The sequence below is a fragment of the Baia soyae genome (genome assembly GCF_004341445.1).
Taxonomy (GTDB): domain Bacteria; phylum Bacillota; class Bacilli; order Thermoactinomycetales; family Thermoactinomycetaceae; genus Baia; species Baia soyae.
Genome location: NZ_SLXV01000008.1, coordinates 1 through 90,391, shown reverse-complemented (window position 1 = coordinate 90,391; position 90,391 = coordinate 1). Strand labels below are relative to the sequence as shown.

Sequence of the window (90,391 nt, the reverse complement as noted above, 5' to 3'; positions counted from 1 at the left end):
ATCGTCGCCTTGGTAGGCCATTACCCCACCAACAAGCTAATGCACCGCGGGCCCATCCGTAAGTGATAAATCTTTTACTTGTCCTTCATGCGAAGGTCAAGATTATCCAGTATTAGCTCCGGTTTCCCGAAGTTATCCCAGTCTTACGGGCAGGTTGCCCACGTGTTACTCACCCGTTCGCCGCTAGGAGCTAAAAGCTCCTCGCTCGACTTGCATGTATTAGGCACGCCGCCAGCGTTCGTCCTGAGCCAGGATCAAACTCTCCATTGAAAGTTTGAGCTAAGCTCAATTTAAAGTAATTAAACAGGTCTTGGTTCATTCACTCTTTAGTTTTCAAGGAACACTTGCTTTTTGTTTTCGTCACCGTATCGCGGCGACATGTAATAATATATCATGTCCCAAAAAAGGAGTCAACAACTATTTTACACTTTTATTTTATCCACAAACATCACCTCATTATCCACAACTTATCCACAGGATTTATCATAAGCATTGAGCCACTGAAAGGAGGTCCTTGGGGAAACTACTACTAACTAGTAATAGAAGGTAGAGCGCCAATGTATCTGCTTTATTGAAGTGACCAAGCAGATACATTGTGCAACTAAACTCCCAATTAACACCTATGCTAATTAGATTACGAAAAAGAAAACCCTCATCTTATCAATCAACAAATGTCCGAACCAACAGATAAATATTTAGAATAGCTATCACCACAGCAACAAAGTATGCAATCACTTTTGTAACTATGGAGTTCACAAACGTGCCCATTTTCTTCTTGTCACTCGTAAAAAATACAAGTGGGAATACTGCGAATGATAACTGGAAGGACAAGATTATCTGACTAACGATAAGAAGCTCCATTGTCCCCTTTTCCCCGTACAGCGCAATGACGATAACGGCAGGGATAATGGCAATAACGCGGGTGATTAACCTCCTGAGCCACGGCTTTAGGCGAATATTCAAGAAGCCTTCCATAATGATCTGTCCTGCTAGCGTTCCTGTGAGGGTTGAGTTTTGTCCTGAAGCCAATAGGGCAACTCCGAATAAAATACTTGCCACTGATGACCCAAGTAGTGGACTTAATAACTCATAAGCTTGATCAATATCATCTACTACCTTGCCAGAACTAAAGAACGTGGCCGCAGATAAAATCAAGATGGATGCATTGATAAATAGCGCAAAAAATAGAGCGACTGTAGAATCAATAGTTGAAAATTGAATGGCTTCCTTCTTCTCTTTAACTGTGTTTCCATATTTTCGAGTCTGAACGATGGAAGAGTGTAAATATAGGTTATGCGGCATGACGGTTGCTCCTAAGATACCAATCGCGATGTATAACATCTCAGGATTCGTCACGATCTCCTTCTTAGGAACAAAGCCTTTTAATACATCGGAAATGACTGGTTTAGATAAGAACAATTCAACAGCGAAGCATCCCCCAATGATGAGGATCAATGAAATGACGAGTGCCTCTATATAACGGAACCCTTTATTTTGCAACATGAGGATGATAATGACATCCAAAGCTGTTAAGAGCACACCATAGATAAGAGGAATCCCGAACAAAAGATTTAACGCAATGGCCGTCCCAACTAACTCTGCTAAATCACATGCGGCAATCGCAATCTCAGCAAAGACCCACAGAACAAACGAAACAGGTTTACTAAAATGATCTCGACAAGCTTGGGCTAAATCACGCCGGGTTACAATTCCTAACTTCCCAGCCAATGCTTGAAGCAACATAGCCATTACATTTGAAATCAGGATGACAAATAAGAGATCATAGTGGAATAAAGAACCACCTGCCAAGTCTGTCGCCCAGTTGCCAGGATCCATATACCCAACTGCTACTAGATAGCCAGGCCCTACAAAGGCTAACATCTTTCGGAACCACGATCCGTTTTGGGGAACCGGCATCGAACGATACACTTCTGATAAGGATGGCTGAATACGCTCTCTTTTCCATCCACTTGCTATAGATTGACTTTCTTTTGTCGAATCCATTTATTTTTACCTCACTAAAGAAAATTGGTTTAGAGAAAGAAATTAGGTAAAAAAAACCAAAAGATACATCGTTCCCAAATAATATCATTCAGTATAACCTAACTAAATTCAAAAATCTACTAGAGATTACAGCTCAAAAACAGCCCTTACTCTTTACATTTTACAAAGAGTAAGGGCTGTTTTGTTTGCCAATCTATTATCGTTATTTCGCAACCCGAAGTCGATTCATGGAACGTAACAAAGCGGCTTCTGCGCGGATGAGATCTCCTTCAGCAGAGTGAATCCGTTTTTCAGCACGTTCTTTGGCTTGTAGTGCACGGTTCTTATCGATCTCGCTCGCTGTCTCAGCTGATTCAGCTAAGATGGTCACTTGATCTGGACGTACTTCTAAGAATCCGCCACTCACTGCAATCTCTTCTTCTTGGCCATCATTCTTCACACGAACGATGGTAGCTTGAAGAGGAGAAACGAGCGGAGCGTGTTTTGGCATAATCCCAATATCTCCGTTCGCAGCACGCGTGATGATCATGTCTACGTCTTCCGAGTACACTTTTTTCTCCGGAGTTACGATGTCGAGATGAATTTTACTCATAAACATCTCTGCAATCCACATCTAACTAAGAAATGGAAAGCAGGTCTTCACCTCCCTAATCGGTTTCAATCAGGATCTATTAAGCTCCAGGTTTCCAGCCAAGCTTCTTCGCTTTTTCGATTGCATCGTCGATATTTCCGACCATGTAGAAAGCTTCCTCTGGCATGCTATCATGCTTACCATCGAGAACTTCACCGAAGCTACGTACTGTTTCTTTAACAGGAACGTAGACACCTGGTTGACCTGTAAATTGTTCCGCTACGTGCAAGTTTTGAGCAAGGAATTTCTCGATCTTACGGGCACGTAGAACAAGCAATTTATCTTCATCAGACAACTCGTCAAAGCCGAGGATGGCGATGATATCTTGTAGCTCATTATAACGTTGCAATAGTTGCTGTACGCCACGAGCAACGCGATAATGTTCGTCCCCTACAATAGCAGGAGTCAAAATACGAGAAGTAGATGCCAATGGATCTACCGCTGGGTAAATCCCTTTTTGAGTCAAACGACGCTCCAAGTTGGTGGTTGCATCCAAGTGAGAGAATGCAGTTGCTGGAGCTGGGTCGGTATAGTCATCCGCAGGAACGTAGATCGCTTGGATCGAGGTTACAGAACCTGTTTTGGTGGATGTAATACGCTCTTGCAATTGACCCATTTCGGTTGCGAGGGTTGGTTGGTAACCTACCGCAGATGGCATACGGCCAAGAAGTGCGGATACCTCAGAACCTGCTTGGGTAAAGCGGAAGATGTTATCTACGAAGAACAATACGTCTTGTCCTTCAGAGTCACGGAAATACTCAGCCATCGTCAAACCAGTCAAGGCAACACGCATACGCGCGCCTGGTGGTTCGTTCATCTGACCAAATACCATCGCAGTTTTACTGATTACACCAGAGTCTTTCATCTCATGATAGAGGTCATTTCCCTCACGGGTACGCTCTCCAACTCCAGCAAATACAGACAAACCACCATGCTCTTGAGCGATGTTGTTGATAAGCTCTTGAATCAATACGGTTTTACCTACACCCGCACCACCGAAAAGGCCGATTTTACCACCTTTTGCGTATGGAGCTAGCAAGTCTACAACTTTGATACCTGTTTCAAGCATCTCTTGTTGAGTAGATTGTTGGTCGTAGCTAGGTGCTGGACGGTGAATTTCGTATTTTTCTTTTGCTTCTACACTACCTGCTTCATCGATTGGTTCGCCCAATACGTTGAAGATTCGGCCTAAAACTTCACGGCCAACTGGTACGGAGATACCAGCTCCTGTGTCTACTACTTCCATATCACGAACAAGACCATCGGTGGATTCCATCGCAATGGTACGAGCCGAGTTGTCACCTAGATGAAGGGCTACTTCTAACGTAAGCTCACTTCCATCGGCGCGAGTCACTTTCAATGCGTTATTGATTTCAGGAAGGTTGCCGGCTGTAAATTTTACGTCGACGACAGGACCCATAACCTGAAGGATACGCCCAGTGTTCATATGATTCCCTCCTTAGCGTTTTGTACCGATCTATCTTCAATCCCTTTTACAGGATGGAAATAATCAATATAGGTATAAGTGCCATCAATCCTATGATAGCGCTGCTACGCCACCCACGATTTCTGCGATCTCTTGGGTAATTGCAGCTTGACGAGCACGGTTAAATTCCAAGGTAAGACGTTCAATGATTGCTGTTGCATTATCGGTTGCGCTTGTCATCGCAGTCATACGCGCTGCAAACTCAGATGCTTTTGCATCAAGAAGTGCACTGTAGATCAATGTCTCAGCGTAACGTGGTAACAAATCCGCTAAAACCTCTTCTTCTGATGGTTCGAATTCATAAGGAGTTGTGTTTGAAACCCCTTCGAGTTCATCACTTGCTAGAGGAAGTAGGCGTTTGACAACAGGACGTTGCACAACTGGGTTTACAAACTCATTAAACACGATGTACAACTCATCGAATTTCTCCTCCGCGTAAAAGTTCACTGCTTCATTCGCAATGGCTTTTACATCGGAGAATTGAGGACTATCTGATAAGCCAACAATACTGCTAATCAGTGGAGTATTACGCTTTTTGAAAAAGTCCAATGCCTTACGACCGATGCTGAATACAACATAATCATCGTTTGAAGCGTGACGCTCTTTAACCGTATTGGTCATCAAACGAAGAAGGTTACTGTTGTATCCACCAGCTAAACCACGATCAGACGAAATAACGAGATAACCAGTTTTCTTCACCGGACGTGATACCATCATCGGATGATTGATGTTACTTGACCCGGATGCGATACTCACGATTACCTCTTTCATTTTCTCCGCATAAGGACGAGCTGCCGTAGCTTGCTCTTGTGAGCGACGCAATTTAGAAGCCGATACCATTTTCATCGCTTTCGTAATTTGCATAGTCTTATTCTTGGAGCGGATACTCTCTTTAATATCCCGCATACTAGCCGCCATGTATGTTCACCATCCTTTCTCACATGATCCCCGTAGGACTACTTAGGTAGCCCCACAGTTCTCAGGAAGGTAGGGTTCTCAATTTATTAAACCGTTACCGCAAAGGTCTTTTTGAAAGATTCGATTGTTGCTTTTAAGTTTGTTTCGATATCTTCTTCTAATTTCTTGCGATCACGAATGCTTGCAAATAGATCTGCATGGTTCGCATCGATGAATGCATGAAGCTCCGATTCAAAACGACGAACATCTGCAACTGGAACATCATCCACATAACCACGAGTTACCACGTAAAGAGATACAACTTGTTTCTCTACTGCCATTGGTTGATGTTCAGGCTGTTTCAAGATTTCAATGGTCCGCTCACCACGAGACAATTTCGCACGGGTTGCATCGTCAAGGTCAGAACCGAATTGAGCAAATGCTGCCAACTCGTTGTACTGAGAAAGGTCAAGACGCAAGGTACCTGCTACTTTAGACATCGCCTTAATTTGCGCAGAACCACCTACACGAGATACAGAGAAACCGGTATCAACCGCTGGACGAACCCCAGAGTGGAATAGACGTGACTCAAGGAAGATCTGACCATCTGTAATCGAGATTACGTTGGTTGGAATGTAAGCAGAGATATCGCCCGCTTGGGTTTCGATGAATGGAAGAGCAGTCAAGGAACCGCCACCACGCTCATCAGAAAGTTTCGCTGCACGCTCTAGCAAACGGGAGTGCAAGTAGAATACATCCCCTGGATATGCCTCACGACCTGGAGGACGACGAAGCAAGAGAGAAAGCTCACGATAAGCCGCTGCTTGCTTAGACAAGTCATCATATACACAGAGAACATGTCCACCGTTATACATGAAGTACTCACCCATCGCAGTACCTGCATATGGAGCTAAGAACAAGAGTGGAGCTGGGTCAGATGCACTTGCTACTACTACGATGGTGTAGTCAAGCGCGCCGTGACGACGTAGTTTTTCTACTACGTGTGCAACGGTTGATTGTTTTTGTCCAATCGCTACGTATACACAAACCATGTCTTGATCTTTTTGGTTGATGATCGCATCGATTGCGATAGTGGTTTTACCAGTTTGACGGTCTCCAATGATTAACTCACGTTGACCACGGCCGATTGGCACCATTGCGTCGATTGCTTTAATTCCAGTCTGCATAGGTTCGTTAACCGACTTACGGTCGATTACACCTGGAGCGTTTGATTCAATTGGACGGAATTCTTTTGTCTCAATTGGACCTTTACCATCAAGTGGTTGACCGAGTGGGTTTACTACACGTCCGAGTAGTGCTTTCCCTACTGGTACTTCCATCAAGCGACCTGTACGTTTTACTTGGTCTCCTTCACGGATCTCTTGGAATGGTCCTAGGATTACTACACCCACTTGACTCTCTTCCAAGTTCAATACCATACCCATTACGCCATTACTAAATTCAACGAGCTCACCAGCCATTACGTTGGTTAAGCCATGTACGCGAGCAATACCGTCCCCTACTTGGATTACGGTACCAACATCGATCACTTCTACATCAGCGCTGTATTGTGCGATGCGATCCTTAATCAGGGAGCTAATTTCTTCTGGTCTAATGCTCATTGAGTGTCACCCCAATCCTTCGCTTGTATTGATCTATCCGACTCTGGTTTCTTTCAATGTATCTTGAAAGCGTTCCAGCTTGTTTTTAACGCTACCATCATATAGACGGTCTCCTACTTGTACGACCAAACCACCTAAGAGGCTTTTGTCTACTTTTTCTTGAATCCGGACTTGTCGGCCCAAAATTTTTGAAAAAGCATCTGTTACTCCATCGCGCTCTGCATCATCAAGAGAGGAAGCAGAGGTAACAACTACTTCTAGTACGCCTTTTGCATCGTCTGCTAGCTTCGTATACTCCTTAGAGATTTCCGCTAGAGCCTCTTCACGGCGACCTTCTACGATTACGCTCAGAAAGTTCTTCGTGATGGATTGAACTTGGGTAAAGGCACTTGAGATCAATTCTTTCTTTTCCTCAAGAGCTACTTTAGGAGATTGCAACAACGTTACAAACTCAGGTGTCTTCGCAAGTGTCTCACTAACTAATTGGAGGTCTGCTCCAACTTGATCAACGAGACGGTTTTCGTTGGCTACTTGATACAGTGCACTGGCGTAGCGTTTCGCCACGATTACGTAACTCATTGTAATCGTCCTACTTGATCGAGATAAGCATTCACAAGGTTCGCTTGTTTCTTCTGATCCAAGGTTTCGCCAACCAATTTTTCAGCCAACTGAACACTTAATGCGCCTACTTCTTCACGCAAGCTCGCTAAAGCTTTCATTTTTTCTAACTCAATTTCTTTCTTCGCATCTGCAAGCATTTGGTCTGCTTGAGATTTCGCTTTATCCATGATCTTATCTGCCTCAACCTCTTTTTGAGCTTTGGCACGATCGATGATTTCTTTTGCTTCCGTACGAGTCGCGATCAACAATTCTTTTTGTTCAGCGACTAGTTTTTCTGCTTCCGCACGGTTCGTTTCTGCAATAGAAATTTGACCTTCGATATGATTGGTACGCTCATTCATCGTAGCCAATAATGGGCGCAGAGCATATTTGGAAACCAAAAACACTAGGATGAAGAAGATTGCTAATTGCACTAAGCTAGTTCCTAGACCACTAAAGCTCACGACTAGTCACTCCTTCCGGATTGAAAATAAAGCGGGGCGATCATACTCCCCCCGCAGAATGCAGTCTTTTTACAGTTACAATTAAACACCAATTACTTTGAACAGTAATAGGATACCGAAAGCTACACCAATGATAGGAAGTGCCTCAATCAAACCGAAAAGGATCATAGTTTGACCAAACAAAGTACCACGTGCTTCTGGTTGGCGAGCGATTCCTTCGATATATTTAGCAAAAAGATTGGAGTTACCAATCGCAGCACCAAGTGCAGCAAGACCGATCATGATAGAAGCAGCTAGAATAGACATTTAATATTTCCTCCTTAAAAGGTCGAAAGTTTTATTTTTGTTCATAACAGCAAAACAGCAAAGATTAGTGTCCACCTGCATATTTTTGTCCGATATAGACGTTAGCCAATACGGTGAAAATATACGCTTGGATCATTCCTACGAATAGCGAGAAGGCAATCCAAACCGCAACAGGCACAAAGGTTACATAAAGCGGGAACTTCGTCATCAGGATGGTAATGAGTACTTCACCCGCGAAGATGTTCGCCCATAGACGCATTGCATGGGTAGCTGGTTTAGAAACTTCCTCGATCCAATGAAGCGGATTCACGAATGGTTTTAGCCAAGAACCTAGGCCATTCTTAATTCCTATGAAGTTCGCGAAAAGTGCTACAGAAATCGCCATAGTGAAGGCAAAACCAAGGTCAGCTGTTGGTGACTTCAGTAACGCCACATGTGCAGCTCCATTATGCTCCTTCAGTGTCTCTTCTGTAATTCCTAACCATGGAATCGGGTCATGAACTTCTCCCGTAATCATCAAGATAACACCAAGTTGGTTTGCAACTAAAACAAACAAGAACAACGTAAAGGAAAATGCCAGATATTTCTCTGCTCGCTTATGGTCATAGGTCATCCCTGTGATACCGCGAATCATATCAATCAACATCTCAAGCCCTACTTGGAGTCCACGGGGAACCATGCTCACTTTTCTAGTTGCAAAGTAAATCAGCCCAAATACAATCGCAGCCGCAATAATCGTCCCTAAGATAATCGTTAGGTCGAACTTTAGGCCTGCTACTGTGACTTGTGGGGTTAGCTCCATTTTGTTGTTTCACCCCCTTCTTCGGATCAACTTTTTCGGTTGGCTGGTAGTGAGATATATACAAAAAGAGAGAGGATATAGCAAACTGGTGCTCCTAAAGCGATTCCTCTGCCATCGATTTGCTCTGGAAACCGCACAGCGATCAACACAGCAAAAGTGACCATAAGTATCCTTTGGATAAATCCAAGACCCGTACGGGCTGTACCTGTTTCAATAACAGACTCGCCTGCAAGTCTCACTCTTCTTGCAAGGTGGAGAAAATTGTACAAACTAACAGAAAGGCCTAAGGCAACGCCAGCTAGTAAACTTTTGTGAGGAGTAAGGAGCCAAAAAGCTAAGAGTGTGATGAACAGCACAAGTGTGATCATCACGACACGGTAGTAAATGGGTTTTGTTGTGGATTCCATGTGGAGGTCAATCCTTTATAAATGCTCGTAACGTGTACCCCGCCGCTACAAAACCAGCGGTTAACCCGATAAACACCCCAATGATGAGTAGGGTAGGTTTGGTGTGAAAGTATGTATCGAGATACTTCCCAAGATAAGCCCCACCTACTGTCGTCAGAATCACTTCCATACCCAATGAACCGACCAATGCAAGTGCATGCACGGGGCTCCTTTTCTTTGTCATCACAATTCATCCCCCATATTTTTATAGGTAATATGGAATCTGTGGGTAGTGTGATTTCAGGCGTTTCCCATGCTTATACTAATAGAACCATCCGATGATTGTCAACGCTTTCTTCAGCCAATCATATAAAAGTTTCTGGGAATGGCTCCTTTATTAAATCGCAGATTCCTTGACATCCATGCCCTCACTATCGTATTCAAAAAACACGAAAAAATTATTAAGTTTACGTGAAAGGTTTCAAGAATTATTTCGTACCAAATAGACGATCTCCTGCGTCACCTAATCCAGGGATGATATAACTCTTTTCATCTAGCCTTTCATCCACTGCCGCCGCATAGATATCGACATCTGGGTGTTCCTCTTGTAGATGAGCAATGCCCTCAGGACAAGAGATAAGACACATAAACTTGATATGCTTGGCACCCATATTTTTGATTTGTTGGATAGCAGCTGCGGCAGAAGCGCCTGTTGCTAGCATTGGATCAATTACAATCAGCTCTCTCTCGCCGATATCAGATGGCATCTTGGCATAGTAATTGATCGCTTTAAGTGTCTCTGGATCACGATAAAGTCCAATGTGGCCTACTTTTGCCGCTGGAATCAATCGAAGTACGCCATCTACCATGCCCAGACCCGCACGGAGAATAGGAACGAGTCCAATCTTTTTCCCTTCTAGGACTTGGCATGTGGCCATAGTGACAGGAGTCTCGATCTCTACTTCCCGAAGTGGTAGATCGCGTGTGATTTCATAAGCCATCAACATCGCTACTTCTTCCACTAGCTCACGGAATTCTTTTGTTCCGGTACTCTTATCACGAATAATACTCAGTTTGTGCTGAATTAAAGGGTGATCAAATACGTAGACGTTGCTCATATGTAAAACTCCTTTATGTCATCATAGCTACATTATTTACCAAAATCTTTCAATCTATATGCGTACGAAAAACCACTACCCAATATAGTGGTTTTTCGCTGATCACACATCCTACGTCTTACTTACCATTGTGGATAAAGAGGGAACTTCGCTGTTAACTCAGCCACGCGGCGACGAGCTTCGTTTTGAATCGCCTCATCATCTGGGTTCTTAAGTGTAAGCCCCATGATCTTCGCAATCTCATCCATCGCTTGCTCATCCATTCCCCGAGAGGTGACAGCTGCTGTACCGATCCGAACACCACTGGTTACAAACGGGCTTTCTGGGTCGTTTGGAATCGTGTTTTTATTGGTGGTAATTCCGATTTCATCTAACAAGTGCTCGGCCTTCTTACCCGTCAAACCAACCGTACGAACATCGATCAATACGAGATGATTATCGGTTCCATCGGAAACGAGTTTAAGCCCCTCTGCTTTTAACCCTTCAGCTAGACGGTTGGCATTACGGACCACGTTCCCTGAGTAAGTACGGAACTCTTCGGACAGTGCCTCTCCAAAAGCGACTGCTTTCGCAGCGATGACATGCATAAGCGGGCCCCCTTGGATACCAGGGAAAATCGCTTTATCAATCTTTTGCGCGTACTCCGCCTTACAAAGAATCATGCCTCCACGTGGTCCACGTAGCGTTTTATGTGTTGTGGTCGTAACGAAGTCGGCATAAGGAACTGGGTTCGGATGGTGCCCCGTAGCGACGAGTCCGGCAATATGAGCCATATCTACCATAAAGATCGCTCCAACCTCATCCGCAATCTCACGCATCTTAGCAAAATCAATGATACGTGGATACGCACTCGCTCCGGCAACGATGCACTTTGGCTTATGCTCTAACGCTACTTGACGCACTTCCTCGTAGTTAATGCGGTGGGTATTCTCATCCACTCCGTAGGCAACGAAGTTATATAGTTTCCCCGAAAAGTTCACAGGACTTCCGTGGGTGAGATGTCCTCCATGAGCCAGATTCATCCCTAGAACGGTATCACCGTACTCTAACATGGCATAATAAACGGCCATATTGGCTTGGGCGCCCGAATGTGGTTGAACATTTGCATGCTCAGCACCAAACAATTTCTTCGCACGATCGCGAGCTAAGTTCTCAACGACGTCCACATGCTCACAACCGCCATAATATCGTTTACCCGGATACCCTTCCGCGTACTTATTCGTTAGGATACTTCCCATCGCTTCCATGACTGCAGGGCTGACGAAGTTTTCAGAAGCAATCAGCTCTATGTTTTGTTGCTGACGATGCAGCTCTGCTTGCATTGCCTCTACTAACTCTGGGTCTTGATTTTGTAAGTGTTCCACCGCGCGTTTCCCCCTTCTGATCAAAAGCCATTCACCCTATTTTAACAAAGGAACATTTATCTGACAGCATTGATTTTTATCTTTCTAACACATAAACAGCTCGTGCCCCGCCAATCAATTTAGGACGAGTTATGGCCATCGTTACGCGCGCCTCCCCGATGGTACGTTGTGTGGGTCTTATGGGGACGGCGACTGGTTTTAAGTGCATGCCAATTAACGTATCACCAATATCGATCGCCGCATCAGCTTGTACCGCTTCTACGAGTACAGGGTCTTGCAGATGATGAAAGGCATAGGAAGCCATAGCGCCACCTGCTTGTGGGACTGGGATTACAGATACCTCGGGGTAATGAGTTCGTTCTTGGGTAGATCGCTCCATCACTAAGGCCCGATTTAAATGTTCACAGCACTGAAAGGCAAGCTGAAAGGCGTACTCCTCTTGCAATTCCCGCACAGCCGAGAATATCTCTGCCGCTACTTGATCGCTTCCACCTGTTCCAATCTGCTTCCCGATCACTTCGCTGGTACTTACCCCGATGACCAGAAGGTGCTTCTCATGAAGCCCAGATACCTGAATGAGCGACTGGACTACTTGCTTGGTTTGTTCATAAATCGTCGTGGTCATCACAACTCGGCTCTTTCGAGTTCAGCAATTTTATTTACGCGACGAAGATGACGATCCCCGGCAAACTCGGTTGTCAACCAAGCGTGTGCGATGGACTTTGCCAAGTCTCCGCCTACGACACGTTCACCCAGCGCTAACACGTTTGCATTGTTATGCTCACGGCTCATACGAGCAGAGTATTCGTCACTTACTACGGCACAACGAATCCCTTTTACTTTATTAGCCGCAATCGACATCCCAATACCGGTACCACAAATCAAGATGCCACGATCGAATTCACCCTTGGCAACGCGTTTCGCCACAGGTTCCGCATAGTCTGGATAGTCAACTGACTGATCAGACGTACATCCGATATCTTCAAACTCCATATGTAAATCCGCTAGCAGGCCTTTTAATTCTTCTTTCAAACGAACGCCTCCATGATCGGATGCAAGAATAATACGCAAAAAAACCGCCTCCTCTTCATTATGTCACCCTTAGTATACCCGTAATAAAGAGGCGGAGGGAGTATTCTATTCATTTTCGGAATTGGAATTCCATTTCCCCATCAGCTGTCGTATCGCTTGTTCGATTTCATCTCTCGTCTCTCGGTACATTTCTGCCGAACCACCGTAAGGATCCGCGATATCCTGCTCCCAATCTTGGACACCGTAGGCGATCCTTTTTAGGGTAAATATTTTCTCTTTCGCTTCGGGAAACATCTGTTCCAACACAGCTTGATGACCCTCTGTCATCGTCAGAATCAGATCTGACCACTCGATCAACTCAGATGTAATCGCTTGTGATCGATGATCATGGTTGATTCCTTTTTCTTGCAGTGCCATGCTGGAGTATTCTGAAGCTGGTAGACCATGATAGGCATGTGTACCTGCTGATTTTATCTCTAAATCTATATGAAACTCGTGACTCACCTTTCGGAGCAATGCTTCTGCCATCGGACTCCTACAGGTGTTTCCTGTGCAGACAAACAAAATTCGTTTCAGATTCAACCGTGATCCCCCGTTTCCATTCTAGTTGTTAATGCATCCCAGGCAATCCGTGAAAGTGAAAGAGATGGATCACATACATCAAGATCATCCCGCAACCGATTCCGATACAAGCGTTTCCTTTCGACAACTTCCATGATCGAAGTAACACTTCCCAAGCAACCCAAACCATGGTTGTAGCCGCAAACACAAGTGCAATCGCAATCCATCGAGGCGAGGAAACAAATCCACCTAGCCATGTCCCAAGCGGGAGAACAGCGCCACTTAGTAATCCAACAAGCCCCACTATCCTCTTCGAACAATTTGCCGCGAGTAACGGAGCTCCTAGGCTCATCCCCTCGGGAATGTTATGAATAACCATCGCCAAGCTAATCGACATCCCCATCTCTCTCATCGTGCCAAATCCGATACCAATCAGCGCACCCTCGGGAATATTATGCAGCGCAATAGCGGCAAATAAATAAATTCCCAGTTTTGCATATTCTTGATTACCTTCTTGTCCTTTTACTTTACCGAATGGCATTTGATGAATCAACACCAAGATAAGACCAGCCAGTCCCATTCCTAAAAATGCTTCTGTCCAATTTCCATATTGAAACGAGACAGGTAGTAGAGTTCCGTAGGTAATCCAAAGCATCACGCCCACAGATAAACCGAGTGAAAAAGCGAGGACTCGTTTGTTAATCGGGAGAAAACAAACGAGAATGGCGCCAATAAACGTAGATACTCCAGTTACCGCGCTATATATAATAGCTTCGTTGATCAATCCCATAGAAACGTTACACCTAACACAAATAAAATGACGCCACCCAAGATTTCTCCATACCTACCCATCCAGCTTCCCATAGACTTCCCGATCAGAAGCCCAAGGATCGTCAAAACGCCTCCCGATAATCCAAACAAGATAACAGCTAGAAACCGATCCGCCGAAAAAAGGCCCATGCTAAGACCCGCTGAAAGACTGTCCAGACTTACACTCATCGACATCATCGTCAATCCCATGATCGTCCCACTTCGGACAAAGACCTCTTCCGAGTTTCGAAAACTATGAATCACCATGTTTCCACCTAGAAAGCAAAGCATACCTCCTCCTACCAAGGAGGCAATTTCTTTTATGTATACACTCAGGTATTCTCCTATGTAAATCCCACACAACGGCATCACAATATGAAAAAAGGCAACAAGCATACAAAACAACACCATTTTTTCAAAGGAAGGACGTTTCATCCCCAAACCGATTCCGATCGAAAGAGCGTCCATCCCAAGGGCAATCGCTATAATCGTGAGTGTAAGAATCTGACCGACATCTGGTATGGACTCTAACATGAGTAGTCCCTCCTTGTCCTATCTATGTTGTAACCTATGCTTGGACCACACAAAAAAGAACCAGCCTACTTGGCTAGTTCTTTTACTTGAATCCCTTGGAAATGCGGAATAATATGTTCCGCGCCTACACTTATTAATTGCTTTCTTTGCTCCCCTTGAGCGACACCCACAAATTGCAAATGGAGATTACGGGCTGTTCGGTAATCCCAGACACCATCCCCAATGGAGACGATCCGCTCAAAATGAGAGACATGATAGGTATGCTTCGCCTTCTCAATCGCACTTCCTACAATCTCCTCACGCGTAACGCCTTCACTCGCAGTAGCAAGTACAGGAACACAATCAACATCTGAGAAAATAGCCAATTTATCTTCAGCCGCGCTTCTCAGAGAGCCGGTTGCAAAACAAAACGGGACCCCCTCCGCGGATAAATGACGTAAAAAATCACCCGCACCAGGAATCTCGTGTATTTCACTATGTTTTCTATATTCCAAATAAATTTGATAAAATTGATGTTCAAATCGTGCTAGATCACTAGATGTTACTTGCATCTGATTATATCGACCATTCTCATAAAAGATATGAGAATCAGTATAATGCTGATAACCGCCCCAATCAGGATTAATCTCGGCATAACCAAATGCTGTTAAAGACTCTAAATATACACGCTGATGTAAATCATTTGATTCTGTTAACGTACCATCAATATCGAATACAAAAAGCAAAGACAATCAGAATTCTCCTCTCCACCCTAGCCCACGCTAAACTCGGATCATTCGTCCTTCGGCAGCTTTTCTCATTCGGTTCATCACAGAGGTGTAAATTCCGCATTCGGGAAATGTCTCTGCATAGATGACATCGATCTTCTCTTGATCAAATGTACGGAGGGCATCGTACAAACCTCTGGCTACGGACTCTGGATCGGAGCGAGAGCCGCAAGCAATCACATGATTCGCTTGCTTAAAGTAATGTTTTCGTTCCTCCGTTGTTAATACGCCTACCTTTTTTCCTTGTCGAACATCCTCTTTTATCATGCGATTCACTCGCCCTACCACTTTCAAAGGCTCACCATGCACGAGAAACATCTCCCCCGATGGAGCATAATGCCGATACTTCATTCCCGGGGAACGTGGTTTGGATTTCTCACTGTGAAGATTGGGATCTACCTCTACATCTCCTAAAACATCACGCAATTGTTCTAAGGTGATGCCTCCGGGACGTAGCAACATAGGCACATCGCCTGTTATATCAAGCACGGTCGACTCGATCCCCACCCCTGCATTTCCTCCGTCCAACAACACATGAAATCGGCCAGACAGGTCATGCCAGACATGCTGGGCCTGTGTAGGGCTTGGCTTACCCGATCGATTGGCACTAGGCGCCGCCACCGGGATATCAGCCACTTGTAATAACGCCATCGCTACCGGGTGCGAGGGAAATCGTACAGCTACGGTATCTAAACCAGCTGTTACATTATCCGCGATCTGCCCATTATGAGGTAACACCAAGGTAAGAGGCCCTGGACAAAAATGTTTCATACAGATTTTCGCCACAGAAGGCACTCCCTCTACCCATTTGGCTAGTTGTTCAGGTGAACCTAAATGAACGATTAAAGGGTTGTCCGAGGGACGTCCCTTCGCTTCAAAGATTTGTGCAACAGCGGCCTGTGAAGTCGCATCCGCACCTAATCCATAGACGGTTTCTGTCGGAAAGGCAACCAAACCACCTTCTCGGAGAAGTTTTGCTGCACGAATGATTTCTGGTTGTCGTTTTAACCCCTCTATGGTATCCGTGGAATCAACTTCCCACCAATGGGTGATCACTTGTTGCACACGTCATTCTCCTTTAAACCTAATGGTACAGGCATGATTCACTCCGAAAAACTAACGGGGAGCCTTTTACCTTTAATTCATCTACATGAGGTAATTCTTGAATTTCATCTGGCAATTGGTCAAACGAAACGCTTTCAAAACCAATTTCTTGTAACCACGGAGAAGCACCATTGGCAAATAAGTATACTTCTTCTAGCTCTAGATGCTCTGCATAGGATAACAAGATTTGCATCAGTTTCCAGCTAACTTCTCCATTCCAACTTGCTCGTGCTACGACTAATGAACGCAATAAGGCACACGTTTCATAGATCTCCATCCCTGCCGCACCCACCATTTGAGCGGTTTCATCATCTGCCGGGGGAATCTCCACCACAAAAAAGTGTTCTAAATGCTTGTCCACCCCATCATCGTCCAAGCTAGCTTCCCGAAGCAATCGTTCAATTTCTCCTTGATCCTCCGGTTTGGCACGACGAACGATAACCATAATTCATCCTCCTCCATCTCTTCGCTATTGTTTCAACTTCTATGTAAGGATGAATCGTTTTAGAACAAAAAAACCCGGAACAAACCGGATTTTTGCTTTATTAATCATTCCATAGACTACTTAAACGTTCAAGTAGATAAAATTTAACTTCAGGATTTTTTTTCTTATGTGAAGTGTTTTTCTCAGTCTTTTGCTCATAAACTTGATGATCTGATGCAATCGAAGCAGATAGTGCAGCTGTTGGATCTGTCGCTTCTTTTGGGATCGCCTCACCACTGCTCATATCAATAAAGCATAGCGGCGGGAATAATACGCACCACCAGTTCTCACCTTTACCTTCACCAATCGTAACACGAAGTGCCTCATACTCTCCAGCAGGATATACTTGGTCACCATACAACTTAGTAGGAAATGGAACCTTAGCAAATGTGACATCCACTGCGTCCTGAATTCCATATGTACGTAATGTATTTTGGGCGATTTGCTGAAAGGAAGAAAGTTTCGACTGAATCAACTGACGAGCTTCGTCGATATGCTTCGGTTTCATAGCCCAACTCTGCATCTCCGCTACGATTTCATCTCGAACTTTTCGCTTAATCCATTGATCTTCCGAAGAATCGCTATTTGCGATGACACGAAGGCGAATCGCTTCTGCGGGAATGCGGTTTTGAGCGTTATTTTTATCATTCTCATTTGATAAGTGCGGAAGAACTTTCTCTCCCCGTGACTGCTCAACAAACATAAATCCGGTAAACCCAATCGATAAGAGCAACAATCCTATAAATAAAAAAGTATAAGTCCGTTTCATATCAAGATTTCCCCCTCATCATCCTACTTTCAGTATGGACAAGTCATGGGGGATTTAATCTGTTTTTTATGAAAAATTTTACCAGTTACCTATGGCGCCATCCGAAGACCATACGATCCAAACCAGCGTAATCCTGACGAATTTCTGTCTTTGAGATACTCGGAATCGATTGCACCAATCTTTCAACCTCTGCTCCCTGACTAGCTCCTATTTCAAAGGCGACCAGCCTGAGATTGGGCCACGAACATAGATCACGGCAAAGCAAACGATAGGGATTTAGCCCATCATCACCGCCATGTAACGCAAGGTGTGGTTCAAAGTCCCGGACCTGTTTTTCTAAGCCTAGCATCTCATCGCTCGAGATATAAGGTGGATTGGAAACAAAGATCTGAAATTGGTCTCTTTGCGAGATGAGTGGTTCCACTAAATTTCCTTGCATGAACGTTACTCGTTCTAAAACGTCGTAGGAGGTCGCATTTCGTCTAGCAACCTCTAGGGCTTCCGAAGAGAGATCAACGGTCGTCACAGCCCACTTAGGCGCCTCTAAAGCCAAACTAATCGAAATGCAACCGCTTCCAGTTCCTACTTCTGCTACTCGAACTTCCTCATCTCCAAAGAGGCTCTTTCCTTCTTGAAGAACACCTTCGACTAATAGCTCCGTTTCGGGCCGCGGGATGAGAACAGAGGGACTTACCGCATATACACGCCCATAAAACTCTTGATCTCCGACGATGTATTGGATCGGTTCCCCGCCAGCTCTACGCTCGAGCCACTTATTCCACTGTAGTGCTACATCTGCCGGAAAAGGCTCTACCATCTTCATAAATAACCCAGTTCGATTCAATCCTAATAAACGTCGTAATAACAACTCTGCTTCAAATTCGGGCGAATCGCTTCCTCTTTCTCGTAAAAAAGAGGAAGCCCCTGCAAATGCTTCCCGAATCGTTTGACCGGTATGCATTGGGATTCCTCCTGATCCAGATTAACCTTCTGTGCCAGATTGTAACATCTCTTGCTGATACGTCACAATCAAGGTATCGATTACTTCTTGCAAATCTCCATCTAAAATCGCATCTAGACGGTGAAGTGTTAAGCCGATTCGATGATCGGTTACACGGCTTTGTGGGAAATTGTAGGTACGAATTCGTTCACTACGATCTCCGGACCCTACCGCACTTTTACGTGCACTTGCTTGTTTCGCTAGTTCCTCTTGTTGCTTCATATCATACAAACGAGCACGAAGAACACGCATCGCTTTATCTTTATTACTAATTTGCGATTTCTCATCCTGACAGGAAACAGCGATCCCGGTTGGAATATGAGTAATCCGAACCGCAGATTTCGTCGTGTTTACACTTTGTCCACCAGGTCCACTTGAACAAAACGTATCAATCCGCAAATCTTTTTCGTGGACCTCAATCTCTACTTCCTCCGCTTCTGGCAGTACCGCCACTGTAGCGGTCGAAGTATGAATTCGTCCACCTGACTCAGTAGAAGGAACACGCTGAACACGGTGCGCACCGCTCTCAAATTTCAAACGGGAGTAAGCACCATTTCCTTGGATGGAGAAGACTACCTCTTTCGTGCCACCTAGGCCTGTTGCACTCATCTCCAATATTTCTACTTTCCAGCCTTGACGTTCCGCAAACCGGGTATACATACGATAGAGATCAGAGGCAAATAACGCAGCTTCATCTCCTCCTGCCGCACCACGAACCTCGACGATTACGTTCTTATCATCATTTGGATCTTTCGGCAATAGAAGTACTTTGATTTTTTCCTCTAACTCTTTTTTGCGAGGGGTTAGCTCATCCAGTTCCATCTTGACTAGCTCACGCATCTCGTCATCTAATTTATCTTCTAGCATCGCTTTTGCGTCGTGGTATTGTTCAAGTACTTGTTTATATTCTAAATAAGCTTGATTTTGCTCTTCAATCGAGGATTGCTCTTTTGAATAGGTACGCAATTTATTCGAGTCGCTAATTACTTCTGGTGTACAGAGTAATTGACTTAGCTCTTCATAGCGGCGATGAATCGCTTCCAGACGATCCAGCAATGGGGCTCACTCCTTATTCGGTAGACAAACTTAACAATATATCGGAATTGATAGCATAAGATTTATTCTAACACAACTAATGAGAAATGAGAAAGATCCCTCATCTGATATGGTACCATCTAGATATATTATTTATAAAAAGGAGCATTATCATGAATGACTATACGGAAATTATTTTCTTAATCGCATCATTTTCACTCCTGATCTTACTTGCATACCTCGTAAACAAAGTAGATTACACAGTACAAGTGAAGGGAACCAACAGCTGGAATAGCGTCTCTCATGTCATACAAGCCCTTTATGCATGCATGTTTCTTCTCGTGATACTCATTGCATTACTTACTCCTACTAAAAATATGTATACCATTGCTTTAATCTTTGTTTCTATCCTAGGACTTTCCTTCTTAATCCCGATTGTCAGAAAAGGATTAGCGAAAGTGATTCCCATCAATCCACATTCACATGTACATACGTTTGCTTTACTAACCAGCATCTTGATCCCTACTACACTCTTTCAATCATTAATCGTGCCCACGAGTCTCTCAGAGGTACAACAAGAAAATATCACACTCGTCTCTACTCTTTCTAGCATTTGGGCCCAAAACATCTTATGTGCTGTATTTGCTGTTATAGGTGTGGGTTATCTGACCAGAAGAAATTGGCAACAAACCAGAGAACGGCTTGGACTCTCTCGCCTCACCTTCAAGCAACTTTTAGGTGCGCTTGCTGTAGCAGTTGTCTTTGTCATCTTGCAATGGGGACTTACGATTGTTTTTACGCAGCTCGGGTTATCGGAAGATCAAGAAGTATTGAAGGTAAACGAAGCACTGATGGCCCCACTCTTTAATAGTGCAATCGGCATTATCTCCATCGGCCTCGCAGCAGCTTTAGGAGAAGAGCTGGTGTTCCGCGGGGCTCTGCAGCCTTATTTTGGGATCATTCTAACCAGTATCCTCTTTGCTCTCACTCATTCTAACTACGGTCTTAGCATCGGCACTGCGGTTGTTCTGGTTCTGGGATTGGGCATGGGGTACTTCCGAAAACGTTATTCTACAACCTATACGATGGTCATTCATGCTTCTTATAACATCCTAGTGGGAACTTTAGATTATTTTTTCTCGTAAACAAATCCGATTTGCATCTTCAAAAAATATTCACAAGTCACGCTCGTCCTTTTTGTCATAGAGCATGTTCCATCAGCATATGATGAAGTGAAATAAGAATTCACCTCCAAGCACTACTTATCACCCGATAAGAAAGCTTGGAGGGTTTCTGTGGAAAGTCGAACCCCTTTCGCTTCCACAATTTCATCTATATGGTAGAAGAATATACTTGTCTTCCCTGGCAAGTCCTTCGTTTCTTCTCTCCGTTCGACCTTCTGTAGTTTGAAGACTTCCCTTATCTAAAACAAAAAAGAAAAAAGCCCAACGGGGGCTCTATGTATGTAAAATGAATCAGTTATTATTTTTCTCTTTCTTCAGGCACTTCGTGGCAATGCCTGCAACGGGCTTCGTACTGCTCATCGGCGCCAACTAAAATAATCGGCTCATCTTTTCCAGCAGGCTTCCCATCAATCAGACGTTGGGTTCTAGCAGCGGGCTGACCGCATTGTACACAGATGGCTTGTAGCTTCGTCGCGTATTCAGCGATAGCAAGCAAATGAGGAGTAGGTCCGAAAGCTTGCCCACGGAAGTCGGTATCTAGCCCTGCACAGATCACCCGCATGCCGCGATCTGCTAGCGTTTGACACACTTCTACGATCTCTTCACTGAAGAATTGCACTTCATCAATTGCCACCACATTTGTCGTATTCTCGACGGCGGATAAAATTTCGTATGGATCTTGAATCGCTTTTGCTTCAGCCATAAGGCCATTATGTGAGGCAATCGATTCAGCATGATACCGATCATCGATTGCTGGCTTAAAAGCTTGAACTTCCTGCTTGGCAATTCTCGCTCTTCGAATGCGGCGAATTAACTCTTCGCTCTTCCCTGAAAACATCCCGCCACAGATAACCTCAATCCAACCTTCTTTATGCATTAATTGCAAAGACGGTACCTCCCATACTATGAATGTATTGCTCCAAGAAAATGAAAAGGCAAGCGGGTGATAGCTCGCTTGCCCATGGGAAACCCCATTCAAATTTATCCATATTAACCGAGGTTATATTTCTTTTTGAAACGATCGACACGACCACCTGCGTTAACCATTTTTTGTTTACCTGTATAGAATGGATGGCAAGCGGAACAAATATCCACTTTCAATTCTGCTTTGGTCGACCCAGTTTCAAAAGTGTTACCGCAAGCACAACTTACAGTAGCGGCTTTGTATTCTGGATGAATAGCTGCTTTCATCGAGTTCACCTCTTCCTTAATCCGATCCTAAACGTTTTCGAGTTGAAAACTACTGAAGTATTATAGCATGAACGCTTTAGGACTGCAAGATGAGGGACCGATCTAGCTATGTCCATTTCTCCGTTCCAAAGTGAAAGATGGCTTATGGCTTATGGCTTATGGCTTACTTAGGTAATACTTGCAATGGATTTAACACAGAACCGTTTCTGTGCACTTCAAAATGAAGATGATAGCCGGTCGCATTACCTGATATTCCCATAAAACCTATTTGTTCCCCTTGGGAAACCGAACTTCCTTTTCCAACCAATATTCGACTCAAATGGGCATAGTATGTGACCCAACCATTGCCGTGGTCGATCACAACTAAATTCCCATAAGCACCCGAATACCCTGCTTTTACAACTGTTCCACTCGCCGCAGCAAAAATGGGTTCCTTGGACTTCTGCTCACTCCAGATGTCCACTCCTTTATGCTGACGTCCATTTCGCCAACCAAAGTTACTCGTCACTCTACCGTTAACAGGCCAGATAAACCGTTCATTATCTGATCGAGGGGGAACTATCTTGACAGCTTTTTTGTTTGCTGGGGTAGTTTTACTTACTTTCATTTTTTGTGGAGTGGATTGTTTAGGAGCCTCTTCTTTTGGCTGCGGCGAAGCAATCAACTCATCTTTGGGGACGAAAAGTAAGCTGTCGACAGATAAAGCGGATGACTCTTCAAGCGACGGGTTTAGGTGAAGAAGTAGATCTTTAGTCGTTCGATACGTACTGGCGATGGAATCGATTGTATCTCCAGAACGAACAGCGACCAACTTCACCCTGAGCGGAATGGTGAGATTACGCCCAACTGACAATAAGCGTGGATTCTGCACTTCATTTTGATTAGCGATCTCTGGATGTGGCACTTGGAAAAGTGAGCCGATCTGGCTTAGTGTGTCACCTCTTTGCACTCTGTACAAGATCGACTTACTTTTGAGTTCTGCAAAGTTACCTGCGTAATACGTGAGCTTCGGAAGGACATTGGCTGTATTCCGCATGGTAATCTGCAACGGCTCACCATCGCCATCCGTCTTTCCCAGGTTGTCACCGATTGTCGAATGAGAATCGGTACCTATCGCCCAAGCAGTAGATGCAGAACAAATGGCCAATGAAGAAGCCAAAAGCGCTTTTTTGCGGGACATTTCATCAACACCTCAGATCAAGGATTGGTTAGGGTACGTACCCGAAACATTCTTATGTGCGTTGAGAGTGTTGTATGTCAAAAAAAAGAAATACATGCTTTAGGAAACAGTAGTAGGTCTGCCGGAAGTTCTCGGTTTCTCTGGATCTAAAGAGGCTAAAAACTCTTCGTTCGATTTTGTTTTTCTTAATTTGCGAATGAAAGCTTCTGTATAATCATTGTGCTCTGAAAGAGTATTACGCATAGACCAGATTTTCTCTAGTTCTTGCTTACTCATCAATAACTCTTCACGACGAGTTCCAGAGCGACGAATATCGATCGCAGGGAAGATTCGGCGTTCTGCCAATTTCCGATCCAGATGTAATTCTAAGTTGCCCGTACCTTTAAATTCTTCATAAATCACATCATCCATGCGAGATCCTGTATCCACAAGGGCCGTCGCCAAGATAGTTAAGCTTCCACCTTCTTCAATATTCCGAGCCGCTCCAAAGAAGCGTTTTGGACGGTGAAAAGCCGCAGGATCAATCCCACCAGACAAGGTTCTACCACTTGGCGGAATTACTAGATTATAAGCACGCGCGAGCCTTGTAATACTGTCTAATAAAATCACAACATCTTTCTTCGATTCTACTAAACGTTGCGCCCTTTCTAGGACAAGCTCAGCCACTTTTATATGATTTTCTGGTAACTCATCAAAGGTAGAACTTACTACTTCACCTTTGACAGAACGCTGCATGTCAGTTACTTCCTCAGGACGTTCGTCAATTAATAGAACGAATAGCTCAATCTCTGGATAGTTTTCCGAAATGCTATTCGCTATTTCTTTCAATAACATCGTTTTCCCAGCTTTTGGTTGAGCGACAATTAAGCCACGTTGCCCAAGACCTACTGGAGCAATTAAATCCATCGTACGAGTCGAGATTCTTTCTGGCGTTGTTTCCAATAGAAGTCGATTTTGAGGATATAAAGGAGTAAGTGCAGGGAAATGAAGGCGTTCAGCTGCTACTTCGGGGTCTTGTCCATTTACAGCTTCCACATGTAGTAAGCCAAAAAAACGTTCATTTTCTTTAGGAGCACGTACTTTTCCGGAGACTAAATCCCCAGGGCGAAGATCAAAGCGACGAATCTGAGAAGCAGATATATAGATATCTTCAGAGGAAGGTAAGAAGTTGATTGGGCGTAAGAAGCCATATCCTTCTGGAAGAACATCCAACACGCCACCCATAAACATCAATCCATCTTTTTCTGCTTTTGCTTTTAGAATCGAAAAAATCAATTCTCTCTTTTTAAGTTGGCTATAGTATGGAATCTGATATTCTTTCGCCAATTTATACAAATCTGTGAGTTTCTGATTCTCTAAATCACTTAATGTATAATCCATAAATAGGTATCACCACTTTTTTCAGACTCGAACGTATGGCCTGTTCCAGTGTGGGAACAGGTCCACCTATTCTAACACGGTATTTGGTCTTTTTTCTAATCTGTGCGTTCCTTCCATAAAACGAATTGTACCTGTTTTGGCCCGCATGACAAGAGAATGTGTTTGAACTTTATCCCCTTTGTAGCGAACACCGCGTAACAACTCACCATCCGTCACGCCAGTTGCGGCAAAAATCGCATCATCCGTACGAACGAGATCCGCCATTCGCAACACTTTTTTCGGATCTTCAATCCCCATTCGTAAACAACGTTGGAACTGCTCCTCATCTTCTGGTAAAAGTCTACCTATCATTTCTCCACCAAGGCACTTTAACCCTACCGCAGCTAGCACACCTTCTGGCGCACCTCCCGAACCGAACAGGATATCAACACCTGTATCGTAAAAGCCTGTGTTTAGGGCGGCAGCTACATCTCCATCAGGAATTAATTTGATTCTCGCACCCGCTTTGCGAATCTCTTCGATGATCTTCGCATGACGAGGACGGTCTAATAAAACGGCTACTAGATCTTCTATATCTTTGCCGTTTGCTTTCGCGACAGCTTTTAGATTATCGATGACAGGTGCATCTAGATCAACTTGTCCCACTGCTTTAGGGCCGACTGCTATTTTGTCCATGTACATATCAGGAGCATGTAACAGGCCACCTTTTGGAGCGATTGCAACGACTGCGAGCGCATTCCATAAGCCATTAGCCACGATATTGGTTCCCTCTAGTGGATCAACTGCCACGTCTACTTCAGGGAGGTAGCCGAGCCCAAGGCGCTCTCCGATATAAAGCATCGGCGCTTCATCCATTTCCCCTTCACCGATTACAACGGTTCCACGCATGGGAATGGTATCAAATACCTCTCTCATAGCTGATGTAGCAGCTGCATCGGCTTCGTCCTTCCGACCTGATCCGATCCAACGACCTGAAGCAATGGCAGCGGCTTCTGTGACGCGTACTAGTTCCATTGTTAAACTTCGTTCCATTCTATCCATCTCCTTTATTCGATCGTACCTATTATGTAAATTAGCATAGCATATCTTTTAATTAGTGTATTATATTTGGCATAAATGTAACACATGGTGTAAAAAGATGGAAGAGTCGTTGTATGAATTAGCTGGGTAATAGGGCTGGTTCGAGTCGTATCTCTGTTCTGCTTGCATCAAATGGCAAACTATTAATTGGGTCGGAGAGTTTGGGAGATTAGGGCGAGGTTAGCGATCCTACTTAGCGTAGCAATTCGGAGTGTAGGGCGCTTTTGGTGCAACATGTTTGAGCGTTCTTTGCGAGTTTTGCACCTGCCCTAACGAGGGATTGAGAAGCGGACAGTTTCCACTTCTCTGCTGGATCGGTATTTGAGCCATGATCGGACAGACTCTCCGGACCTCGATAACCCCATATTCCTTTCATCAACATGCCTGCTAAACAAAGAAGGACCCCTACTACACATCAGCAGGGTTCCCTCTCGTAACAATTCATTTTACTTAGTTTGACTTCGCATTTTTCCAGTCAGCTTCAAACTTAGCAATCCCTTGAGTGGTGAGCGGATGATTCACCATTTGAGTAAGGATTTTGTATGGAAGAGTCGCGATATCTGCTCCAGCTAGTGCCGCTTGGGTCACGTGAATCGGATGACGGACGCTAGCAGCGATAATTTGGGTATCAAGGCCATGGGTGTCAAAGATATCACGGATTTGTTGGATGAGCTCCACACCATCATAGCTAATATCATCCAAACGCCCTAGAAACGGACTAACAAAAGTCGCGCCTGCTCGTGCTGCCATCAAGGCTTGGTTAGCAGAGAAAATCAAGGTAACATTTGTCTGAATTCCTTTTTTAGCAAAGTGACTAACTGCCTTTAACCCTTCTAAGGTCATCGGAAGTTTTACATTTAAGTTAGGGGCAATTTTAGCAAGGCGCTCGCCCTCTTCGATCATGCCTTCATGGTTAGGAGACATAACTTCCCCACTCACTGGACCCTCTACAAAGCTAGTGATCTCAGCAAGTACTTCTTCAAATACACGACCAGAACTAGCGATTAAGCTCGGATTGGTCGTCACACCTGATAGTAATCCTAATGAATGAACTTCACGAATTTCTTCTACAACTGCTGTATCTAAAAAAAACTTCATCTATTTCCACTCCTTTATGTAAGAAACAAAAGGTAGATAAATAAGGCTATATCCCGCCCTATCTATCTACTCTTTACTTGTTCAACTACTGCCATTGTACCCGATTGCCCTCAAACTATGCATCCAACCTCTGACAGAAAGCGAGCTTATGCTTTTCCTTCACTACCAAAGAGACGAATTTTTTCTTTTACCGTCTCCTTAATTGCGTCACGTGCTGGACCTAAGTATTTACGTGGGTCAATCATTTCATGATTACTTGTAAGAAGTTCACGTACAAGCTTCGTACTGGTTACTTGGTTTTCTGTGTTTACGTTGATCTTCCCTACACCACGGGTGATAGATTTACGGATCGCATCATCCGGTACACCCGAACCACCGTGGAGGACGATAGGCGCATCGATTGCATTGGCTACTTCTTCAATGATATCAAAACGAATTTTTGGTTCGCCTTTATAAATTCCGTGTGCAGTCCCAACGGCAATTGCCATCGCATCAACTCTTGTCTCTTGCCAGAAACGAATCGCATCCTTCGCATTGGCTAGGGTTGCATCCTCGTCAGCTACGTCCAAGTCATCTTCTACCCCACCGATAGTTCCAAGCTCACCCTCTACTGATATACCTACAGCATGAGCCGCTTCGACAACCTTTTGGGTCAGACGAATATTTTCTTCTAGTGGATAATGAGAACCGTCAAACATAACAGAAGAAAATCCTTCACGGATACATTGCATAACCACGTCAAAACTACTTCCATGGTCCAAATGAAGTGCGATCGGTAAACCGGATTCTTCTGCCGCGATCTTCGATAATGCTACGACATTTTTTAAGCCCATATAGCGAATCGCACCTTCACTGGCACCAAAGATCAAGGGAGAATTTAATTCTTTCCCTGCCGCTACAATTGCTTGAACATATTCTAGGTTGTTGATATTAAACTGACCTACCGCAAACCCTTCTTTTTTGGCTTGTGGTAAAAATGCATTCATAGACACTAATGCCATATGTACAACCCCCTCAATTAACTTCAACAAATTCATCTTAGCAGAAGAGTCCTTCTTCTGCGAGAGGGATCATGAAATTTGCAGGATCTTCCTCGCCTCGTCAGGAGTCGCAATTTCCCGACCTATTTCCCGGGAAATCCGCACCACTCTCTCCACCAATTGTCGATTTGTCGCTAATTCACCTTTTTTATAATATATATTATCTTCTAAGCCAACGCGAACGTGACCACCTAATAAAATCGCCATAGTAGACATTGGTAATTGGGCACGACCAATTCCGGCAACAGTCCACGTCGCTCCCTCTGGAATCTGTTTACTCACAAATAATAACTGTTCAGGTGTTGCAGGCATCGCTCCTGGAACTCCCATCACAAAATCATAATGTAGGTGCCCACGAACATAGCCATCGCGAACTAATTTGTAAGCGTTTTCAATCATCCCCGTATCAAAAATTTCAAACTCTGGACGAACTCCATTCTCCCTCATCTCTAACGCAAAACGACGAATCTGAGTAGCTGAGTTCATAAACACCTCTTCCCCAAAGTTAACCGTTCCGGTCGTTAAGGTAGCCATCTCTGGTTTTAGGCTTACTGGCTGGATCCGTTCATCCTCTGTCATGCCTACCGCTCCACCTGTCGATACTTGGATGATAATGGGGCATCGTTCTCTAATTTTCGCGATGATCTCCCTGTATATTTCCCTATCTTGTGTTGAATTACCCTCCCGGTCCCTTGCATGGATATGAACGATGGAGGCACCTACTTCATACACTTCTTGTGCTTGCTCTGCTATTTCATCTGGCGTGATCGGTAGATGAGGCGTATCTTCCTTGCGAACCTCTGCACCTACTAAAGCGACTGTAATAATCAACTTTTGCATAAATATACTCTCCTGTGATATATGGATTGTTTTATTCTTTTTCCAATGCAAAAAAGGCCCTTGTTTTACCTAGGAGGTACCACACAGGTGCCAGATGCTTTGGTAACCAATTTTGGCTCTTCTAATACAAATGCTTTATAGGGACACTCTGGATCACGGCTTGCTTCAATGACCTTATACGCTTCAAAGCTCATTTTCCTAGATGTATTCCCGATTTTCGTAATCTTTCCTACTGCCTCTATGTAGTCTCCGGCATATACTGGACCCGTAAATACCACTTCATCATAAGCCACAAACAAGCCTTCATCTCCATCATTTCGGATCAGTAGCTCCGTAGCTACATCTCCAAATAAGGCTAACATCCTCGCACCATCCACTAAATCTCCACCATAATGAGCATCCGCTTGGCTCATACGCAATCGAATTTTCACTTCCACACCCATTCCTCCTGACTTCCATTCATGATGCTAATTGACGAATCACTTCGTTACACAGGTCCTCAATATCAAACGGCTTTGTAAAATGAGCCAACGCTCCTAGATGAGTGGCCTTTTCTACCATATCCAATTCTCCATAGGCCGTCATCATAATCACTTTTAGTGTTTCATCCATCTTTTTTAGTCGACGTAAAATCTCTAATCCATCCATGCCCGGCATCTTCATATCTAGCAAGATCAAATCCGGACGATCACTCTGCACAATTTCAAGTGCCTGCATTCCATTGGCTGCTTGAAGTACCTGTAATGGATATTTGGAAAAGACTTCTTTGACTAAGATTCGGATTCCGTATTGGTCATCCACAACGAGTACTTTTTTGCATTCCATTAACTGCCCTCCGTTTTTCCTTGCGGTCCATTACCTACGTGTACTTAAATTCGTTTTAACAAGATCTTTTCCTTCTTTTTAGCCACTTTCTTTTTTCTCATCATTTTATGGAAAGTGTTAATATAGAGAAAAATGCTTAAGGGGGAAGGAAGTATGCGAGTACTCGTAGTTGGCGCAGGCGCAGTTGGTGGTTACTTCGGAGGCAGATTATTTGAAAAAGGGGCGGATGTTACGTTTCTCGTCCGTCCAAAGCGACAAGAGCAGTTAAACAGGGAAGGCTTGATTTTGAAAAGCGTTCACGGTGATGCCACATTAGCTGTACCTACCATTACATATGGACAATCGACAAAGCCTTTTGATCTCATTATTTTATCTGTAAAGGCATATCACTTAACGGATGTATTAACTTCTTTAGATCCTTACGTATCATCTAACACTGCCATCCTCCCTTTATTAAATGGCTTTGCTCACTTCCCTATCTTACAAGAGCGTTATGGAAAAGAGAAGATCCTCGGAGGGCTTTGCGTTATCGAGTCTACCGTAAATGCAAAGGGACATATTGAGCAATACAGCCCTTTTCATGATCTAGTATATGGGGAATGGTCTGGACAGGCCAGTAAGCGTATGGACCAGATGGCGGACTTATTTTCAGGTGTAGCATGTAACGTAACCCAAAGCCCGCAGATCGGGCTTGATGTATGGAAAAAATATGTGTTTATCTCCACCATGAGTGGCATGACATCCCTTACTCGCAGTAGTATCGGTACCATCTGGAATACACCTACGGGTGAGCAAACGTATCGCAAGCTGGCACAAGAGATTATCCAGATTGCCCAATCTCAAGAACCACAGCTTGATTTTGATGAGGTTTATCAACAAGTTATGAAGAGATCTCTACATTTGCATGAGAGTATGAAATCATCGATGTCTCGTGATATTGAAAAAGGACAGCCGATTGAAACGGATCATTTTCATGGATATTTGTTAGGAGTGAAACCAGAGCAAATGGAGGCACCTACGCTTGAAACGGTCTATACTGCGTTGTCGGCGTATCAAGCAACTCGTGGGGAATAAAAAAGCCAAATACTAGGCTTGTCGGAGATAATGTGTCCCGGGGAATGTATCTGACCACAGCTCAAATAGTGAGCCGCGAAGATGCGGAAAAGCAAGTCCGCTCCGTCCTTCTTCGCTTCGGGCAAGTGGCAAAACTCGCAAAGAACGCTCAAACATTGCCACAAAACACCCTAGCTACGAAGAACTGCGCTCGGTAGGCTCACTAACATCGCTATGGTCAGACACATTGCCCCTACTCCACTTTTACTGGCTTCTGCTTCAGATGATAAGTCTAAACTGCTCCCTATCCAACATTCTTAGAAGTCTGTTGATGAATCAGAAATTGGGACGAAGGGAAAGGAGAGTCTATTCGATTGGTGTTAGCGATCCTACTTAGCATAGCAATCCGTAGTGTAGGGCGCTTTTGGTGCAACCTGTTCGAGCGTACTTTGCGAGTTTTGCACCTGCCCTAGCGAAGGATTGCGGAGCGGACATCCTTACTTCTTCGCAGGATCGGTATCTGAGCAGGTATCGAATAGACTCTCCGGCCCTCGATCACCCAAATGATTTCAACAGTCTTGCTAAGAAGCAAACCTTCTCTCCACACAAAAAGCCCAGTCTCGCTATGAGAAACAGGGCTCTTTATCATTCAATCATAAATCATAACTTACTCAGTCCATATCACTGGCTTACTTCTTTCAAATTCGATGCTTTCTGTTTACTAAACAAGATGAAAGTAGCAACCATCGCAATCGCAACACTAAATGCTCCGAGCCAAGTAACAGAAGACAAGGATACCTTCTCTACGAAAAGACCGCCCACCCCTGCACCTACAGACATTGCTAATTGCATCATAGACTGATTAATACCAAGCAATACACTGGATGCCTCTGGCTCTAAAGTAGATAGATTATATTGTTGTGTTGGTCCTGTAGTCCATGCAGCGAACGACCATAGTATCAGAATGATCATCACTCCGATATAGCCGGTTACAACAGATAGCAAAATTAACATGATGACATGCAAAGCCATGCTACCGATCAACGTAGGAGATACTCCCCAGCGATCGGTGCTAAATCCACCGAATTTGGATCCTACCAAACTTGCGATACCAAACATAAGTAAAATTCCACTCATCATGCTTTCACTGATCCCAGAAACCGTAAGAAGGTATGGTGACAGGTACGTAAAAGCAATTGCATATCCACCTATTGAGAAAAAGGTGATCGATAATCCCGTTACAATTTTAGGATTCTTAAAAAGAGCAAGTTGTTGCAGTAAAGGTACAGGCTTATCCCCTTTGATTTGAGGAAGAATCAAGTATAAAACCACCATGATGAGTAATCCCAATACGGCAATTCCACCAAATACAGACTTCCAGCCAAATGCTGCTGACACCGTTCTTCCGATAGGAACTCCAATAATAAGAGAAGCGGTGAATCCCATTACAACAGTAGAAATGGCACTAGCTCTCTTTCCTTCTGGTGCGATTTTAGCTGCGATGCTTAATGCATTTACCACCACAATACCTGCTCCAAGTGCCATAATAACCCGAGCCACAATAAACGATCCATATCCAGGTAGTGTATACGCTACGATATTTCCTACCACAAACAAGCCAAGAGCATACATCATTAATTTTCGTCTATCCATACTAGCTGTCAAAGCCATCGAAATAGGGGTGAAAATCGCATATACAAGGGAGAAGATCGTAATTAATTGGCCCGCAGCACCGATGGAAATCCCAAGTGTATGAGCAATCTTATCTAGAGTACCCGAAATCACATACTCTGAGGTTCCTACTAAAAAACTGGCTAAGGCTAAAATATAAACTTTCCAAGTATTAGACATCATAATCTACTTCCTTATCATTTACTATATTTTTATTTAACAAATCGCGATATGTAGATTTGTTGTTTTGTAAAAATAGACACCTACATCCAAAGATGTCTATTTTACAACGATATGAAACTGGACTTTCGTATGATCAGATTTCTGATTTCATCATGTCAGCAATCTTTTCAAAGGTGTCCTCATTTCTTTTGTAGTAAGTATACTTTCCGATTCGTGCCGCCTTGATCAGGTCAGCTCTTAAAAGTATGGTGAGATATTGGGAAGCAGTCGATTGTGTCATTTTCAATTTATCTGTTATCTGACTAACACATACCCCTGTTACATTCATATCGATCCCTTCAGGGGGCATAAAATGACGATCGGGCTCCTTCAACCAATGTAAAATTTGCAATCTTGATTCATTCGCTAGAGCTTTAAAGATCTCAATTGGTTCCATAACTTAATCATATCACGATTTCTCGATATGTCAATGTGTGTATCCAGATTTTTTATTATGATTTTAAATATAAGTAAGTTGACCTATCTTCTGTAACATTTTATAGTTATATGGTATGGAAAAATGAATATATTTCATGGATCCTTCGGGGCAGGGTGCAATTCCCGACCGACGGTGATGGTAGTCTACACTACCTCAGCCCGTGACCCGCTTATAGCGGTTGACTCGGTGAAACTCCGGGGCCGACAGTATAGTCTGGATGGGAGAAGGATGATAACTCGTACGACTGTTGAAAAACAGAGTATCTACGGGCTTTTTTGAGTATAACTTTACCCTTAAGTTTACGAAAACTCCGTAGTTCGTATTTGGCGTACACACAACCCCGAAGCAAGGAGAACCGCACTCCTTTTTGCTTCGGTTTTTTATTGCCATGATTCGTACGGTTGTCATCAGAATTCACAAATCACTAGAGGAGTGTTGTTCTGATGCAACAAAAAAGCAAGGTAACGAAGATGGTTTTACTCGCACTATTAGGTGTAATCTCTTTTTTAATTGAGAACATTAGCTTCCCAATTCCTACTATACCAATCTTTCTCAAAGTAGACTTCAGTGAGCTTCCCGCTCTCGTGGGAGCCATTCTCTTCGGTCCCTTAGCAGGCATCGTAATCGAGTTTATCAAAAATGCTTTTCACCTGATGTTTGCAGGAGGCGAGATTATCGGAGTCATAGCTAACTTCCTAGCTGGAAGTATTTTTGTCTCTGTCATCTCCATCATCTATCGTAAATTTCAGGGCTGGAAGGGCTTTGTATATGGCTTCATCGCTGCTACCCTCATGATGACGCTCTTTATGGCGATGGCTAATTTCTTTGTCTTCCTGCCGCTTTATGCAGCGATTACCGATCCAACAGCGAAGACTACCTTTATCCTCAATATTATTACGCCTTTTAACTTGATAAAAGGGATTTTGGTATCGATTGTATTTGTGCCATTTTACTTGAAGATCGTCCCTTATTTGAGAAGTCGTAGCTCGATTTTGTAAGTGTAGCTATGGACGTTATATAAGGATTCTCATTGATATATTAATAAACATAGTTGGAGGATGAGTCTATTAAGATTCATCCTCTTTTATGAACTATAAGATTATGAGTCCTATTACATTAATCCATAAATGGAACAGGTTGCGATGTTAATGGCTTTCTCTTGCTATAGTGAATCGTAATAAGATTTCCTACAGCCTAAGATATATTTACACTATTTTAACTTAACAGATAGTAATTAATATTTACACATTAGTACATAAACTATATGATAACGTAGTAATCCAATTCCATCATAGAAGGGAACTATCTATGAAAAAGTTATCTATTCTGTTTGCGTCAGTTGCTATGTTGGCTAGTGTCGTGTTTCCTAGTTCATCGGTTGTCCAAGCCTCTCCTGTGGATCATGTACTGATCACGGAAGTGTATGTGGACACCAATCTTCCTAATGAACCTGAGGAGTTCATAGCGATAACGAATCCGACTCGTGCTTCGGTGAATATCGCAGGCTGGCGGCTCACGAGTGGGAAAAATAGTATGTCTTTTCCAAGTGGCACCTCTGTTTCCCCGAATCAAACACTGTATATCACGAAGAATGCGAGTAAGTTTCTGCAAGAATTTGTAACGATTACCCCGGACTTTGAATACGGAGCAGATAGTAGTCCGAGCACTCCGCAAATGAGTTCAAGTATCGGAGCCCTCTCCAATAGCGGTGGAGAAGTCCTCCTGCAAAATGGAAATACCGTGGTGGATGCAGTTGTTTATGGTAACTCATCTTATAACGGAACTGGCTGGTCAGGAGAAACGGTCCCCACTAAACCATCTGGAGTCGTGACAGTCCGGGATCGCACAGAGTCTAACGGTACTTGGGAGGATACCAATACCCGTGCTGATTTCAATCAACTCCGTGTCTATCAAGCAGGGCAATCACGGTTTGACTTACCCAGCTTTTCATTCAATGGAACGGTCACCCCTTATACCTCTCCCGATAGTAGTTTTAGCACGCTCGAAAAATACCTAAATAGCGCTCAAAAAACGATTGATTTAAATGTCTACGAGTTTCAAAACACCTATTTGCTAGAACCGATGAAAAAAGCTCTAGCGCGTGGGGTAAAAGTGCGTGTCTTCTTAGAAGGACAACCTGTAGGGGGACTCCTCGATCAATCAAAATACGTAGCAGAGCAAATCACAAATGCGGGTGGGCAGGTCCGCTTTATCATCAGCGATACGGCAAATGAACGGTATAAACGATACCGATTTAATCATGCCAAGTATGCCATTGTAGATGGTACCCGCGTATTGATGCAAAGTGAAAACTGGAAAAGCACGGGTGTCCCTACTACCAACACGTATGGGAATCGGGGCTGGGGAATCATCATCCAAAACCCTGACTTTGCTTCTTACGTAGAAAAGGTTTTTGAAGCAGATTGGAATCCATCATTCCGAGATAGTTTTCCTTATACGCCTGGCACCAAGTACGGGGAACCTTCAGTAGGCTTCGTTCCTGATACGAGTAATCCGACTGGCAATTACCCGGCCCTTTTCCCTGCCAAAGATATAAACGGTTCATTTACTGTAACCCCTGTATTTGCTCCAGACTCTACGATGCTACAGGAAAAAGCGATCCTTGGAATGATGCGCAATGCGAAGTCAGAGCTATTTGTGGAACAACTCTATATTCATAAGCACTGGGGCGATACCAAAACGGGCTCCCCTAAATCGACACCTAATATTTATCTGGAAGAAATGATCAACGCGGCGAGACGCGGGGTGAAGGTTCGCGTGGTACTCGATGCTTCCTTCCTAGATGCATCAGATCCACGCGATAATCAATATACGATCCAATATATCAACGAAATCGCATCACGTGAAAAGCTCGACATGGAAGCAAAGCTCTTTAATCAGTCCGCCATTCATGTAGATAAGATTCATAACAAAGGAATCATCGCCGATCACAAGGTGCTTGTATCCAGTATTAACTGGTCGCGAAATAGTCCAGAAAACAATCGAGAGGCGGGTGTCATTGTCGAAAACGCAGAGGTAGCGAGCTTCTACAAGGATGTCTTTTGGTGGGATTTTACGGACGGAGCCAAGAAACCTGATCCAGGAGAAGGGAAAAGCAAGCTTCGTATCTCTGAAGTCCATTATGATACCGCAGGCAACGATGCGATGGAAGAATATGTAGAGTTATATAACCATAGCAGTCAATCACTCAACCTTAGTGACTACTCCCTTACAGACGATGTAGCCACTTACAAGATTCCCACTGGCACAACTATAGCATCCGGAAAACGAATCGTAATCGCTCGAAACCAAGCTGGTTTCCAAGTACGATTCGGAATTCAGCCTGATGTGACAGGAATGAAGCTATCGCTTAATAATAACGGTGACCAGCTTACACTGAAAGATAAGTCCGGGAGCACACTCGACTTTGTCGCTTATGAAAAAGCCCCCGATTGGAATATTACAGCAGGAAAAGGAAAGTCGATTTCTCGGATTGATCCGATGATTGATACGGATTCCGTGAAAGATTGGGCTGTAGGAAGTCCAACTCCGAAACAATAAATAAGGCTTTTAAGATCATCAAAAAGGACATCTCCCCACGAATATATGACGGGAGATGTCCTTTTTATCTAAAGAAGCTATCCCCTCTGGAGACAGCTTCTTTATCATATTATACCTCTACTCCACTCGACTTTTTTACATGCAACGATGCAGCTACAAAGTCGCGGAATAGGGGTTGTGGGCGGTTTGGACGGGAGGTGAACTCTGGGTGGAATTGGGCTGACAGGAACCACGGGTGGTCTTTGTACTCTACTATCTCTACAAGACGACCGTCTGGGGAGGTTCCAGAGAATACGTATCCTGCTTGCTCCATCTGTTCACGGAATTCGTTGTTAAACTCGTAACGATGGCGATGACGCTCATAGACGAGGTCTTCTCCGTATGCTTTATGAGCCAGCGTGCCTGTTCGGACTTTACAAGGGTATAGGCCAAGGCGCAGTGTCCCACCTAGATCCTCAACTTCTTTCTGTTCAGGTAGCAGGTCAATGATTGGATATGGAGTGTTTGGATCAAATTCAGAGCTATCAGCAGATGGAAGGCCTACCACGTTACGCGCGCCTTCTACACACATCATCTGCATGCCCAAGCAAATCCCGAGGAATGGAATTTTTTGCTCACGGGCAAAACGAGTCGCGATGATTTTGCCTTCGATTCCACGATCTCCAAAACCACCTGGAACAAGGATGCCATCTACACTTTCGAGCAACTCTGTCACATTTTCTTCTGTCACATCTTCTGAGTTTACCCATTTAATTTCAATCTCTGCATCATTTTCAAAGCCTGCATGGCGCAATGATTCAGCGACACTCATATACGCATCCTGCAAGGAAACATATTTCCCGACGATCGCGATTTTAGTCCGGCGCTTCAAGTTTTTCACCTTTTGTACCAAGGCAATCCAGTCTTTCATGTCCGCTTCTGGCGCATCGAGACCAAAATGTTTTACAACGATCTCATCCAATCCCTCTTTTTGCATCATGAGTGGGATTTCGTACAATGTTTCTGCATCGCGAGCTTCAATGACTGCATCACGATCGATATCACAGAAGAGAGCAATTTTACGCTTCATGGATTCGGTCAATGGGTATTCTGTACGCGTTACGATGATATTTGGCTGAATACCAATACTGCGCAGTTCTTTTACACTATGCTGTGTTGGCTTCGTTTTCAGCTCTCCACTCGCGCGTAGCATCGGAACTAGTGTACAGTGAATGTACATCACATGCTCACGACCTACATCACTTTTAATCTGACGAATGGCTTCAAGGAAAGGAAGGCTCTCGATATCACCGACGGTTCCCCCAATCTCGGTAATCACTACATCTGGTTGGGTTTCACGAGCCGCACGAAATACACGATCTTTGATTTCATTGGTGATATGAGGGATTACCTGTACCGTGCCTCCTAGATAATCCCCGCGACGTTCTTTCTTAATAACCGATTGATAAATTTTACCTGTAGTGACGTTGCTGTTCTGGCTTAGGTTTATGTCAATAAAGCGCTCATAGTGTCCCAAATCTAAGTCCGTCTCTGCTCCATCATCCGTTACAAAGACTTCACCATGTTGGTAAGGGGACATCGTGCCTGGATCGATATTTAAGTATGGATCAAACTTTTGAATCGTTACTTTTAGGCCACGATTTTTTAGCAACCGCCCTAAAGCAGAAGCGGTAATCCCTTTTCCTAACGAAGAAACGACTCCACCCGTTACAAACACAAATTTCGTTTTCATCTCCATTTTCCTCCTATATCAAAAAGCATTCCCTTTTTAAAAAACATTCTTCCAGAAAAACAGAAAAAGCGCCCCTAAATAAATAGAGGCGCTCGGTTGATTTCGTCATGATTTTGTGTACCCATTTTTAATGAGCCCAGAAAATATTCTAACTAAATTCACTACCGCTGTCAATAAACTCATTAGTCAAAAATATCATTTTATTTTTAAACTCATAAAAAACCGACATTCCAATTGAATACGGTCATGTCGGTTTTTATTATTCCCTTAGGTACCTACGAAGCGTTCTTAGAGTTCGTCTTCATTCTCGAGATCTAACTCATCATCCTCGTCTTCGTCCTCTTCCCCATCTAAGTCTTCCTCAGTAAAACCGTCCGCTGTATCATCGTCTGGCTCATCTGCGTCTTCAGAACCTACAGTGTACAGTGGATCTTCTTCGATCGGTTCTGGAGCGAAGTCATCGCTTTCCTCTTCGTATAACTCATCACTAAAGTCATCATCGTCTAGGATGTTACTTGCAATCGCAGAATCAGTCGCTTGATCGGTTGGGTACCATTCACGCAAGCCCCATAAGCTACGACCTACACATACAAAACGACCATCTACGTTTAAATCAGTGTAGAATTGAGCGATGTATTGGGTTACATCTTCTTCTGTGAATCCTTTGGTCTTCGATACATACTCGACCAAATCACGATAGAGTAGTGGTTGACCACTATTTTGTTCTAAAGCTATGTATGCTAAATCGACCATAGCTGTTTCTCTAATTTGCTCAAGAGTGAGGTTGTCGCTCAAGCTGGACACATCCTTCCAATGTAGGTAAACGATACTACACGTCTACCTTCTCGTCATTATTTTATCCAAAAAACGGTTGAAGTCAACGTATAGTGATGTAGATGACGTGGAAAGATTTATTTTTTTGTCTTTTGGCTACTTCAATCTGGTATTTGATGAAATCCTGCGCTCACTTTTTCATTAGAACCAAACATACAGGCTAACTTTTTAGGGACATTTGCCTGGCAACTATAATATTCATGTATTTTCTTAGCCCCATTTACTCCAATCTGAAGTGCTGATGATAAGTCTGTTTTGATCCAATTAAGGTAATCAACTATTTCTTGAGAGCTAGAGACTTTTAAATAATCAGTATCAGCCTGGACAAAATACGTATCGTTACGTGGATTTGTAGTAATTAATAGGCATCCTGTAGACATAGCATCTGATGCTGAAGTCGTCGGAAAGCCATCAAGTGCTTCTTCATCTGGAACGCTACAATTCATAAACACATGGGATTTCCGATAAATAGGTAGTAGTTCCGCAGGATTCAAAGGACCATAGAAAGTATAATTTGGATTTTGGAGTTTATACAGCTGATTTTCCCAATCACCAATTAAATGAAGGTGAAAATCCAAATCCAGTTGATTAAAAGCTTCAACTAGCATGTCAAAGCCTTTTCTAGGCGCATTATGGGCACAGAAAACCAGTTCGATTGGTAATTTTTCTGCCTTAGGTAGGTACGAATAGTGGTCCGTATTTACTGCTGCTATAACATGCTTTGACTTGGTCGCAACCTCTAGAACTTCTCTAATATTTGAGAAAACCGTCTCACATCCATCTGCAGCAAGGAGGATATGCTCTTGGGGTGTAAAAGGGTTTAAGCCTCCTCCAGGATACAAAGTGGAATGTAATCTGATATGATTTTGGTCTAAAAATGATCTGATATTTAACGAAGCATTCGATCCAGGTGCTATCGGGTGGCCTAGTAGGCTCAAAGTCAAATTCAGAAAAACACAATATACGTCAGTAATCCCTTCTTCCTCAGCTACTTGTTGAAATTGGGAAAAAGGAAATACTTTTGCCGGAAACTCATCACTATTCAACTGTGATGCAAAAAATAATGTATCTGGCCTATGCTTCCAAATTTCATAACTCTCCCAATAACGAAAGCCACTTAATTTCCATGGAAAGTATGTATCAATCACCGCAAGGCGTCTTTTTTTAGTCTCTGACATACATCCTCCACCCATCTAGAGATAGTAGAACGACAAAGTGAACACTACTAGTAACTTGTTACTCTGTGACGGCAAACAATACCGTTTCTTCTCTAGTAATCGTATAGTGTCCTAAAAAGAACTTATATCCTAGATTTAGGTCCGAAATAAAACGACATATGTCACCAAAATCAGCCATATGATGATACACCGCAATCGCGAGAGTTGGTTTGAATTTCGTGATTACCTTCACAGCACCTTGCAGGGCCTTCATCTCAGCACATTCAACATCCATCTTAATAAAATCTACCTTTTTGATATCGTGTCGGATAGCTAAGTCATCAATGGACAAAGTTACTGTTTCTCCAGTCCCACCTTCTATCTTCGTATTTGATACGATACTGGCAGGCCCATTGTCCAAATAATAGCATAATTCATCAGATGTATTCCAAACTGGCTGTTCAATAATCTTGATCCTGTCTTTTAGGTGTGGATTCAAATCAAGATTCTTCTTCATCGTATTTACATTAGATGGGATAAATTCAAAAGAATAAACCTGACCGCCTGCTCCTGCTTCCTGAGCGAAATAAAGAGCTGTATCACCCCAACAACCGCCAGCATCTATTACCACATCTCCAGCCTGAACTTTTATTCGATGATTGGATCCTGTATACTCGTACTGCTTCTCCATAAAAGTATTGCTGATCCCAGCATTCAGACAATACAAACGGATAGGATAACCAACCTTGCCAAGATCATAGAATGTCAGCACCCAATGATTGTTGTAAATGATATTATTTGGTTGTGATAAACCGTAGATTAAGCTTCTTCTCTTCCAATATGCAGAGTTACTAAGAACTGACTTTACTCTTTTGCTCCCCCAAATTCGAAGTGCAATGACATTAACCAACACATTTCGTGAATCTTCATTATTCAGACGATCATACAAGTATATTAAGCCATCCACATGATCAAAGAATTGTCTCAACTCCGTGCTCGTATCAATGAGCACTCTATCTGTTATGGAAACCCCTATATAAGAAAGCCAATCAATATCTAGGTTAAAAACATGATTTTGATTGGAGCATTCATACAAATAACGAATAAAATGGTCCAAAAAACGAGTGGGGCGATCTACCATAAAATCATCATACTTCAATTGCATGGCTGTCTCGATTAAAAACAACTCATGATACACTTCATTCACTTGTGTTGGCTGTGCTACTGCTAACGCTTTTGAGTAGTAAAACTTGGCATCTTCCAAATAGCCCATAGAAAAAGTAAGGGAACCAAGCTGTTCTAACGTATTATAATCATCTAAATTAAAAATCAATCCTATTTTAAGATTATTGATTGTAGATTCAACATTATTATGTTGAGTGCGATCCGCTTTTCTAACTTGCAATTCATTTAGCGCTTGAGTTGGATGAAACAAAATATCTTCCTCCCTTTAAACTGCTAATGGATCACTTTCCCCTTCTTCACTCCGTTAATCTGTACAAAGATTCCTCCATTTTCAAAAGATCTCTTTTCCTATCTTTAAGCTTCTTAGCAGGTACCCCAACGAAGATGCCCCACGGCTCTATGTCATTCAAAATCAAACTATAAGCTCCAATTGCTGTCCCTTCACCAATCGAGACACCCGGCATAATCGTACTCATAGATCCAATAACAACATGTTTATACAGAGTTATTTTTTTACTAATCATATGTTTAAACTGTTCTGGAACCATTGGACCCGTTAGGCATATACCACTAAAATCATCACTCGAACTATACAATGAACACTTAGAACTTATACCACAAAAGTCGTGGATCATTACATCTCCAGATCCATATATAGAAGTATAGGCAGCTATATGTACATAAGAGCCTATTTTTATCTTGCCTTCTCCAGAGCTTAATATACAAAAATCATCAATCCTCACATGATTCCCAATCGAAATATTTTCAGCTCCGTAGATACTGCATTTTTTACTGATATTCACATTTTCTCCCACTTCTTTAAATCCAATATTAGCCAATTCATTCGGTTTATAAAATGAATTTATTTTAATCCCTCCTAGGAAGGTTCAGTTCTGTTTGAGCCATACACATTCCTCTCCATATGTAACGTTGATATTCTCTTATAGTAGTAAATTCACTTATTCAGCAGAATATTACTATGAATATTTATATTGTTAAACAGCAGCTGAATCACTTACTAGAAGACAAAAAATTGCCTGACAGCGTAACCATCAGGCAAAAGAGAATTCAATATTTGGCTAATCAAATCATTTTCAATCCCTACATATTACGACGGTACTGACCACCTACTTCATAAAGCACAGACGTAATCTGCCCTAGTGAAGCAACTTGAACCGTGTTCATAAGCTCCGCGAAGATATTACCATTGTGACGAGCCACTTCTTTGAGACGTTGCAGAGCTATGGTAGCTTCGGAAGCATAGCGTTGTTGGAACTTCTGTACGTGAGCGACTTGTAATTCTTTTTCGCTGCTATCTGCCCGAGATAGTTCAATCTCTGTCTCTTCAGGTGGATGGGGATTTTCAAATGTATTCACGCCGATGATAGGCAATTCTCCAGAGTGCTTTTTCATCTCATAATACATCGATTCCTCTTGGATCTTGCTACGTTGATACTGGGTTTCCATCGCTCCCAATACCCCGCCGCGATCGCTAATTCGTTCAAACTCTTGCAATACGGCTTCTTCCACTAGATCTGTCAATTCATCGATGATGAAGGCACCTTGCAGTGGGTTTTCGTTTTTAGCTAATCCGAGTTCTTTGGTAATGATCATCTGAATCGCCATGGCACGGCGTACCGATTCTTCTGTCGGCGTAGTGATCGCTTCATCATACGCATTGGTATGAAGGGAGTTACATTGGTCATAAATCGCCATCAACGCTTGTAGTGTAGTACGAATATCGTTAAAATCAATTTCTTGGGCATGAAGCGAGCGTCCAGAGGTCTGGATATGATACTTCAGCTTCTGGCTTCGTTCATTTGCGCCGTAAAGACGTTTCATCGTAATCGCCCAGATACGGCGAGCCACACGGCCGATAACGGTATACTCTGCATCCAGTCCATTGCTAAAGAAGAAGGAAAGATTATGGGCAAACTCATCCACACTCATCCCGCGACTCTTGTAGTACTCGACATAGGTAAACGCATTGGCGAGAGTGAATGCGAGCTGGGAGATGGGATTGGCGCCTGCTTCGGCAATGTGATAACCACTAATACTAACCGAGTAATAGTTGCGCACTTGATTTTGAATGAAAAACTCTTGCATATCGCCCATCATTTTTAAAGCAAATTCGGTAGAGAAGATGCATGTGTTTTGACCTTGATCTTCTTTTAAAATATCTGCCTGCACGGTTCCTCTTACAGTACGCAGAGTAAATTCGCGAATTTGACTCCGTTCCTCTTCGCTTGGCTCTATACCTTCTCGCTCTGTAAACAAGGTAACCTGTTGATTAATCGCCGCATTTAGGTACATGGCTAGGATAATCGGTGCAGGACCATTAATCGTCATCGATACGCTGGTGTTAGGAGCACAAAGATCAAACCCGGAAAAGAGTTCCGCCATGTTGTCCAAGGTACAAATACTAACACCTGATTCGCCTACTTTGCCGTAAATATCAGGACGCTCTGCTGGGTCCTCGCCATAAAGCGTCACACTATCAAAAGCGGTAGAGAGGCGTTTGGCCGTATCATTTTTGGATAAATAGTGGAAACGTCGATTGGTACGACCAGGAGACCCTTCGCCAGCAAACTGTCGCTTCGGATCTTCGTCTGCTCGCTTCAGAGGAAATACACCCGCTGTATATGGGAATTGACCTGGTACGTTTTCTCTTAACAACCAACGCAAACGCTCCCCCCAATCCTGAAAGCGTGGCAGAGCGACCTTCGGAATTTTACTACCGGATAAGGTTTCGTTGTATAAAGGAGTTCGGATGACTTGGTCTCTTACTTTAGATTCTAGGAAATCTTGACGATACATCGACTGGAGCTGATCCCACTCGTCTAGCATTTTTTTATTGTATGGCAACAACTCTAGCTCTTTTTGCTGGGTGACCTGCTCGATTCCTTGTACGACTTCTCTTTCAATCGAGTGAGTAGCAAGTAGATTTCGAGTTCCATATAGCTGATAGAGTTCCGTTGCTACTTTTGCTTGTTGCTCAACGTCTTCATAGTACTTGCGAACGGTCTGGGCTAAATCCCTTAGATAATGGATTCGCTCTGGCGGAATAATATACTCTAGCTGACTGACACCAACGGGTATATCAATCGTCGAGACCCAATCCACATCACACTTCGCACCGATCGATTCAACCATCTTTTTATAGAATAGATTGGTTCCAGGATCGTTATAACGAGAGGCCATCGTACCGTAGACTGGAATTTCTTCCTCAGGCGCATGAAAGAGATGGTGGTTTCGTCGATACTGCTTTTTCACATCACGCAATGCATCCAAGGAGCCTCGACGGTCAAACTTATTAATTGCGATGAGATCTGCATAATCTAGCATCTCAATCTTCTCTAGCTGGGAAGGGGAGCCAAACTCTGCCGTCATCACATAGATCGATAGATCACTGATTGGAACGATATCGGCATTCCCTTGCCCAATCCCACTTGTTTCCACAATGATTAAGTCATAACCAGCACTCTTCACGACTTGGATCGCTTCTTGAATCGCTCCACTTAGCTCGGTACGAGTCTTACGCGTTGCCAAACTACGCATATAAACCCGCGGGTGATGGACTGCGTTCATGCGAATCCGGTCGCCAAGCAGTGCGCCACCTGTCTTCTGCTTCGATGGATCAATCGAGAGAATCGCCACTTTCTTATCTGGGAAATCCTCGAGAAAACGACGTACCAACTCATCGGTTAGCGAGCTTTTTCCGGCTCCACCTGTACCGGTGATCCCGATAATAGGGATATGCTTCTTAGCAGGTAATAAATCTGTTAGCCAACTTTTAGATAATGTTGCCGCCGCCTCACTTAGCACATTTCGTTGTTCAAATGTCTGCTCTACATACGAAATTGCCTTAGCTACGGCTTGGAAATCACCTTGCACGAGAGATTCCCTCGACCAATTTGGCTCTTGGACAGATGGGTAATCCGTCTCACGAACCATGAAATTGATCATCCCTTGTAACCCTAAAGCCCGGCCATCTTGTGGAGAGAAGATTTTCGTCACGCCATACGCTTCCAGTTCCTCAATCTCACGCGGGATGATGACACCACCACCGCCGCCAAATACTTTGATGTCGGCATTTTCTTGTCTGAGCAAGTCGATCATGTATTTAAAAAACTCTACATGCCCACCTTGATAGGACGAAATCGCAATCCCTTGCACATCCTCTTGAATCGCCGCTCTGACAATCTCTTCTACCGAGCGATTATGCCCCAGATGAATCACTTCGACACCTGAATCTTGAAGCAAACGACGCATTAAATTAATCGAAGCATCATGACCATCAAACAAACTGGCAGCTGTTAAGAATCGGACAGCATGCTTGGGACGTATAATCTCGGTTTCCATCATCGTCTCACCCCTTGTATCTCTATCATTAATAGCGAAACTTGTTTTTCTGTATATTCTTTGAGTGTGTACATTTTTCTGAGTGCCCAATGGCGAAAAGCCCACATCTGCCCGAGTACGACGATATTGTGTGCTGTTAGTCGAACAGAGGAGGGTGGGATCTGAAAGGAACCATCTTCGATCCCTCTAACTAGCATCTGTTCGAAGAAGAGCGTAATCTCTTCTTCTCTCGCTAGTACTAGTTTCATCTGTTCGCTAGGAAGAGATTTCGTTTCTTGATAGATTAGTACGACATATGGACGTAGTTCATCCATGATTTGAAAGTACTGAGTAAGGCTCGAGGCAAGCATTTCTTTGGCCGTCAGATGATGTGAAGAAATGGAATGAAGTTTCTCGAGTAATAAGGAGTGAATATAGTGACAAACGAGATAGAGAACATCCTCTTTGGACTGAATATATTCATACATCGTCCCAATCGACAAACCACACTCACGGGCAATCTCGCGGGTGGTTGTCTTATGGAATCCCTTCTCGATAAACAGCCTAACCGCTCCTTCTACAATCTGTTGCCGGCGCTCTTGTACAAGTCTCTGGTTCTTAATCATAGAGGGAATAACTTCTTGCTTCTTAATCACTAAATCCCCTCCCGATCCCGTCTAATCAAGTGACTCTTGATCCATTCACGAGCAAATGAATGAGGCAACTTTGCCCCCTGCCAAACCTCTTCCATCTGCTCTTGAAAAGTAGATTCCTGAATGCATTGCTCGAGATAAGCTTGAAATTCGGCGGCAATTCTCTCTTTTACCTCGCGAACCGTTTGCTCCTTACGGCGACGAATTCCTTCACCACTTTCTTGTAAAAAGGCGCGATGGTGTTGAAATTGCTCCCATAATTCAACGACTCCCTTTCCCTGTATCGGAATCGTCTGAGATACCGTTGGGTTCCACTCGGTTTGATCATGGGTTAAATGTACATATTGCCCAATTTCGGCAACCATCTTCGCCGCTCCCGACATGTCCGCTTTATTCACCACGTACAAATCGGCAATCTCCATCACACCTGCTTTAAACACCTGTACCACATCGCCACTATGCGGATGCACAACCAGAGCCACACTGTCCACTAGGTGCATAATCTCTAGCTCCGATTGCCCCACACCCACAGTCTCTACGATGATCACATCAAAGCCAGCCGCATCCAGTACACGAACCGCATCTTTGGTAGCACGAGAAAGACCACCGAGACTCCCACGGCTCCCCATGCTACGAATAAATACATTCTCATCCAGCGCATGCCGAACCATTCGGACACGGTCCCCGAGAATTGCTCCTCCGGTAAAGGGGCTTGTTGGATCTACTACAATAACCCCCACGCGTAGGTCCTTTTCTCGGAGTGTTGTGATCAAACAATCAATCAACGTACTCTTTCCAGCTCCGGGAGGGCCTGTAATCCCAATAACATATGCCTTTTTTGCTAGTCGCTCCAACTCTTGTACCAAAAACTCTGAGTCAGCGTGATCATTTTCTAAGAAGGTGATAATTCGCGCAATCGCCCTTCTTTCACGATTTTTGATGCCTTCGATCCAATCTTTCATCTGATATCACTCTTATTCGTTCGAAATATATTTAGCGATAACAACACGTTGAATCTCGTTCGTTCCTTCATAAATCTGGGTAATCTTCGCATCACGCATCATGCGCTCCACTGGATACTCGCGGGAATAGCCATATCCGCCAAAAACCTGAACCGCTTCAGTCGTCACTTCCATCGCTGTATCTCCTGCGAATAACTTCGCCATCGCAGATGCTTTGCCGTACGGAAGGCCTTGTGCTTCGAGCCACGCCGCTTGATACGTAAGCAGACGGGCCGCTTCGATCTTCGTTGCCATATCAGCTAGTTTAAATTGAATCGCTTGTAGTGCAATAAGTGGCTTACCAAACTGTTTCCGTTCCTTCGCATAAGCAAGTGCTTCCTCGTATGCTCCTTGAGCAATCCCCACAGCCTGTGCCGCGATTCCATTTCGTCCGCCATCTAGCGTCTTCATCGCAATCTTAAAGCCCTCTCCCTCAGCTCCCAGACGCTGACTACTCGGAATTCGGCAATCTTCAAAAATAATCTCCGTTGTCGCAGACGCACGAATCCCTAGCTTCTTCTCTTTCTTCCCGATCAAAAAACCAGAGGTTCCTTTTTCAACGATAAATGCAGTAATCCCCTTATGTTTGAGCGAGGCATCCGTAACAGCAAAGACGACATAAATCTCTGCATCCCCACCATTGGTAATAAAAATCTTACTTCCATTTAAAATGTAATCATCGCCGTCTCTCGTAGCAGTCGTACGCATCGCGGCAGCATCTGATCCTGAACCTGGTTCTGTTAAGCCATATGCTCCTAGCTTCGTACCCTCTGCAAGCGGTCTGAGATACTTCTGTTTTTGCTCTTCCGTTCCAAATGTGAAGATTGGATAGCTAGCAAGGGAGATATGAGCCGATAGCGTAACACCTGTAGAGCCACATACACGGGATAGCTCTTCCACTGCGATCACATAGCTAAGGTAGTCCGAACCAACGCCGCCGTATTCCTCTCCCCACGGGATTCCTGCCATGCCCAATTTGCTCATCTTATCAAAGATCGAGCGGTCAAAAATCTCGTGTTCGTCGCGTTCTGCGGCACTTGGTTTTACTTCCTTTTCGGCAAAATCGCGGACCATTTGGCGCATCATTTCGTGTTCTTCTGATAGACGGAATTGCATGTTGTTCACCCTTTGTTAGGTTTTATCATTTCGAGTTGTCTGTTCCTACTTCCCAATCTCATTCCCAATTACAATCCTTTGAATCTCATTCGTTCCCTCATAGATCTGCGTCACCTTCGCATCCCGGAAGAAACGTTCAACCGGATACTCCCGAGAATACCCATACCCACCAAACACTTGAATCGCTTCTGTCGTAACTTTCATCGCCGTATCCGTCGCAAACATCTTCGCCATAGATGCCTCTTTTTTACAAGGCAACTTCTGTGAAACGAGTTCAGCCGCACGGTAAACTAACAGGTGCGACGCTTCAATCTGAGTCGCCATATCAGCTAATTTAAATTGAATCGCTTGTAATGCATTAAGCGGTTTCCCGAACTGTTTGCGTTCCTTCGCATAGGCATTTGCCGCCGCATAAGCGCCTTGTGCAATTCCCAAGCCCTGTGCCGCGATTCCGATACGACCGCTAGCTAGATTAGCCAAAGCGATTTCATACCCTTGCCCCTCACGGCCGATCAGATGATCTGCTGAAACCCGCGCTTCTTCTAATATCAACTCACACGTATTGGAACCGTGAAGCCCCATTTTCGGCTCCTTTTTCCCAACTAAAAATCCCGGAGTATCCTTCCGTACAAGGAAAGCAGAGATACCGTAGCTCCCTCGACCCGGATCGGTTACAGCAAAAACAGTGTATAAATCGGCCGCTTGTGCGTTGGTAATAAACATTTTGTTTCCCGTTAAAATGTACTCATCACCCACACGCTTAGCTGTCGTACGAAGTTGACTTGCATCGGATCCAGCCTGAGGCTCTGTTAGACCAAATGCACCGATATACTCTCCACTAGCTAACTTAGGGATATAACGCCGTTTCTGCTCTTCCGTTCCATATCGCAAAAGAGGAAGCGTTCCCACTGAGGTGTGCACGGAGAGGATAACCCCTACAGTTGGACTCACTTTCGAAATCTCTTCAATCGCTAGGATATACGAGACGAAGTCTGCTCCCGATCCACCCCACTCTTCGGCAATCGGGATCCCCATTAATCCCAATTCCCCCATCTTGCGTATCACTTCAAGTGGAAAACGGTCCTCTGTCTCCATCCGTTCGATTTCTGGCGCGATTTCTTTCTGAGCAAAATCGCGTACCATTTGCTGCAATAAAATTTGTTCTTCTGTAAACGAAAATCGCATCTGTCTCACTCCCAACTATCTTACTTGTATACGTAAAATCCACGGCCGCTTTTTCTTCCTAACCAGCCTGCTTTTACATATTTGCGAAGAAGGGGACACGGACGATACTTGGAATCTCCAAATCCTTCATGTAACGTTTCCATAATGTACAAACAGGTATCAAGCCCTATAAAATCAGCCAATGTGAGAGGGCCCATCGGATGATTCATCCCCAGTTTCATCACATCATCCACCGCTTCTGGTGTCGCCACCCCTTCATAAACGGTATAAATGGCTTCATTGATCATCGGCATTAGAATCCGATTTGACACAAAGCCCGGAAAATCATTTACCTCTACTGGATGCTTACCTAATTCCCTAGATAGTTGTTCAACCAAGTCATACGTTTCTTGATCCGTCGCAAGACCGCGAATAATCTCCACAAGTTTCATCACCGGAACTGGATTCATAAAGTGCATGCCGATCACTTTCTCTGGACGTTTCGTCACTGCGGCAATTTCGGTAATCGGTAGAGAAGAAGTATTGGACGCAAGCACGGTGTGCGCCGGGCAAAGTTCATCTAGTTGCTGGAATAACGAAACCTTTGCCTCCATTTGTTCAATAATGGCCTCTACCACTAAATCAGCTTTCGTAGCAGCCGTCTTCAGATCCGTCGTACCCATAATTCGGCTTAAAATGGAGTCCATCTCTTCTTGCGTACTACGCCCCTTCTCCACTTGGCGCCCTAGTTTTTTTTGGATCGAAGACAAGCCTTTCTGTACAAACGCTTCCTGTTGATCTAATAGAGTCACTTCAAATCCCGATTGGGCAAATACCTGAGCAATTCCACTTCCCATCTGGCCTGCACCAATGACCGTCACATATTTTACTGACATAAAAGTCCCTCCTCCACTTAACCTACTCGAACCAATACAGCATCTCCCTGCGCCGCTCCACTACAAATCGCTGCTACACCAAGGCCACCGCCACGGCGTTTTAGCTCCTCAATCAACGTAAGAATAATGCGGGCGCCACTGGCTCCAATCGGATGACCGAGGGCAACAGCTCCTCCATTTACATTGATCTTATCTGGATTTACGCCAAGGATTTTGGCATTAGCAAGAGCTACTACCGAAAACGCCTCATTCATTTCAAACAAATCAATCTGATCTATTGTGAGATTATGTTTCTTCAATAATTTCTGAACAGCATACGCTGGTGTGATCGGGAAATCAGGTGCCTCTAGTCCGATTGCCGCATGTCCTAACAACGTTGCCATTGGCTCTACATCTAACTCTTTTGCCTTCTCACGAGATGCCAGTACCATTGCCGCTGCTCCATCATTCACACCCGGTGCATTTCCTGCCGTAATCGTACCGTCTGCCACGTAAGCTGGCTTTAACTTAGCCAACGCTTCCAAGCTTGTATCACGCCGAACCGCCTCATCCTGATCTACCACAATCGTCTGCTTGCGGGATTTCACGTGAACCGGCACAATTTCATCAGCAAACTTGCCTGCATCCATCGCCGCTGCGGCTAATTGATGACTCCGAACCGCCCATTCATCTTGCTCTTCTCGACTAACCTCGTATTTTTTCGCAATTGCGCTACCGTGCACAATCATATGAACATCATGGAAAGCACACCACAGGCCATCATGCACCATGGCATCCAAAACTTGACCATTGCCCATACGCATCCCAAACCGACCTTGTGGGAGCATGTAAGGAGCATTGCTCATACTCTCCATACCACCTGCCACCATAACCTCCGCATCGCCTGCACGGATGATTTGATCCGATAAAGTTACACTTCTCATCCCGGAAGCACATACTTTATTAATCGTCTCCGTTCGCACTTCCCAAGGAAGGCCTGCATGGCGAGCCGCCTGACGGGACGGAATCTGCCCAGCACCTGCTTGTAGCACCATTCCCATAATCAGTTCTTCTACTTGGTCCGCTGCCACTCCCGAACGTTCCAGTGCACCTTGAATTGCCACTCCGCCTAGCTGAGCAGCTGTTTGATCTTTTAATGCCCCACCAAATTTACCAAATGGAGTACGAGCTCCACCTAAGATTACTGTTTCTCTCACAAACATACACCTCCAGATGAATTCCCAATGGTTTTCCTTGACCGAGCGTTCGTTCATTTTCGGATTGCAACAAATATGCAAACGCTTACAGTTCTAAGGATACAGGATTGCATTTTTATTTACAATAGTATTTCGATTCGATCTAATAAGGAAGAAAACATAGTAATATTGACTATTTAAAAGAGTAAAGAAAGGGACAAAGAAAGTGATTTTGGCATATTGGTAATAGAGGGCCTATTGATTAAGCAACAAATAAAACAAACTGGGGGCAATGTATCTAACCACTGCGATGTTAGTAAGCCTACTTAGCGTAGTCCTTCGTAGCTAGGGCGTTTTGTGGCAATGTTTGAGCGTTCTTTGCGAGTTTTGCCACTTGCCCGAAGCATCGATAGACGAAGCGGACTTGCTTTTCCACATCTTCGCGGGCTTACTATTGAGCTGTGGGTAGATACATGCCCCGGGATTGCTCCAACAGGCTAATCAATTGCTTTTGCCCTTGTCATGTAAACATTAGACGGGCTCATCAAAGCTCCTGCACCTCATCAATCATAATCTTATTCACATTTACCAACAAAAGATTACCCTTTTTCGTCTCGATAAAAGCGATCTGATCTCCCTCATTCATCTCTAACTTTCGACGGATCTCACTTGGGATTACGATTTGCCCCTTATCGGAAATTTTGCGTACATGCATGGTGTTCACCCCTAACTTATGAATATTCTCAGTTTGTCTATAGTCTTATTAGGAGGCTTGCTCTTCTTGCTCAATCGTAAATTCAACGGAAAGAGCAAGTATCTCAGCGACGTCGAGTGTTTGAACCGACTCTTCAACTTCTTTTGCTTTGGTTCCATCAGACAGCATGGTGAGGCAATAAGGACAAGCGCTACCAATCATAGTCGGCTTGGTTTCGAGTGCTTGCTCGGTACGTGCAACGTTGACACGCGTTCCTTCGTGCTCTTCCATCCACATCATGCCACCACCCGCACCACAACACATCGCATCCTCAAAGCTACGCTTCATCTCTACCAAGTCGATCCCCGGAATCTTACTTAAGATGAACCGTGGAGCGGAGTAGATATCGTTATAGCGTCCGAGATAACAGGAATCATGATAGGTAATACGCTCAGTCACTGTCTTACTTGGGACGAGACGCCCGTCTGAGATGAGATCTGCTAATACTTCGGAATGATGATACACTTCCGCTTCCAAACCAAGGTCTGGATACTCATTTTTAAACGTGTTGTAAGCGTGTGGGTCAATGGTAATGATCTTCTTGACATTGTTCTTTTGAAACTGTTTGATATTGTCTTCCGCCAATTGCTGGAACAGGAACTCATTCCCCATACGGCGCGGTGTATCACCCGAGTTTTTCTCTTTGTTTCCGAGAATCGCAAACTTCACGCCCGCTTGAGTCAAGAGTTTCACGAGGGTTCGAGAAATTTTTTGGCTTCTCATATCATAAGCACCCATGGAGCCTACGAAGAATAGGTACTCGAATTCTTTCTCTTCTTTTACCGTTGGTACAGGCACTACTGCATCTGCCGCCCATTTGTCACGGTCTTTTTTACTAATTCCCCATGGGTTTCCTTGCTTCTCGATATTGGAGAAAGCACGACCTGCTTCTGCACTCATCTTCCCTTGTGTCATCACAAGATGGCGGCGCATATCGATAATTTTATCTACATGCTCGTTCATAACGGGGCATTGGTCTTCACAGTTACGGCAAGTGGTGCAAGCCCAAATTTCCTGCTCTGTAATGACATCTCCAATCATCGCAGGACCGCTCTCTCCAACCGCTACCTCCAACGCTGCTTGGTTGGCACTGGAAAAAGCAACTTGCGGTACCCATGGCGCTTTTTGTGTAATTGCCGCACCTTGTTCTGTTAGGTGATCTCGCAGCTTCACAATCAACTGCATCGGGGATAACATCTTACCGGTCCCAGAAGCAGGGCACATATTGGTACAACGGCCACATTCCACACAGGCATATAAGTCAATCAATTGTTTTTGGTTAAAATCAGTAACCTTCCCGACTCCATACTCTTCTACTGTCTCATCTTCAAAATTGATTAACGAGAGTTTACCGGGTGGTTGTTGGCGCTTCATAAAGACGTTTACAGGTCCCATTAATAAGTGGAAGTGTTTCGATTGCGGTACATACACCATGAAAGTAAAGAGTACCAGTGCATGCATCCACCAAAACACATAGAATACCGCCTCTGCTACACCTTCAGATAGTCCTGAAAACGGCACTGCCAACATAGATGAAATCGGTGTTGCCCAGCTAGATGGATGTTGGAGAGCGATTTGTTCAAACGCGCCACCCATCAGGATCGAAAACATCAACGAAGTTAAGAAGATGATAACCAGACCTGATTTAAAATTTCGCTTCAGGCGTGCAAGTTTCTCCACATACCTACGATGAAACGCATATATCGTGGCGACAAGCACGAGGAACGTTGTGATTTCTTGCAAGAAAGTGAAAGCTCCATAAACAGGACCAAGGGGCAGATGTCCACCTGGTTGTAAGCCCTTCCAAAAAAGATCAATCGCACCGAATTGAATAATAATAAACCCATAAAACATAACGGTGTGCATAATTCCGCTTTTCATATCTTTAAAAAGCTTCTTTTGCCCAAAGACATTAATCATAATCTCACGGAAACGTTCTCCAAAGTTCAATTGGAATTCAATTGGTTTGCCCAATCGAATATACTGATAACGTTGATAAATCACGTAACCAAACAAGTAAAACGCATAACTAGCTACAGCAATAAGTGCAATGATATTGAAAATTTGTAACGTAGACATTGCTAGCTCGCTCCTTTCAAAACATTTCATTTACAGCAACTATATATAATCTTACCATTACTAATTGGTTCCATTGTAACACAAAAATGAGTGGCCATTCAGTTTTTTTATTTTCCATATAAAAAGAAAAAACACCCACTTCGAAATGGTTAGTAAAAATCAACCGAAACAAAGAGGTGTCTTCCTTTTTATGCGATTGGCTCTGTTACGATTTCATATTCGTTCATCGCTCGGAGAAGATCCGATTCGATGTCTTCTTCACGGCCAATAAAGGCAAATTTACCAGCGTTAAAATAGTACCCGCCTTTACCATCGAGAATAGAATCTACTTCTGGAATATATTGATAAGATAGAGTTGATAAGCCTTCTACTTTAGATACCTTCACCACTTTACAAGGAACCTCTTTCGGCTCAGGGACTAACAAGAACCCTGATACAAAAGGTGTTTCTCTAGGGGATACTTCAATTTCTTCACCCAGTTGGGATTGGAAGAGGGCCCTTACTAAGTCCACATCATATAAAAGTCTCATAAGTGGCACCACTTCTCCGCCACCTTGACGTGCACCCAGCTCTAGGAATACAGGCTCATCTCCCTCACGCAGAATCGCCTCTAGATGAAACACACCGTTATCCAGCCTAAGTGTTTTCATCACCTCTTCAGCAAAGTCTCCAAATTTCTTCGATCTCTGTTCGTCAGAAATAATGATGGAGCCAACTGATTTTCCTAGCGTATAGTCATAGCAGGTGTTTAGATAGCGAGACGTTTTAACAAACACAAGCTCGCCATTTTTCATAATGCCATCTATATGAACAATAGGACCTTCTATATACTCCTCACACTCATAGGTATGAATATCGATCTCTTTCATCGCAGCCTCTAGTTGTTCCATATCCGGTATGATTTTTACTCCTGCACTAGCAGCCCCTGTTCTCGGCTTTAGCACAACAGGAAATCCAGTCTCAGATACAAAATCAAGCAAACTTTTCTCTGTTAGGTCCTCCAGATATCGCGGAATCGCAACCTTCGTACCCACAAAACTCTTCTTCATTTCAATTTTATCAATAAATCGTAGAGTATCTTGTAAACTGAGACCTTTGATCGCATAACGATCTCTCATTTTCCCTGCAACTAAAATATCATTTTCGGACAAGGCAATGAGAACATCGATCTTCCCAAATCGACTGATGATATTATCGATTGCCGAACTTACTTCCTCTACATCTTTCAAATCGGTAACCACTTGTGCATAGTTGGGGATCTCGGGGTGATTGTCTAGATAGACTGCACCACCCGCATTTACGATGTAGGAAACATTATTTTGATGATGGTCAAGGAGAATCGCATAGTTCCCGTAATCATCGCTCCATCTGTTCATAATCACTATATTTTGATTCGTTTTCATTGTTGTACCTCCGCCAAATCAAGGGAATTTACTATTTATGAACGGGAATTGCTACTTTTAATGAAGAAACAATTGTATCAATGTCATCGACAATCTTTACTTTGGTCATATCATCATCATTCAAAAATCCGTGATGCTTCAAATTATCAATCAACTGGATAAACGGATCAAAGAAATGATGGATATTCCATATATAAAGAGGGGCGTCGTGTATTCCAATCTTTAACCATGCAATCGTTTCACATAATTCATCAAAGGTACCAATTCCACCCGGCATAGCCAAAAAGCCAGATGCTAATTGATACATCGTATTTTTTCGCTCATGCATGCTCTGCGTAAAGATCGTAGAAGCGAGTGCACCGCCCTCTGCTTCTTGGTGCCTGAGAAACTCGGGCAAGACCCCTACGACTTTGCCACCACCAACAGCCACTTCGTTCGCTAATTTCCCCATCATGCCTATGGTACCGCCACCATACACGATACCAAAGCCAGCTTCTGCTAGCTTCCTTCCTGCTATCTCAGCTTGTTCCATCCACATGGGATCGTTACCTGTTCTAGCACCGCAAAAGCAACAAATTAAAGGTGGGCTTTCTTCTTTGAGCTTCGCAATCATATCTGTTCCCCCTATCCAGCCATTGTGCTACTGCTACTACTCTTCTTATCCATTCGATAAGAGAGGCTATAGATGATGAAACCAAGCGTCATCACACTTGATAAAATTAAAAAGCCGTATTGCGCACCCCATGCATCCATCGATTTCCCTACTACATACGTACAACCGATTTGTAGGGACATCCCGATCACATTCCAGATCGACATCGCCCGTCCGATGTACTCAGGTGGCAATTTCTCCATCACTTCTGAGTACATAATGATTCGAATCCCCGAACCACAGAACCCAAACATCATATTGATAAAACAGGCGACTGCAACACTATGATTCACAAACATGAGTCCCCCGCAGAGGATCGCGATGATAAACCCAACCAGCACTAACCCTTTTCGTGAGATTTTAGAAGAGAGATTCATAATAATCAAACCAGAGATACAGGCCCCAATCCCATAACACATGGTAATCAGCCCGAATTTCACAGAATCCTCATGTAAAAAGGTGCTCACGTAGCCTGGAAGCGATACATTGATCAGGCCCGCCGCTACAAATGGGATAAACATCGTAATTCCGAGTAAGAAGATCGCCGAACGATGACGGAAATACTTGAATCCATTGACAAAGTCTTCTTTTAGATTAGCCAATTTTAATCCCGTTTTCGCTGCCGTTGTCTCAACTGAGATGAGTTTTACTAACAAGCTTGCGATGATAAACATCACAATATTGATAATCAAAATGGAATTAAATCCTAGTTTTTTATAGAGTAATCCTCCAACCGCACCTGCTGAGAACATCCCTACTTGCATCGCGATTTCCGCGCCTGAATTTCCTTTTAGGACATTGCCCCCTTTTGCCGTAATGCTTTGCAAGAGCGCCTTAGTAGCTGGAAAGTAAATATTCCACCCGATTCCATTGCTAATCGCTAAAAGGAACACGTAACTATAGTGGAAACCTGTAAATAAAAACAACAACAGCGTAATCAGTGTCAAAGCAATCCGAAACACATTTGACCAGATTACAACTGCCTTCTTATCAAAACGGTCGACTATCAATCCAGAAAAGAATGATATCAACAATCCACAAACTACGTTTACACCGAATACCAAACTGACCAGCTCATTCTTTCCCATGTGGTCGAGTACAAGCCAGTTTAAGGTTCCGAGTGTAATGCCAGCGCCAAACTGACATATTAAATCTGATAGTAAAAATAGTTGCAAATTATTCTTGAAGAGATTCTTCATACTACACCTCAATTCGCTACAATGAATATATGGGACTAGATTGGATTCATAGTCCCATATATTCTTATTACGTCATACTGCTTCGTAATTCCTCGATGATATGAATGGGAACAATCTTATTTTCCTCATTTAAACCCATCAATTTAAAGAAGCAATCTTCTGCATCTACTGCGCTCAGCATCATCTTGTACTGTGTTCTTCCGTCGTGGTAGCGGTTAAAGCTTACATAAACCACATCATCACGATTCCGCATCCGCTCCGCAGTGGCCGGCGTTATATTTTCCAACGGAAACTCAGCTACAAAACGATCTTGCTTTGGTAGACGATGCTTGTTTACCCATTCACCCTCTGCCATTTCAAGGAGGCACTGGAACGCATTATGCCCAGAAACAGCCGACGACAAATTCGTCATACCTGAGATGCGAGGATTAATCTCAATGATGTAAAAAATTCCGTCCTTATATATTAATTCTACGTCGATCGACCCACTTACCTCTAATTTAGAGGCAATATTTAAAACCATTTCCTCTAATTCTTGAATCGGGTAAGATTCATGGGTAAATGGAGCAAATCGGAGGTGGTCAAATGGGAATAGATTCCGAACTGAATTGGAGCACTTTCTGACCAACGGTTGGCAACGATAATTCCCATCGCACCCTAGTACTTCGATGCCAAATAGCTCTCCCTCGATAAACTGTTCTACTAGAACATCCGCTGTTGGAGGATTCGTGGTTAGGTAGTCTCGTAATTCCTCTACCGTATCCATAATCTGAATGCCGCATGACATCGAATCCCACAGTGGTTTGACGATGATCGGGAAGCCCATTTTCTGCACTTTATGAAAGATAAAATCACGATACGAGTGGTAACGAATGCCCCGGTCGTTGATCAGGTCACCATGAATTAAGAATCCATCGGTAACGGCATATCCCAAATTGCGTAAGAAGCCCTTTGTTTCCCACTTATTGCACATGATCGCGGTTGCTTCCATCGAGTGCATAATCATCGGAATCTGATGCTTTTCCATTAAGATTTCCTTTACACAAGCATCACGCAAACTATTATCATCTGGAAGCGAAATCGAAATCACGACATCCGCTTTCCAATCCACTATTTTTTCGACGAGTGTTTCACAGGAGACATCCGCTGGAACCTTTTCCATCTCACCTGGAAACATCTCTTCGTTGCATTCACCATCTGTATAGAAAAGCTTTATCTGATGCTCATTTTTCTGAACGTACTTGCTAATGTAACGTAAAAAGGGTTGCGCCTGTCCGATATCTACTGATCGAGTAAATGCGATCCTCATCGATGTCCACCTCTACTCAGCAATTTGCAATTCAATTTTCTCTAATGCTTCCGAACATAAAGCAGATGCCCTTTCATAACGATGAGAAACCGAAATGATATGACCGATTCTGTCAATGTTGTTAATCGGGACACCGATCTTTTGCCCTTCTTTTGCATATATTTCGATCTCCACAATGCCTTCCTCTTCATCCGAAGAAGCCTTCTGGATTTCCTCAAGCCGACCAATTGATTCAATAACTCCCTCTTTATCGCTCGTGATAAAACGGATAGCCGCGAATTGATTATTTCGAGGGGTAACATCCGGATTTTGCCCCAGAGAAGTCTGAATATAGACAATCCCTTCATCAATTCCGCAAGCGTGTAAGAGGAGACAAGGAATTTTCCCACCCGGCATCCTTGCCCCTACTTCAATAATCTTCACACCGTCCTTCGTCAGCTTCACTTCCACATGAGCAATGCCATTTTTCAATCCGAGGGAGCGAACGGCTGATTCCGTCATATCTTTGATTTGCTTTTGTTTACAATCATCTAAATGGGAAGTAAGAGTGTGACCGATCTCGGCAAAATGATTACCGGTAGTAGTCATCTTATCTGTAATGGCTAGTACGCTGACTTCCCCTTCACAGATCGCCACTTCTACGCTTACTTCCTGTCCGGATAAATACTCTTGGATCAAGATGTGATCATCTAGGTGCATACCATGTGGAAATTCAATATTATTTTGCCTTATGACTTCAAAAGCTTCCATTAGCTCTTGTTCACTGTTTACCTTGAAAACGCTACATGATCCTGCGTTCGAAGATGGCTTAATCACGACAGGGTAACCGATTTCAAGCGCGGCCGCAGTACACTCATCCCATGTTTGAACCACGATTGTCTTGGCACAAGCAACCTCGCACTCCGCAAAATACCGATGCATCAAATCTTTTCTGCGAAGCGCCGCACACTTCGTCACATCATGAGTAGGTAGATTTAATTCACTGGCCACTTTCACCGTCATATCGGTCACAAACTCGAAGCCCGCTACTACCCCCTCAATCCCCACTCTTTTGCCATACGCGACGATCTCTGCAATCGCTTCTACTTCTTCACAAAAGTTTGTAAACAGTGTATAGTCAATCATTTCCTTTACTGCATCCGAATAGCTATGTTGATACAAGTCTTCATGCGTCACTGCATGGACCTGGACACCCATTCGCCTCGCACTCTTCAATAGCTCGATGCCACCTGAGCAATTGGGTTCGATGATCATAATCTTTCTTCTCTCTTGATCCATCTTTTCCGCTCCTCATCGTCTAACTAAACTCAACTCAACTAAAATACAATCTACTCAGCGATTTGCAATTCAATTTTTTCTAATGCTTCCGAACATAAAATCGCTGCTCTTTCATAGCTATTGGAAACGGCAATGATATGACCGATTCTGTCAATATTGTTGATCGGAACACCAATCTTTTGCCCTTCTTCCACATAAATCTCGATGTCAACGATCCCTTCCTCCCCGTTTGAGGAAATGTTCTGGATCTCCTCCAGTCGACCGATCGATTCGATCACACCTTCTCGATCACTCGTGATAAACTGGATCGCCGCAAACTGATGATTCCTTGGTGTCACATCAGGAAATTGACCCATCGAAGCTTGAATGTAAACGATGCCTTCATCAATTCCACAAGCGTGTAATAAGAGATTCGGGATCTTATCCCCTGGCATTCTCGCCCCTACCTCAATAATCTTCACGCCATCCTGCGTCAGTTTCAACTCAACATGACCAATCCCGTTTTTCAATCCGAGAGAGTGCACAGCCAGCTTCGTCATATCCATAATGAGCTTCTGCTCACGAGGATTTAAGTTAGACGGAAGAGTGTGACCAATCTCAGCAAAGTAATTTCCAGAAGTAGTCGTTTTATCTGTAATCGCCAGTACGCTAACGTCACCGTTGAATACAACGACTTCGACACTCACCTCTGGTCCAGATAGAAACTCTTGGATCAAAATATGATCATCTAGAGGCATACCGTGAGGGAACTCCACATTATTCTCACGAATCACTTCAAATGCTTTCTTTAGCTCGTCTTCACAGTTTACTTTAAAAACACTGCATGATCCTGCATTGGAAGATGGTTTAATCACGACAGGATAGCCCAGTTCAAGCGCCGCCGCAGTGCACTCATCCCACTTTTGAACGATGATCGACTTCGCACAAGCAACTTGATTCTCTACAAAACGTTGATGCATCAAGTCTTTTCTTCGAAGTGCCTCACATGTAAGCGGATCATGAGTAGGTAGTCCTAATTCGCTCGCTACTTTCACTGTCATATCAGACACGAACTCGAAACCCGCTACGACTCCCTCAATTCCCACTTTTTTGCTATACGCAACCATATCTGCGATCGCTTCTGCTTCAATGCAGAAGTTCGTAAACAGTGTATAGTCGATCATTTCTTTCAACTCAGCTGGGTAGTTCTTCTGATATAAGTCTTCATGTGTAACAACATGGACTTCAGCGCCCATTCTTCTTGCACTCTTCAATAGCTCAATGCCACCTGAGCAGTTTGGCTCGACAATCATGATTTTTCTTTTAGTTTGATTCAATGTGTTCGACTCCCTTGCTTCATTCATATTAACCACTACTCATATCAGTCTGTTGATTAATTAGTAGACAGGATTAGGCTAGGGGCAATGTATCTGACCACTGCGATGTTAGTGTTCGCAGACTCACTATTTGAGCTATGGGCAGATACATGCCCCGGTCTAACTCGAATATCTCATTAATTAACAGACTCCAATTCTTTCAAATGCTCCATAAGTGGTGCCGTGAGTCTTGATTTGATGCTGTAGAATTTCTGGTTTAGAAACTCTTCATCCGTCGGCTTAAACTTATAATCGTCGATGACGAGTTCGCCGCCGATCACGACATATCTGGCCGATGATGTCATCAGGACCTCGGATACTAGGAGCAACGGATTAAATTCGTTGATCGGAGCTTGTTCTGGGACGGAGAAGATAGCAATGTCTGCTGTCCATCCTTCTTCGATTACGCCAACTTGGTCTAAACCGAGCGCCTTAGCACCATCAACCGTGATCAGTTTGAAAATTTTCTCGAAGTCTACTTGTCTTTCTCTACTCATCACACGTTGCGAGAAATAGGAGAATAACGCATCGGCCATCAAGTTATTTTGTGGATTGATCATCCCAGCATCCGTTCCGAGGCCTATGCTACATTTTCCGTCGCTCAATTTTAGTAACTCGAACAATCCGGCCTGTGCAAAGGCATTCGCCAATGGACAGCTTACTAGCTTTATAGGCAAGCTTGCTACTAGTTCGACTTCTTTAGGAGTTAGAAAAGAAGCATGAATTAACAAAGTGTTTTCTGTCAATATATTAAGACTGTTTAGAAATTCAACACTGTGTAAACCATGTACTTCTTTGCATTTGTTCGATTGTGTTTCCCCTTCACTCACATGCAGGGAAAACAATACTTCATTTCGCTTTGCCACCTCGTAGAGATCCTTCATAAACTGAGGAGACGAAGTTAGTTCGGAAGAAGTCCCAATGGACAACGAAATGCGTTCACTTCTGTCACTTGCTAAGAATTGATCCACTCGCTCAAATGCCTGTTCATCAGAAATCACTTGGGGCGATACGCCATTACCGTTCCACTTCTCATTGACAGCATACGTTATAAAGCAACGAATCCCGGATGCCTCGGCCGCTTTTAAGTCAGGTTCGTAGCGGCTGGTAAACACACCCGTCGTGGTAACACCCATTTGAATCATTCGCTTATAGCTGTACAAGGAGGCCCAGTACTGATCTTCGTCTGACTCTTGGCCATTTTGCTGGTGAATCAAAGAGAGAATGGTTGGGAGTGATTGTCCTAAGAAAAGACCTCGATATAAATCTTTACTCGGATGTAGATGAGCATTCGTCAATCCAGGAATGCATACAAGATTCTCACCATCTAGAACCCTACCTGAAAAGCTACTCTCTGCTAAAAAGGTATTCACTTCCGACTCGCTATAGAAAATCCGCTTTATCTTTTGCTTCTCCATCACGATTGAACCAAAGCGAATCTGAAAATGACGGTCCAGAAAATGAGTGTTTTTGATGACTAGATCCATGTTCTGATCATCCTAGCCTGTTTATTTTTGAGGTACAAAGCGTTGATCCCCTGCATTGGTGGGATTATGAAGATATCCCAGCGCGCATAGAGCTGCATCCTCAAACTCTTGAACCCGCGTATAGCTTAGATTGGTAAACAAACCGTTGCTTCCTACCACTGACATCTTGGAAAGATGGGGCGAAGGGTAATCCGCTTTTACCACGTCGCTAAATTCTACGTCAGCCGAGATTTTGCTACTGATAAATGTAGGAACCATCACTTGAGAACTAGCCCCTAAGCCGTATTTGTTTTTCTTACCGTCCACAAACAAGCACCATCCGTATAAGAACATCCCGAACTCATGATTGGAAATCAATCCTTCAAACGAGACATAGGCATCGTAATCTCCTTTGATCTCTCTTGCTAGATCAATTCGATTCCAACAGCCTTGAATCGCTTCCTGATCATTGGTTGGTGTTTTAGACACTCCTGAATCAACTGAAATCGTTTCGATGGTAGCCTGATCGTAAAATCGATCTACTATATTTTGTAGTGCTTTCTGTTTGGCCTCATTGGTTGAGGTTAGTAGGATTCTCATGACTTATCTCCAATCTACATTACGTCGCGTTTTCGTGAACCCACTTCATCACTTCACTGTTTGAAGTACCGTTGTAGATATCTTCCAATACTTCACTTGCATTTGTGATCCTTGGCATCATAACAGACTCTTGAAGCACGAAGCTGTCCGAAATATCCAGCGCTTTATCGGCATGTCGGTCATAGATTTGAGTAAAGTTACTAGCCATCATGGTATAACCTAGCTTCAAATCTGGTACGCCTCTATCTACTAAATCTTGATAGACTAACTCTGTTAGAAACGAAAAGAAGCCCATGTCATATGGCAAACCAGTGATAACATCTGTACTGCGAGAGAATACTTTTGAACACAAAAAACCCTCTCTAATGAAATAATTAATTGCCACTGTGCATGGGAAATCTTTTGTTGCAGTCTTGTGCATACCTTGATTTATATTGATAATAGCCCGTCTTGAATCCCGGTTATCACAAAGGCGTTTGATAACCCAATCATATTGGCTACTAATTTTTACATCCGGAACTGGCTGATAAAACACATAATACCCATAATTCGAATTAATGTTTCCATTCTGATCAGCTAGATGATTCCAAAATTTCGAAGCTTTAGATAATCCGCCATCCACTTTTAGGCTTCCTTGGAAATAGGCACATAGCTCTCTAGCAAAGTATTTGACTGCTTGAGGACGAGCTGTATGCACCCGATCTCTAGAGTCTAGCAAAAGATAGTTCACATCATACGCTTGCAAAGCATCTCCAGCTCTTGTTGAGACCCGATCTCCTTTGTCCAAAATATGAGTAATCCCGTGTTTTACTAATTCATCCACGTTATTTGCGTGAATATCGATACTTTTCAGTCCATTGAGTATAGAATCTGTTGCTTGTAGAGATAGCATAACTCTCCCCCTAAGGAAAATTTCTTACTGACGAATTAAAGTATACATAACAATTATAATATGCACAATAGACTAAATTGTATTTTTTGATAAAAGATACTATTATATTTTAATGAATATTTATATATATGAATATTTATTCCGATCGAAAAACAATGGTAGATGTGAAGTAGCTAATTCCATAGACATATGCCATTCGAATTAGCTACTCTCATTATATTTCATTAAATACATCCACTTCTTCGAACTCTTCCTGTAAGAGGACGAGTACCTTTTTATACGCTCCTCGTTCAAACCACTGCAACAGGTTTAGCTGTTCATAGAGATTCTTGATATTCATTCGCTCCGTTCGCCTACCGCGGCTCCCATCTCCCATAAAGAAATCATCCAATGCTACTTGGGCTGTTACCTCTTTTAACGTCTTGGCTATATGTTTACTTAGTGGAAGCATCGGAGAAATGGAAGCTCTCGTGGGTACTCCAGCTTCCGTAATCTCTCTCAGAGTCGCCAGCCTCGCAGGAATAGGTGGAGCGCTTGGCGTAAATACTTTTCTAATCTTCTCTAAGTCCGTTTCAATCGTCATACTCACAATGATCTTCTGACCAAACTCACGGAAAAGATCGATGTCCCTCTTTGCTAAGGGAGATCGCGTGTGTATCATCAAGTAATCAATCTCATCCTTCTGGGACAACATCGCTTCGAGAAGGGAGCGTGTTAATCCCGTTTTCGCTTCCACCCCTTGGTAGGGATCGGTCGCAGTACTCATAAAGATGGATACGGGTGTCCCTCTTTTTCTCGCCTTCCGAATCTCTTTCTCTAGCAACTCCGCCGCATTCGTTTTAATATCGACGTACTCTCCCCACTCAGCCTCTCGGTACTTCGCTGCTGGCATCTCCCTAACGTAGCAGTACTTACAGCCAAATACACAGCCTACGTATGGGTTTAGGGTAAATGTAAACTGGCTTCCACCTAGCGAACCATTCGCTGGCGTTAAAATGGTTCGGGATGTTATCTCCTTAAACTCTACCATGATGATTCCTCATTTATTTGGCGTGTTCATTTGGTTTTCGTGTTTCTCTTGTTAATTTTAACTCTGCCAAATGTTTGGTCGTTGTGCAAGAAGGAATCTGGTGAATCGTGCATCAGTCAGTACACTCCCAACACTCATTTCCGTGTGTTCTCATCTACTTACTGTATTTTTATCCATTCACTTGTATTCAAACATTACGGAAATCCTAGTATAAGACTTTATATTCTCTCCCATACACTCCGCATATACGCTTCGAAGCGCTGTTCTATTCGTCTATCTGTTAGCCCTGTCACACCGACATCTAACCAACCTTGATAAACCGTTGGCGGTCCTGGAAGGAATTCAAAGATCATTCGTAAATCCCAATATGGGTGGTAGGTGAAAGATTCTGCTACTTTCTCATATTCGAGTAGAAACTGGTCAGCTATTTCTACTCCGTACAAGAGTGCAAGATTTAATCGACAGTGACCTACATCTACCCCACGAGGGCCGATACATGCATTTACCCAATCCACCACCCCCGTGATTTTCTGATCATCCCATAACACATTCATCGGATGGTAGTCACGGTGAATAAAGGTAACATCTTGCCCTGTATAGTCTGATTGAACCCTTTTCGTGTATTCGATCGCTTTCTTCCATACATTCTCCTGATAAGACCACTTAGGTGCTTGAAGCGCCTCCATCTCATAATAAGAAGAGTACGTCCACTTAAAATCAACCTCCATCGAATGAATAGAGTGTAATGTTTTTGCTAACTGTGATAGGGCATTCTGATCCATCGGGGATAGTTGAGCCTTACCTGGAACCTTGGTCATCAAAACGGCTGGGTATCCAGCTTGCTCACCCATTTCATCGACTGCTATCATCTGAGGAGTTTGTAAGGAACTACTCCCCATCTTGTTTAATGAGCTAGCTTCATGGAAGGCAAGATCAGGTTCCTGCTCATTCCACTCTTGATTCGTATATAAACGAAGAACATACGTATCATCATCCACTTCTACTTTATAGAGAGAAGAGGATGTAGCTCCTAATAAAGGAGTATAGGATCGGATTGTGCTACGAGGATGCGTGGTCTGTAAAAGCCACTTTTTTGCGCGTTCTAGATTCTCTTCATTATTTATCATCGTATCTCTGTTGTCCCCTCTCATTCGTTTTCTTTTTTTCATCCTCTATTGTATAATCATTCTATCTAATCGAAAGGATGGTACGTGACCAATGAACAAACAACAATCAGTACGTGTACAACAAACAAATACGTTAGAGTAGGTTGTTGTTGGCATTCATTGTCATCCTTTCAACCCTCTCTAACGAAAAAATGCCCGATTTGGGTATTATTTGGAGGGGGATTTTTTATGTTCATTTTAGAGGCGAACAACTTGAAGAAATGGTTCGGAAATCGTTTGCTGTTTTCAATAGATAAGCTTCAAGTTAGACATGGTGAGAAGATCGGCATCGCGGGGCGAAACGGTACGGGGAAAACAACTTTGCTCCGCATGTTGGGTCATGAAGAAATAGTCGATGAAGGAAGTCTCACCGTGAAGGGTACGGTATCTTGGATTAAGCAAGAGGAACAAAATCAGTCATTCTTAAGTGGCGGGGAAGAGACGAAGCGCAGGATTACACAGGCTCTCAGCCAACAACCTTCGTTGCTATTAGCCGATGAGCCTACAAGTCATTTGGATACACAAGGTGTTCAATGGCTAGAAAAGGAGCTTATCCATTATCCTGGGACTCTCCTCATCGTTTCTCATGATCGAGCACTGCTAAATACCATCTGTACTAGGATACTAGAGATCGATGGAGAAAAAATCCATATCTATAATGGAAACTATCAATCCTATCTCGAGCAGAAAGAGCTGGCAACCAATCGAATCCAGTTTGAATACCAACAAGTAGAAAAAGAGAAAAAACGTCTGTTGGATGCAGCTAGAAGGAAGAAGCTACAAGCTACGCAAATGGGGAAAATCCCTACACGTATGAGCACGTCTGAAGCCCGGCTTTACAAAGCAGGGAAAGGGACTCAGATGGCAAAAGTAGAGAAACAAGTAAAAGCAATAGAGAGTCGGATCGAGAAATTAGGAGAAGCAGAAAAGTCAATGGAACAATCACCCATTCCCCTAGATTTACATTATCATCATCCATTAGAAAGCAAAGTTGCTCTTCGACTGGAGAACGTTTCAAAAACGATTGGGGGACGTTCGCTCTTTCAAGGGCTAACCTGCTCGATCCCTACTGGTGCAAAGGTAGCAGTCATCGGGAAAAATGGTGCAGGAAAGTCTACTTTATTAGACATGGTTGTAAATCAAGAAGTGGGTGTAAAACTTTCTCCTCAGGCGAAAATTGGCTACTTTCATCAAAAGTCAAAAGGCCTAAAGCCGAATCACACCATTTTAGAAAATGTGAGCCTACAGAGTCGGTATACAGAGTCTATGATTCGCACCATCCTTGCTCGACTCTCCTTCCCGGGAGATATCATATGGCAACGTATCTCCTCCTTAAGTGGCGGAGAAAAACAACGAGTTCAACTAGCAAAGATCTTTCTCAGCGATGCCAACTTTCTCGTACTAGATGAACCAACCAACTTTTTAGATATTTCGACACGAGAAGAATTAGAAAAGGTGCTGATCTCTCACCCAGGAACCATCCTGTTTTCTTCTCACGATCGGCAACTACTTTCCGCCGTAGCAACTTTTCTCATTATAATAGAAGATGGAGTTGCGACTTGTTTTGATGGAACCTATGAGGAATACCTAGAAAAGAAAAAAGCGAATTCCTTATCAGGTCCAAATCCCGACCAAATGCTATTACAATACGAGCTGACTGAGGTAATAAGCCGGCTCTCCCTTTCCTTAAAGGAAGAGGAAAAAGAAGCATTGGAAAAGAGGTATCATCAAATACTTGAATCACTAAAGAAATGCAGATAAGAAATATATTTATTTTTATACAGGTACATCGCAAGTAGATGTGCCTGCTTTTCTTATATCTTGCTATGATAGCGTAGAAGGGAGAAAAACGATGATAAAATCAGGTCCTATTACGATACGACTCGTTAGCGAAGACGATGTAGCCATTCTCTCCAAGTGGCTTACAAACCCTGACGTTCTTTATTTTTATGAGGGAAGAGATCAGCCACAATCTCCTGAACAGGTACGGAAACAATACATGAACCACAAAGATCAACGAAATCAAAATTGCATCGTAGAATATGAGGATACGCCGATTGGCTATATTCAATTCTATCCTCTAACCGATCAAGAAAAGAAAAGCACTGGTTATTGGAAAGAGACAAATGTATGGGGAATGGATCAATTCATTGGTGAAACTCATTATTGGAACAAAGGTGTAGGAACTCGTCTGGTTTCTTGCATGATCGATTATCTAACTCGAGAGCTGGGTGCAAAAGCCATCGTAATGGATCCGCAAGCTCGTAATAAAAGAGCGATTCGTTGTTATGAGAAATGTGGATTTAAGAAGGTATCTTTTCTACCGCGACATGAGTTGCATGAGGGAGTATATGAGGATTGTTGGTTAGTAGAGTATGTGAGTAACGATGAGACAACTGGCAACTAGATTAAGCGAATCAAAAGAAAAAAGGGACAATTCTATTTTCAATATAGAATGTCCCTCATATTTTGGTTGCTTCCATATCTAGATGCCGCCTCTCTCATTTCCGATCCAAACGCTGAAAACTACTTCTACCACTGTTTTGAGCACAGTTAGACCCTTCACTCTCCCACCCCCATCGCTTATATCTCTACGTTACTTGCTTTATCTATTATTCCCAAAAACAAATACCTCTATTAACTAGATTCGATCGACCTAGTTAATAGAGGTATCTTTTATTTTTCCACCCGTTTCGCAATCTCTTGTGAGAAGTAGGAAGCGACGTGTGGGGCGAGGGAGCCGGGGCCGAAGCCGGCGTCGAAACCTAGCTCGAGGGCTAGTTCATGCGAGATGCGGGGGCCGCCACAGATGAGGAGGAAACGGTCCCGTAGCCCTTCAGCTTCTAGTAGTTCGACTAGATCGGTTAGGTTGGTGATATGAACGCCTTTTTGGGTGACGATTTGGGAGACGAGGAGGACATCGGCTTGTAGTTCGAGCGCTTTAGCAAGGAGGACATCGTTTTCGACTTGGCTTCCGAGATTATACGCATCCACCCATGGATATCGCTCTAAGCCATACTCGCCGTTGTACCCTTTCATGTTCATAATCGCATCGATGCCAACAGTGTGGGCATCAGTACCTGTACAAGCCCCTACGACCACAACTTTGCGACCGATATGTTCTTCGATATAGTGATTAATATCATAGAAACTCATCACTTGGCTTTCTACTTTGGGGACTTGAATAGTCGTGTAATCGATATGGTGTTCGCACTTTCCATAGACAATGAAGTAGGTGTAGCCTTCTCCTAGATCTTTCATATGATAGATTTGTGGTTCGGTTAGTCCCATCTTCATCACGAGCTGCCTAGCCGCTTCCTTCGCCTCCTCTCCATAAGGGGCAGGCATAGAGAAGCTTAGTTGCATCGCACCATCGTTCATCGTATCTCCATACGGTTTGACTCTAGTAAGATCCGTAGCCATGGGACACCTCCTCCCGACTTGGTAGTTGCAGACGTTTGCGTAACTCTTGTTCCATCGGATTGTAGTAGTCGACAGATTTCCGGATAACCCCGACTAACCCTTTTCCACCGTCTAAAGCCCGCTTCACATCGGCAAAGGTGCCTCGATGGATGGCTTCAAAAAAGCCAGTCTCCTGTACATCTTCGAGCAACTGAACTGCTTCATCGAGCACTTCTTGTGCCCGCTTCTCAATCTTACCACCGGGACGGAATTGGATTTCTTCCCCTAGATTTCGCGCATTGTTAAACACATATTGGGCATTTTCAATCGCGAGTTGACGATCGTGGATATGCGGAGTGTGCATTGCTTCTGTCATCATCCCAAGTAGCTGAATTCCTTGACCAGTCATGACACTAACAAGGTTAAACAGCGCATCTTGAATATGCCCTTTAAAAATATTTCCGGTCATATGCTTCGTGGGAGGCATGTATTTGAGCGGGGCATCTGGGAAGATTTGCCGAGCCATCTGCGCCTGCGCTAATTCGAGCAAAAAGCCATCCTCAAGTTCTGGACTCATCTCAAAAGCATGACCCAGCCCCATCTGCTCTTCCGGAAGCCCGGATAGTAAGGCAATCTGTTCATTAATAAACTGAGAAGCCAGCACCGTATGAGCAGCCTCTACGGCATCGGCAGTCGTCAGATAGTTGTCTTCCCCTGTATTAATAATGATGCCAGCATAACTGTTAATCATACGGGAAAACGCTTGGTCGATTAAGGTCCGTTGCATGTTAATATCGCGGAAAAGGATCCCGTATAATGCATCATTTAACATCACATCCAGCCGTTCCAATGCACCCATGACCGCAATCTCTGGCATACATAACCCGGAGCAATAATTGCAGAGACGAATATATCGACCTACCTCTTCGCCTACTTCGTCCAATGCTTGACGCATAATCCGAAAGTTCTCTTGCGTAGCGTAGGTCCCGCCAAACCCTTCTCTCGTAGCGCCATAAGGGACATAATCAATCAAGCTCTGCCCCGTTGAGCGAATCACCGCAATGATATCGGCTCCCTGTCTAGCGGCCGAACGGGCTTGCACCGCATCCTCATAGATGTCTCCTGTAGCCACGATGACATAAAGGTATGGCTTTTTCCCTTCACCCAGTGTAGCCAGATACTCATCCCGTTTTTTTCGATTTTGGGCAATGCGGTCAAGTTGTTGATCGGCAAATTGCTGGCCAAAGCGGTTGATCTCTTCCTCTGACCGAGTCGGAACTTTGGTTAAATCAAGCGTCCCCTGTGCCACACGCTCCGCAATGGTTTGCGCATCTTGTCCCTCATTCATCATCGCTTGAATGAGCCACGGTGCAACACCTCTGCCGAGCACACCTTGCTCCAATAAATGATCTACTACCCGATTGGGGAGCGGAACATATTCATCATCCACTCCATCAATCCCAAAGAGACGCGCTACCGTTCGCTCAACCGCTACCGTAGTAAGCGGAGCGATAAATTGGTCGACATCCTGTGCAATCTTGCGGGCCGCTTCCCGGCCACGGTTAATCTTCTGTGGATCCAAATGCAATCTCTCTTCCATTAATCCCCCTCCTGTATTCTTTGTTTTACGGCTGTTCGCGCCTGTTCTATCACCTTTTCAGGTAGTCCGCATATCTCTGCGATGGAGATAGCTTGCGTCGCCACCACATCTTGGTCCTCAATCGGATCGAGATGATAATCCATCGCCTTATAAAGCAATCGGATCCAATCATCTGTTTGATTCGGGTGATCTGGGTCCCACTTAGGAATGGTAGAAAGTCCACGTACACGATATCCTTGAATTCCCTCAATCTGAAGGGCCTCTGGGAAATGGGTGACATGAACCGCCCATGCCCGGCACTCATGCAGATAGCGAGTAATCGCACAGCTAATCGCGGAGCCTTCGATCGGATTGGTACCTCGTCCAATTTCGTCTAATAAGATTAACCCTTGGTTTTCCGGATCCGGGTCTATCCACTTCGCAAGTCGATTCATCTCAGCACCAAAGCTACTAAGCCCTTGCTCCGCATTTTGATAATCCCCAATCCATGTACGAACCCACGGAAATAAGGGGAAACGAAACTCCTTAGCAGGTACATATAAACCATATTGCGCTAACACGGTACACAAACCCACTACTCGTAGGGCGGTTGTCTTCCCACCCATATTGGGGCCGATCAGTAAGGTGCACCCTGGCTTCATTGCAAGCGTAACCGGCGTCATCTCATATCCTTTTTGCTTCCAAGCCTCTTGTTCCAGTGGCAGAGTTCCTTCGATTATTCGAATTTGATTCTCCAAGTAGACCGGTCTAACCCCGTTCCAACTCTGGGCCGCGCGACACTTCGCCCATAAGAGATCAAGTCTTGTCCAGCGCTGTACGAGGCTTTGTAAAAAGGGGATATGATCCCGAAATAGACGATTGATCTGCCGAAACAACGAATGTTCATGAATCGATAGCTTTTCCTGGAAGCTCAGCAACTGTTCTTGCCATACATGCTCCTGTTTATCCGGGACAAGCTCGTAAATCTGTTCATAAATCGTTTCCCGTACTAGCTTGATATCTGGGTCCACTGCAAACAACTTGGCCGATTCCTGGTGCCTACTGATCACCCATTCTCCTTGGAAATTCGGATTTCTCTGTAATCGCCCGCTAATCTGTTTTTGTCGCTCTTTGCGAAGTTGCTGAATCTCTTTCATCAGCTGATTCTTCTGCCGATTCATCTCTAGCCACTTCGAATCACCTAACTGCGAAACTTCAAAGGTAGTCGTAAAACGACCTGATTTTTGAAGTAGGAGAAGTAAGAAATGGAGCTTCCTCTGCTCTTCCGGATTCATCCTCATAAAGCGTGGACTTGATTCCCAACTTACAAACTCACCCCACCTGAACCATGTCACTAAGAATCTCTTTACATGAAACCAAGTAAGCATAGTAGATCGGTCTTGTAACACTTCCTGTAAGGCAATATCGATGTCATCTACTAATTCACAACAGGTAAGAAAATACGTAGCACGAGATTCCGAAAATAACTCCATTACTTCTTGTTGATCGTGTAAATCTAGCTCCCACTCTCCTACTTGAGAATGCGTATAAGGTTTTAATCGGCCCTTCCACTTCTTACCTAAAGGAGTATAGGGCGCAACTCGTTTGAGATATTCAGAAATACGGAGCGCTTCCGCAGTCTCTGAGTCAAGAAACATCTGGATTCCACTCCTCTCGGTATACATCCCAAACCGGTATATCCCCTACTACTTGCTGAATCTGCGTCCGAAGCTCCTCAGGATTTACTTGCCCACCATCTGGAGAAGTAGAATTGATTGAAACCGCAAGTAGATTACTAGGAAACAACACCTGAATCTGGGACCCTTTCACTAGCAAATCAAACAAATAGGTCCAATCCGGGATCGTAATCTCTCCTGTAAAACCACTCCACCGAAGCTGTTCTAAAACACGTTTTGTCAGTGCACCATGAAAGTAAAGTTTCGTAGCTTGTTTGAGATCTTCCGCTGAAATGTGGCTCCCCTGGGATTGGATCCACTCATGGGAAGTAAACAACACCCATCTCTCATCTATTTGGAGTGCACAAACTTCCTGTCGATAGAATGATTGATAAAGTTCTGTATCATCAGTAGTAGAAGGAAGTAGCAATTTCGCCATCCATCCCTTTACTTCTTTCACTAGCGCAGGAAGCGATGGCGAAAAACTAGCCCCCACCACTAATACGAATCCATCACTCCAAACGGGGCTGGCCATCACTTTCCGATTATAGGCCCCATCGACAATCACTTTGGCACATCCGACCTTTTTTAATTGCTCAATACAAAGAGAAGCCCACTGGCGAGTAGGCACTCCTGTTAATTTGACAGAGGTATCGCGATTCGCACGAGCAAGATAGACTCGTCCTGCTACCGAATCAATCGGTAGAGCCTCGATAATCTCCCACGCATCTGCTTCGTTTTGGAGACAAATACCTGATGTAGCCACAATCCAACCCTTATAAATGCGTACCTCCGGCTTGGATCGTCCACTCCACACATCTTGTGCCTCACCATCTACGCCAATGCTGAATAAGCCAACCGACTCTGCCGACCATGCTCTGCCCAATCCATTTAAAAAAGTGGTTTTGCCCGCATTTTTAGAAATGCCAACCAGCGAAAGAACTTGCAAATCCTCTCGCTGGCTCCATTGCTTCATGATTTGGTTCATGTAATCTCTTTCACACTATCATTGCTCTGTGCAGAGGCGGCTTCAATCTCAGCAGCTTTCACTTCCATCTGTTGACGGCGCTCTTCACGGTTTAGCTGCTTCGGCTCTAGATTGATCTGCTGATTACTCATGAGAGCCGCAACTCCAACCAACTGACGTTCACGCTGGCAATCTTCACAGTTACATTGGGTTGGACGATAATTTTCTGGCTCCGGATACGATGTGATAACCCCTTCAAAGTTCCGCAAAATCGTTTTCGTCGGGCTTTGCGACAAAATGTAGTTAGGGGCCACAGGGATTTTTCCTCCCCCACCCGGTGCATCTACCACGAATGTAGGGATGGCATATCCGGATGTATGGCCTCTTAGATACTCGATAATTTCGATTCCTTTGGAGACCGGTGCGCGGAAATGGCCGATTCCTTCCGATAAGTCACATTGGTAGATATAGTACGGACGAACGCGAATCATCACTAGCTCATGCATCAATTTCTTCATCACGTGAGGGCAATCGTTCACCCCTGCTAAGATAACTGACTGGTTACCAAGCGGAACCCCAGCATTAGCCAACATCTCACAAGCTTTTTTAGCCTCTGGTGTAATCTCGCGTGGGTGGTTAAAGTGCGTATTTAACCAGACTGGATGGTATTTTTGTAAGATGTTACACAAGTTTTCGGTGATACGTTGCGGGAATACAACTGGAGCGCGTGTCCCGATGCGAATGATCTCCACATGCGGAATTTCCCGTAAGTTCTTCAATAGATACTCCAGGATACGATCATTTACTAACAAGCCATCTCCACCTGAAAGGAGCACATCTCGAATCTCAGGCGTACGACGGATATAGTCGATACAGGCATCCATCTGCTTCTTCGGAACGCCCATGCCCACTTGCCCAGAAAAACGACGGCGCGTACAGTAACGGCAATACATCGAGCATTGGTTAGTAATCAGGAATAAAACACGGTCTGGATAGCGATGCGTGAGACCCGGAACAGGAGAATCGGTATCTTCTAATAGCGGATCTTCCATGTCATACGGAGTGCGGTATAACTCGGATGATACTGGCACGGATTGCATACGTACTGGATCTGTTGGATCTTTCGGGTCCATTAGTAATGCATAGTAAGGGGTGATGTTGAGCGGGATCGTTTGGTTGGATATCTCGACCCCTTTTATTTCTTCGGGTGCTAGTTCGATTACTTTGCTAAGATCATCGTAGTTTTTAATGGTGTGGGTGAGTTGCCATAGCCAGTCGTTCCATTGCTCTTCGGTAACGTCTTTCCATAGTTCGATTTCGCGCCAGTCTCTCATGTGGGGATTCCTCCTTGGGTTTTTGTTTGCTAAGCCGAATGTACCGGGGCATGTATCTATCCACAGCTCAATAGTAAGCCTGCAAGGATGTGATGCATGGCCGCTACGTCCTTCTTCGCTTCGGGCAAGTGGCAAAACTCGCGAAGAACACGCGGGGACATTGCCACAAAACGCCCTTGCTACAAAGAACTACGCTTGGTAGGCTTACTAACATCGCAATGGCTAGATTCATTGCCCCTAGTACCTTCTTGTTTGCTGGTTTGTTATTGAATAAGCCTGTTTACGATTTGGTAACATACCTGCGAATGTTTCTCTAAGTAGCTCATTCATCGCAGTAGCTAGAGATATTGCTAGCTCTCTTGTTTGTTGGTTGACTTGAAGGGAGTGGAGATGTCTGTTCGATCATTGCGATGTTAGCGATCCTACTTAGCGTAGCAATCCGTAGCATGGGGCGCTTTTGGTGCAACATGTTTGAGCGTTTTTTGCGAGTTTTGCACCTGCCCCTGCGGAGGATTACGGAGCGGACAGTTCTACTTCCCTGCTGGATCGGTATTTGAGCTGTGATCGAACAGACTCTCAGGCCCTCGATCACCCAATAAGCCACTAGGCAACAGGCCTTCTAACGTAATCTTTTGTTAGTTACCTAAGCTTGGTACCGTTGATAAAAGATATCCTTTAAAGCTGGTTGATCCCGCAGTAGCTGAAGGGTTAACTCAGCATGTCCAGGAGTATATCCGTTGCCGATCATCATTTGGACATCTTTGCCTGCGCCCTCTGCACCTAGAGCCGCGGCGGTGAATTTTACGGCAGTGCTAAAGTAATAGACCGTTCCACCATCCCGAGTTGCTAGGATGGAAGAAAGCTCGGTATCCGGCACATTGACACAATTTACAGTAATATCTGCCAACTCCCCAGCTGTTAACACCTCGACCATCCCTTTAACAGCAAGTGGTTGTTTGGCATTAACCGACTGCACCTCGTGGGCAATTCCTAACTCCCTGATCACTTCACAAGCCGCCGGATTTGATTCAATCGCGATCACCTTTCCCTGCTCACCAGCCACTTGCCAAGCAACAGCAAGGCTTAATAAACCAGACTTTCCACCCGCACCTAACACGACAACCGTATCATCAGGCTTAACCAATCTAGCCACTTGCGCAGGTGCACCACACACATCCAGTGCCGCCAGAGAAACGGATTCCGGCAAATCATCTGGGAGAATCGCAAAAGGGCAACTCGCAAATAACATGGCCTTACCCTTTATGGAGATTTGACCGTTATTCATATTCACATGTTGGATCTCTTCGACCAAAAGCGGTGTTAACGTAAGCGAAACCAGCGTCGCTACTTGATCTCCCACTTGAAGGCCATTTGCAGGAAATTCAATCCCTATCTGGCTCACTCTTCCGATTAACATGCCACCAGAGCCTGTTACAGGATTATGCATCTTGCCCCGATCCGTAATAATCTTGATAATCATTTCTTTCACTCTATCAACATCATGCTCACAAGCTTCTTTGATCTGTACAAAGGAAGCGGAATCAATATTTAATCGTTCTACGTCTATGAGGCATTCATTTGCGTATAAAGGAGATACACTATCAAGTCTCAAAGCTGGTTGTGGGAGCACACCTTCTGGTTCAATCACTCGATGCGTTCCAAACGGGTCCCCTTTTCGCTGTTGCATATTCTCCACCTCCACATCCTACCTTATGCAAGTTTTATGCCAATTCAAAAAATAGCGTGTCTATAGGGAAATAACTACACACATCAAAAAAAGCGCCCATTATTAGGCACTTTTTCCCTCACTCCCTCCGCATCCCCAACTTCCTCAACTTATACTGCAAAGTCTGCCTCGGAATCTGCAATACTTCTGCCGCCCTAGACACCTTCCCCTCTGTCTGAATCATCGCTTGTGTAATCATCTCGCTTTCGTACTCCGCTAATCGATCCACTAAACTCACAGTTGAACTCCTTTGAAAAGCTTGGGTAGAATGTTTCGTCATATGGCGAGAGAGATGGCGGAGTTCGATACAATTCGACTCGATAAAATGAACCGCTCCCTCTAGTACATTCCGCAACTCCCTTACATTTCCCGGCCAATCATACTGCTTGAATAACATTTCCACTTCTAAAGAAAGCGACAGCGAAGGAATCGAATATTGCCGAGATAGATTTCCCAGGAAATAATTTGTCAAAAGTTGCAGATCCTCTTTTCTCTTCCTCAAGGGAAGAAGATGAATGCTCACCACATGTAGCCGGTAAAACAAATCCTTCCGAAACTTCCCCGATTCGACAGCCAGCCACGGATCTTCATTAATAGCCGCAATCACCCGTACATCAACGGACCGCAATTTTGAACTACCTACTCTTCGTAGAAAACTATCTTCTAACACTCTTAGTAACTTTGCTTGCAGATCAATCGGCATCGCATGAATTTCATCTAAAAACAGAGTCCCTCCATCCGCCAGTTCAAACAGTCCCGCGCGATCTTCCGCGCCGGTAAAAGCACCTTTTTCCGTTCCAAATAAGTAGCTTTCTAGCAAAGAACTAGGGATGGCTGCACAGTTTTGGACAATAAACGGCTTTTTCTTCCCTAATCCCAACTGATGAATAGACTGCGATATAATCTCCTTCCCTGTACCTGTCTCCCCAATAATCAAGACAGGCGCCTTCGAATGGGCTACTTTTCTCGCCTTGCCCACCTCTGCAACTAAGGCGGGATGTTGGGTAAGAAAATCTTCAAACTTGTACAAACAAGCCTTCTTTTCCTTATAGGGCACCGTTTTCCACACCTGCTCACGCAATGCATGAACCTCTTCGGATAACTCTCTCACTTGTGTATAATCGCGAGATATCTCTACCGCACCCAAGCACCGCCCTTCGACATGAACGGGAAATGTTCGATTTAAAGTAGTAATCTGCTTTCCCTTTTGATTCAAAAAGGTTTGTTGAGTATCCGGAAGCCGTTCCCCTGTCTCCAACACATATAAAAGCGTGCTTGATTTCTCCGTTAAAGATGGAAACGCTTCCAAAACATGCGTCCCTAACACCTCTGTCGATTCCATCCCATCGATACGGGAAGCCGCTTGATTATAAAAAATCGTAACTCCTTGCTCATTAACAATATGTACACCCTCTTGGATCCCATGCAACACCTCTTGAAAGACATGCTCACTACATTCACCTTGCCCCCCATGTTGAATCAACGGAATCCCCCCAGATTAGTTTATGCTGAAAAATAAGCAGAAAAAGATCAATAGTCGGCATTGACTTATATTTATAATTGTATATGTTTTCTACCTATTATGCTAGGCGCTATCTCGAATATCATTTTCCTAATCATGTTCATCCCTACTAAGTAATATATTGTTTATAGCTTAGAAACGGGGTGGAACATATGATTCACAGGTCCGCAACGATCCTTTGTTTGGACCCATTAATTGTTACGTATGAACAGATCATTACACCCGAGGAATGCCAAGAACTCATTCAAATCGTGCAGCCTCAACTTAATCCGTCTACCATTGTAGGGGAAGAAGGACTGGTCTATTCGGACTTCCGAGTCTGCAATACCGGTTGGATTCCCCATCATACCAATCCATTCACCACTGAAATATGTGAGCGAATCGCTACTATTACGAGACAACCCCTCAGCCACGCCGAACATATGCAAGTAGGAGAATATCCAGTTGGAGGGCATTTTGGTGCTCACTTTGATGCTTTTGAGCTTCATAAAGACGCGAGTTATCAATTCATGGCCCAGGGAGGCCAACGTACTTATACGGCTCTACTCTACTTAAATACACTTCCTGCTGGAGTCGGAGGAGAAACGTTCTTCCCCAACCTAGGCCTAGAAATCGTCCCCCAACAAGGAACCCTACTTGTATTTCAAAACTGTGAAAAGGGAAGCATTAACCCGCACCCGCTTTCTCTACACGGCTCCCATCCACTAAAGGAAGGCATTAAATACATCGCCACTCTCTGGTTCCATGAGCGACCGCTAGTCTGACTCACTGTCAATCTAGACAACATTGTCGGCAAATCCAAAATCATATACAATGAAAATGCCCTTGCATGTAAGATGAAACCTTACATATAAGGGCTATTCTTCTATCTCTTCATAAATAGAAAGCAGTGATCACGATAGACCACATCTCAGAAAATATAAAAGTCGTTATAGGCGCAGAAGGAATCAACAATAACCCTGGATGGATTCACACCGATCAGCATGAGCTAAGCCTACTAAATCGAAACGATTGGATAAAACGCTTCTCTCCTAACTCAATCCATACCATTCTCGCTGAACACGTATGGGAACATTTGACCTATGAAGAAGGCATACAAGCCGCCATCATATGCCACGAATTCCTCCAACCAGGAGGCTTTATTCGATGCGCCGTACCAGACGGCCACTTCCCAGATCCAGCATATCAACAAATCGTACAAGTCGGCGGACCCGGTCCCCCAGACCACCCAGCCGCTAGCCATCAAATCGTATACACCCATACAACCATTACAGCCATGTTCGAAGCAGCCGGATTCGATGTAACCCTCTTAGAATACTTCGACAAAAACGGCCAGTTCCAGTATCACGACTGGAATGAACAAGACGGATTCATCTATCGTTCCAAACGATTTGACCATCGAAATCAAGATGGAAACATGGGATTTACCTCACTCATCGTAGATGCAGGTAAACCAAAAACCCCCACCTCTAAGCCGTAGCATAGGTGGGGGTTCTTCTTTATGATAAAACGCGGTGCCCTGTTAACTTAGAGGAAACGAAAAATCCAGCCTTCGCCTCACCCTTCATGTTATCTCCGTCTACCGATACGACAAAGTTCAAACTAATACTCATCGGTTTCGTAATCTTCATCGACCACTTTAGCTTATCGCCGTCTATCGTAGGATGAAACGTAAAAGTATCCTCGCCCTGCTTTGCATTTCCTACTAATTGTCCATCTTGAGAAGTGAACTCCACCGAAACCGGAAATTTCCCCATCGGGCTAGCAATCTCCGTTTCCCACTTTCCTAGAAATGGATCTACACTATTAGACTGACCGCTCATATTTATGTACCTCCTATTTTGTCTTCCATATGTACTTCCAACCAAATTGTATCAGATGTCAGGGGTTCATTCCATTTCCCATATTGCAGGAAATTCCCTCCTCGATGTCACATTAATAGAATAAGAGAATTAAAGAGGAGAATTGAGTTTTGATGAGAAAAATGTTTTTCCTGTGTGTGATTGGCGTTTTGCTAATGGGGACGGGTTGTAGTTCAGCGTTAGAGGCTCAGCAAGCAAAGCGAACAGAAATCGTAAAAGCCTCCATCAAACAGACGCCTTCCGCTGATTCCATCATTCAACATGCATTAGGTATTGGCGAAGTTTACCCTTCCGTTGAAAGCTTAAGTAAAGCGTCTTCCATCATCATTCAAGGAGTGGTGATCCATCGAAACACCTTTCAATCCGAGGGAATTGCCTATATAAAATTCACCGTAAAAGTAACAAAAGCCCTAAGCGGGGAAATACAAGTAGGCGAAACCGTCTCGTTTATCACCCTTCTAGGATTTAACACCATGAAAACATCAGAAAAAATCATATTATTCGGTCGATACCATCCAAAAGACTCCCTTCTATCGAAAGACTACTATACCAGCGTAGGTGGATTCCAAGGACAATTCCATATCAAAGGCAACCGTGCCAAGCGAATCACCTCACACCTAAGCGCCACCGACCAAAAAACATTCCCTCCACTAGAAATGAAACTATCCCTCTTAACCACCAAAATAAAAAAAGCCAAAAAAACAATAAACAAACGCCCTCCCGTGTCTACTAACTAGACTACCAGAAGGGCATTATTCTTTTTAAACTCTCAACCAGCAAATAGACTGACTAGGGGCAATGTATCTGGCCACAGCTCAATAGCCCCAACTACATCCGCTCCGGAGCTGTCACCCCTACAAGCCCCAGCCCATTTTGAATCACCTGCGCCGTACACTGAAGCAAAGCCAAACGCGCCTGCGACAACTCTACATCCTCCGTCACAACCCGATGCGCACCGTAGTAACTATGGAACTGCGTCGACAAATCATACAAATAACGAATCACCCGATGCGGAGCAATTGCCGCCGCTGCAGATGCAATTTCATCTGGGAACTCAGCTAGTTTCTGCAACAAGTCATACTCCGCATCTTCCACTAACCGGCTCAAAATCGCAGGGTCAAACGAAATCGAAATCCCCTTCTCGCCAGCTTGACGAAACACACTATGAATCCGCGCATGGGCGTATTGAACATAGTAAACCGGATTCTCGTTCGACTGACTCATCGCCAAATCCATATCAAAGTCTAGATGGGTGTCCTGGCTACGCATCGCGAAGAAATAGCGAGTCGCATCCACTCCCACTTCTTCCATCAAATCGACCAACGTGACCGCTTTCCCCGTACGCTTCGACATCTTCACTACTTCTCCACCTTGGAACAGCTTCACAAGCTGGATAATCATCACATCAAGCGTATCAGCCGAATGTCCTAGCGCTTGCAGAGCCGCCTTCATCCGGGCGATATAACCGTGATGGTCCGCACCCCAAATATTAATCAAGCGATCAAAACCACGGCTTAGCTTATTCCGATGGTACGCAATATCAGGCGTAAGATACGTATACGAACCATCTTGCTTCACTAGCACACGGTCCTTATCATCCCCAAAATCCGTGGAACGAAGCCAGAGCGCACCGTCTTGCTCATACGTACAGCCTTGCTTCTGTAACTCTTCTAATGTTTGCTCAATCACATTCGTTTCATAGAGAGACTTCTCACTAAACCACTTATCAAAACCGACACGGAACCCTTTTAGATCCGTCTCAATCTTGTTAAGTAGCTTCTCACGACCCACTTCCTGAAAATAAGCCAAACGCTCAGAACCATCTACCTCGGCCCACTTCTTTCCGTCAGCCTCGATAATCTGCTCCGCAATCTGTACCATATCCTGTCCATGATACCCATCCTCTGGGAATTTCCAATCGATCCCCAAGCCTTCGAAATAACGCGCTTCCAGTGATAACGCCATCATGTTCATCTGATTGCCCGCATCATTAATATAATACTCACGGGTTACATCATAACCAGCCGCATCCAGTACATTGCACAATGCATCACCAACCGCCGCACCGCGCGCATGTCCGAGATGGAGGCTACCCGTGGGATTGGCACTGACGAACTCCACATTTACACGCTCGCCCTTACCTGCACCACTTCTTCCGAACGCCTCTTTTTGCTTTTGAATCTCAAGCGCCACGCCCGTTAAAAAAGAGCGATCCATCGTAAAGTTAATAAAACCCGGGCCCGCAATCTCGATCTTGCGAATCTGTGCTTTCGATTGGTCCAACTTCTCTACAATCACATTTGCAATCTCACGCGGATTACGACGGGCAATCCGTGTCAGCTGCATCGCCACATTGGTCGCCCAATCTCCGTGGCTCTTCTCTTTCGGCACCTCTAGTAAAATATCGGGAATCTGCTCCTCTGCTACCAGTTCCGCCTGTATAATCGCTTGTTTAATCTGCTCTTTTAACGTTTCCTTCATCTGCGTTAATACACTCATCTTTACCCCTCCAACCAGGCAATCATCAGCTCGTATAATCCTAATAACTGCCCACTCATCGATAACTCAAATGTGAATTCAATCTTTCCCTTGCCTTGTCCCATCTCTCGGCGATACTCATGGGTATGTACTTCCATCTCCATCCGTCCACCCGGCGTCGTCATGGCGCTAATCGTTATCTCACCTGGACGATATACCTGGCGATACGAAATACCACCGCGCCGAATGATAACAAGCTGGTCTTCTCCCGCTCTCACCATCGTGGCTACTTCTTCCGGGGTACCCGAATTTTCTTTATAACGGATCTTCCAATCTGTCCCCGACTGCTCAAACGAACCAGACATCTTCTGTTCAATCCTTTCTGCCTCCCCGACTGGATCAGAATGAATGATCGAAACCACTCGTACTTGAACATTGCGCAAATCACTTATTTGTAGTTGGCTCATAAAGGAAATGGCACCCGTTCTTGCGGATGCCAAACACCTCACTAAAATTATTATTCATTCAGTATACTATACTTTTATCCCGGTAGCATACCTCCGTGTATTACATTATTTGGTTCAACTACCACTCTCAAACTAGTAAAATGCGCTCCTGATAACGTTGCCTTTTTCATATAAGTGAATAAAGTGTATCATCCAGTACTCTCCATATAGCTCGAAGGGGGTTATGTAGCATTGAGCGTCATTAGTAAAATCTCAAATAGCCATTTATTGAAGAAAAATCCTCTTCTTGCAAAAAACATACCTGACACACAAGTACTTACCTTGCGTTCTCTTCATGAAATGCTAGATAAATATAAAATGCTCTATATCAAGCCAACCAACTCCTGTCAAGGAAAAGGAATCATTCGAATCGAACGTCACAGGCCACATCGCGTGACCCTTATGGCAAGCGACAACGGTCATACATTTACGGCTCCCCTGCATGCCCAGAAAATCTTCCGGCATATTCAAAAACTGCGTATGGATCGCCCTTATCTAATTCAACAAGGCATCGATAGCCTGACAAAAAATCATAATCTATTTGATCTACGAGTCCATCTTGTCCGTTGGAAAGAAAAATGGAGAATTGCAGGAATCGCAGGTCGCATTGCCTCTGAACACCTGATTGTGACCAACTATCAACACGGTGTCGAATACAAACCCATTATGAACCTACTAAAAAATGATTTAGATTACCTGCCTCCAAAAGCAAAGAAAACCGTAGAAAAAATCCACACACTCTCCCTCCAAGCTATTCAAATCATCAGCCATACCTATCCCAAGTGGAATGAATTTGGCATCGATATGGGGATCGCTCAAAACGGTCGCATCTGGATTTATGAAGTAAACATCCATCCCTCTATACAAGTATTTCAGATATTTAATCCAAATGCATACCAAAGAATAACCAAAACTAGACGTGCATTCGCGAAAGAATAGATGAATGATCCAAGCCAAACCAATTTGTCCACCATATGTATAGAAGCAGAAGGGGGTTAATTATGAAGAATAAAGCAGCTGGAGTGAGAGATCATTATCCATGTCCGTCACCAGATTGTTCTATTATCCGAAGAATCCTAAGAAGACTTGAGGCACTTGGAAACCGTATCGCAGATCTGAGAGGACGTATCGGAGTCTTAGAGACCAGAACATCGCAAGGTGGGCTATCTGCTTATGGCCAAGTGTATAACCTATCTACTGGTATAGCACTATCCATTCCAGCAGGTGGAAATGTACCATTTAGTAATAATGGGGTATTAAATAACGTTACACATACTGCTGGATCCGCTGACATCATCCTACCTCAAGCAGGCCAGTATGAAGTCAACTTCCAAGTGAGTGCAGTAGGAGCACTTCTTGGTTTACTAGCATCTTTTGCCATAACCGTAAACGGCATAGTCGTCCCGCAATCTACTTTTGCCATTAACTTAACCGGGATTCTAGGTCTCGCGGCACAAATATCCGGCTCTGTCATCATCGATGTCCCTGCAAACGCAACGATCACACTGCGAAATGTAAGTGGTGTAGCGATTCCATTACTAGAAACCCTAATTGTGGGTGCACCATACAGCAATGCTTCTATGACATTAAAAAGATTAGGTCCGATTGTATAATCTCAGAAACTACATCTATCGAATCTAGATAGGATAGGGATGAAGGTTTGAAAGAAGGGCTGTCCTCTTTATAAAGAAGAGTGATTGCCCATTTCTATTCAAGTCTTCACCCCTATTTTTTATACATATTCATATCTATAGGCAGGAACATTTTGAAGAAGGTATAGCATACCTCAAGCCCAACTTTTATAAATCAAACGGAATATAAATAAATGACTAGTTCCATGCACACGGATTCAAGCATACCTATAGTAGGAATTATTTTGAAGGAGGTATACACATGTCTCAAGCAAATATCCCTAATATTTCACCTAACATAAGCATCACAAGAGAAGATGCAGTCAATCTGCTTCTATCATCGATTGCCTTAGAAGAACTAGGTCTAAGTCATATTATCAACGCTGAGGGAGAAAAGCTCCAATATGTTCTAGGAACGCTCCCCGGAGTATCAACATCCTTTCAACCCTCCATTACCGACTTGCTTACGATCAATGCAAGCGTTCGTGACACGATTAATGTAATCGGAAAAAAAGAATGGATTTTAAATGAGAAGTTAGTAAATGTACTAGAAACCGACGTTACGACGGGACCTCAAGGACCTCAAGGACCTGCAGGGACCACCGGATCATCAGGAGGACCTCCTGGGCCTCAAGGACCTCAAGGGCCTCAGGGACCTCAAGGGCCTCAGGGACCTCAAGGACCTACGGGACCTACGGGACCTCAAGGACCTCAAGGACCCCAAGGACCTCAAGGACCCCAAGGACCTCAAGGACCTCAAGGGCCTCAAGGACCTACGGGACCTACGGGGCCTCAAGGGCCTCAAGGACCTCAAGGACCTACAGGACCTACGGGACCTACGGGACCTACGGGAGTTTTTGCTACAGGTGAGTTCTTATTTTTTGTTGAAGGAAACACAGGAACAAGCGGAACTGCTTCTATGGGCTTGGGAGATACACTAAACTTTATCTCCAATGCATTAGAAATTGAAGTAATACCTGGTTCCGCTATCGTGAATATCAGTGTACCTACTGGGGCTTCTGGATCCTTTGCAGATATCATTCAAGAACTCTTTGAAGAACTCGGCCTCACTGGACCTCAAGGGCCTCAAGGACCCCAAGGACCTCAAGGCGATACAGGAGCCACAGGACCGCTTGGACCTCAGGGGCCTCAAGGACCCCAAGGACCTCAAGGCGATACAGGAGCCACAGGACCGCTTGGACCTCAGGGGCCTCAAGGACCTCAAGGCGATACAGGAGCCACAGGACCGCTTGGACCTCAGGGGCCTCAAGGACCCCAAGGACCTCAAGGCGATACAGGAGGCACAGGACCGCTTGGACCTCAGGGGCCTCAAGGACCCCAAGGACCTCAAGGCGGTACAGGAGGCACAGGACCGCTTGGACCTCAGGGACCTCAAGGACCCCAAGGACCTCAAGGCGGTACTGGAGGCACAGGGCCGCTTGGACCTCAGGGACCTCAAGGGCCTCAAGGACCTCAAGGGCCTCAAGGACCTCAAGGACCTACGGGAGCCACAGGAGTACTAGCAAGTAGCTTTTTGTTTGCTACAATCACTGGAGCTGGAAATACTGCTAACATTACTGCGGGTAACCCTATACCTTATGATACTATTCTCACTCAACTTGGTAGTGGTGAAATAACACTTAATACAGGAACAGGCGTTGTTACCTTAGCTCCAGACCATTATTACGAAGTAAATTATTCTGCAAGAAATAATACGAATAACGCTACATTTGAGTTGCAATTAAACGGAGCTCTGATTCAAGGAACACAAGTAGCACAATCGAATAACACCAACTCTTCTAACTCCGCAGTAGCGATTGTTCAAGTACCACCAGGTCCTGCTGCAACGATGCAAGTTGTAGTCCAGACTACAGGAACATTAGTAAGACCTCAATGTGGACTTTCTGTCATCATGTTACGTTGATAAATGAATAATCGATGATCTTGCTCAATTCGGTTATGAAAATATTTCTCTTGCCTGATAGCTATGCTATCAGGCAATTTTTTCTTTCTTCAATTGCTCCATAAAATATAGACAAATGCATCAGTACATGAATACGGACTCCAGCATACCTATAGTAGGAATCTTTTTTGCGAGGAGGTATAGCATGTCTCAAGCCAATATCCCTAATATTTCACCTAATATTAACGTTACGAGAGAAGATGCAATCAATCTGCTACTATCATCCATTGCCTTAGAAGAGCTAGGACTTAGCCATATTCTGAATGCCGAGGGGAAAAACTCCAGTACGTTCTAGGAACCCTCCCCGGAATATCAACAACCTTTCAGCCCTCCATTTGCGACCTACTTACAATCAATCAAAGTGTTCGTGACACGATTAATACCATTGGGAAGAAAGAATGGATCTTAAATCAAAAATTAGAAAACGTATTAGGCACAGACATATCAAGGGGACCCACGGGGCCTCCTGGACCAGTGGGAGCCACAGGACCAACGGGGCGACAGGCTCCACTGGACCGACTGGTGCGGACGGCGTTACCGGCGCTACGGGACCGACGGGCACGGACGGCATTACTGGCGCCACGGGACCGACGGGCACGGACGGCGTCACCGGGGCTACGGGACCGACGGGCACAGATGGCATCACTGGCACGACGGGCACAGACGGGCGCAGACGGCGTCACCGGACCTACTGGACCTTCGGGTGCGGACGGCATTACAGGGGAGGTATTACAGGACCCACCGGAAACACAGGACCTCAGGGACCGAGAGCCACTACAAACCAAGTCTACGTTTCGAATAGTGGTAGTACTTCCGTTTCAGTCATCGATAAAGATACGAATCAGTTAGCCCCCTCGATTCCAATCGGAACGAACAATCAAACTGGATTGGCAATCAATCCCTTAACCAATCGAGTCTATGTCAGTATTAATACCGTGCCAGCCCGAGTCATTGTAATCGATAGCAGAGATAATACGGTCGTCACATCGATTACCACAGGACGGAATAAATGGGCAGTATCCGTAGACACAGCTCTCAATCAGATTTATGCAGTGAATACCTCAAGCGCCAAAGTCTCCGTCATCGATGGTAATACGAACAACATTGTCGCCACGGTCACCACATCTTCTGGAGATCATCAAATTGCAGTAAATCCAGCAGCCGGACGTTACTATGTCGCAAATAATAACGGAAACCAAGTCACCGTGATTGATGCGAATACCAACACAGTCATCAAATGGGAATCCAGGAACCGTAGCGCTCGTCGATCAGATCACAAACAACATCTTTAGCATCATTACCGTTGGAAATAACCCTCAATGGCTACAATTCTGGTATGGATAGAAAAACATCCGAAAAGGCTTTTAGACAAAGATTCCCTTGTCTAAAGGCCTTTTTTTAGCTGTTATGAAAGCTAATAACGAGAGTTTTTTTACACATAAAATCGAATTTGGATAAATACATTAGTACAGTTATTTGAAATCTTCACATTCATAATAGAAATATTCTTTACAAGGAGGTATAAACATGTCTCAAGCCAATATACCTAACATTTCACCTAACATTTCCATTACAAGAGAAGATGCAGTGAATCTGCTACTATCATCGATTGCGTTAGAAGAGCTAGGACTAAGTCATATCATTAATGCTGAGGGGGAAAAGCTACAGTACGTTCTAGGAACTCTACCAGGAGTGTCAACCAACTTCCAACCTACCATAAGCGATCTACTTCGCATTAACGACAGCGTTCGCGACACGATTAATGTCATCGGGAAGAAAGAATGGATTTTAAATGAGAAGTTAGTAAATGTATTAGAAACTGACGTTACGATAGGACCTCAAGGACCTCAAGGACCTGCAGGGACCACTGGATCATCTGGAGGTCCTCCTGGACCTCAAGGACCTCAAGGGCCTCAAGGACTTCAAGGATTCCAAGGACCTCAAGGGCCTTCTGGACCTCAAGGACCTCAAGGACCTCAAGGACCCTCGGGACCCCAAGGGCCTCAAGGACCTCAAGGGCCTTCTGGACCCCAAGGGCCTCAAGGGCCTCAAGGCGGTACGGGAGGCACAGGGCCTCTTGGACCTCAGGGACCTCAAGGACCTCAAGGACCCCAAGGACCTCAGGGACCTCAAGGGAACACGGGAGCTTTTACTACAGGTGATTTTTTATTCTTGGTTCAAGGGAATTCAGGCGCAAGCGGAAGTGTGCCACTCGGTTTCGGAGACACACTAAACTTTCTATCCAATACATTAGAAATTTTAGTAACTCCTGGATCGGCAAATGTGCATATAAACGTGGCTACTGGGCCTTCGGGCACCTTCGCGAACATCATTAAAGGAATCGTCGAGCAACTCGGTCTTACTGGGATTACAGGAGTTACGGGCGCTACGGGCGCTAGCGTGACGGGAGCAACCGGCGCTACGGGACCTTCGGGCACGGACGGCCTAACGGGGGCCACTGGGCCTTCGGGCGCGGACGGCTTAACAGGGGCTACTGGACCTTCGGGTGCAGACGGTGTTACTGGCGCTACTGGGCCTTCAGGCGCGGACGGCTTAACAGGGGCTACTGGGCCTTCGGGTGCAGACGGTGTTACTGGCGCTACTGGGCCTTCAGGCGCGGACGGCCTAACGGGGGCTACTGGACCTTCGGGTGCGGACGGTGTGACCGGCGACACTGGACCTTCGGGTGCGGACGGCTTAACGGGAGCCACTGGGCCTTCGGGTGCAGACGGCGTGACCGGTGCTACTGGACCTTCGGGTGCGGACGG

At 44.3% G+C, this 90,391-nt stretch carries 88 protein-coding genes, 1 rRNA gene, 1 pseudogene and 1 riboswitch; of the genes and pseudogenes, 16 read left to right on the top strand and 74 right to left on the bottom strand.

Going from position 1 to position 90,391, the window contains the following annotated elements; all coding sequences use genetic code 11:
• The 25 genes from EDD57_RS04520 to prfA form a co-directional block, all read right to left on the bottom strand.
• A 16S ribosomal RNA gene (locus EDD57_RS04520) occupies positions 1-270 on the bottom strand; the annotation flags it as partial.
• A gap of 390 nt (positions 271-660) precedes the next feature.
• Positions 661-2,004, bottom strand: coding sequence for an Nramp family divalent metal transporter (locus EDD57_RS04515; RefSeq protein ID WP_131848289.1), 1,344 nt, complete (start codon positions 2,002-2,004; stop codon positions 661-663).
• A gap of 202 nt (positions 2,005-2,206) precedes the next feature.
• Entirely contained in the window at positions 2,207-2,596 is a 390-nt protein-coding gene (locus tag EDD57_RS04510; RefSeq protein ID WP_131848297.1) for a F0F1 ATP synthase subunit epsilon, read from the bottom strand.
• A 79-nt stretch (positions 2,597-2,675) separates the two neighbouring features.
• Positions 2,676-4,082 carry a F0F1 ATP synthase subunit beta gene (atpD, locus tag EDD57_RS04505; RefSeq protein ID WP_131848288.1) on the bottom strand — a complete coding sequence of 469 codons (1,407 nt, stop codon included), beginning with the start codon at positions 4,080-4,082 and terminating at the stop codon, positions 2,676-2,678.
• Positions 4,083-4,172: 90 nt separating this feature from the next.
• Positions 4,173-5,039: an ATP synthase F1 subunit gamma gene (atpG, locus tag EDD57_RS04500; RefSeq protein WP_131848287.1), complete on the bottom strand. Its 867-nt coding sequence runs from the start codon at positions 5,037-5,039 to the stop codon at positions 4,173-4,175.
• An 86-nt stretch (positions 5,040-5,125) separates the two neighbouring features.
• On the bottom strand, positions 5,126-6,640 hold the full coding sequence (gene atpA / locus EDD57_RS04495; RefSeq protein ID WP_131848286.1) for a F0F1 ATP synthase subunit alpha: 1,515 nt from the start codon (positions 6,638-6,640) through the stop codon (positions 5,126-5,128).
• Positions 6,641-6,673: 33 nt separating this feature from the next.
• Positions 6,674-7,219 carry a F0F1 ATP synthase subunit delta gene (locus EDD57_RS04490; protein WP_131848285.1) on the bottom strand — a complete coding sequence of 182 codons (546 nt, stop codon included), beginning with the start codon at positions 7,217-7,219 and terminating at the stop codon, positions 6,674-6,676.
• Positions 7,216-7,704 (bottom strand): F0F1 ATP synthase subunit B, encoded by a 489-nt coding sequence (gene atpF / locus EDD57_RS04485; protein WP_243649436.1) that lies wholly within the window; start codon positions 7,702-7,704, stop codon positions 7,216-7,218. Before atpF ends, EDD57_RS04490 begins: the two co-directional genes overlap by 4 nt.
• Positions 7,705-7,785: 81 nt before the next feature.
• On the bottom strand, positions 7,786-8,010 hold the full coding sequence (gene atpE / locus EDD57_RS04480; protein ID WP_131848284.1) for a F0F1 ATP synthase subunit C: 225 nt from the start codon (positions 8,008-8,010) through the stop codon (positions 7,786-7,788).
• 64 nt (positions 8,011-8,074) lie between these two features.
• A complete protein-coding gene (atpB, locus tag EDD57_RS04475; RefSeq protein WP_131848283.1) occupies positions 8,075-8,812 on the bottom strand; it encodes a F0F1 ATP synthase subunit A in 738 nt (245 codons plus the stop codon).
• Between the two features lie 26 nt (positions 8,813-8,838).
• Entirely contained in the window at positions 8,839-9,219 is a 381-nt protein-coding gene (locus EDD57_RS04470; protein ID WP_131848282.1) for an ATP synthase subunit I, read from the bottom strand.
• A gap of 7 nt (positions 9,220-9,226) precedes the next feature.
• On the bottom strand, positions 9,227-9,442 hold the full coding sequence (locus tag EDD57_RS04465) for an AtpZ/AtpI family protein (RefSeq protein WP_131848281.1): 216 nt from the start codon (positions 9,440-9,442) through the stop codon (positions 9,227-9,229).
• A 244-nt stretch (positions 9,443-9,686) separates the two neighbouring features.
• On the bottom strand, positions 9,687-10,316 hold the full coding sequence (upp, locus tag EDD57_RS04460; RefSeq protein ID WP_131848280.1) for a uracil phosphoribosyltransferase: 630 nt from the start codon (positions 10,314-10,316) through the stop codon (positions 9,687-9,689).
• Positions 10,317-10,438: 122 nt separating this feature from the next.
• Positions 10,439-11,680 carry a serine hydroxymethyltransferase gene (locus tag EDD57_RS04455; protein ID WP_131848279.1) on the bottom strand — a complete coding sequence of 414 codons (1,242 nt, stop codon included), beginning with the start codon at positions 11,678-11,680 and terminating at the stop codon, positions 10,439-10,441.
• Positions 11,681-11,756: 76 nt separating this feature from the next.
• Positions 11,757-12,305 (bottom strand): TIGR01440 family protein, encoded by a 549-nt coding sequence (locus EDD57_RS04450; protein WP_131848278.1) that lies wholly within the window; start codon positions 12,303-12,305, stop codon positions 11,757-11,759.
• A complete protein-coding gene (gene rpiB, locus EDD57_RS04445) occupies positions 12,305-12,751 on the bottom strand; it encodes a ribose 5-phosphate isomerase B (protein WP_131848277.1) in 447 nt (148 codons plus the stop codon). The genes EDD57_RS04450 and rpiB overlap by 1 nt, the downstream gene beginning before the upstream one ends.
• Positions 12,752-12,817: 66 nt before the next feature.
• The gene (locus tag EDD57_RS04440) at positions 12,818-13,288 is read right to left on the bottom strand and encodes a low molecular weight protein arginine phosphatase (protein ID WP_131848295.1); all 471 of its coding nucleotides are present in this window, start codon (positions 13,286-13,288) and stop codon (positions 12,818-12,820) included.
• A 34-nt stretch (positions 13,289-13,322) separates the two neighbouring features.
• Entirely contained in the window at positions 13,323-14,063 is a 741-nt protein-coding gene (locus EDD57_RS04435; RefSeq protein ID WP_131848276.1) for a ZIP family metal transporter, read from the bottom strand.
• Entirely contained in the window at positions 14,054-14,617 is a 564-nt protein-coding gene (locus EDD57_RS04430; RefSeq protein ID WP_131848275.1) for a manganese efflux pump MntP, read from the bottom strand. Before EDD57_RS04430 ends, EDD57_RS04435 begins: the two co-directional genes overlap by 10 nt.
• A 65-nt stretch (positions 14,618-14,682) precedes the next feature.
• On the bottom strand, positions 14,683-15,348 hold the full coding sequence (locus EDD57_RS04425; protein ID WP_131848274.1) for an HAD family hydrolase: 666 nt from the start codon (positions 15,346-15,348) through the stop codon (positions 14,683-14,685).
• A gap of 30 nt (positions 15,349-15,378) precedes the next feature.
• The gene (locus EDD57_RS04420) at positions 15,379-16,440 is read right to left on the bottom strand and encodes an L-threonylcarbamoyladenylate synthase (protein WP_131848294.1); all 1,062 of its coding nucleotides are present in this window, start codon (positions 16,438-16,440) and stop codon (positions 15,379-15,381) included.
• A gap of 28 nt (positions 16,441-16,468) precedes the next feature.
• Complete coding sequence (locus tag EDD57_RS04415; RefSeq protein WP_131848273.1) at positions 16,469-16,933, bottom strand: GNAT family N-acetyltransferase; 465 nt, start codon at positions 16,931-16,933, stop codon at positions 16,469-16,471.
• A gap of 100 nt (positions 16,934-17,033) precedes the next feature.
• A complete protein-coding gene (spoIIR, locus tag EDD57_RS04410) occupies positions 17,034-17,741 on the bottom strand; it encodes a stage II sporulation protein R (RefSeq protein WP_243649435.1) in 708 nt (235 codons plus the stop codon).
• Positions 17,742-17,826: 85 nt separating this feature from the next.
• On the bottom strand, positions 17,827-18,702 hold the full coding sequence (gene prmC / locus EDD57_RS04405) for a peptide chain release factor N(5)-glutamine methyltransferase (protein ID WP_131848272.1): 876 nt from the start codon (positions 18,700-18,702) through the stop codon (positions 17,827-17,829).
• A gap of 21 nt (positions 18,703-18,723) precedes the next feature.
• Entirely contained in the window at positions 18,724-19,797 is a 1,074-nt protein-coding gene (gene prfA / locus EDD57_RS04400) for a peptide chain release factor 1 (protein ID WP_131848271.1), read from the bottom strand.
• A 152-nt stretch (positions 19,798-19,949) separates the two neighbouring features.
• Between prfA and EDD57_RS04395 the strand changes: the two genes are divergently transcribed.
• Complete coding sequence (locus EDD57_RS04395) at positions 19,950-20,921, top strand: CPBP family intramembrane glutamic endopeptidase (RefSeq protein ID WP_165873667.1); 972 nt, start codon at positions 19,950-19,952, stop codon at positions 20,919-20,921.
• A gap of 337 nt (positions 20,922-21,258) precedes the next feature.
• On the opposite strand, the gene EDD57_RS04390 is transcribed toward EDD57_RS04395, so the two are convergent.
• The 11 genes from EDD57_RS04390 to EDD57_RS04340 form a co-directional block, all read right to left on the bottom strand.
• Entirely contained in the window at positions 21,259-21,846 is a 588-nt protein-coding gene (locus EDD57_RS04390) for a thymidine kinase (protein ID WP_131848269.1), read from the bottom strand.
• A 104-nt stretch (positions 21,847-21,950) separates the two neighbouring features.
• The gene (rpmE, locus tag EDD57_RS04385; protein ID WP_131848268.1) at positions 21,951-22,151 is read right to left on the bottom strand and encodes a 50S ribosomal protein L31; all 201 of its coding nucleotides are present in this window, start codon (positions 22,149-22,151) and stop codon (positions 21,951-21,953) included.
• A 163-nt stretch (positions 22,152-22,314) separates the two neighbouring features.
• Positions 22,315-23,331: a M23 family metallopeptidase gene (locus tag EDD57_RS04380; RefSeq protein ID WP_131848267.1), complete on the bottom strand. Its 1,017-nt coding sequence runs from the start codon at positions 23,329-23,331 to the stop codon at positions 22,315-22,317.
• A gap of 99 nt (positions 23,332-23,430) precedes the next feature.
• Positions 23,431-24,711: a transcription termination factor Rho gene (gene rho / locus EDD57_RS04375; RefSeq protein WP_131848266.1), complete on the bottom strand. Its 1,281-nt coding sequence runs from the start codon at positions 24,709-24,711 to the stop codon at positions 23,431-23,433.
• A 66-nt stretch (positions 24,712-24,777) separates the two neighbouring features.
• Positions 24,778-25,743, bottom strand: a complete 966-nt coding sequence (glpX, locus tag EDD57_RS04370; protein WP_131848265.1) for a class II fructose-bisphosphatase — start codon at positions 25,741-25,743, stop codon at positions 24,778-24,780.
• A gap of 241 nt (positions 25,744-25,984) precedes the next feature.
• Positions 25,985-26,167, bottom strand: a complete 183-nt coding sequence (locus tag EDD57_RS04365) for a hypothetical protein (RefSeq protein WP_131848264.1) — start codon at positions 26,165-26,167, stop codon at positions 25,985-25,987.
• Between the two features lie 74 nt (positions 26,168-26,241).
• Positions 26,242-26,889 carry a fructose-6-phosphate aldolase gene (fsa, locus tag EDD57_RS04360; protein ID WP_131848263.1) on the bottom strand — a complete coding sequence of 216 codons (648 nt, stop codon included), beginning with the start codon at positions 26,887-26,889 and terminating at the stop codon, positions 26,242-26,244.
• A gap of 146 nt (positions 26,890-27,035) precedes the next feature.
• Positions 27,036-27,890: a class II fructose-1,6-bisphosphate aldolase gene (gene fba, locus EDD57_RS04355; RefSeq protein ID WP_131848262.1), complete on the bottom strand. Its 855-nt coding sequence runs from the start codon at positions 27,888-27,890 to the stop codon at positions 27,036-27,038.
• Between the two features lie 69 nt (positions 27,891-27,959).
• Complete coding sequence (gene kce, locus EDD57_RS04350) at positions 27,960-28,769, bottom strand: 3-keto-5-aminohexanoate cleavage enzyme (RefSeq protein WP_131848261.1); 810 nt, start codon at positions 28,767-28,769, stop codon at positions 27,960-27,962.
• A 65-nt stretch (positions 28,770-28,834) separates the two neighbouring features.
• Positions 28,835-29,212 carry a 3-aminobutyryl-CoA ammonia lyase gene (gene kal / locus EDD57_RS04345; RefSeq protein WP_131848260.1) on the bottom strand — a complete coding sequence of 126 codons (378 nt, stop codon included), beginning with the start codon at positions 29,210-29,212 and terminating at the stop codon, positions 28,835-28,837.
• Positions 29,213-29,228: 16 nt separating this feature from the next.
• A complete protein-coding gene (locus EDD57_RS04340) occupies positions 29,229-29,594 on the bottom strand; it encodes a response regulator (protein WP_131848259.1) in 366 nt (121 codons plus the stop codon).
• 153 nt (positions 29,595-29,747) lie between these two features.
• Between EDD57_RS04340 and EDD57_RS04335 the strand changes: the two genes are divergently transcribed.
• A complete protein-coding gene (locus EDD57_RS04335; protein ID WP_165873666.1) occupies positions 29,748-30,668 on the top strand; it encodes a ketopantoate reductase family protein in 921 nt (306 codons plus the stop codon).
• A gap of 12 nt (positions 30,669-30,680) precedes the next feature.
• Here the strand turns inward: EDD57_RS04335 and EDD57_RS14315 are convergent, their stop codons facing one another.
• The 3 genes from EDD57_RS14315 to EDD57_RS04325 all read right to left on the bottom strand — a co-directional run bounded on the left by EDD57_RS14315 (position 30,681) and on the right by EDD57_RS04325 (position 32,937).
• Entirely contained in the window at positions 30,681-30,824 is a 144-nt protein-coding gene (locus EDD57_RS14315) for a hypothetical protein (protein WP_165873665.1), read from the bottom strand.
• Between the two features lie 504 nt (positions 30,825-31,328).
• Positions 31,329-32,498, bottom strand: coding sequence for an MFS transporter (locus tag EDD57_RS04330; RefSeq protein WP_131848257.1), 1,170 nt, complete (start codon positions 32,496-32,498; stop codon positions 31,329-31,331).
• A 136-nt stretch (positions 32,499-32,634) separates the two neighbouring features.
• On the bottom strand, positions 32,635-32,937 hold the full coding sequence (locus EDD57_RS04325; RefSeq protein WP_131848256.1) for an ArsR/SmtB family transcription factor: 303 nt from the start codon (positions 32,935-32,937) through the stop codon (positions 32,635-32,637).
• A 137-nt stretch (positions 32,938-33,074) separates the two neighbouring features.
• Positions 33,075-33,212, top strand: a riboswitch (FMN riboswitch).
• Between the two features lie 210 nt (positions 33,213-33,422).
• Between EDD57_RS04325 and EDD57_RS04320 the strand changes: the two genes are divergently transcribed.
• Together EDD57_RS04320 and EDD57_RS04315 are read left to right on the top strand one after the other, a co-directional pair.
• Positions 33,423-33,977 carry an ECF transporter S component gene (locus EDD57_RS04320; protein ID WP_131848255.1) on the top strand — a complete coding sequence of 185 codons (555 nt, stop codon included), beginning with the start codon at positions 33,423-33,425 and terminating at the stop codon, positions 33,975-33,977.
• 310 nt (positions 33,978-34,287) lie between these two features.
• Complete coding sequence (locus EDD57_RS04315) at positions 34,288-36,540, top strand: lamin tail domain-containing protein (protein WP_131848254.1); 2,253 nt, start codon at positions 34,288-34,290, stop codon at positions 36,538-36,540.
• Between the two features lie 109 nt (positions 36,541-36,649).
• Here the strand turns inward: EDD57_RS04315 and EDD57_RS04310 are convergent, their stop codons facing one another.
• From EDD57_RS04310 to EDD57_RS04255, 12 genes are all read right to left on the bottom strand, one after another.
• Complete coding sequence (locus tag EDD57_RS04310; protein ID WP_131848253.1) at positions 36,650-38,272, bottom strand: CTP synthase; 1,623 nt, start codon at positions 38,270-38,272, stop codon at positions 36,650-36,652.
• Between the two features lie 288 nt (positions 38,273-38,560).
• Complete coding sequence (rpoE, locus tag EDD57_RS04305) at positions 38,561-39,067, bottom strand: DNA-directed RNA polymerase subunit delta (protein WP_243649434.1); 507 nt, start codon at positions 39,065-39,067, stop codon at positions 38,561-38,563.
• Positions 39,068-39,207: 140 nt separating this feature from the next.
• Positions 39,208-40,284, bottom strand: coding sequence for a glycosyltransferase family protein (locus EDD57_RS04300; RefSeq protein ID WP_131848252.1), 1,077 nt, complete (start codon positions 40,282-40,284; stop codon positions 39,208-39,210).
• A gap of 58 nt (positions 40,285-40,342) precedes the next feature.
• Complete coding sequence (locus EDD57_RS04295; protein ID WP_131848251.1) at positions 40,343-41,698, bottom strand: FkbM family methyltransferase; 1,356 nt, start codon at positions 41,696-41,698, stop codon at positions 40,343-40,345.
• A 46-nt stretch (positions 41,699-41,744) separates the two neighbouring features.
• Complete coding sequence (locus tag EDD57_RS04290; RefSeq protein WP_131848250.1) at positions 41,745-42,314, bottom strand: acyltransferase; 570 nt, start codon at positions 42,312-42,314, stop codon at positions 41,745-41,747.
• A gap of 235 nt (positions 42,315-42,549) precedes the next feature.
• Positions 42,550-45,810: a fused isobutyryl-CoA mutase/GTPase IcmF gene (gene icmF, locus EDD57_RS04285; RefSeq protein ID WP_131848249.1), complete on the bottom strand. Its 3,261-nt coding sequence runs from the start codon at positions 45,808-45,810 to the stop codon at positions 42,550-42,552.
• Positions 45,810-46,445, bottom strand: coding sequence for a TetR/AcrR family transcriptional regulator (locus EDD57_RS04280; protein WP_131848248.1), 636 nt, complete (start codon positions 46,443-46,445; stop codon positions 45,810-45,812). The genes icmF and EDD57_RS04280 overlap by 1 nt, the downstream gene beginning before the upstream one ends.
• Positions 46,445-47,404 (bottom strand): methylmalonyl Co-A mutase-associated GTPase MeaB, encoded by a 960-nt coding sequence (gene meaB / locus EDD57_RS04275; protein ID WP_131848247.1) that lies wholly within the window; start codon positions 47,402-47,404, stop codon positions 46,445-46,447. Before meaB ends, EDD57_RS04280 begins: the two co-directional genes overlap by 1 nt.
• Before the next feature lie 12 nt (positions 47,405-47,416).
• Complete coding sequence (locus tag EDD57_RS04270; RefSeq protein ID WP_131848246.1) at positions 47,417-48,559, bottom strand: acyl-CoA dehydrogenase; 1,143 nt, start codon at positions 48,557-48,559, stop codon at positions 47,417-47,419.
• A gap of 45 nt (positions 48,560-48,604) precedes the next feature.
• Entirely contained in the window at positions 48,605-49,744 is a 1,140-nt protein-coding gene (locus EDD57_RS04265; protein WP_131848245.1) for an acyl-CoA dehydrogenase, read from the bottom strand.
• 20 nt (positions 49,745-49,764) lie between these two features.
• Positions 49,765-50,619 carry a 3-hydroxybutyryl-CoA dehydrogenase gene (locus EDD57_RS04260; RefSeq protein WP_131848244.1) on the bottom strand — a complete coding sequence of 285 codons (855 nt, stop codon included), beginning with the start codon at positions 50,617-50,619 and terminating at the stop codon, positions 49,765-49,767.
• A gap of 17 nt (positions 50,620-50,636) precedes the next feature.
• A complete protein-coding gene (locus EDD57_RS04255; protein ID WP_131848243.1) occupies positions 50,637-51,815 on the bottom strand; it encodes an acetyl-CoA C-acetyltransferase in 1,179 nt (392 codons plus the stop codon).
• A 342-nt stretch (positions 51,816-52,157) separates the two neighbouring features.
• Between EDD57_RS04255 and EDD57_RS14310 the strand changes: the two genes are divergently transcribed.
• Positions 52,158-52,295, top strand: coding sequence for a hypothetical protein (locus tag EDD57_RS14310; RefSeq protein ID WP_165873664.1), 138 nt, complete (start codon positions 52,158-52,160; stop codon positions 52,293-52,295).
• 43 nt (positions 52,296-52,338) lie between these two features.
• Here the strand turns inward: EDD57_RS14310 and EDD57_RS04250 are convergent, their stop codons facing one another.
• From EDD57_RS04250 to EDD57_RS04190, 13 genes are all read right to left on the bottom strand, one after another.
• On the bottom strand, positions 52,339-52,509 hold the full coding sequence (locus EDD57_RS04250; RefSeq protein WP_083426531.1) for an AbrB/MazE/SpoVT family DNA-binding domain-containing protein: 171 nt from the start codon (positions 52,507-52,509) through the stop codon (positions 52,339-52,341).
• Positions 52,510-52,557: 48 nt separating this feature from the next.
• Positions 52,558-54,627 carry a (Fe-S)-binding protein gene (locus tag EDD57_RS04245; RefSeq protein ID WP_131848242.1) on the bottom strand — a complete coding sequence of 690 codons (2,070 nt, stop codon included), beginning with the start codon at positions 54,625-54,627 and terminating at the stop codon, positions 52,558-52,560.
• 188 nt (positions 54,628-54,815) lie between these two features.
• Positions 54,816-56,030 carry an ATP-grasp domain-containing protein gene (locus tag EDD57_RS04240; protein WP_131848241.1) on the bottom strand — a complete coding sequence of 405 codons (1,215 nt, stop codon included), beginning with the start codon at positions 56,028-56,030 and terminating at the stop codon, positions 54,816-54,818.
• Positions 56,031-56,061: 31 nt separating this feature from the next.
• The gene (locus tag EDD57_RS04235) at positions 56,062-56,643 is read right to left on the bottom strand and encodes an LOG family protein (protein ID WP_131848240.1); all 582 of its coding nucleotides are present in this window, start codon (positions 56,641-56,643) and stop codon (positions 56,062-56,064) included.
• 11 nt (positions 56,644-56,654) lie between these two features.
• Positions 56,655-57,881 carry an MFS transporter gene (locus EDD57_RS04230; protein ID WP_131848239.1) on the bottom strand — a complete coding sequence of 409 codons (1,227 nt, stop codon included), beginning with the start codon at positions 57,879-57,881 and terminating at the stop codon, positions 56,655-56,657.
• A gap of 67 nt (positions 57,882-57,948) precedes the next feature.
• Positions 57,949-59,190: an ATP-grasp domain-containing protein gene (locus EDD57_RS04225; RefSeq protein ID WP_131848238.1), complete on the bottom strand. Its 1,242-nt coding sequence runs from the start codon at positions 59,188-59,190 to the stop codon at positions 57,949-57,951.
• Positions 59,191-59,202: 12 nt separating this feature from the next.
• Entirely contained in the window at positions 59,203-60,468 is a 1,266-nt protein-coding gene (locus EDD57_RS04220; protein ID WP_131848237.1) for an ATP-grasp domain-containing protein, read from the bottom strand.
• Between the two features lie 50 nt (positions 60,469-60,518).
• Positions 60,519-61,784, bottom strand: a complete 1,266-nt coding sequence (locus EDD57_RS04215; protein ID WP_165873663.1) for an ATP-grasp domain-containing protein — start codon at positions 61,782-61,784, stop codon at positions 60,519-60,521.
• 176 nt (positions 61,785-61,960) lie between these two features.
• Positions 61,961-63,310, bottom strand: coding sequence for an amidohydrolase family protein (locus EDD57_RS04210; protein WP_131848235.1), 1,350 nt, complete (start codon positions 63,308-63,310; stop codon positions 61,961-61,963).
• A gap of 21 nt (positions 63,311-63,331) precedes the next feature.
• Positions 63,332-63,889 (bottom strand): inosine/xanthosine triphosphatase, encoded by a 558-nt coding sequence (locus EDD57_RS04205; protein ID WP_131848234.1) that lies wholly within the window; start codon positions 63,887-63,889, stop codon positions 63,332-63,334.
• Between the two features lie 19 nt (positions 63,890-63,908).
• Positions 63,909-64,781: a thymidylate synthase gene (locus EDD57_RS04200; RefSeq protein ID WP_131848233.1), complete on the bottom strand. Its 873-nt coding sequence runs from the start codon at positions 64,779-64,781 to the stop codon at positions 63,909-63,911.
• 214 nt (positions 64,782-64,995) lie between these two features.
• Complete coding sequence (locus tag EDD57_RS04195) at positions 64,996-65,811, bottom strand: SPL family radical SAM protein (protein WP_131848232.1); 816 nt, start codon at positions 65,809-65,811, stop codon at positions 64,996-64,998.
• Positions 65,812-66,029: 218 nt separating this feature from the next.
• The gene (locus EDD57_RS04190; protein WP_131848231.1) at positions 66,030-66,980 is read right to left on the bottom strand and encodes an aminoglycoside phosphotransferase family protein; all 951 of its coding nucleotides are present in this window, start codon (positions 66,978-66,980) and stop codon (positions 66,030-66,032) included.
• A gap of 186 nt (positions 66,981-67,166) precedes the next feature.
• On the opposite strand from EDD57_RS04190, the gene abc-f reads away from it, so the two are divergent.
• On the top strand, positions 67,167-68,738 hold the full coding sequence (abc-f, locus tag EDD57_RS04185) for a ribosomal protection-like ABC-F family protein (RefSeq protein WP_131848230.1): 1,572 nt from the start codon (positions 67,167-67,169) through the stop codon (positions 68,736-68,738).
• A gap of 91 nt (positions 68,739-68,829) precedes the next feature.
• A complete protein-coding gene (locus EDD57_RS04180) occupies positions 68,830-69,384 on the top strand; it encodes a GNAT family N-acetyltransferase (protein WP_131848229.1) in 555 nt (184 codons plus the stop codon).
• A gap of 269 nt (positions 69,385-69,653) precedes the next feature.
• Here EDD57_RS04180 and kamE read toward each other — a convergent pair whose 3' ends face one another.
• From kamE to EDD57_RS04145, 7 genes are all read right to left on the bottom strand, one after another.
• Complete coding sequence (gene kamE / locus EDD57_RS04175) at positions 69,654-70,400, bottom strand: lysine 5,6-aminomutase subunit beta (RefSeq protein ID WP_131848228.1); 747 nt, start codon at positions 70,398-70,400, stop codon at positions 69,654-69,656.
• A complete protein-coding gene (gene kamD / locus EDD57_RS04170) occupies positions 70,381-71,979 on the bottom strand; it encodes a lysine 5,6-aminomutase subunit alpha (RefSeq protein WP_131848227.1) in 1,599 nt (532 codons plus the stop codon). Before kamD ends, kamE begins: the two co-directional genes overlap by 20 nt.
• Positions 71,979-73,616: a lysine 5,6-aminomutase reactivase ATPase KamC gene (gene kamC, locus EDD57_RS04165; protein ID WP_165873662.1), complete on the bottom strand. Its 1,638-nt coding sequence runs from the start codon at positions 73,614-73,616 to the stop codon at positions 71,979-71,981. The genes kamD and kamC overlap by 1 nt, the downstream gene beginning before the upstream one ends.
• Entirely contained in the window at positions 73,606-74,622 is a 1,017-nt protein-coding gene (gene kamB, locus EDD57_RS04160) for a lysine 5,6-aminomutase reactivase subunit KamB (protein ID WP_131848225.1), read from the bottom strand. The genes kamC and kamB overlap by 11 nt, the downstream gene beginning before the upstream one ends.
• Positions 74,619-75,935 carry a lysine 2,3-aminomutase gene (gene kamA / locus EDD57_RS04155; protein WP_131848224.1) on the bottom strand — a complete coding sequence of 439 codons (1,317 nt, stop codon included), beginning with the start codon at positions 75,933-75,935 and terminating at the stop codon, positions 74,619-74,621. Before kamA ends, kamB begins: the two co-directional genes overlap by 4 nt.
• Before the next feature lie 643 nt (positions 75,936-76,578).
• Positions 76,579-77,622: an L-erythro-3,5-diaminohexanoate dehydrogenase gene (kdd, locus tag EDD57_RS04150; protein ID WP_131848223.1), complete on the bottom strand. Its 1,044-nt coding sequence runs from the start codon at positions 77,620-77,622 to the stop codon at positions 76,579-76,581.
• Between the two features lie 118 nt (positions 77,623-77,740).
• A complete protein-coding gene (locus EDD57_RS04145; protein ID WP_243649433.1) occupies positions 77,741-79,144 on the bottom strand; it encodes a sigma-54 interaction domain-containing protein in 1,404 nt (467 codons plus the stop codon).
• 191 nt (positions 79,145-79,335) lie between these two features.
• Here EDD57_RS04145 and EDD57_RS04140 point away from each other — a divergent pair, with 191 nt between their 5' ends.
• The gene (locus EDD57_RS04140) at positions 79,336-79,947 is read left to right on the top strand and encodes a prolyl hydroxylase family protein (protein WP_131848221.1); all 612 of its coding nucleotides are present in this window, start codon (positions 79,336-79,338) and stop codon (positions 79,945-79,947) included.
• A 125-nt stretch (positions 79,948-80,072) separates the two neighbouring features.
• Entirely contained in the window at positions 80,073-80,663 is a 591-nt protein-coding gene (locus EDD57_RS04135) for a class I SAM-dependent methyltransferase (RefSeq protein ID WP_424205336.1), read from the top strand.
• 19 nt (positions 80,664-80,682) lie between these two features.
• On the opposite strand, the gene EDD57_RS04130 is transcribed toward EDD57_RS04135, so the two are convergent.
• Positions 80,683-81,006 (bottom strand): hypothetical protein, encoded by a 324-nt coding sequence (locus tag EDD57_RS04130; protein WP_131848220.1) that lies wholly within the window; start codon positions 81,004-81,006, stop codon positions 80,683-80,685.
• 149 nt (positions 81,007-81,155) lie between these two features.
• On the opposite strand from EDD57_RS04130, the gene EDD57_RS04125 reads away from it, so the two are divergent.
• Entirely contained in the window at positions 81,156-81,782 is a 627-nt protein-coding gene (locus tag EDD57_RS04125) for a hypothetical protein (protein WP_131848219.1), read from the top strand.
• Between the two features lie 91 nt (positions 81,783-81,873).
• Here EDD57_RS04125 and argS read toward each other — a convergent pair whose 3' ends face one another.
• Both argS and EDD57_RS04115 read right to left on the bottom strand, forming a co-directional pair.
• Positions 81,874-83,544 (bottom strand): arginine--tRNA ligase, encoded by a 1,671-nt coding sequence (gene argS / locus EDD57_RS04120; RefSeq protein WP_131848218.1) that lies wholly within the window; start codon positions 83,542-83,544, stop codon positions 81,874-81,876.
• 2 nt (positions 83,545-83,546) lie between these two features.
• Entirely contained in the window at positions 83,547-83,990 is a 444-nt protein-coding gene (locus EDD57_RS04115) for a YwiB family protein (RefSeq protein ID WP_131848217.1), read from the bottom strand.
• Positions 83,991-84,221: 231 nt separating this feature from the next.
• Between EDD57_RS04115 and EDD57_RS04110 the strand changes: the two genes are divergently transcribed.
• The 6 genes and pseudogenes from EDD57_RS04110 to EDD57_RS14910 all read left to right on the top strand — a co-directional run.
• Positions 84,222-84,968: a YheC/YheD family protein gene (locus EDD57_RS04110; protein WP_131848216.1), complete on the top strand. Its 747-nt coding sequence runs from the start codon at positions 84,222-84,224 to the stop codon at positions 84,966-84,968.
• 62 nt (positions 84,969-85,030) lie between these two features.
• Entirely contained in the window at positions 85,031-85,642 is a 612-nt protein-coding gene (locus EDD57_RS04105) for a BclA C-terminal domain-containing protein (protein ID WP_131848215.1), read from the top strand.
• Between the two features lie 280 nt (positions 85,643-85,922).
• Positions 85,923-87,584 (top strand): alpha-helical endospore appendage domain-containing protein, encoded by a 1,662-nt coding sequence (locus EDD57_RS04100; protein ID WP_131848214.1) that lies wholly within the window; start codon positions 85,923-85,925, stop codon positions 87,582-87,584.
• A 115-nt stretch (positions 87,585-87,699) separates the two neighbouring features.
• Positions 87,700-87,998: pseudogene (locus EDD57_RS15290) on the top strand (alpha-helical endospore appendage domain-containing protein); the annotation flags it as partial.
• Positions 87,999-88,021: 23 nt separating this feature from the next.
• Positions 88,022-88,915 carry a YncE family protein gene (locus EDD57_RS14915; protein ID WP_279388933.1) on the top strand — a complete coding sequence of 298 codons (894 nt, stop codon included), beginning with the start codon at positions 88,022-88,024 and terminating at the stop codon, positions 88,913-88,915.
• Positions 88,916-89,150: 235 nt separating this feature from the next.
• Positions 89,151-90,391: alpha-helical endospore appendage domain-containing protein (locus EDD57_RS14910; protein ID WP_131848213.1), on the top strand; the 1,241-nt coding region annotated here is incomplete at its 3' end.

What these genes read in the sequence shown, in the direction of transcription:
- kamD (WP_131848227.1), bottom strand. Translation starts at nt 71,979, where the DNA reads ATGGAAGAGAGATTGCATTTGGATCCACAGAAGATTAACCGTGGCCGG.
- EDD57_RS04510 (WP_131848297.1), bottom strand. Translation starts at nt 2,596, where the DNA reads ATGAGTAAAATTCATCTCGACATCGTAACTCCGGAGAAAAAAGTGTAC.
- EDD57_RS04140 (WP_131848221.1), top strand. Translation starts at nt 79,336, where the DNA reads ATGATTCACAGGTCCGCAACGATCCTTTGTTTGGACCCATTAATTGTT.
- fsa (WP_131848263.1), bottom strand. Translation starts at nt 26,889, where the DNA reads ATGAAGTTTTTTTTAGATACAGCAGTTGTAGAAGAAATTCGTGAAGTT.
- abc-f (WP_131848230.1), top strand. Translation starts at nt 67,167, where the DNA reads ATGTTCATTTTAGAGGCGAACAACTTGAAGAAATGGTTCGGAAATCGT.
- EDD57_RS04415 (WP_131848273.1), bottom strand. Translation starts at nt 16,933, where the DNA reads ATGGTTATCGTTCGTCGTGCCAAACCGGAGGATCAAGGAGAAATTGAA.
- EDD57_RS04260 (WP_131848244.1), bottom strand. Translation starts at nt 50,619, where the DNA reads ATGTCAGTAAAATATGTGACGGTCATTGGTGCAGGCCAGATGGGAAGT.
- EDD57_RS04380 (WP_131848267.1), bottom strand. Translation starts at nt 23,331, where the DNA reads ATGTCCCGCAAAAAAGCGCTTTTGGCTTCTTCATTGGCCATTTGTTCT.
- EDD57_RS04235 (WP_131848240.1), bottom strand. Translation starts at nt 56,643, where the DNA reads ATGATTGCGAAGCTCAAAGAAGAAAGCCCACCTTTAATTTGTTGCTTT.
- meaB (WP_131848247.1), bottom strand. Translation starts at nt 47,404, where the DNA reads ATGAAAGATTGGATCGAAGGCATCAAAAATCGTGAAAGAAGGGCGATT.
- EDD57_RS04225 (WP_131848238.1), bottom strand. Translation starts at nt 59,190, where the DNA reads ATGAGGATCGCATTTACTCGATCAGTAGATATCGGACAGGCGCAACCC.
- rpmE (WP_131848268.1), bottom strand. Translation starts at nt 22,151, where the DNA reads ATGAAAGCAGCTATTCATCCAGAATACAAAGCCGCTACTGTAAGTTGT.
- EDD57_RS04200 (WP_131848233.1), bottom strand. Translation starts at nt 64,781, where the DNA reads ATGCTATCTCTACAAGCAACAGATTCTATACTCAATGGACTGAAAAGT.
- EDD57_RS04300 (WP_131848252.1), bottom strand. Translation starts at nt 40,284, where the DNA reads ATGTCAGAGACTAAAAAAAGACGCCTTGCGGTGATTGATACATACTTT.
- EDD57_RS04465 (WP_131848281.1), bottom strand. Translation starts at nt 9,442, where the DNA reads ATGACAAAGAAAAGGAGCCCCGTGCATGCACTTGCATTGGTCGGTTCA.
- kamB (WP_131848225.1), bottom strand. Translation starts at nt 74,622, where the DNA reads ATGAACCAAATCATGAAGCAATGGAGCCAGCGAGAGGATTTGCAAGTT.
- kce (WP_131848261.1), bottom strand. Translation starts at nt 28,769, where the DNA reads ATGCAAAAGTTGATTATTACAGTCGCTTTAGTAGGTGCAGAGGTTCGC.
- atpA (WP_131848286.1), bottom strand. Translation starts at nt 6,640, where the DNA reads ATGAGCATTAGACCAGAAGAAATTAGCTCCCTGATTAAGGATCGCATC.
- atpE (WP_131848284.1), bottom strand. Translation starts at nt 8,010, where the DNA reads ATGTCTATTCTAGCTGCTTCTATCATGATCGGTCTTGCTGCACTTGGT.
- EDD57_RS04335 (WP_165873666.1), top strand. Translation starts at nt 29,748, where the DNA reads ATGCGAGTACTCGTAGTTGGCGCAGGCGCAGTTGGTGGTTACTTCGGA.
- EDD57_RS04490 (WP_131848285.1), bottom strand. Translation starts at nt 7,219, where the DNA reads ATGAGTTACGTAATCGTGGCGAAACGCTACGCCAGTGCACTGTATCAA.
- EDD57_RS04470 (WP_131848282.1), bottom strand. Translation starts at nt 9,219, where the DNA reads ATGGAATCCACAACAAAACCCATTTACTACCGTGTCGTGATGATCACA.
- EDD57_RS04450 (WP_131848278.1), bottom strand. Translation starts at nt 12,305, where the DNA reads ATGACCACGACGATTTATGAACAAACCAAGCAAGTAGTCCAGTCGCTC.
- EDD57_RS04230 (WP_131848239.1), bottom strand. Translation starts at nt 57,881, where the DNA reads ATGAAGAATCTCTTCAAGAATAATTTGCAACTATTTTTACTATCAGAT.
- EDD57_RS04315 (WP_131848254.1), top strand. Translation starts at nt 34,288, where the DNA reads ATGAAAAAGTTATCTATTCTGTTTGCGTCAGTTGCTATGTTGGCTAGT.
- EDD57_RS04190 (WP_131848231.1), bottom strand. Translation starts at nt 66,980, where the DNA reads ATGAAAAAAAGAAAACGAATGAGAGGGGACAACAGAGATACGATGATA.
- EDD57_RS04270 (WP_131848246.1), bottom strand. Translation starts at nt 48,559, where the DNA reads ATGCAATTCCGTCTATCAGAAGAACACGAAATGATGCGCCAAATGGTC.
- EDD57_RS04115 (WP_131848217.1), bottom strand. Translation starts at nt 83,990, where the DNA reads ATGAGCCAACTACAAATAAGTGATTTGCGCAATGTTCAAGTACGAGTG.
- argS (WP_131848218.1), bottom strand. Translation starts at nt 83,544, where the DNA reads ATGAGTGTATTAACGCAGATGAAGGAAACGTTAAAAGAGCAGATTAAA.
- rho (WP_131848266.1), bottom strand. Translation starts at nt 24,711, where the DNA reads ATGGATTATACATTAAGTGATTTAGAGAATCAGAAACTCACAGATTTG.
- icmF (WP_131848249.1), bottom strand. Translation starts at nt 45,810, where the DNA reads ATGGAAACCGAGATTATACGTCCCAAGCATGCTGTCCGATTCTTAACA.
- EDD57_RS14315 (WP_165873665.1), bottom strand. Translation starts at nt 30,824, where the DNA reads ATGTTTGAGCGTTCTTTGCGAGTTTTGCCACTTGCCCGAAGCGAAGAA.
- EDD57_RS14310 (WP_165873664.1), top strand. Translation starts at nt 52,158, where the DNA reads ATGTTTGAGCGTTCTTTGCGAGTTTTGCCACTTGCCCGAAGCATCGAT.
- EDD57_RS04320 (WP_131848255.1), top strand. Translation starts at nt 33,423, where the DNA reads ATGCAACAAAAAAGCAAGGTAACGAAGATGGTTTTACTCGCACTATTA.
- EDD57_RS04310 (WP_131848253.1), bottom strand. Translation starts at nt 38,272, where the DNA reads ATGAAAACGAAATTTGTGTTTGTAACGGGTGGAGTCGTTTCTTCGTTA.
- EDD57_RS04430 (WP_131848275.1), bottom strand. Translation starts at nt 14,617, where the DNA reads ATGTTAGAGTCCATACCAGATGTCGGTCAGATTCTTACACTCACGATT.
- EDD57_RS04245 (WP_131848242.1), bottom strand. Translation starts at nt 54,627, where the DNA reads ATGTCTACGTTACAAATTTTCAATATCATTGCACTTATTGCTGTAGCT.
- EDD57_RS04100 (WP_131848214.1), top strand. Translation starts at nt 85,923, where the DNA reads ATGTCTCAAGCAAATATCCCTAATATTTCACCTAACATAAGCATCACA.
- kdd (WP_131848223.1), bottom strand. Translation starts at nt 77,622, where the DNA reads ATGCAACAGCGAAAAGGGGACCCGTTTGGAACGCATCGAGTGATTGAA.
- EDD57_RS04365 (WP_131848264.1), bottom strand. Translation starts at nt 26,167, where the DNA reads ATGAAAGGAATATGGGGTTATCGAGGTCCGGAGAGTCTGTCCGATCAT.
- EDD57_RS04395 (WP_165873667.1), top strand. Translation starts at nt 19,950, where the DNA reads ATGAATGACTATACGGAAATTATTTTCTTAATCGCATCATTTTCACTC.
- EDD57_RS04250 (WP_083426531.1), bottom strand. Translation starts at nt 52,509, where the DNA reads ATGCATGTACGCAAAATTTCCGATAAGGGGCAAATCGTAATCCCAAGT.
- fba (WP_131848262.1), bottom strand. Translation starts at nt 27,890, where the DNA reads ATGGCATTAGTGTCTATGAATGCATTTTTACCACAAGCCAAAAAAGAA.
- kamC (WP_165873662.1), bottom strand. Translation starts at nt 73,616, where the DNA reads ATGTTTCTTGACTCAGAGACTGCGGAAGCGCTCCGTATTTCTGAATAT.
- kamE (WP_131848228.1), bottom strand. Translation starts at nt 70,400, where the DNA reads ATGGCTACGGATCTTACTAGAGTCAAACCGTATGGAGATACGATGAAC.
- EDD57_RS04220 (WP_131848237.1), bottom strand. Translation starts at nt 60,468, where the DNA reads ATGGATCAAGAGAGAAGAAAGATTATGATCATCGAACCCAATTGCTCA.
- EDD57_RS04330 (WP_131848257.1), bottom strand. Translation starts at nt 32,498, where the DNA reads ATGTCTAATACTTGGAAAGTTTATATTTTAGCCTTAGCCAGTTTTTTA.
- kal (WP_131848260.1), bottom strand. Translation starts at nt 29,212, where the DNA reads ATGGGTGTGGAAGTGAAAATTCGATTGCGTATGAGCCAAGCGGATGCT.
- atpB (WP_131848283.1), bottom strand. Translation starts at nt 8,812, where the DNA reads ATGGAGCTAACCCCACAAGTCACAGTAGCAGGCCTAAAGTTCGACCTA.
- EDD57_RS04515 (WP_131848289.1), bottom strand. Translation starts at nt 2,004, where the DNA reads ATGGATTCGACAAAAGAAAGTCAATCTATAGCAAGTGGATGGAAAAGA.
- EDD57_RS04105 (WP_131848215.1), top strand. Translation starts at nt 85,031, where the DNA reads ATGAAGAATAAAGCAGCTGGAGTGAGAGATCATTATCCATGTCCGTCA.
- glpX (WP_131848265.1), bottom strand. Translation starts at nt 25,743, where the DNA reads ATGGAACGAAGTTTAACAATGGAACTAGTACGCGTCACAGAAGCCGCT.
- prmC (WP_131848272.1), bottom strand. Translation starts at nt 18,702, where the DNA reads ATGCATACCGGTCAAACGATTCGGGAAGCATTTGCAGGGGCTTCCTCT.
- EDD57_RS04195 (WP_131848232.1), bottom strand. Translation starts at nt 65,811, where the DNA reads ATGGTAGAGTTTAAGGAGATAACATCCCGAACCATTTTAACGCCAGCG.
- EDD57_RS04180 (WP_131848229.1), top strand. Translation starts at nt 68,830, where the DNA reads ATGATAAAATCAGGTCCTATTACGATACGACTCGTTAGCGAAGACGAT.
- atpG (WP_131848287.1), bottom strand. Translation starts at nt 5,039, where the DNA reads ATGGCGGCTAGTATGCGGGATATTAAAGAGAGTATCCGCTCCAAGAAT.
- atpD (WP_131848288.1), bottom strand. Translation starts at nt 4,082, where the DNA reads ATGAACACTGGGCGTATCCTTCAGGTTATGGGTCCTGTCGTCGACGTA.
- EDD57_RS04265 (WP_131848245.1), bottom strand. Translation starts at nt 49,744, where the DNA reads ATGCGATTTTCGTTTACAGAAGAACAAATTTTATTGCAGCAAATGGTA.
- EDD57_RS04205 (WP_131848234.1), bottom strand. Translation starts at nt 63,889, where the DNA reads ATGAGAATCCTACTAACCTCAACCAATGAGGCCAAACAGAAAGCACTA.
- EDD57_RS04435 (WP_131848276.1), bottom strand. Translation starts at nt 14,063, where the DNA reads ATGGGATTGATCAACGAAGCTATTATATATAGCGCGGTAACTGGAGTA.
- EDD57_RS04325 (WP_131848256.1), bottom strand. Translation starts at nt 32,937, where the DNA reads ATGGAACCAATTGAGATCTTTAAAGCTCTAGCGAATGAATCAAGATTG.
- EDD57_RS04340 (WP_131848259.1), bottom strand. Translation starts at nt 29,594, where the DNA reads ATGGAATGCAAAAAAGTACTCGTTGTGGATGACCAATACGGAATCCGA.
- EDD57_RS04210 (WP_131848235.1), bottom strand. Translation starts at nt 63,310, where the DNA reads ATGGATCTAGTCATCAAAAACACTCATTTTCTGGACCGTCATTTTCAG.
- EDD57_RS14915 (WP_279388933.1), top strand. Translation starts at nt 88,022, where the DNA reads ATGGATCTTAAATCAAAAATTAGAAAACGTATTAGGCACAGACATATC.
- spoIIR (WP_243649435.1), bottom strand. Translation starts at nt 17,741, where the DNA reads ATGAAACGGACTTATACTTTTTTATTTATAGGATTGTTGCTCTTATCG.
- EDD57_RS04130 (WP_131848220.1), bottom strand. Translation starts at nt 81,006, where the DNA reads ATGAGCGGTCAGTCTAATAGTGTAGATCCATTTCTAGGAAAGTGGGAA.
- EDD57_RS04240 (WP_131848241.1), bottom strand. Translation starts at nt 56,030, where the DNA reads ATGAAAACGAATCAAAATATAGTGATTATGAACAGATGGAGCGATGAT.
- upp (WP_131848280.1), bottom strand. Translation starts at nt 10,316, where the DNA reads ATGAGCAACGTCTACGTATTTGATCACCCTTTAATTCAGCACAAACTG.
- kamA (WP_131848224.1), bottom strand. Translation starts at nt 75,935, where the DNA reads ATGAGAGACTGGCGCGAAATCGAACTATGGAAAGACGTTACCGAAGAG.